This window comes from Chryseobacterium sp. Marseille-Q3244 (assembly GCF_940807095.1).
In the GTDB taxonomy this organism is placed as follows: domain Bacteria; phylum Bacteroidota; class Bacteroidia; order Flavobacteriales; family Weeksellaceae; genus Chryseobacterium.
The window spans coordinates 1-115,343 of the sequence record NZ_CALNWX010000005.1; the positions used below are offsets into that span (position 1 = coordinate 1).

The 115,343-nt window shown below is 34.6% G+C and carries 107 protein-coding genes and 1 tRNA gene (1 of these 108 running past the window's edge); 48 read left to right on the top strand and 60 right to left on the bottom strand.

Annotated elements, in window-relative coordinates; translation table 11 throughout:
* Window positions 1–172: 172 nt before the first annotated feature.
* The 3 genes from NBX25_RS10175 to NBX25_RS10185 form a co-directional block, all read right to left on the bottom strand.
* Complete coding sequence (locus NBX25_RS10175) at window positions 173–2,548, bottom strand: NADP-dependent malic enzyme (protein WP_250253565.1); 2,376 nt, start codon at window positions 2,546–2,548, stop codon at window positions 173–175.
* 15 nt (window positions 2,549–2,563) lie between these two features.
* Entirely contained in the window at window positions 2,564–3,415 is an 852-nt protein-coding gene (locus NBX25_RS10180) for a BadF/BadG/BcrA/BcrD ATPase family protein (protein ID WP_123909021.1), read from the bottom strand.
* Window positions 3,416–3,500: 85 nt separating this feature from the next.
* The gene (locus tag NBX25_RS10185) at window positions 3,501–3,764 is read right to left on the bottom strand and encodes a hypothetical protein (RefSeq protein WP_123909022.1); all 264 of its coding nucleotides are present in this window, start codon (window positions 3,762–3,764) and stop codon (window positions 3,501–3,503) included.
* Between the two features lie 363 nt (window positions 3,765–4,127).
* On the opposite strand from NBX25_RS10185, the gene NBX25_RS10190 reads away from it, so the two are divergent.
* The 4 genes from NBX25_RS10190 to NBX25_RS10205 all read left to right on the top strand — a co-directional run bounded on the left by NBX25_RS10190 (window position 4,128) and on the right by NBX25_RS10205 (window position 8,179).
* Window positions 4,128–4,586: a GtrA family protein gene (locus NBX25_RS10190; RefSeq protein WP_123909023.1), complete on the top strand. Its 459-nt coding sequence runs from the start codon at window positions 4,128–4,130 to the stop codon at window positions 4,584–4,586.
* A gap of 3 nt (window positions 4,587–4,589) precedes the next feature.
* The gene (locus NBX25_RS10195; RefSeq protein ID WP_250253566.1) at window positions 4,590–5,318 is read left to right on the top strand and encodes a lysophospholipid acyltransferase family protein; all 729 of its coding nucleotides are present in this window, start codon (window positions 4,590–4,592) and stop codon (window positions 5,316–5,318) included.
* 40 nt (window positions 5,319–5,358) lie between these two features.
* A complete protein-coding gene (locus NBX25_RS10200; RefSeq protein ID WP_123909025.1) occupies window positions 5,359–7,128 on the top strand; it encodes an MFS transporter in 1,770 nt (589 codons plus the stop codon).
* Between the two features lie 94 nt (window positions 7,129–7,222).
* On the top strand, window positions 7,223–8,179 hold the full coding sequence (locus NBX25_RS10205) for a DUF3810 domain-containing protein (protein ID WP_250253567.1): 957 nt from the start codon (window positions 7,223–7,225) through the stop codon (window positions 8,177–8,179).
* Window positions 8,180–8,662: 483 nt separating this feature from the next.
* On the opposite strand, the gene NBX25_RS10210 is transcribed toward NBX25_RS10205, so the two are convergent.
* The 4 genes from NBX25_RS10210 to NBX25_RS24700 are packed head-to-tail and all read right to left on the bottom strand — an operon-like array spanning window position 8,663 to window position 14,004.
* Window positions 8,663–9,499, bottom strand: a complete 837-nt coding sequence (locus NBX25_RS10210; RefSeq protein WP_250253568.1) for a thiopeptide-type bacteriocin biosynthesis protein — start codon at window positions 9,497–9,499, stop codon at window positions 8,663–8,665.
* Window positions 9,500–9,505: 6 nt separating this feature from the next.
* Window positions 9,506–11,713, bottom strand: a complete 2,208-nt coding sequence (locus tag NBX25_RS10215; protein WP_250253569.1) for a lantibiotic dehydratase family protein — start codon at window positions 11,711–11,713, stop codon at window positions 9,506–9,508.
* The gene (locus tag NBX25_RS10220; RefSeq protein WP_250253570.1) at window positions 11,714–13,885 is read right to left on the bottom strand and encodes a prolyl oligopeptidase family serine peptidase; all 2,172 of its coding nucleotides are present in this window, start codon (window positions 13,883–13,885) and stop codon (window positions 11,714–11,716) included.
* A complete protein-coding gene (locus NBX25_RS24700; protein ID WP_284346223.1) occupies window positions 13,882–14,004 on the bottom strand; it encodes a hypothetical protein in 123 nt (40 codons plus the stop codon). The genes NBX25_RS10220 and NBX25_RS24700 overlap by 4 nt, the downstream gene beginning before the upstream one ends.
* Window positions 14,005–14,266: 262 nt before the next feature.
* Here NBX25_RS24700 and NBX25_RS10225 point away from each other — a divergent pair, with 262 nt between their 5' ends.
* The 11 genes from NBX25_RS10225 (at window position 14,267) to NBX25_RS10275 (ending at window position 25,305) form a co-directional block, all read left to right on the top strand.
* Window positions 14,267–16,027, top strand: a complete 1,761-nt coding sequence (locus NBX25_RS10225; RefSeq protein WP_250253571.1) for a helix-turn-helix domain-containing protein — start codon at window positions 14,267–14,269, stop codon at window positions 16,025–16,027.
* Window positions 16,028–16,169: 142 nt separating this feature from the next.
* Window positions 16,170–16,454 (top strand): TIGR04139 family peptide modification target, encoded by a 285-nt coding sequence (locus NBX25_RS10230; RefSeq protein ID WP_250253572.1) that lies wholly within the window; start codon window positions 16,170–16,172, stop codon window positions 16,452–16,454.
* Between the two features lie 69 nt (window positions 16,455–16,523).
* On the top strand, window positions 16,524–17,384 hold the full coding sequence (locus NBX25_RS10235) for a hypothetical protein (RefSeq protein WP_250253573.1): 861 nt from the start codon (window positions 16,524–16,526) through the stop codon (window positions 17,382–17,384).
* The gene (gene gwsG, locus NBX25_RS10240) at window positions 17,362–18,264 is read left to right on the top strand and encodes a grasp-with-spasm system ATP-grasp peptide maturase (RefSeq protein ID WP_250253574.1); all 903 of its coding nucleotides are present in this window, start codon (window positions 17,362–17,364) and stop codon (window positions 18,262–18,264) included. The genes NBX25_RS10235 and gwsG overlap by 23 nt, the downstream gene beginning before the upstream one ends.
* Entirely contained in the window at window positions 18,261–18,446 is a 186-nt protein-coding gene (locus NBX25_RS10245) for a hypothetical protein (protein WP_123858957.1), read from the top strand. The genes gwsG and NBX25_RS10245 overlap by 4 nt, the downstream gene beginning before the upstream one ends.
* Window positions 18,443–19,543: a grasp-with-spasm system SPASM domain peptide maturase gene (gene gwsS / locus NBX25_RS10250; RefSeq protein ID WP_250253575.1), complete on the top strand. Its 1,101-nt coding sequence runs from the start codon at window positions 18,443–18,445 to the stop codon at window positions 19,541–19,543. The genes NBX25_RS10245 and gwsS overlap by 4 nt, the downstream gene beginning before the upstream one ends.
* A 110-nt stretch (window positions 19,544–19,653) precedes the next feature.
* The gene (locus tag NBX25_RS10255; protein WP_250253576.1) at window positions 19,654–21,162 is read left to right on the top strand and encodes a vitamin K epoxide reductase family protein; all 1,509 of its coding nucleotides are present in this window, start codon (window positions 19,654–19,656) and stop codon (window positions 21,160–21,162) included.
* A 93-nt stretch (window positions 21,163–21,255) separates the two neighbouring features.
* Window positions 21,256–21,420, top strand: coding sequence for a bacteriocin-like protein (locus NBX25_RS10260; protein WP_164464407.1), 165 nt, complete (start codon window positions 21,256–21,258; stop codon window positions 21,418–21,420).
* Window positions 21,421–21,502: 82 nt separating this feature from the next.
* Window positions 21,503–23,695 (top strand): peptidase domain-containing ABC transporter, encoded by a 2,193-nt coding sequence (locus NBX25_RS10265; RefSeq protein WP_250253577.1) that lies wholly within the window; start codon window positions 21,503–21,505, stop codon window positions 23,693–23,695.
* A gap of 70 nt (window positions 23,696–23,765) precedes the next feature.
* Entirely contained in the window at window positions 23,766–23,960 is a 195-nt protein-coding gene (locus NBX25_RS10270; RefSeq protein WP_123909037.1) for a bacteriocin-like protein, read from the top strand.
* A 46-nt stretch (window positions 23,961–24,006) separates the two neighbouring features.
* A complete protein-coding gene (locus tag NBX25_RS10275; protein ID WP_123909038.1) occupies window positions 24,007–25,305 on the top strand; it encodes an HlyD family secretion protein in 1,299 nt (432 codons plus the stop codon).
* Between the two features lie 491 nt (window positions 25,306–25,796).
* On the opposite strand, the gene NBX25_RS10280 is transcribed toward NBX25_RS10275, so the two are convergent.
* The 7 genes from NBX25_RS10280 to greA form a co-directional block, all read right to left on the bottom strand.
* Window positions 25,797–25,870, bottom strand: a tRNA-Met gene (locus NBX25_RS10280).
* Between the two features lie 44 nt (window positions 25,871–25,914).
* Window positions 25,915–27,207, bottom strand: a complete 1,293-nt coding sequence (locus tag NBX25_RS10285; protein WP_250253578.1) for a TlpA family protein disulfide reductase — start codon at window positions 27,205–27,207, stop codon at window positions 25,915–25,917.
* A 62-nt stretch (window positions 27,208–27,269) separates the two neighbouring features.
* Window positions 27,270–27,482, bottom strand: a complete 213-nt coding sequence (locus tag NBX25_RS10290; protein ID WP_123858951.1) for an Fjoh_0651 family PID-CTERM protein — start codon at window positions 27,480–27,482, stop codon at window positions 27,270–27,272.
* A gap of 5 nt (window positions 27,483–27,487) precedes the next feature.
* The gene (locus NBX25_RS10295; RefSeq protein WP_123909041.1) at window positions 27,488–29,443 is read right to left on the bottom strand and encodes a T9SS type A sorting domain-containing protein; all 1,956 of its coding nucleotides are present in this window, start codon (window positions 29,441–29,443) and stop codon (window positions 27,488–27,490) included.
* A 75-nt stretch (window positions 29,444–29,518) separates the two neighbouring features.
* Window positions 29,519–30,706 (bottom strand): ATP-dependent Clp protease ATP-binding subunit ClpX, encoded by a 1,188-nt coding sequence (gene clpX / locus NBX25_RS10300; protein WP_250253579.1) that lies wholly within the window; start codon window positions 30,704–30,706, stop codon window positions 29,519–29,521.
* 66 nt (window positions 30,707–30,772) lie between these two features.
* Complete coding sequence (locus tag NBX25_RS10305) at window positions 30,773–31,162, bottom strand: HIT family protein (RefSeq protein WP_045492597.1); 390 nt, start codon at window positions 31,160–31,162, stop codon at window positions 30,773–30,775.
* Window positions 31,163–31,219: 57 nt separating this feature from the next.
* Window positions 31,220–31,690, bottom strand: coding sequence for a transcription elongation factor GreA (gene greA, locus NBX25_RS10310; RefSeq protein ID WP_068938932.1), 471 nt, complete (start codon window positions 31,688–31,690; stop codon window positions 31,220–31,222).
* A 110-nt stretch (window positions 31,691–31,800) separates the two neighbouring features.
* Between greA and NBX25_RS10315 the strand changes: the two genes are divergently transcribed.
* The 4 genes from NBX25_RS10315 to NBX25_RS10330 all read left to right on the top strand — a co-directional run bounded on the left by NBX25_RS10315 (window position 31,801) and on the right by NBX25_RS10330 (window position 35,130).
* The gene (locus NBX25_RS10315; RefSeq protein WP_123909043.1) at window positions 31,801–32,262 is read left to right on the top strand and encodes a hypothetical protein; all 462 of its coding nucleotides are present in this window, start codon (window positions 31,801–31,803) and stop codon (window positions 32,260–32,262) included.
* 8 nt (window positions 32,263–32,270) lie between these two features.
* On the top strand, window positions 32,271–32,720 hold the full coding sequence (gene dtd, locus NBX25_RS10320; protein WP_250253580.1) for a D-aminoacyl-tRNA deacylase: 450 nt from the start codon (window positions 32,271–32,273) through the stop codon (window positions 32,718–32,720).
* A gap of 14 nt (window positions 32,721–32,734) precedes the next feature.
* Window positions 32,735–33,328: a hypothetical protein gene (locus NBX25_RS10325; RefSeq protein WP_250253581.1), complete on the top strand. Its 594-nt coding sequence runs from the start codon at window positions 32,735–32,737 to the stop codon at window positions 33,326–33,328.
* Between the two features lie 152 nt (window positions 33,329–33,480).
* Window positions 33,481–35,130, top strand: a complete 1,650-nt coding sequence (locus NBX25_RS10330) for a S8 family peptidase (protein WP_250253582.1) — start codon at window positions 33,481–33,483, stop codon at window positions 35,128–35,130.
* A 128-nt stretch (window positions 35,131–35,258) separates the two neighbouring features.
* Here the strand turns inward: NBX25_RS10330 and NBX25_RS10335 are convergent, their stop codons facing one another.
* The 4 genes from NBX25_RS10335 to NBX25_RS10350 all read right to left on the bottom strand — a co-directional run bounded on the left by NBX25_RS10335 (window position 35,259) and on the right by NBX25_RS10350 (window position 38,578).
* Complete coding sequence (locus tag NBX25_RS10335; protein WP_123909047.1) at window positions 35,259–35,771, bottom strand: hypothetical protein; 513 nt, start codon at window positions 35,769–35,771, stop codon at window positions 35,259–35,261.
* Between the two features lie 59 nt (window positions 35,772–35,830).
* Window positions 35,831–36,370, bottom strand: coding sequence for a hypothetical protein (locus tag NBX25_RS10340; RefSeq protein ID WP_250253583.1), 540 nt, complete (start codon window positions 36,368–36,370; stop codon window positions 35,831–35,833).
* A gap of 153 nt (window positions 36,371–36,523) precedes the next feature.
* Complete coding sequence (locus NBX25_RS10345; RefSeq protein WP_250253584.1) at window positions 36,524–37,195, bottom strand: DUF1361 domain-containing protein; 672 nt, start codon at window positions 37,193–37,195, stop codon at window positions 36,524–36,526.
* A 12-nt stretch (window positions 37,196–37,207) separates the two neighbouring features.
* Window positions 37,208–38,578, bottom strand: a complete 1,371-nt coding sequence (locus NBX25_RS10350) for a DUF4153 domain-containing protein (protein ID WP_250253585.1) — start codon at window positions 38,576–38,578, stop codon at window positions 37,208–37,210.
* Between the two features lie 98 nt (window positions 38,579–38,676).
* On the opposite strand from NBX25_RS10350, the gene NBX25_RS10355 reads away from it, so the two are divergent.
* On the top strand, window positions 38,677–38,832 hold the full coding sequence (locus tag NBX25_RS10355; RefSeq protein WP_250253586.1) for a hypothetical protein: 156 nt from the start codon (window positions 38,677–38,679) through the stop codon (window positions 38,830–38,832).
* A gap of 135 nt (window positions 38,833–38,967) precedes the next feature.
* Here NBX25_RS10355 and NBX25_RS10360 read toward each other — a convergent pair whose 3' ends face one another.
* The 9 genes from NBX25_RS10360 to NBX25_RS10400 form a co-directional block, all read right to left on the bottom strand.
* Window positions 38,968–39,453 carry a Coq4 family protein gene (locus tag NBX25_RS10360; protein ID WP_250253587.1) on the bottom strand — a complete coding sequence of 162 codons (486 nt, stop codon included), beginning with the start codon at window positions 39,451–39,453 and terminating at the stop codon, window positions 38,968–38,970.
* Window positions 39,454–39,498: 45 nt separating this feature from the next.
* Complete coding sequence (locus tag NBX25_RS10365; protein WP_123858938.1) at window positions 39,499–39,804, bottom strand: hypothetical protein; 306 nt, start codon at window positions 39,802–39,804, stop codon at window positions 39,499–39,501.
* 72 nt (window positions 39,805–39,876) lie between these two features.
* Window positions 39,877–40,167: a winged helix-turn-helix domain-containing protein gene (locus NBX25_RS10370; protein ID WP_045492574.1), complete on the bottom strand. Its 291-nt coding sequence runs from the start codon at window positions 40,165–40,167 to the stop codon at window positions 39,877–39,879.
* A gap of 73 nt (window positions 40,168–40,240) precedes the next feature.
* A complete protein-coding gene (locus NBX25_RS10375; RefSeq protein WP_250253588.1) occupies window positions 40,241–40,858 on the bottom strand; it encodes a hypothetical protein in 618 nt (205 codons plus the stop codon).
* A gap of 252 nt (window positions 40,859–41,110) precedes the next feature.
* Entirely contained in the window at window positions 41,111–42,532 is a 1,422-nt protein-coding gene (locus NBX25_RS10380) for a S41 family peptidase (protein ID WP_250253589.1), read from the bottom strand.
* A 435-nt stretch (window positions 42,533–42,967) separates the two neighbouring features.
* The gene (locus NBX25_RS10385) at window positions 42,968–43,774 is read right to left on the bottom strand and encodes a helix-turn-helix domain-containing protein (RefSeq protein WP_250253590.1); all 807 of its coding nucleotides are present in this window, start codon (window positions 43,772–43,774) and stop codon (window positions 42,968–42,970) included.
* A gap of 490 nt (window positions 43,775–44,264) precedes the next feature.
* On the bottom strand, window positions 44,265–45,782 hold the full coding sequence (locus NBX25_RS10390) for a RagB/SusD family nutrient uptake outer membrane protein (RefSeq protein WP_349815575.1): 1,518 nt from the start codon (window positions 45,780–45,782) through the stop codon (window positions 44,265–44,267).
* Window positions 45,783–45,788: 6 nt separating this feature from the next.
* Window positions 45,789–48,740, bottom strand: a complete 2,952-nt coding sequence (locus NBX25_RS10395) for a SusC/RagA family TonB-linked outer membrane protein (RefSeq protein WP_250253591.1) — start codon at window positions 48,738–48,740, stop codon at window positions 45,789–45,791.
* Between the two features lie 275 nt (window positions 48,741–49,015).
* On the bottom strand, window positions 49,016–49,780 hold the full coding sequence (locus tag NBX25_RS10400; protein WP_250253592.1) for an enoyl-CoA hydratase/isomerase family protein: 765 nt from the start codon (window positions 49,778–49,780) through the stop codon (window positions 49,016–49,018).
* Window positions 49,781–50,126: 346 nt separating this feature from the next.
* Here NBX25_RS10400 and NBX25_RS10405 point away from each other — a divergent pair, with 346 nt between their 5' ends.
* Entirely contained in the window at window positions 50,127–50,675 is a 549-nt protein-coding gene (locus NBX25_RS10405; RefSeq protein WP_123909056.1) for a phage tail protein, read from the top strand.
* A 33-nt stretch (window positions 50,676–50,708) separates the two neighbouring features.
* Window positions 50,709–51,530, top strand: a complete 822-nt coding sequence (locus NBX25_RS10410; RefSeq protein ID WP_123909057.1) for a T9SS type A sorting domain-containing protein — start codon at window positions 50,709–50,711, stop codon at window positions 51,528–51,530.
* A 90-nt stretch (window positions 51,531–51,620) separates the two neighbouring features.
* On the opposite strand, the gene NBX25_RS10415 is transcribed toward NBX25_RS10410, so the two are convergent.
* The 20 genes from NBX25_RS10415 to NBX25_RS10510 form a co-directional block, all read right to left on the bottom strand.
* Window positions 51,621–54,305 carry a DEAD/DEAH box helicase family protein gene (locus NBX25_RS10415; RefSeq protein ID WP_250253593.1) on the bottom strand — a complete coding sequence of 895 codons (2,685 nt, stop codon included), beginning with the start codon at window positions 54,303–54,305 and terminating at the stop codon, window positions 51,621–51,623.
* A 43-nt stretch (window positions 54,306–54,348) separates the two neighbouring features.
* Window positions 54,349–55,035, bottom strand: a complete 687-nt coding sequence (locus tag NBX25_RS10420) for an SMUG2 DNA glycosylase family protein (RefSeq protein WP_250253595.1) — start codon at window positions 55,033–55,035, stop codon at window positions 54,349–54,351.
* A gap of 5 nt (window positions 55,036–55,040) precedes the next feature.
* Window positions 55,041–55,811, bottom strand: a complete 771-nt coding sequence (locus NBX25_RS10425) for a DUF4241 domain-containing protein (RefSeq protein WP_250253596.1) — start codon at window positions 55,809–55,811, stop codon at window positions 55,041–55,043.
* Between the two features lie 105 nt (window positions 55,812–55,916).
* The gene (locus NBX25_RS10430; protein ID WP_250253597.1) at window positions 55,917–56,378 is read right to left on the bottom strand and encodes a transposase; all 462 of its coding nucleotides are present in this window, start codon (window positions 56,376–56,378) and stop codon (window positions 55,917–55,919) included.
* 306 nt (window positions 56,379–56,684) lie between these two features.
* A complete protein-coding gene (locus NBX25_RS10435) occupies window positions 56,685–57,395 on the bottom strand; it encodes an XAC2610-related protein (RefSeq protein WP_123909062.1) in 711 nt (236 codons plus the stop codon).
* Between the two features lie 96 nt (window positions 57,396–57,491).
* Window positions 57,492–59,987 carry a phenylacetic acid degradation bifunctional protein PaaZ gene (paaZ, locus tag NBX25_RS10440; RefSeq protein ID WP_250253598.1) on the bottom strand — a complete coding sequence of 832 codons (2,496 nt, stop codon included), beginning with the start codon at window positions 59,985–59,987 and terminating at the stop codon, window positions 57,492–57,494.
* Window positions 59,988–60,101: 114 nt separating this feature from the next.
* The gene (locus NBX25_RS10445) at window positions 60,102–60,929 is read right to left on the bottom strand and encodes an alpha/beta hydrolase (RefSeq protein ID WP_250253599.1); all 828 of its coding nucleotides are present in this window, start codon (window positions 60,927–60,929) and stop codon (window positions 60,102–60,104) included.
* 19 nt (window positions 60,930–60,948) lie between these two features.
* The gene (locus NBX25_RS10450; protein ID WP_123909065.1) at window positions 60,949–61,542 is read right to left on the bottom strand and encodes an acyltransferase; all 594 of its coding nucleotides are present in this window, start codon (window positions 61,540–61,542) and stop codon (window positions 60,949–60,951) included.
* A 97-nt stretch (window positions 61,543–61,639) separates the two neighbouring features.
* On the bottom strand, window positions 61,640–62,845 hold the full coding sequence (gene pcaF / locus NBX25_RS10455; RefSeq protein WP_250253600.1) for a 3-oxoadipyl-CoA thiolase: 1,206 nt from the start codon (window positions 62,843–62,845) through the stop codon (window positions 61,640–61,642).
* A 108-nt stretch (window positions 62,846–62,953) separates the two neighbouring features.
* The gene (locus NBX25_RS10460; protein ID WP_123858924.1) at window positions 62,954–63,367 is read right to left on the bottom strand and encodes a PaaI family thioesterase; all 414 of its coding nucleotides are present in this window, start codon (window positions 63,365–63,367) and stop codon (window positions 62,954–62,956) included.
* A gap of 5 nt (window positions 63,368–63,372) precedes the next feature.
* Window positions 63,373–63,687 (bottom strand): hypothetical protein, encoded by a 315-nt coding sequence (locus NBX25_RS10465; RefSeq protein WP_250253601.1) that lies wholly within the window; start codon window positions 63,685–63,687, stop codon window positions 63,373–63,375.
* A gap of 89 nt (window positions 63,688–63,776) precedes the next feature.
* Complete coding sequence (locus NBX25_RS10470; protein WP_250253602.1) at window positions 63,777–64,910, bottom strand: 3-hydroxyacyl-CoA dehydrogenase NAD-binding domain-containing protein; 1,134 nt, start codon at window positions 64,908–64,910, stop codon at window positions 63,777–63,779.
* A 93-nt stretch (window positions 64,911–65,003) separates the two neighbouring features.
* Window positions 65,004–65,804, bottom strand: coding sequence for an enoyl-CoA hydratase-related protein (locus NBX25_RS10475; protein WP_250253603.1), 801 nt, complete (start codon window positions 65,802–65,804; stop codon window positions 65,004–65,006).
* A 157-nt stretch (window positions 65,805–65,961) separates the two neighbouring features.
* The gene (paaD, locus tag NBX25_RS10480) at window positions 65,962–66,426 is read right to left on the bottom strand and encodes a 1,2-phenylacetyl-CoA epoxidase subunit PaaD (protein WP_123909070.1); all 465 of its coding nucleotides are present in this window, start codon (window positions 66,424–66,426) and stop codon (window positions 65,962–65,964) included.
* Window positions 66,427–66,680: 254 nt separating this feature from the next.
* A complete protein-coding gene (paaC, locus tag NBX25_RS10485) occupies window positions 66,681–67,430 on the bottom strand; it encodes a 1,2-phenylacetyl-CoA epoxidase subunit PaaC (protein ID WP_250253604.1) in 750 nt (249 codons plus the stop codon).
* Between the two features lie 69 nt (window positions 67,431–67,499).
* Window positions 67,500–67,781: a 1,2-phenylacetyl-CoA epoxidase subunit PaaB gene (gene paaB / locus NBX25_RS10490; protein WP_002981782.1), complete on the bottom strand. Its 282-nt coding sequence runs from the start codon at window positions 67,779–67,781 to the stop codon at window positions 67,500–67,502.
* A gap of 123 nt (window positions 67,782–67,904) precedes the next feature.
* The gene (gene paaA, locus NBX25_RS10495) at window positions 67,905–68,843 is read right to left on the bottom strand and encodes a 1,2-phenylacetyl-CoA epoxidase subunit PaaA (protein ID WP_123909072.1); all 939 of its coding nucleotides are present in this window, start codon (window positions 68,841–68,843) and stop codon (window positions 67,905–67,907) included.
* Window positions 68,844–68,956: 113 nt separating this feature from the next.
* Entirely contained in the window at window positions 68,957–70,042 is a 1,086-nt protein-coding gene (locus tag NBX25_RS10500) for a 2Fe-2S iron-sulfur cluster-binding protein (protein ID WP_123909073.1), read from the bottom strand.
* Window positions 70,042–71,358: a phenylacetate--CoA ligase family protein gene (locus tag NBX25_RS10505; protein ID WP_250253605.1), complete on the bottom strand. Its 1,317-nt coding sequence runs from the start codon at window positions 71,356–71,358 to the stop codon at window positions 70,042–70,044. Before NBX25_RS10505 ends, NBX25_RS10500 begins: the two co-directional genes overlap by 1 nt.
* A 282-nt stretch (window positions 71,359–71,640) precedes the next feature.
* Window positions 71,641–72,327, bottom strand: a complete 687-nt coding sequence (locus tag NBX25_RS10510; RefSeq protein WP_250253606.1) for a TetR/AcrR family transcriptional regulator — start codon at window positions 72,325–72,327, stop codon at window positions 71,641–71,643.
* Between the two features lie 244 nt (window positions 72,328–72,571).
* On the opposite strand from NBX25_RS10510, the gene clpB reads away from it, so the two are divergent.
* The 8 genes from clpB to NBX25_RS10550 all read left to right on the top strand — a co-directional run bounded on the left by clpB (window position 72,572) and on the right by NBX25_RS10550 (window position 81,200).
* The gene (clpB, locus tag NBX25_RS10515; RefSeq protein ID WP_250253607.1) at window positions 72,572–75,178 is read left to right on the top strand and encodes an ATP-dependent chaperone ClpB; all 2,607 of its coding nucleotides are present in this window, start codon (window positions 72,572–72,574) and stop codon (window positions 75,176–75,178) included.
* A 163-nt stretch (window positions 75,179–75,341) separates the two neighbouring features.
* A complete protein-coding gene (locus NBX25_RS10520; protein WP_164464409.1) occupies window positions 75,342–75,494 on the top strand; it encodes a hypothetical protein in 153 nt (50 codons plus the stop codon).
* Between the two features lie 194 nt (window positions 75,495–75,688).
* Window positions 75,689–76,207 (top strand): hypothetical protein, encoded by a 519-nt coding sequence (locus tag NBX25_RS10525; RefSeq protein ID WP_250253608.1) that lies wholly within the window; start codon window positions 75,689–75,691, stop codon window positions 76,205–76,207.
* A 30-nt stretch (window positions 76,208–76,237) separates the two neighbouring features.
* Window positions 76,238–76,882: a hypothetical protein gene (locus NBX25_RS10530; RefSeq protein WP_123858912.1), complete on the top strand. Its 645-nt coding sequence runs from the start codon at window positions 76,238–76,240 to the stop codon at window positions 76,880–76,882.
* Entirely contained in the window at window positions 76,864–77,649 is a 786-nt protein-coding gene (locus NBX25_RS10535) for a sensor histidine kinase (RefSeq protein WP_123909079.1), read from the top strand. The genes NBX25_RS10530 and NBX25_RS10535 overlap by 19 nt, the downstream gene beginning before the upstream one ends.
* Window positions 77,646–78,284, top strand: coding sequence for a response regulator transcription factor (locus tag NBX25_RS10540; RefSeq protein WP_250253609.1), 639 nt, complete (start codon window positions 77,646–77,648; stop codon window positions 78,282–78,284). Before NBX25_RS10535 ends, NBX25_RS10540 begins: the two co-directional genes overlap by 4 nt.
* 405 nt (window positions 78,285–78,689) lie before the next feature.
* Window positions 78,690–79,703, top strand: a complete 1,014-nt coding sequence (locus NBX25_RS10545; protein ID WP_123909081.1) for a zinc metalloprotease — start codon at window positions 78,690–78,692, stop codon at window positions 79,701–79,703.
* A 111-nt stretch (window positions 79,704–79,814) separates the two neighbouring features.
* Window positions 79,815–81,200 carry a phosphatase PAP2 family protein gene (locus tag NBX25_RS10550; RefSeq protein WP_250253610.1) on the top strand — a complete coding sequence of 462 codons (1,386 nt, stop codon included), beginning with the start codon at window positions 79,815–79,817 and terminating at the stop codon, window positions 81,198–81,200.
* Window positions 81,201–81,238: 38 nt separating this feature from the next.
* Here NBX25_RS10550 and NBX25_RS10555 read toward each other — a convergent pair whose 3' ends face one another.
* From NBX25_RS10555 to NBX25_RS10565, 3 genes are all read right to left on the bottom strand, one after another.
* The gene (locus NBX25_RS10555) at window positions 81,239–83,104 is read right to left on the bottom strand and encodes a M1 family metallopeptidase (RefSeq protein WP_250253611.1); all 1,866 of its coding nucleotides are present in this window, start codon (window positions 83,102–83,104) and stop codon (window positions 81,239–81,241) included.
* A 108-nt stretch (window positions 83,105–83,212) separates the two neighbouring features.
* On the bottom strand, window positions 83,213–85,582 hold the full coding sequence (locus NBX25_RS10560) for an outer membrane beta-barrel family protein (protein ID WP_250253612.1): 2,370 nt from the start codon (window positions 85,580–85,582) through the stop codon (window positions 83,213–83,215).
* 182 nt (window positions 85,583–85,764) lie between these two features.
* Window positions 85,765–86,598, bottom strand: a complete 834-nt coding sequence (locus NBX25_RS10565) for a GLPGLI family protein (protein WP_250253613.1) — start codon at window positions 86,596–86,598, stop codon at window positions 85,765–85,767.
* A 116-nt stretch (window positions 86,599–86,714) separates the two neighbouring features.
* On the opposite strand from NBX25_RS10565, the gene NBX25_RS10570 reads away from it, so the two are divergent.
* Window positions 86,715–88,034: a sensor histidine kinase gene (locus NBX25_RS10570; protein ID WP_123909085.1), complete on the top strand. Its 1,320-nt coding sequence runs from the start codon at window positions 86,715–86,717 to the stop codon at window positions 88,032–88,034.
* Window positions 88,024–88,710, top strand: a complete 687-nt coding sequence (locus NBX25_RS10575) for a response regulator transcription factor (protein WP_250253614.1) — start codon at window positions 88,024–88,026, stop codon at window positions 88,708–88,710. The genes NBX25_RS10570 and NBX25_RS10575 overlap by 11 nt, the downstream gene beginning before the upstream one ends.
* Before the next feature lie 4 nt (window positions 88,711–88,714).
* On the opposite strand, the gene NBX25_RS10580 is transcribed toward NBX25_RS10575, so the two are convergent.
* The 4 genes from NBX25_RS10580 to NBX25_RS10595 form a co-directional block, all read right to left on the bottom strand.
* Window positions 88,715–89,542: an endonuclease/exonuclease/phosphatase family protein gene (locus NBX25_RS10580; protein WP_164464411.1), complete on the bottom strand. Its 828-nt coding sequence runs from the start codon at window positions 89,540–89,542 to the stop codon at window positions 88,715–88,717.
* A gap of 106 nt (window positions 89,543–89,648) precedes the next feature.
* Complete coding sequence (locus NBX25_RS10585; RefSeq protein ID WP_250253615.1) at window positions 89,649–91,583, bottom strand: M1 family metallopeptidase; 1,935 nt, start codon at window positions 91,581–91,583, stop codon at window positions 89,649–89,651.
* Window positions 91,584–91,671: 88 nt separating this feature from the next.
* The gene (locus NBX25_RS10590) at window positions 91,672–92,604 is read right to left on the bottom strand and encodes an SDR family oxidoreductase (RefSeq protein ID WP_123909088.1); all 933 of its coding nucleotides are present in this window, start codon (window positions 92,602–92,604) and stop codon (window positions 91,672–91,674) included.
* A gap of 178 nt (window positions 92,605–92,782) precedes the next feature.
* Complete coding sequence (locus tag NBX25_RS10595; RefSeq protein WP_123909089.1) at window positions 92,783–93,193, bottom strand: DUF1573 domain-containing protein; 411 nt, start codon at window positions 93,191–93,193, stop codon at window positions 92,783–92,785.
* A gap of 159 nt (window positions 93,194–93,352) precedes the next feature.
* Here NBX25_RS10595 and NBX25_RS10600 point away from each other — a divergent pair, with 159 nt between their 5' ends.
* From NBX25_RS10600 to NBX25_RS10610, 3 genes are all read left to right on the top strand, one after another.
* Window positions 93,353–94,606 (top strand): sensor histidine kinase, encoded by a 1,254-nt coding sequence (locus NBX25_RS10600; protein ID WP_250253616.1) that lies wholly within the window; start codon window positions 93,353–93,355, stop codon window positions 94,604–94,606.
* Between the two features lie 12 nt (window positions 94,607–94,618).
* A complete protein-coding gene (locus tag NBX25_RS10605; RefSeq protein ID WP_123909091.1) occupies window positions 94,619–95,308 on the top strand; it encodes a response regulator transcription factor in 690 nt (229 codons plus the stop codon).
* Between the two features lie 70 nt (window positions 95,309–95,378).
* Window positions 95,379–97,676 carry a GH92 family glycosyl hydrolase gene (locus tag NBX25_RS10610; protein ID WP_250253617.1) on the top strand — a complete coding sequence of 766 codons (2,298 nt, stop codon included), beginning with the start codon at window positions 95,379–95,381 and terminating at the stop codon, window positions 97,674–97,676.
* A gap of 82 nt (window positions 97,677–97,758) precedes the next feature.
* Here the strand turns inward: NBX25_RS10610 and NBX25_RS10615 are convergent, their stop codons facing one another.
* Window positions 97,759–99,096: a dihydroorotase gene (locus NBX25_RS10615; RefSeq protein WP_250253618.1), complete on the bottom strand. Its 1,338-nt coding sequence runs from the start codon at window positions 99,094–99,096 to the stop codon at window positions 97,759–97,761.
* Between the two features lie 205 nt (window positions 99,097–99,301).
* Here NBX25_RS10615 and NBX25_RS10620 point away from each other — a divergent pair, with 205 nt between their 5' ends.
* From NBX25_RS10620 to ribA, 8 genes are all read left to right on the top strand, one after another.
* Window positions 99,302–100,729, top strand: coding sequence for a lipopolysaccharide biosynthesis protein (locus NBX25_RS10620; RefSeq protein ID WP_250253619.1), 1,428 nt, complete (start codon window positions 99,302–99,304; stop codon window positions 100,727–100,729).
* 148 nt (window positions 100,730–100,877) lie between these two features.
* Complete coding sequence (locus tag NBX25_RS10625) at window positions 100,878–101,894, top strand: sugar phosphate nucleotidyltransferase (protein WP_250253620.1); 1,017 nt, start codon at window positions 100,878–100,880, stop codon at window positions 101,892–101,894.
* 112 nt (window positions 101,895–102,006) lie between these two features.
* Window positions 102,007–102,852, top strand: a complete 846-nt coding sequence (lolB1, locus tag NBX25_RS10630) for a lipoprotein insertase outer membrane protein LolB1 (protein ID WP_250253621.1) — start codon at window positions 102,007–102,009, stop codon at window positions 102,850–102,852.
* Entirely contained in the window at window positions 102,849–104,411 is a 1,563-nt protein-coding gene (locus tag NBX25_RS10635; RefSeq protein WP_250253622.1) for a peptidoglycan DD-metalloendopeptidase family protein, read from the top strand. Before lolB1 ends, NBX25_RS10635 begins: the two co-directional genes overlap by 4 nt.
* A gap of 31 nt (window positions 104,412–104,442) precedes the next feature.
* The gene (locus NBX25_RS10640) at window positions 104,443–104,655 is read left to right on the top strand and encodes a twin-arginine translocase TatA/TatE family subunit (protein WP_066699604.1); all 213 of its coding nucleotides are present in this window, start codon (window positions 104,443–104,445) and stop codon (window positions 104,653–104,655) included.
* Window positions 104,656–104,670: 15 nt separating this feature from the next.
* The gene (locus tag NBX25_RS10645) at window positions 104,671–105,285 is read left to right on the top strand and encodes a DUF4254 domain-containing protein (RefSeq protein WP_123909098.1); all 615 of its coding nucleotides are present in this window, start codon (window positions 104,671–104,673) and stop codon (window positions 105,283–105,285) included.
* Complete coding sequence (locus NBX25_RS10650) at window positions 105,282–105,740, top strand: hypothetical protein (RefSeq protein WP_123909099.1); 459 nt, start codon at window positions 105,282–105,284, stop codon at window positions 105,738–105,740. Before NBX25_RS10645 ends, NBX25_RS10650 begins: the two co-directional genes overlap by 4 nt.
* An 18-nt stretch (window positions 105,741–105,758) precedes the next feature.
* Window positions 105,759–106,355 carry a GTP cyclohydrolase II gene (ribA, locus tag NBX25_RS10655; RefSeq protein ID WP_089739566.1) on the top strand — a complete coding sequence of 199 codons (597 nt, stop codon included), beginning with the start codon at window positions 105,759–105,761 and terminating at the stop codon, window positions 106,353–106,355.
* Between the two features lie 331 nt (window positions 106,356–106,686).
* On the opposite strand, the gene NBX25_RS10660 is transcribed toward ribA, so the two are convergent.
* Window positions 106,687–107,241 (bottom strand): hypothetical protein, encoded by a 555-nt coding sequence (locus NBX25_RS10660; RefSeq protein WP_250253623.1) that lies wholly within the window; start codon window positions 107,239–107,241, stop codon window positions 106,687–106,689.
* Between the two features lie 116 nt (window positions 107,242–107,357).
* Here NBX25_RS10660 and NBX25_RS10665 point away from each other — a divergent pair, with 116 nt between their 5' ends.
* Genes NBX25_RS10665 through NBX25_RS10685 form a run of 5 tightly spaced genes read left to right on the top strand, consistent with a single transcriptional unit; the run spans window position 107,358 to window position 112,261 of the window.
* On the top strand, window positions 107,358–109,061 hold the full coding sequence (locus tag NBX25_RS10665; RefSeq protein WP_250253624.1) for a glycoside hydrolase family 3 protein: 1,704 nt from the start codon (window positions 107,358–107,360) through the stop codon (window positions 109,059–109,061).
* 26 nt (window positions 109,062–109,087) lie between these two features.
* Entirely contained in the window at window positions 109,088–110,236 is a 1,149-nt protein-coding gene (gene bshA, locus NBX25_RS10670) for an N-acetyl-alpha-D-glucosaminyl L-malate synthase BshA (protein ID WP_089739560.1), read from the top strand.
* Window positions 110,237–110,263: 27 nt separating this feature from the next.
* Window positions 110,264–111,523, top strand: a complete 1,260-nt coding sequence (locus tag NBX25_RS10675) for a DUF2851 family protein (protein ID WP_250253625.1) — start codon at window positions 110,264–110,266, stop codon at window positions 111,521–111,523.
* Window position 111,524: 1 nt separating this feature from the next.
* Window positions 111,525–111,746 carry a PspC family transcriptional regulator gene (locus NBX25_RS10680; RefSeq protein ID WP_027373948.1) on the top strand — a complete coding sequence of 74 codons (222 nt, stop codon included), beginning with the start codon at window positions 111,525–111,527 and terminating at the stop codon, window positions 111,744–111,746.
* Between the two features lie 2 nt (window positions 111,747–111,748).
* On the top strand, window positions 111,749–112,261 hold the full coding sequence (locus NBX25_RS10685) for a GNAT family N-acetyltransferase (protein WP_123858884.1): 513 nt from the start codon (window positions 111,749–111,751) through the stop codon (window positions 112,259–112,261).
* 130 nt (window positions 112,262–112,391) lie between these two features.
* Here NBX25_RS10685 and NBX25_RS10690 read toward each other — a convergent pair whose 3' ends face one another.
* The 4 genes from NBX25_RS10690 to NBX25_RS10705 all read right to left on the bottom strand — a co-directional run.
* On the bottom strand, window positions 112,392–113,126 hold the full coding sequence (locus NBX25_RS10690; RefSeq protein WP_123909104.1) for an SIMPL domain-containing protein: 735 nt from the start codon (window positions 113,124–113,126) through the stop codon (window positions 112,392–112,394).
* A 90-nt stretch (window positions 113,127–113,216) separates the two neighbouring features.
* Window positions 113,217–114,044, bottom strand: coding sequence for a peptidase associated/transthyretin-like domain-containing protein (locus NBX25_RS10695; protein ID WP_250253626.1), 828 nt, complete (start codon window positions 114,042–114,044; stop codon window positions 113,217–113,219).
* 17 nt (window positions 114,045–114,061) lie between these two features.
* Window positions 114,062–114,871, bottom strand: a complete 810-nt coding sequence (locus NBX25_RS10700; protein ID WP_250253627.1) for a hypothetical protein — start codon at window positions 114,869–114,871, stop codon at window positions 114,062–114,064.
* 3 nt (window positions 114,872–114,874) lie between these two features.
* Window positions 114,875–115,343: the 3' portion of a carboxypeptidase-like regulatory domain-containing protein gene (locus NBX25_RS10705; protein WP_250253628.1), read on the bottom strand. The gene runs 278 nt beyond the window's last position; only the last 469 of its 747 coding nucleotides appear in the window; its start codon lies beyond the right edge, outside the window; it ends in the stop codon at window positions 114,875–114,877.

A 115,343-nucleotide genomic window follows, 5' to 3' on the forward strand; every position in this document is an offset into this window, starting at 1 on the left:
GCATGGGAGACGTTATTTCCTTAGTAGAACGAGCTCAGGAACGGAAAAAACGGATCTTCCAGAATTGATAAGAAGAATTGGCTACAAAACTTAAAGCCGGCCAGGACATCTGCCACATTACTTTATGCATTTTTCCGTTTAAAATAAGCTGTTTCTGTTGTTCCATTGTTGATTATAAATGAGTTGAATAGAGTGCATAATATAAAGGAAGCCAGAGCTTTGTCTTCATATATTCAAATTTCAAAAACTTTGAAAAGATCTCAAAAAAATTCTCTCTTCTCTGAGCGTCAAGAACAGCAATGGTTGCAAGGTTTACGATTTCATCTACGCTTGAACGCATTTGAAGAACGTGTACCGGTTGTTTTAATCCCATCAGGATTGGCCCGATTACCTGTGCTACTTTCATTCCTCTTAGAATCTTGTAAGAAAGATTGGCACTTTCAAGATTCGGGAAGATGAAGGTGTTTGCCGGAGTTGTTCCTAATTTTGAGAAAGGATAATCACTTAGATGATCTGCATTCATAGCAAAATCCGGTTGAATTTCACCATCAACGATCATCTTAGGATATTTCTCATGAAGAATGCTTACAGCCTTTGCCACTTTTTTGGAAGTATCTGAAATGGCAGCAAAATTTTCAAATCCAAGCATTGCAATTCTAGGTTCGATAGCGAAAGATTTCACTGTAAACTCAGCCATTTTAGCAATATTAACAAGATCTTCAGAGGTAGGATTTTGGTTGATAGAAGTATCTGCGAAGAAAATAGGCTTCTTTTCAGATAAGATCATCATCATTGCAGCTACTTTATCTACTCCTTTATCTTTTTCAATAACTTCTAAAACAGGACGCAATACAGAAGTATAGTTTTTAGAGAAACCAACAATCAGACCATCAGTATCACCATGTCTCAGCATTAAAGGTCCAAAATAATCTCTCTGACGAACATATCTCTTGGCTTTGTACTCGTTCATCCCTTTTCTCTGACGAAGCTTCCAAAGTGTTTCTCTGTATTTTTTTCTATTTTCTTTCTGATCGTCATCACTTGGATCAATGATTGGAATATCCAGGTTGATCCCGTAACGTTCCATCTGTTCCTTGATGTATTTCTTATCTCCTAAAAGACTTGGGTACGCAATTCCCTCTTCGTAAAGGATTTGAGCTGCTTTTAATACATTATATTCTTCAGCATTTCCAAGCGTAATTCTCTTCGGATTAGATTTTGCACGGCTCTGCATCATTCTTACCAATCTCTCATCTCGACCCATTCTGTCTAAAAGCTGGTGCTCATACTCTTCGAAATCAGTAATCGCTTTTCTTGCTACTCCACTTTCAATAGCTGCTTTCGCAACAGCACTTGATACTTTTGTAATCAATCTGTTGTCAAATGGTTTTGGAATGAAATAGTCTCTTCCAAACTGCAGGTTCTGAACATTGTAGGCAAGAATTACAGCTTCCGGTACCGGTTCTTTAGCCAGGTCAGCAATAGCGTGTACCGCTGCAAGCTTCATTTCTTCATTAATCCCTGTTGCCTGAACATCTAATGCTCCACGGAAAATATAAGGGAACCCTAATACATTGTTTACCTGGTTAGGAAAATCACTTCTTCCTGTTGCCATGATCACATCTTTACGGGTCGCAAGAGCAAGATCATAAGCAATTTCAGGATCCGGATTCGCTAAAGCAAATACGATAGGGTTATCGTTCATGCTTAATAGCATTTCAGGAGTCATCACATTTCCTTTTGATAATCCTACGAAAACATCAGATCCTTTTACAGCATCTTCTAATGTTTCGATATCTGTCTGAGCAATGAAATCTAATTTTTCTGGAGTAAGGTTCTCTCTCTTGTGATTGATTACTCCTTTACTGTCACACATCAGGACATTTTCTTTTTTCAGTCCTAATGAAATATAAAGCTTGGTACAAGCAATGGCAGCCGCTCCGGCTCCATTTACCACCATTTTTACTTTATCAATATCTTTATTGGCAATCTGTAATGAGTTGATTAATGCAGCAGCAGAAATAATTGCTGTTCCATGCTGGTCATCGTGCATCAAAGGAATATTCAATTCTTCTTTCAGTCTTTGCTCTATATAAAAAGCTTCAGGAGCTTTGATATCTTCAAGGTTGATTCCCCCGAATGTAGGTGCAATTCCTTTTACAATTTCAATGAATTTATCTGGGTCTTTTTCATCAATCTCAATATCAAAAACGTTGATATCAGCGAAAATTTTGAACAAAAGTCCTTTCCCTTCCATTACCGGTTTTGAAGCTTCTGCTCCGATATCTCCCAATCCAAGTACTGCAGTACCGTTAGAGATTACCGCTACCAGGTTTCCTTTTCCTGTATAATCGTATACAGTTTCCGGCTTGTCGTGGATTTCCATACAAGGAACCGCTACTCCGGGAGAATAAGCCAATGATAAATCTCTTTGAGATGAGTGTGGCTTGGATGGTATAACTTCGATTTTCCCTTTGGGTTCTGCTTTATGATAATCTAACGCGGCCTGACTGAAATTCTTTTCGTCGCGATTGTTGTTACTTGACATACGTTTTATTTTTTGTTAGAGTATATATTTAATGTGGTAATCTACTAAGCTTTCAATTGGTTTCTGAACTACATGTCCCACATTTAAATTAAGTTCTTCCGCTACAGAGCGTAAAATATTTTCATAATAATAAGCAATAGAGCCAATAAAATTGATTTCGGCATCATGAGCTTCCTCATAAGGCATAACCTGATATTCGAAGAAGCTTTTCATTTCTTCGAAAACCATGTTCATGAAATAAGGATGATCTTTTCTTTCGACAACAAATTTATTGAAATCAGCTAAATAAGCATTTGGTCTTGGAGTATGATACATATTTTTCAATGCATCTTCTATGGTAAGTTTATAACCTGCCTCAAATTCATTATGAAGATCTGTGGGAAGTTTTTTCATGAAGTATCTGCGTACCAACTGTTTTCCAATGGCACTTCCGCTTCCTTCATCTCCCATCAGGAATCCAAGGGATGGCAATTCAATCTTCACCTCTTTGCCATCAAAATAACATGAGTTTGATCCTGTACCTAAAATGCACACGATCGCGGGTTTTCCTTTATAGGCAGCATAAGCTGCAGCCATCAGGTCTTCTTTTACAATGATTTCAGCTTTGCTAAAAACTTTTTTAAGTTCAGCTTCTATAATCTCACGGTTTTTTTCCACACCACATCCAGAGCCATAGAAAAAGACTTTCGTAATTGAATTTTTGACCAATATAAGGTTGCTGTTCTTCTGTATTTCAGGAGTGATAAGTTCTCTGTTGATAAAATTCGGATTAAAGCCGATGGTTTCCGTTTTCAGAAAAACCTTTTTGAAGTCATCCAATATTACCCAATCCGATTTAGTAGAACCACTATCTACAATAGCAACCATATTTTAGATTTTAATTTAAGGGTGCTAAATTATGAATTTATCTTCAATTAGCATTTAAAAACAACCTGGAAGCTGTCTAAAATCATTAATGTTTAACCTTAGTTTTCTTTTCATTGAATTGCAGAAGCCAATCTTCAATTTCATCTTCCAGATAAGATGCCTGCAGTACCATTGCATTGATAAAATCATCAGGTACGGGTTCACCATTGGAATTTTCAAGATTCCAAAGTTCATTAGACATATTTTCATATTCAGAATACACTCGTTTGAAGCGGGAGTTTTCTTTTTCCAACGCTTCAATATTTTTTTGTTGAAGCTGGAATTTTCTGTATTTGTTTTGACTTTTCATACAAATATTATTAACAATTGGTCATAAAAAATTAGAGTAGTATGCTTTCAAATAGGCATTACAAGATAGAAAAACCCACATCACAAGGATTTGAAAATGAATTTATTATCAGGTTATAGTGACATCATTCCGCTTATTAAAATTAGAAATAATTTTTATTTAAAAAAATATTTTAACAACTTTTTTCAGTGTTTAACATATAGTTATAAATTTGCAGATTGATATTGTAAAGAATCCTGATTTAAAATAATTGAAAAACATTATGAACACATAGGATCCAAAGAATTCCTGATTGTTTTTCTTATAAAACACCCTGGTATCTAATACAATATAAGATATATTTTCAGCTTTTATATTAATTAAATGAAAGAAATACTCATACGCCAGAAACAAGTTTTGTTCTTCATTATTGCCGGAGGACTGAGTGCCATTGTGGAGATTGGCAGCTTTAAAATATTCAGCACTTACCTGCCCCACTTCTTTGCAAGAGAAACTAATTTTCATGGTATACACTATCCTTTAAGCAATATTTTCTCTACCTGCTGTGGGATCATCAGCAATTATTTTCTGAGTATTTGGTTTGTTTTTGAAAGAGGAAAACATTCTAAGAAAAAAGAGTTTGCTTATTTTATGGCAGTATCCTTTTTCTCTACTTTACTAAGCCTTAGTTTCTTTCAGATATTTTACAGTTTTATATTTAAGGATAATATCAATTTAATTTTTTATACCTTGAGTCCGGAAATGATAAGCAAGATTGCAGCGATCCTGTTGGTTTCCATTCTTAATTATTCTGTAAAAAAGAAAGTAATTTTTAACGGTTAAACTGTGGCAAAAATTCTAAACTATCTCTGGAGATTTTGGCTGTTGTTATTAGCATTTGTTCTAACAACCACTCTCGGGATCCCCGTTTATATTTTATCTTTTAGTAAAAAGCATTATAAATACGCTTATAAATTTGTCCGCCTATGGTGTTTCGGCATGTTTTATGGCATGGGCTTCCGATATGATCTCATTAAACTTTCTGAGCAAGAAAAAGACAGAAACAAAGAATATGTTTTCATCTCGAATCATACTTCTATTATGGATATTATGCTCACCTGCATCCTTTTTCCACATCACCCAATTTGTTTTGTTGGAAAAAAAGAACTTGTTAAGATTCCTATTTTCGGAACTATTTATCAAAGGATATGTGTAATGGTAGACAGATCAAGCGCAAAAAGCCGTGCTGATGTATACCGCAGATGTGCTGAAAAAATGGAGGAAGGCAACAGTATTGCCATTTTTCCTGAAGGGGGTGTACCGGATGACACGTCTATTATTCTGGATGACTTTAAAGACGGGGCGTTTATGTTAGCATCAAAACATAACTCTCCAATTGCTGTTTATACCTTTATAGGACTTAAAGAAATGTTTCCTTTTGATAGCTCTAAGGGTTATCCCGGAAGAGTAAAGGTCTATTTCAATGGAATTATAGAACCTACTAATTCTCCAAAAGACTTAAAAGCAGAGGCTTATCAAGTAATTAAAAAAACTTTGACAGAGCATTCTATTTAAAAGAATTAGTTATATTTGTTTGCGAAATTTTCAATAAAATATGTCAAAAACCAACCAGCCGACTAATTACCCGGCACTGTACACACTTGTACTTGTATTTTTTTTCTGGGGTTTTATTGCTGCCGGCAATAGTATTTTCATCCCATTCTGTAAAAACTATTTTTCTCTCGACCAATTTCAGTCCCAATTAATAGATTTTGCTTTTTATACTGCTTATTTCCTGGGAGCTTTATTGCTTTTTATATTCAGTACCATAAAAGGAATTGACATTATCGGAAAATGGGGATATAAGAAGAGTATTGTCTACGGACTTCTCCTCTCAGCCCTTGGTGCTGCTATTATGATTATTGCTGTTAAAAGCAATGTATATTATGGTATGCTCATCGGACTCTTTGTGGTTGCATTAGGATTCTCTATTCAACAGACTGCTGCAAACCCTTTTGCCGTATTGTTGGGAGATCCTAAAACAGGAGCCAGTAGACAAAACCTTGCAGGTGGAATCAATTCTTTTGGAACATCCATCGGACCTATTATCGTTGGACTGGCACTTTTTGGAACTACAGCAACAGTAGATGACGACCAGATCAAACATCTTGCTCTTGACAAAGTAATCCTTCTTTATACAGCAGTGGGAGCTCTTTTCCTGATTGCTGCAGGAATCTTTTACTTTTCAAAGAAGCTTCCTGACGGAATTTCTACCGAACCTATGGAAAAAGCTGGAAAAGCAAGAAAAACATTGATTGCCATGACAATTCTTGTTATTCTTTTCTTTATTCCGGTATTCAGCAGCTACAATTCTGATGAAGCTAAAAATATTGAAATTTTGGGCAATGAAATTACTGTATTAGACAAAACTCTTGAAAAAGAAACTGATACCGTAAAAATCACAGAACTCAAGCAACATATTTCAGATAAGAAAACAGAACTTGAAACCATCAAGCATCCATTGGAGAAAAAAAGAATGATGTACCTGGGAGGTGCGTTACTTGTTGTCATTGTTTCTCTTGTATTTGCTAATTCCAGTGCTAAGAAAAATGCTGAAGGCTGGGGTGCGATGAAATATCCACAGCTTGTATTGGGGATGATCGCTATTCTTGCTTATGTAGGAGTGGAAGTTGCCATAGGAAGTAATCTTGGAGAACTTTTAAGCATGCCTGAATTTGGGGGACATCAGTCTTCTGATCTTGCTCCTTACATTTCCATGTATTGGGGAAGTTTAATGATCGGACGATGGACCGGTGCTATAGCGGTTTTTAACCTGAATAAACAACAACAGACCATTGCTACCATCATTGTTCCTTTTATTGCTTTTTCTGTGATTATCGGAATCAATACGATTGCTCAAAAAGACATGTCACATCTGTATTTTTATGCAGTTTGTGTAGCTATCCAGGTTATATTATTCCTAATCAGTAAAAATAAACCGGCATTAACGCTAATTATTTTTGGATTATTTGGAACTGCTGCTATGATTACAGGATTATTAACTACAGGAAATGTGGCGATCTATGCATTCCTTTCCGGAGGTCTTGCCTGCAGCATTATGTGGCCATCTATTTTTACACTGGCCATTACTGGTTTAGGAAAATATACCGCTCAGGGGTCTGCATTCCTTGTAATGATGATCCTTGGAGGAGGTATTATTCCACCGCTTCAGGGTAAGCTTTCTGACATTATCGGAATTCACAGCTCTTATGTAATTCCTGTATTGTGTTTTGTTTACATTACTTTATTTGCTTATCTGGCTAAAAAATCTTTATTTAGACAGGGAATTAACGTTGACGTTTTAGAATCCGAAGGTGCACACTAAAAATAGACTACATATATATAAGAAGAAAAGATTTTGGGCAGGTGTATTACTTGCCCAATTTCTTTTGTTTTATGGTTTCTCAAAATCTTTATTCATGATTTCTTTTTTTGAAAAATTCTTCGAATTCCAGAAAAGACTTCATCAGATGATCTTCAGTGGGCTTTCTTTTTCAGTGGGAGATATTATCTATATCGTATTGGGAATTGTTCTTTTATATAGCCTTATTGCTTTATTTAAAAAGAAAAATAGGCATACTTCCCTGTTAAGAATCCTTATCATTGGAAACATCCTTTACTTTACTTATCAGATATTCTGGGGAATGCTTTATTTCCAGGCTCCAATCATTAAGAAACTTTCCAGTCAAGACACTCCTGACCTAAATAAAGCAAAAAAACTGGCCTTACATTATCTGGAAAAATGTAAACTTACCCGTGCATCCATACATGAGGACCATAATGGGATCTTCATTGTCACCAATCTTAGGGCAGTACAACAGGAAATTTTATTCCAGCAAACTCAGCTTCCAAAATATATTTCGGATAAAAAGTCACCTCAGATTCTTTCTATTAAACCTAGTTTATTTAAAAATGTAATGAACTTTACAGGGATATTAGGATATTACAATCCTTTTACCGCAGAAGCACAATATAACGCTGAATTACCCCATACTTTCATCCCTTTTACAACAGCCCATGAAAGTTCTCATCAACTTGGTTTCGCGAGAGAACAAGAGGCTAATTTTATTGGTTATCTGATAGGAGTTCATTCCAGTAATTCTGAGCTAAGATACAGTACTGAATATTTTACCTTGAAAAGTCTTTTACGTTTTATAGTTGACAAAGATCCGGAATTTGTAAAATCTGTTATCCAAAATTACTCTCCCGGAATGAAAAGAGACCGGGCTTATGAGAAAAGTTTCGCATTCAGGCATCAGGGTTGGTTGGATAACTTCTTTGGATTCACGAATAATCTGTTTCTGAAGAGCAACCAACAGGAAGGTTCAGTCACCTATTCTTACTTTATTGATCTCCTTCTAAACTATGAAAAATAGGCATAAAAAAAGAATCGTATCAGGCGATACGATTCTAAAAACACAAATGATGAAAAAAAATTTATTACCTTGACTTGTTCCCTCATTCAAGGCGATGTAAAAGTACGACATATTTTATAAATACAAAAACATTTCTTTTCTTTTTTGAAACTTTATGAAAACTTTATGATTTTTTAAGTTTTTTTGAGTTCGACAGTAGTTAACATGAATTACAATCACACCTTACATATACTATTAAAATAATAAACAAATTATAGTTAAACTGCGAAAAATTTACAAAACCAAATATTTATTTAAACATAAAATATTCCATTTATTCTGAATTTTGAATGAGTAAAAAATTAGAGTTATCCTTCCGAAAATTCAAAATATCTCCACTATTACTCTCCTACTCTTTCATTAAATTCCCCATCTATTTTTAATAGAAATGGGAATTTCTTTGAGCCCAAATTATAGTGGGATATGGATTAAATATTCCCCATATTATATCGTTCTGTTACTTCTAAAAGCCAGGCTCTTATAATATCTGAATAAATAATCATAAACAATCATTTCAAACAGTCGTTGATTTGAAACAAACATCCGATTGATATGCATATGAAATACACTAGAAAAAAAGCGCTGAAGAGAGTTTGAATGATGTTTTATATGTTGCAGGGCTTCCTTAGATTCATGAATATTATTGAGAATAGCAGATCTAAAAGGAATATAATCCTCCAATTCAATAAACTCCTGATATTTAGTAATAAATATTCTATATTTTTTATCAAGCTGAGTATTTAGCTTTTTATCTGCATTGAATTCCTGTTTAAAAGCAAAATTAAATTCGTGGATCCAATTTAGTTTTTCTTCCATGGACAACCCTAGATATTCTAATACCTTATCAATATAATAAAGGCATACCATAATTTTTTCTTCATCATCAAAATGGAGATATTCATAAAGCACGCTCTCACTACTCTTGTAAAATAAAAGTTCAGCTTCTTCCATTGTAGCTTCTCCATACCGCTCAATTTCTCTCCGGTAAACATCTATGATACATTCCGATACTTCTCCAGAATCTCTATATTCCTGCAGGGAGTTATTTATTAACGAAACCACCCTACTAAAATTATTAAGGTCTGAAAGTTCAAAACGAAGTCGAAGATGGACCCGTGGATCATTATAACGGATAAAAAACCATTTTTTAATTAGATTTCCCTCTCGCAATTGCTCTAATAAAGGTATTAAAGCCTCCTCCAAAATAACATCTGCAGTTTTTACTCCTGTATAAATTTTGACATACAGCCACTCGCTTCCGGGAATAAATTTTCTTTTCATTAAAATTTATTTTAATTTATACATTGGAAAAACAAATTCATGTTTAAATCCTCCATTTTCATTAAAAAAAAACTCTTCTATCACGATTGTTTTTTTCTTTTTAACCGTCTGAATAAAAAGTGTAGCCATATCGTAGTTTTCAAGGCTTAAGGTTAAAGTATTATCTGCCTCTACCCACTGTATCCATACAGGAATTTTTCTTTTAGTTCTCCAATTTTTCAATTCAGATAAAAAGTTATCTTTATCTAAAATGAACTGTTCTAAAAAGACAATATCTTTATCAGAGATCTTCCAGGCTGCTTTTGCAAGGATGATATTTTTATATTCAACTCTTGGAAAAAACTTATAAATATGCTTTAATCCTCCCCAATTAAAATGTAACCCATTTCTTATTTCTTGGGAATAAAGATCAGAAAGGAAATGATAAATCGGTAAAGTATTATAAAAATAGTTATAGGCATTAGTCAAATAAGGCCTTATTTCTTTATTAAGTTCTTTGGATCGTAAAACAATTCTATTATTTTTCAATGAAACGTAAAGATCATCCACCGCTATCTGATTCTCTTCCGGCAAAACAGATTTCGCCATGTAAGGTATCTCGTAATTCCTTATTGTAGGTCTTCTAATCACATTTCCTATTCTTGCTTCAGGCAAGTGAATCACTTCTGCCAAAATATACTCAGGATTCAAAATTCCTTCTTTCTGGGCAATAGTCCTTGTTAGATTTTGTATTTCAGATTTTTCAGAACAAAATCTTCCTAATAAATTGGCGGCACTACTTCCTGTACTACCATTTAAGAATAATTTTTCTTTATCATCGTCTGATATAATTTCCGTTAAAAAAGAAATTGTATCGGGCAGATCATCCCATTTCTCTTCGAACTCTTCGAAATCATCATCTAATAATTCTATTGTATATTGATTTTCTAATAAAGCTTCCTGTAATTTTTCATTAAGAATCGTATGAAATGGATTAAATTCAATACTTATATTTTTATGTTTTTCAAAGACTGGAAGTTCTAAATCATCTAAATAAGGATGAATACCTTTTGATGAGGCATTTTGTTTGTAACTAATACCAATTTCGGAATCAAGAACATACTGCAAAGGCATTTCCTGTGCTTCAAATCGTTCATTAAAAGCTTTTTTGAATTTCTCTAAACGAGTATCTTTTTGAGCTAAAGTTATTTTGTTCAAAAAGCTAAAAACCTTTTTAATCTCTTTTTTCCAATGGGATGATAAAATTGATTTATCTTTATGATATAAGTCGGTTTGAAACAGGTATTTTTGTTCATATTCTATCCCAAAAGAGATAATGAGTTTTTCAACCTCTGCATAGCTTGAAATCGAATTGCCAATATTTTGATCTAATTGATGAAGTTTATTTTTTATAGAAATCAAAATATCGCTTTCACTTACCTGAAGTCTTTGTAAAGTAGATATTAGAGTATCTAAAAAATCCCCTCCCGAAACATTAGGCTCAATCTCACTTGTGAGAACTTGATTATCGATCAGTTCTTCTATAAATTCTGACGCATCTTCTCTGGTTATATCTTTCGTAATCAGAATCTCTGTAAGTTCTTCTATTGTTTTTCCTTGTTCCGAAAATTTTAATACCTTTTGTAGTTCTTCAGAAAGCGGAGCTGATGAGATAATATAATCTCTTTTTCCCCCTGAATATTGATATTCTATATATCGGATTTTTGTTCCTACTTTATAAATAGTATTATTAGCATAAAACAAAAGCTTATTTCTTATTTCCTTCTTTTTTTCAAAATGTTGAGCCAGAGATACAAGAAAGTACATATCTAATTTGGTATCCCGAACTAAATAATCTGTATATGAATGATCTTCATGTGATTCTCTATTTTCCCAATCTTTATTAAATTTTCCCAAACCAACTCCAGAAAATAAGCCGAATGGAGTACATCGTGTACTCATTCGACTATAATATTTTAATAAAGTATGTTTTAATTTTTGGTGTTCTTTTGGTAAAAGTTCTTTTTCTGAGTGAAGCCATCTTGTAATTTCCTCATACAAATCAGGTGAAGCTAAATAAAGTGCTTCAAGAAAAACTGAATGATCAGCAAATTTATTTTTTAAATCTTCATCTGAAATTTCATCTTTATTTACTAGTTCAAGAAATCTTTTACATGAAAATAAAGGAGTACGTACAATATATTCTTCGAAAAATTGATAAGGAAAACGAGACATTTATTTTTTTATTTCTTCTTTAAGCTGATAGTCAGGATGTCCTAGTTGCCAGAAGGCGAAAGCAAAAATATCCGAGAGGTTTGAATGCGCATGAAGAGCGGTTGTATTCACTCCGTGCCCACCTTCATAATCTATTTGAAGAAATATAGGATTCTTTGATACATTATCTGCCATTAATTTAGCCGCAAACTTTACAGGTTCCCAAGCAAGTACTCTTGGATCATTTATTCCTCCAGTTATAAATGTTGCAGGATATTGTACTCCTTTTTTGATATGATGATAAGCGTCCATTTCTAATAGACCTTTAAACTCTTTAGGATCTTTCAAAGTCCCATATTCATCAACATTACTGGCAATACTCAGCACATCCCTTAATGTATTGGTTATTGGCAATTCTAAAATTGCTGCTTTAAATAAATCAGGTCTTTCTGTTATAGCTCTTCCTACTGTAATTCCGCCTGCGCTAGCCCCCCAAATCCCAACTTTATCTTTTGAAGTATATTTTTCTTTTATTAAATATTCTGTACAGTCTATTAAATCCCTCCACGTATTGGGTTTTGTTTCTTTATAACCTCCCAAACGCCATCGTTCTCCTTTTTCTCCACCTCCTCTTACATGAGCAATAGCCATAACACCTCCTTGATTTACCCATAATAGATAAATACGGGCAAAGTATGGATTGTAGGAAGCTCCAAAAGAACCATAGGAATCAATTAATACCGGGTTATTGCTGTTTCGCTTTATATTTTTATTGTATATGAGGGACAATGGTATTTCCTCACCATCTCTTGCTTTTACAATTATTTCTTTAACTTCAATATCCTTAAATTCAGGATATTCCACAATAGGAGCTATATTTTCAGTAAAAAAAGAATTTGTTTTTAAGTCATATCTAAAACGTTGTTCCTGATTTGCCCATCCTGAACAATTGATCCAAATATCTGAAAAATCTTTTCCTTTTGCTTGCAGATTGATAGTTCCTGAAGGATAAGGGAGCTTAATTGAAATATCTTTACCATCTTTATACAGGTATAACTTCGCCTCTACACCATTTTTAGTTGTCGTGTAATAAATACCATCTTTAGTGAACCTATATTGCCCAATAACTTCATCCTTCTTTTCAGGAATTAAGATTTCGGGGGTTCTAAAATTCGGTTTTTGAAGATTGGTTTTACAAAGTGTATAATTTTGAGAATTATATTGCGATAAAAAAAACAACTCATTATCAAAAAGTTGTAAAGACCTCACTTTATCTTCTTTATTATAAAGAGGCGTCCATGTTTTTTTACCATGTAGTAAATCCTCCTTGGAAATTACAAATGTTTGCCTGTAATAATTATTATCAACCAGCATTCCTACATAATACTTATCATTAGAATCCAAGATAATAGGAGATTTTTTTTCATCTAATTTTAGTTCATGGTTATTACTAGCTGAAAAAACATCTGTCAATTCTTTAGGGCTTGTTCCAATTTTATATAAGATAACTTTTGTATTTTTATAAAAATTGGGGGATTTGGAATCATTAACCGGAAAATATGTATAAAAAAATCCAGAACTATCGTCCAGCCATTTTATTCCTCCTATACCTGCAGGAGTTGTATTGGTAATGATCTCAGGATGAATATATTTGTCTTTTACATTCATTATAATAACCTCTGCCAATTCTTTTCCTTTTTCAGCCATTGCGATGGCTACTTTATCCCCGGCTAAGTTTGGGCTAATATAATTAATGATGAACTCATGGTTTGCATCAGAGTTTTTGAAATCAGCTGGATTATACAGGAGTTCTTCTTTTCCTAAAAATCCTTCACGATAATAAAGCTTGGCTACTTTTTCATCTCCCTTTTTCTTTAAATAAAAATATTTATCATTATTGGTAATTTTTAAATCAGATATAGAATATCCTTGCTTTTTATCAAGTTCTAATCTTTTTTCTAAGTAATAGCTTCTTTTAGGGATCTGATTAAGAATAGAAATGGTATACTCTGTTTGAGTTTTCATCCATTTCATTGTTAGAGGGTCCTCTAAATTTTCTAAATTCCTATATTCATCTACGATCCGGGTTCCAAAATATTCATTAGTTGCAGGAACAGATGGAGCTGGATTATTTTTTTGAGCATTCAAGGAGATATAAAAAACACAAATAATGATAAATATTAATTGCCTCATGGTCTTACAATGATTGTATTTGGAGGAATCTGTGTTGGTGGTTCTTCTCCAGTGTTATAATTCACCATCTGATTGCCTCCGTAACCACCATTAATTGTTTTCATATCGTTAATTTTCATTATCTGTAATTTTTTCAACGATAATTTTTTTTCTTGTTTAATTACTTTTTTCATTAAAATTATATATAAAATTCTAAATACAAATAAAAGAATATTTTTCAAATTTACAATCAAAACATACCATAGATTAATAAATCTATACCATAACAACAATAATAAAAAACACTAATTATCAGCAACTTAAATACTACTTTACTGAATTTCTCATCAATAAGAGACATTAGTAAATAAAAATGTAAATTTGTTTCGTATTTACAAAATAATGAAATATATAGTCTTAATTATATTATTATTAACCAATAGTTTGGCAATTGCTCAAAAGAACAAATTTAGTAATTTATATGAATTTACTTATCCGGAGCTAAGGAATAAGTTTTATGATTATTATGACCATAATCAAAGTTCAGAGGCTAAACAGATAGCCAGATATTATCTACAAAAGGCTAAAAAAGAAAAAAATACTCTCGAAATAGCGGAAGGCTATGTCCTTGTACACTTTTATGAAGATTTTCCAACAGCCCTAAAATATCTTGATAGTTTAACGATCATCACAAAAAATGTAAAAGGAAATCTATACCCTGCCAGAACCTATTTGAGCAAAGGAAATCTATATTATAAGCACGATAATTTAAAAGCGGCATTGGATAACTATATTCTGGGGCTTAAATATGCAAAAGAACAACACGACGAAAAACAAACGGCCTATGCCAATATGAATATTGCTTACATCAATAGCTATATAGGTAAGAATATAGAAGCAGCTAAAACATTCAGGTATTATCTATACAATGGAAATAATATCACAGATGACTATCAACATAATCAAATGCGTATTGCTCTGATAAGTTGTTATCTTGAGATTAATAAATTAGATTCCGCCAATATTTTAATAAAAGAAGGACAAAAGGCTATTCTCACAGGTAAAAACAAACAGGATCCTAATCTATACTCATATCTTTCAGGAACTTATGATCTTAAATTAAAAGCATATGATACTGCAATTATAAAGCTATCTAATGCCTATACTTATTTCACCAATAACAATGAAAGCACCAATGCTAACTACGCTCTTAATAATTTAGGTAAAGCTTATCAGGGAATAAAGAATGAGGAAAAAGCTTTAGAAACCTATATTAAACTAGATGCCAATGTGCAAAAATTTAATCTTACTTTTCCTGAACTCCGCGAAGTCTACACCTATCTTATAGACTATTATAAAGCAAATAATAACCAACAAAAGCAACTTTACTATATTGACCGTTTTCTAATTGTTGATAGGAAGCTTGATGAGCAGATTCAATATTTATCTACTGAATTGCCAAAGAAGTATGATACCCCCAATCTTTTGCAAGAAAAAGAAGATATCATCGAGGAATTAAAACTTAGAAAAAGAATACTATATATTTCTATTGGGATACTTTTATTAATACTTTTATTCATTATATATTTATATTATAAATCTAAGAAAACAGAAAAAGAACAGAGAAAAATTGCACAAGATTTAATCAATCTGGTTGAAAAAAGAAATATTGAAGAGAAAAATGCAGATAAAAAAGATGAAGCTGATAATATTGAAATAACTCATCTGGCAATTCCAGAACAAAATGATAAAGCCTCTAAGGTTATATCGGAAGAAGTTACTCAATTTATATTACAACAATTGAGAATATTTGAATCTAAGGAACTTTTTTTGAAAAAAGGTATTACATTAGCCAGCCTAGCCAAAAATATAAAAACCAATACCACTTATTTATCAGAAATTATCAATACCTACAAAGGAAAAAACTTTGCAGCATATCTTAATGATCTCCGTATTGATTTTGCTTTAGACAGGTTAGTAAAAGATAAAAAATTCCGTTCCTACAAATTATCTGTCATTGCTGAAGAGTTGGGTTACAATAATGAACAGGCATTTTCTTTAGCTTTTAAGAAAAAAACAGGCACTACTCTTTCTATGTACATTAAAGAAATTGATAGCTTAAACGATTCCCAAAACAACAATAACCAACTGATATACAAGTGATTTAATATTCTATTTTTATAAATTCATATATGTAGATTTATAAATCTACAACCTTAAGACTTTTTTTACGATTTGTTCTTGTGTAAGTTTGCTCCAGGTAAAAACACAAAATTTATTTTTTTGTATGTGTACAGTACAAAATATGAATATACAAGCTGATCAGCACCTTCCCAAGCCTGGGATATATGGCAAGCAAATATTAATTTTAAAAAAAATTTTAACAATGAAAAAGTTAACAGGAATGAAGAAAGGTTTTTCTTCTTTGGAAAACAAAAAACTGAAAAGAGACGATTTAAAATCAGTTAATGGTAGTTTAAAATCTTATGCTATCGAATCTAGTGCTGCAGTTACAACACCAGGGTGCTATGAAGCTGACCATTATACATCTAATGGAGGTGATTATATTGGTAGACTAGAAGTTTGCTAAACATATGAAAAAGAAAAAGGGAGGGTGAATATCCCTCCTTTTTATCCATATTATTAAATTGAATTATTTATGAAAATTTTACCATTTCTCTCTCTTATCATTTTATTATTCCTTACATCTTGTAAAAAGAACTATATAACTTATTATAATAAGGTGAACGAGATTGACAGCATATATAGACTGGCCAACAATCCTAAATTAGCTGTAAATGAATACAGGCAAATTTTCAAAGAATATGATCCTAAAAATCAGGACCGTATTGAAGAATATGCAACTTATATCACTCTTGCTGATCAGTATCATGAAGACTTTGGTGGAAAAAAAAGTCTTTATCAATTAATTTCTCTGATTGCCCCTAATGGAGACGAATATAAAAAGTATCTGCCTCTTTTTAATAAATATGGAATAGACAATGCATCTGTTGAACAAAAAATAACAGAATGGAAACAAGGACTAGATAAAAAACTGGTTGATTCTTTCAAGATTGCTCTGATAAGAGATCAGGCAGGTCGTCCCCTTGATACAGCATTGACCAGAAAAAATGTAGAGAAAAACGCAAATCTTCTTATATGGACCTTTAAAAATCATGGATTTCCAACACCTCAAAAAATAGGATGGTTTCCAATGCCAACCTTTATTACTCATATGGTTGAGTCCAAAAAAAATTATCCTTTTATAAAGGAAAAATTACTGGAATATGTAAAATCAGGAGACTTCTCCCCGCGTGACTATGCAAGGATGGAGGATACCTACTTAGGAGCTCATAAAAAAATTACACTATATGGTTTTAATATGATTCCTGTAAAAGACAGTTCACTGATTGACCGTAACCGGAAAAGTCTGGGAATTCCAAGCATGAAACACAGTTCCAAAATAAGAAAAGATTTTTTTAAAAAACTAAAACAAGATGATACTCATCATATCGAATAACGGAGATTCCACAACCACAAAAGTTATCAAATATCTTTCGGCAATGGGAAAGAAGTTTATTCGAGTGCATGAAGATGAGTTTTTTGAAATTAAGGCTGATAAAAAAAGAATTTATTTGGTGAGTGACAGAAACAATTTTTTTCTGGATGAAATTGCAAGTACATGGTATAGAAGAGGAGGTTTAAAATTCAAACGCCTATCCTATGATAATAATGCTGCCAACCACCATATGGATGAGCACCAACATTGGCTGGAAGATTACGTGATAAAAACCTTGGAATCAAAAAAAAGCATTAATAAACAGAGCAACAATCATGTTAATAAACTCTTGGTCCTGGAGCAGGCAAAGAAAATTGGGTTAAAAGTTCCAGAATATTTTCTAGCAGAAAATACTGATGAAGTTGTTATCAATAAAACAATTACAAAACCCATTACAGAAAATGTAATATTAGATTCTGTCGAGAAAAACTTCAACGGCATCATTTACACTTCAGTAATACAGGAAAAAGAGAAAGAAGAATTCTTCATCACCTTTTTTCAGGAAAAAATTGAAAAGGACTTTGAAATAAGAAGCTTTTATCTGGCTGGTAAAATGTGGTCTACTGCTATTATTTCTCAAAATGATGAGCAGACTAAAACCGATTTTAGAAAATATAATTATAAAAAGCCGAATAGAAAAGTACAATACCAACTTCCTGAAGACATTGAAGAAAAAACGCATCTGCTTATGCAATCACTGGACTTAAGCTGTGGCTCGATAGACTTTATAAAAAGTGGAGACACGTTCTACTTTTTGGAAGTTAATCCTACAGGTCAGTTCATTGGGCTATCAGAAATCTGCAACTATTCATTAGAAAAAGAAATAGCACAATATTTATGAAAAAATTATTTAAAGAAGAAAAAAATAAATTACCTCTTACCTTTAAATTTATTGAAAAGCTTGGCACTAAAAAATCTAATGATAAAACCAGTATTAACATAAACTATATAGAGTGTGAAGTCTATCAAACAGATTATCTGATGAGGGAAAGGCCAATAAAAGCACTTACAAGATTATTATGAGATATTTTAACCTATTCAGTAATATTTTAATCACCAAAGGAGCCGGAAGAATCTTGATCTCGGATCTTCAGAGGAAAATCTCGGATCTTTATCCTTTGGAATTATATGATATTATCGAGGAGCTGAAAAATGATTCTATTGAAAATATCTTAGAAAATTATGATGCTGAATCTAAAGATATTATTCATGAATATATAGACTTTCTGCTTGAAAAAGAATATGGTTTTATAACAAATGATGATTGGGATAGGAATTTCCTTCCCATGTCCTATGAGTTCCAGGAAGTAAGCAAAGTCTCAAATGTTTTCATTGAAATTGATGACATCATTATTCTTGACAGGATAAAAAACTCTATCAACAACTTAGGGGTAAAACATTTAACAATTTATTGTACTAAGAAACTTTCTCTTGAAGAATGCCAGGCTATAGACAATAAATTTAAAGGCTCTGTTTTAGAAGGTATAGAAATATACTCTCCATTTCATAATGCCTTAGATCAGGAGTTTTTCCAAATACTCAATCAAACAACCACAAGAATTTATAATTTCTTTTTTTACGATTGCAAAAAGATCTCTTTTAAGACCACAGAAGTATTTAGATTTACGATAAACTTTAACCATGAAAACATCAAAATATCCGCTTGCGGAAAAATAGATCTAAAATACTTCAATACCAATCTTCCAAAAGTTCTTGAAGCAATTAATCACAATTCCTGTTTACACAAAAAAATAGGAATTGATATCAACGGTAATATAAAGAACTGCCCTTTAATGCCGGAAAAATTTGGAAATATCCATGAATCAAGTCTTGAAGAGGTTCTGATACAAAACAATTTCAAAAAGTATTGGAACCTCACTAAAGACAAAATAGAAATTTGTAAAGATTGTGAGTTTCGGTATGTTTGCACTGATTGCCGTGCTTACACAGAAAGAACCCACAAGAATAAAGAGGGCCTTGATATTTCAAAACCTTTAAAATGTGGCTATAATCCATATACGTGCACTTGGGAAGACTGGAGCCAAAATCCTTTGCATCAAGAAGCAATGCAATATTATAATTTAGGAAACTTGGTTTTAAAGCCGAATTCTATAAAATAAAATATTGATATTCAAATCAAATCTACCAATACCACCTTATATCTCACTAATAAAAGAAAAATTCTTTTGTTAATTTAAAACATCTGTGTATTTTAGTTGAAAATATTAATATGATTTTTGATAAACTAATTAACTACCTAAAACTTGATAAGCAGGAATTTATTTTCCAGTTTAACTCTCACCCCAACTATCCGTCCGCACTGGCGTTCAGTGATACACTAAACTTTTTGGGAGTAAAAAATGATGCCTATCAACTTGACAAAGAATATTGGGACGAGCTTCCGGAAGAATTTATTGCCATTGTTGACAATTCCTTCTCACTGGTGAAAAAATCTGGAAGTAATTATTCTGTGTATTCCGAAAAAGCAAAAACACTAGATAAAGAAGAGCTTTACAAGAATTCTACAGATTTTGTTCTTCTGTTTGAAAAGACTGAAAATGCAGAAAATAAAGTAGCTTTCAATTTCAAACCTATTTTATATGCTGTATTTGCTGTGATTCTTATCTATTCATTTATATATCAAGGACCACTTGAAGCAATCTTTAATCTTCTTTCATTAGCCGGTGTTTATATTTCATTGGAATTATTTAATCAAAAATTTGGAAACACCTCCAGTGTAATTGGAAGTATTTGCGGAGCTGCTCCAGCTACTCAAACGGCTAATTCATGTGACAGAATTATTAAACAAGATAAAACCAGTATTTTAGGATTAAAGTTTTCAGACTTTTCGCTGATTTACTTTACCGGGCTTGCCATATTAGGATTATTTTTACCCGCTACAGCTTATATCGTAAAAGGATTTACTTTCGTTTCTGTACTGGCAATAGGTTATTCTTTGTATATCCAGGCTTTTGTTGAAAAAACATTTTGTAGAGTTTGTCTGTTAATCATCTCTATTCTGGTAGGCCAATTAGTTATTAGTGCTTTCTTTTTCCAGAATCTTTCTTTTGGGATTGGTGCTCTTTTACTGACAGTCATTTTATGGGCAATCATCTTTTCAGCTGTAATGTATTCCAACACCCTTCTTGAACAGAAAGAGGAACTTCAAAAATCGAATGCTAAAAATCTTAGATTCAAAAGAAACTATGAGCTTTTCAAAAGCCAGCTATTAGAAAGAGACAAAATAGAATTTCAGGATACTGAAACATTTTCACTGGGGAAAAAAGATGCAAGGCTTCGTATTTCCATTATTTCCAATCCTTATTGTGGTTTCTGTAAAGATGGTCATAAACTGGCAGAAAGTCTTTTAAAGAAATATCCGGATGATGTTTCTTTACAAATGAGATTCAATTATACCCCTGAAAGATCTAATGAAAAATACAATGCATTGATCTCAGATCTAACCCACATTTACAACAATAAGTCGGAAAAAGAATTCTTACATGCGGTTGAAGAATGGTTCGAAACAAGAGATGAAAACAAAGTCAACATTTTATCTGGAGGAGTTGTTACATCAGAAAACCTGAATCCATTAGTTCAAATGTCCGTAGAAAACAGTAATGCAGGACTTAACTTCACTCCTATTCTCGTGATTAACGGCTATCAGTTCCCGGAAAAATATGACAGAGAAGATATTCTGTTCTTTGTTGATGAATTAATAGAAGACGAAGAAATTTAATCATACCTCGTGATTCAAAATTCCCTATCTTAGGAAAAATAAAAGCGGTATCCGAAAAGCTATAAAGAGTAGGAAAACCAAAAACTATTTATTATGAAAAATCTAAAAAAACTTTCAAGAGAAGGCCTAAGAATCCTGAAAGGTGGTATTACTCAGGAATGTGCAAGAATTCAGTATGAAGCGAGCTATTGTGAATCCAAAACCAATCCACCTAAGGAGGGAGCTATAAATGCATGTAACAAATGGTGCTACTACTAGTTCATCATTTCATTGAGTTATAATATTGAATAAAGTAAAAATGTCGTCAGAATATGACGACATTTTATAATGATTATTAGTTTTGAAAAAATTTCCTTTTTATAAACAACCAGACACTAAAGACTGTGGACCTACATGTCTTAGAATTGTAAGTAAATATTACGGTAAAAGTATATCCCTGCAACAAATCCGGGCCCTTTCTGAAACTACCCGTGAAGGAAGCAGCCTTCTAGGATTGAGTGATGCAGCAGAGAATCTTGGATTCCGTTCATTAGGAGTTCAGGTCGACTTTAAAACCCTCGTAGAAGAAGTTCCGCTTCCATGTGTTGTACACTGGAATAAAAACCACTTTGTAGTTGTTTATAAGGTTGATAAAAATAATAAGATATACATCTCTGATCCCAGCTACGGACTCATTACCTACAATCAGGAGGAATTCATCAAATCCTGGATCGGAGAAAATGCCAACGAAAATACTGAGGAAGGAATAGCTCTTATTTTGGAAACAACACCGGCATTCTTTCAAACCGAATTTGACAATGAAGAAAGTAAAGCCAGTTTTTCATTCCTTTCCAAATATCTCTTTAAATACAAGTCACTTGTTCTTCAACTGGCTGTAGGACTTCTTGCAGGAAGTTTATTATCTCTGGTTTTCCCGTTTCTTACCCAGAGTATTGTAGATGTCGGGATACAGAATCAGGATATTAACTTTATCTATCTTGTCCTGCTTGCGCAGATTATGCTATTCTTTGGAAGAATGGGTATTGAGACGATCAGAAGCTGGATTCTTCTCCATCTTTCTGCCAGAATTAATATTTCGATTATTTCCGATTTCTTTATCAAACTTATGAAGCTCCCTATCAGCTTTTTTGATACCAGAATGACCGGAGATATCATGCAAAGAATCAATGACCACCACAGAATAGAACAACTCCTTACCAGCTCTTCATTAAATACCCTGTTTTCATTGGTCAACCTGATTATCTTCAGTATTGTCCTTTTGCTTTACGATTACAGACTATTCATTGTTTATCTTGTAGGTGCCATAGCATATATCGGATGGATCAGTTTCTTCCTGAAAAAGAGAAAAGAACTTGATTACAAAAGATTTTCCCAGGTTTCTCAGGAACAAAGTAAGGTCATTGAGCTTATCAACGGAATGCAGGAAATAAAAATGCATAATGCTGAAAAGCAAAAAAGATGGGATTGGGAATTCCTTCAGGTAAAACTATTTAAAATCAGAATAAAATCATTGTCTTTAGAGCAATGGCAATCTGTAGGAGGAAACTTCATTAATCAGATGAAAGATATTCTGGTAAGCTTCCTCTCTGCAAAATTAGTATTGAGTGGAAACTTAACCTTAGGGATGATGCTTTCTGTACAATATATCATTGGACAGTTGAACAGCCCGCTTCTCCAGCTTATTGATTTTATTAAACAAACTCAGGATGCTAAGATCTCCCTTGAAAGATTAGGGGAAATTCACGATAAAGAAGATGAAGAAAGTAAGGACGAGCAATATGCTATGGAAATTCCCCAAAGGGATATAGAGATTTCCGATATGTCATTCAGATACATCGGATCTGATGTCCCGGTTTTTGAAAACCTGAGCCTTACTATTCCCTATCAGAAAACGACAGCAATTGTTGGAGCCAGTGGAAGTGGAAAAACTACCCTATTGAAGCTTCTGATGAAGTTTTATGAGCCAGACCAAGGAGATATTAAAATCGGGAATACCGCCCTTAAGAATATTTCACCACGATTCTGGAGAGATCATTGCGGAGTTGTAATGCAGGAAGGATATGTATTTAATGATACAATTGCCAATAACATCGCTGTTGGTGAAGATCATATCGACAAAAAGAAATTAAGACGTGCAGTAGAAATAGCCAATATCAAGGAGTTTGTTGAAGGATTGCCACTAAGTTATAATACAAAGATCGGAAATGAAGGTGTTGGAGTAAGTGGCGGACAGAAGCAAAGACTTTTCATTGCAAGGGCCGTTTATAAATCCCCTGAATACATTTTATTTGATGAAGCTACTTCCGCATTGGATGCCAATAATGAGAAGATTATTATGGAAAATCTTGAACAGTTCTTTAAAGGCAAGACAGCAGTAGTGATTGCCCACAGACTTTCTACTGTAAAACATGCCGATAAGATTATTGTACTGGACAGAGGAAAAGTTGTAGAAGAAGGCAGCCATGCTGAATTGGTAGATCTACGCGGTGAATATTACCGATTGGTAAGAAATCAGCTTGAATTAGGAAATTAACCAAAGAGAATCAACATACAGCGGAATCCGAAAAGCTTATAGAGTAGGAAATTATAAACATCTATTAATTATGAAAAATCTAAAAAAACTTTCCAGAAAAGATTTAGTTTTTGTCAGTGGAGGTGTAGTAATTCCGGATGATAATTGTTGCGGATCATGGTGTCTGGGTAGCTGGATGCCATGTCGTATGCATCATATTGCATGTCCACCAGACGCAGATACTTCACCACCATCATGGTATGACGGGACTTGCCCACGTATTTAAATTATATTCCCCCTGAAATATTGGGGGAAATTTTACCTCAGAAACAATGAAAGAAGACGTTTTAGACAATATTGAACTCCGCTCAGAAAGTGTACAGGATATCCTTACCCAGCCGCCTAATTGGATGATCCGTTGGGGAAACACGCTTATATTCATAATTATTCTGCTCATTTTTATAATGAGTTACATTATAAAATATCCGGAATTTGTACCGGCCCCTATTATCGTAACTTCTCAAAATCCTCCGGAAAAATTAGAAGCGAGGATCAATTCAAAGATTGAGAAAATATTCATTAAAGACCATCAGGAAGTAAAGAAAAATGACGTACTGATGGTAATGCTGTCTGCCGCCAATTATAAAGATGTAATAGCATTAAAAAAATTGGTAGACTCTACGTCTCCTAATCAGCTTAGCTCCTTTCCTATCGCCCAGACTTCAAGATATAAACTGGGTGAACTGCAGGGAGAATACAACAGCTTTGCAAAAGCTTTTCAGGACGAAGAACTTTTTACAAGACTACAGCCTTATGCTCCGGAAAATTTGGCTACCAATCTAAGTCTTTCCGAGTCTAGAGCAAGGATTTCTACTTTAAAACAACAGAAAAGTCTGGAATCAGCCAAATACGATCTTACCAGAAAGAATTTTCAACGGTCTCAAGAGCTGTTCAACCAGGGAGTAATCTCTGCCATGGAGCTTGAGAGTGAAAAAATCAAATATCTTCAGGCTCAACAGAACCTTGAAAATATCAATATTTCTATTTCACAGGCTGAAGAAGGGATTTCCAACCTAAATAAAACCAAAAGCGGAACAGTAATTAATACAGAAAAAGATAAAATCAATTATTCTTCACAAACCTTACAGCTTTTTGAACAATTAAGAAAAGCGCTAAAACTTTGGGAACAAAATTATCTTGTTATTTCATCTACAGATGGTGTAGCCAGCTTCCAGCAGTTTTTCGGTGAAAATCAGTTCGTAAAAGCAGGAGAAGCTATTGTATCTATCCTTCCTAAGAATAAAGAGAAATTAGTAGGTAGAATGTCTGTTCCTACGGCAAACTCCGGAAAGATTCACCCAGGAGAGAAAGTATTAATCAAATTGGATAACTACCGCTTCCAGGAATATGGGATTGTAGAAGGAAAAGTTCAGAATATATCCCTGATTCCTGATGATAAAGGAAATTATTATGTAGATGTGATTTTACCAAAAGGATTAAAAACAAGCTATAATAAAAATCTGAAATTTGATAAAGAACTTAGAGGAAGTGCAGAAATTGTAACTGAAGATCTGAGACTTATTGAAAGATTTTTCTATCAAATCAGAAAGCTATTAGGATATCAAGCCTGATAAAAGCTTTTTAACAAATAAAACATGCCGTTTCTCAAATTATGGAAACGGCTTTTTCATGCCCATTTTTAGCTTATTAATTCAATTATGACATTTACCCGTCAAAAAGAAAATAAGAGGAAAAATGCAACAATAATAAGGGTTTACCGAAGTATTTATGATCTTAACTGAAGTTCTTAGTATTTCAAAAACAAAAAAACATCCTATTATACTACAAAAGCAGAAAGTATCAGGCAATTAAAAATGAATACGAAAATTTTAATAATAATTATACGTAAAGATCAAAGTAAAATCAGCTGTATGCTTTTTACCAAACTTATGGGTATGATATCCTGTTGATCTACATAATTTGGTTTTTAAGAATTAAAATAACCAGTTTATAATGTCTAAGCCGGAAAGAATTACCGTAATGCAAAAAACTATTCTGGAAAAATAAAGTATACTGTATAAAAATGAAAACCGCAACCATTAATTAATGATTGCGGTTTTTGTAGCGAAGACGGGAATTGAACCCGTGACCTCAGGGTTATGAATCCTGCGCTCTAACCAACTGAGCTACCTCGCCGTTTTGGTGGTGCAAATATAGAAAAATATTCTTTACCTCCAAAATTATTTTAGCATAAAATATTCTAAAACATTCCCAACATGATCTGGTTTATTGATTATCTTGTTGTTAGCATCTAAAATAAAATATGTCGGAGTTGCATGAACATTGTACATATCTACATAACTACTGTTCCATCCTCTCAATTCCGAATCATTGATCCATGGAAAAGCAGCGATCTTTTTGGAATATGAATTTTTGTCCACGTCTAAAGACAGAGCAATAACCTGAATATTTTTTGCTTTTAAATCATTATACTTTTCCAATAGTTTTGGAAGTTCGGTTTCACAGTGTGAACATGTAGATGACCAGAATACAATGACCTTCTTATCGGCCTTTACATCGTGAATTGATTTTGCAGTCGTATTAGTTGCCGATTGGAACTTATAATTAGGAAATACGGCTCCCATTTCTACATTCGCATTGGATTTTAACGTAGAAGCCAACCTATCATTAATAGTACATTTAAGGTTTTTAGCTAAGCCAAGATATTTATTCTTAAACTCATCCATCTGATAAACATCAAAAATATCGATAAGTTCTGATAATACAGTCTGCCCTCTTGGAGTTTCTACCTTTAAACGGTCTAAAAGCTTATCTACAGAGCCCGCAACATTAGTATTTCCTCCGGAGTTCAAATAAGATACTAATATAGGTCTCAATAGCGATGAGCTTTCAAGCATATCATTAGACTTATCCAGGAAGTTGATGATTTCTTCCTGATCAACCTTTTTATTACCCTCTGCCGAGTTTCCAATGAACTTGCTATAATTGGTATTGTAATACGTTATAAACGGATGTTTGGCAGCATCTATGGAAGAAGATGTACCCGCAAGCCTGTCAATCTCTGTTTTCAGCGCTTTTCCAAAATCTGTATTATCTTTATAATACTCTTTAATCTGAGTTAAAGCAGGAAGAATAAGTTCTTTCTTTTGAGAGCCTTCCTGTTGTTTGCTCATTAGCTCATTAGCCTCGTCAAGATAAGTAACATCCTTCACCTTATTGTTCTGAATGTCTAGTTTGATATTTACATTCTTGTTTTCAGAAATGAAACTTACGGTATTGTTTGTTGTAGGGAAGTAAATCTTCATCATCCCCATATAATTATTTGGATATTTAAACGTCCATGTATTGTTCTTGCTTTGTTCTTTGGTAACAATGATATCTTTTGAACCGTTTAGTGTATATAGAATAGCATCCTGATCTTTAAAATCTGCCGGTGTCTGAATTGTAACTGTAAACTGAGCCTGCAATGCAAATGCAGCTAAAACCGCAGATAGTGTATAAATCTTTTTCATAGAGTAAAAATAAAAAAAACTCTCTGATTAATCAGAGAGTTTAATATTATTTTAATAAAATTTTATGCTTTAACGTTCTTGTACTTTTTTGTAAAGTAAACAATCAGAGCGACTGCTACAATACCCAGTACGTATACATACATATCAATGGGTGAAGATGGGGCACCTGTACCATTACCACCACCTCCTCCTCCTCCAGGAATTGGCGGAGCAGCTTGCACTAATGCTAATGCAAAAAGAAAAAATGCGGATACTAGCTTATTAATAGTTTTCATATTATTTATTTTAAGATTTTTGTGTTAACAGTTTCTCCCTTATCTGAGACAATTTTTACAACATAAGAGTTTTTAATAGAGTTATTAAGCTCGATTACAAAATCTCTAGAAGTATCAACAGCTTTCTTAGAAATAACTAGTTTACCGCTCATATCATACACTTCAATATCAGCTTTCTTCCAATTTGGATCAAATCTTACAATATAATTTGTAATTGAAGGATCATAAACCACCAATGTTCTTGATGGTGATGTATTCTTCTCTTTAACAGCTAGAGTACCCTTAGCAGGTTCTCCGTAATATAGGTTCGCTTCTTCGTTTGTTACAGGAATAATATCTCCTTGTTTAGCTGGTATTACATTTCCATTTTCAGCTTTATAGTAAAATCCGATACCTGAAGATAATTGGTGAGATCCAGCAGGAATTAATTCTGCGTTTTCTCTTACTTCAAATTTATAGAATTGAACTTTATCCTGATAATAGTTTACCAATTTAACATTCTTCCCTTTAAAATCATTTTCATTAGCTTCGTTAATGTATAACCAATAACCAAGATTGTTATTGTCATAACCTCCATTAACGTCTTCTTCAAAAGTACCAATGATATTCTTACCAGCAGAAGCCTGTACTGTGGTTGCAATAGAGGTTTGGTGTCCTGTAGTTGATGAATTAGAAACTACGTAATAGGTTCTTGAAATTTCATTCTTATTCGCATCAAGACCAATAACACCAAGCTGCTTTACAGAGCTATTAATACTATTTGTATTTTTAGCAGCAGATACATCATATGGAGTTCCGGCTGCTCTTGCAGTTCCATTAAACCTTCTTAAGGTATTAAAGTTTAAAGTCTGAAGAGAATTATCTCTTAACTTTATTTTGAATGACTGCATAGGCTTGATTACAACCAAGTCAACATCTCCAACAGCAGGAGCAACTCCATCACCAGTAGCCATGAAAGTTACCACCTTATTATTGGTTGCGTAAGTAGAACCACTTGGCAGTGTGTTTACTGTACCTGGATTATATTCAACACCCCAGATATTCTTCACAGCATTTCCATCTCCGTTAGGTCCTTCGGTGTAGCCTATTTTTGATAAATCAATATTCGTTAGGAACGGGTTCCCGAATTGATACCAGTTTTTACCAAACGTTCCCTGCCATGCAGAAGTTGTCCACTCAAAACTGTCATCCAGATAAGTGTTATACTTCTCGTTGTAAGCGTTGTTATTATTTCCTCCTGCACCAAAAGCTACATTAGCTGCTGCATTTTGAAGGGTAACAGCACCAGCAAGAGGAGCATAAGGCTTTCCGTTAATCGTGAATACATTACCTGTTGTAGGAGCACTTGCATTCCAATCCTGATTGGTAACCTTTAACATGTAGTATCCGGAAGGATCACTTGTTGCAGTTGCCAGACTGGTGAAATTATTGGCTACAGCATTCGTATTATCCCATTTAAGGACAGGATTGCTGTATCTTCCTGTATCGAAAGTTTTACCAATTTCTGTAGATAATGTACTTAATACCTTGCCAGAGAAAGGCAAAGCAACCTGCTGATAATAACTAGGAGTTGTAGAACCTCCATGACTGGTTGTTCTATACTCTTTACTTACAATACCAGTAATATTGGATTGGGATAATCCATCAATGTACAACTGACCATACGTAGAAGTCGCATACGTAGCAGGTGTATTCATTCTTAAAATGATATTTCCACCGTCAGTTTTATCTGAACCACTGGTAGTAATCGTTTTAAAAGTGTCTGTACCTGATCCTACGACCATTACATTTCCGTGTACATCCAAAACACCATTGTCTTTTGTCTGTACACCTCCACCACTATACACTAGGGTGCCTTCGCTCACATACATATTAGCACCAGTGTCAACATGACATAATATCTGCGCCTGAACAGAATAACTGATTGCTAAAAGACCTATAGCAAATAAACTTTTTCTCATTGTATAAATTATTTGTGTGTTAATACAATCTTCACCCGCAAAGGTATTATTTTTTTCTTTAAAAAAAAAACTTTTTTATCTATTAATCAAAATATTATCTTCCGTTAATACAATCTTTTTCTCCTCTCCGATTGAAAACATATAGTCTTCCAAAACCTTTTCAGTAGTACCTCTAAGACCTCTTGCTCCTAGTCCTTTTTCAATGGTTTCCTCAACAATTTTTTCGATTGCACCGTCTGTAATTACCAAATCCGTGCCATCCATTTTGAAAAGTTCCACAAATTGATTTACAATTGAATTTTTTGGCTCTTTCATAATTCTTACCAATGTCTCTTTTGAGAGTTTATCGAGGTAAGTGATGATTGGAAACCTTCCTAAAAGTTCGGGGATTAATCCAAAAGAACGTAAATCGATGGCATTAATGTTTGTTAATACATATTCATCTTCATCAGTTTTATTGATTTTTTCGGAACTGAAACCAATAGCCTGCTTATTCATTCTTCTTTCGATGATTTCTTTAATCCCGTCAAAGGCTCCACCGGCAATGAACAGAATATTCTGGGTATTCACCTGAATGTACTTTTGATCAGGATGCTTTCTTCCTCCTTGTGGTGGTACGTTTATAATACTACCTTCTAACAGCTTCAATAACCCCTGCTGTACCCCTTCTCCGGATACATCTCTTGTAATACTTGGATTGTCTGATTTTCTTGCAATCTTATCAATCTCATCAATAAAAACAATTCCTTTTTCTGCTTTTTCAACATCATAGTCTGCAACCATCAATAACCTTGAAAGGATACTCTCTACATCTTCTCCTACATATCCTGCTTCTGTTAGGATTGTAGCATCCACAATACAGAAGGGAACATTAAGTTCTCTTGCAATGGTTTTAGCCAGTAAGGTTTTTCCTGTTCCTGTCTCCCCTATCATGATGATATTGGATTTTTCAAGCTCTACGTCTCTGTTTTCGTCCTGAGCGTGAAGCAATCTTTTATAATGGTTATACACCGCAATAGAAAGCTGTTTTTTTGCCTGATCTTGCCCTATGACATATTGATCCAGAAATACTTTGATTTCTTTTGGCTTTTTAAGATCTTCCATATTGTCTGCTGGTGAATATTCTGCTTTGGAAGCACTGTCTTTCACAATTACATGTGCCTGCTCTATACAATTTTCACAAATAAAACCGTTCTGCCCAGAAATTAACATCTGTACTTCATTTCTTTTTCTTCCGCAGAAAGAACATTGGTTTGGATTCATATTATATAATATATGTATATGTTAAAGAAAATCGTAAAAAATTACTTTTTTACGATTTTCTGTGTTTTAAGAATTAATAATTGAGTTTTGAATCTCTGTATATTCTTCGTTCGTTAATTTTAGTCTTTCATTTCTGAAGTTCATGTCTTCCATCTTGTTTAAAGGAATAAGATGAATGTGAGCATGGGGAACTTCAAGTCCTACAACCGCTACTCCTACTCTTACACATGGAATTGCAGTTTTGATCTTCTTGGCTACCTCTTGGGCAAATCCCCAAAGGTTTTTGTATTCTTCACTTTCAAGATCAAAAATCAAATCCACTTCTTTTTTTGGAACTACTAACGTGTGTCCTTTCACCAAAGGCATCGCGTCGAGGAATGCAATAAAGTTTTCATCCTCGGCAATTTTATAAGAGGGAATTTCGCCATTGATGATTTTTGTGAATATAGTGCTCATTTTTATAAAAGTTAGAGATTAAATACTGGAAGTTTAGAAATGAAAGGGTGTATCAGACTATAGAGAAATGTCTAATACTTCAAAAGAAAGTTTGTTTCCGTTGGGTAAAGTAATTTCAGCGGTTTCGCCTTTAACTTTACCTAGTAATCCTTTAGCAATCGGAGTGTTTACAGAAATCTTTCCTGATTTAAGGTCGCTTTCGTTATCCGGCACCAATGTAAATACCTGCTCCTGCTTCGTTGCATTATTCTTAAGCTTCACTGTAGTTAAGATAGAAACTTTTGAAGTATCTAATTGGCTTTCGTCTATAATTTTAGAAGTTGAGATAACATCTTTTAGCTTAGAAATTCTCATTTCAAGCATTCCCTGAGCCTCTTTAGCCGCATCATATTCTGCATTTTCAGACAAATCACCTTTGTCTCTAGCTTCTGCGATCTGCTGAGTAATTTTTGGTCTTTCCACAGTTTCCAACTGTTCCAGCTCAGCTTTCATTTTCTCAAGGCCCTCCTTTGTTACATAGCTTGCCATAATTTTCAAAATTTAGTTTTAGTATAAAAAAATAATCCGACATTTGTCGGACAATGTTTTACGTGTTATAATCGTTTAATTTTTACAAATATATAAAAATTTAAATTGAAATGAAAAAAACTTTTTCGATATTATCTATTTTCATTTTATTGATTTTCAGCAATTTATCCATCAACTCATGCGGAAGTAGAGAAGATACTGTGAACTGCTTTCCGAGCAATCCAATCAATGTTACTTTAAATTTAAACCTTCCCGCATATAACGCTTTAAATTATGATGACGGTTGGATTTATGTTAATGAACAACAATCTGGAACAAGAGGATTAATCATTGTCCGCGTTGGAAATGCATTCAAGATTTATGATCGCAACGCACCTCATTTATGCCCTGATAATGATACAACCCTCGAGGTTACTAAAGATAATCTTGCTATTTTATGTCCCAAAGACGGCACCAAATGGATGTTAAGAACAGGTCAACCATTGGATGGAGCGAAAACCTCTCTACCTCCTAAAACCTATACCACTTATAATTATGATCCCGCAAGCAAAACTTTAACTATTTACTATTAAAATAAGAAATGAAGATTGTTATACAAAGAGTCTCTGAAGCCCATGTAAAAGTAGAGGGAAAAATCGTTGGAGAAATAGGAAAAGGACTCATGCTGTTGGTAGGCATTGATGAAAATGATGAAAAAGCAGATGTAGATTGGCTGGTTCAGAAAGTATTGAATCTCAGAATCTTTGGTGATGAAGATGACAAACTCAATCTTTCGGTAAAAGATATTTCCGGAGAGATCCTGTGCATCAGCCAGTTTACCCTTATTGCAGATTATAAAAAAGGAAATCGTCCTTCTTTCATCAAAGCTGCCAAGCCTGATAAAGCTGTTCCGTTATTTGATTATTTTAAAGAAGAAATGGTAAAATCCGGATTGAAGACTGAAAGCGGCATTTTCGGGGCAGATATGAAAGTCTCATTAATCAATGATGGACCTGTAACCATCGTTATGGATTCAATTACAAAAAGTTGATAGTTAAAACCTGCATGAAGAACAAAAATATAGTCATCGCTTATCTTGTTGTGACTTTAATCCTCCTGAGTGAGATTATTTTAAATCTCAACAAGTACAGCTACGCCGGATATTATTCTGATAAAATTATTGGCTGGCTCTGGCTGGCCATGACAGTCTTTATCATCATTAAACTTTGGAAGAAAAAAGCAGTCAAGGTATATTTTGGACTTTTAGTAGGAGCAATTATTCTGAGTATTCTGCCTATGATGATCCCGTTTTTCGGAATCGTCAATTATTTTTCTACTATTGGCAGCTACCAGAGAATTCAACTTGATGATCACTATCGCATTGACAGAAACCGTCCCAATGTTTTATATAACCCACAGGTAACTATTTACAGACGGGAAGGAATTGTTGAAAAGCAAATCAGCAGAATACCTTATAATGAAGTTTTAGAAAAGGTTTTTCAGTGCTCTTCGATTGATCTTCCTGTTGATGACAAAAAAGAAAACATTCAAAGGGTAAAGCTCATTATGGCCAATAAAGACAGTATTGGTATCGAATATCAAATCACGAATAAAAAACAGATTTTTTATCATAAAGTCAACGAAAACTGGTTTGAGTAAAATTCAACCTTTGTTTTACCGAATAAAAATCCTTTACACAAAGGCGAAACCTGTTCATTGAAAAATAAATTCACAAAAACGTGATTTGTTTTCATTTTATTATTATTTTTGATATTATCCAAACCGATTCACAATCATTTAATAAAAATAATATGAAAACAAAAATCAAACTCCTTACCCTATTTGTATTCTGTTTCTTCCTTTCATTTGCACAATCTCCGTTAGGTCGCAGTGCTCCGCAAAACGATATTATCTATGTATGCTTTTCAAAAGGTATCACTTCAGAAAAAGACGCCCTCAGTAAAAACCCGGAACTGGAAAGATTTGCCCGCGAAAATAAAATATCATTTACTTATGATCTGGGATTTAGCAATGAAAAAATTAATGAAATGATGGCCAGCAGCAGACAGAACGGAAATTCCGGTGAGTCTGTTCAAAAACTGAAAAGGATATTTAAGGCAAATATCCCTGTTCAGGATGGCGATTCTTTTCAAAGGCTTACTCAGATTCTTGAGAAATTTCCTGAAATAGAATATGTATCCGTAATGAGTAGTACTCCTGTTGAGCCTCCTTTGGTCAATATGTTTGTAGCGACTCCGGATCTGGAAAACCTTCAAACCTACCTGAATGATAATCCGGGCATCAATGCAAAATATGCCTGGTCGAGAGGAATCACGGGACAAAACATTCGCATTCGTGATGTAGAATATGGCTTCTACAAAACCCATGAAATGCTTAGCAATCAAAATTCTATTCAACTGGAACCCGGCTATTCTCCCAACTCAGGATTATCTGGAAATAATTACCGGGATCATGGAACAGCTGTGGTCAGTATTCTAGGATCTGTAAAAGATAATATCGGGCTTACAGGTGCTGTTTATAATGCTTCAGAAATAAAAGGATATATGGAATGGACAACGGTTGGATACAACAGAGCTTCGGCAGTAAGCAGATCCATCAATGCATCTCAGTCTGGAGATATTATCTTATATGAAATGCAGACTGGTGGGAAAAACGGTGAATATTGTCCTGCTGAATATGATAGTGTGATATGGGATCTTACAAAAGCTGCTACAGATTCAGGAATTATCATCATTGCGGCAGCAGGAAATGGAAATCAGGATCTTGATGAACCTTTCTATGCAACTTACAGAGCAAGAGGAAACAGTGGAGCCATCATCGTAGGAGCCGGAACTCCTAATACCACCCATTCAAAACAAAGCTTCAGTACTTATGGAAGCAGAGTGGATGTACAAGGATGGGGAAGCAGCGTTCTGGCTGCAGGATATGGATCATATGCAAAGTATGATAATGATAATAACAGGACTTACAATTATTTCAGTGGAACAAGTTCCGCTACTCCTACTGTAGCCTCAGCCGCTGTACTTATCCAGTCTTTTTATCGTCAGACTACGGGTCAAAATTTAAGTCCAGCAGCGATGAGGAATCTTTTGGTTTCCACTGGTATTCCACAGGGAGGAACCGATGTTAATAAAAAAATTGGTCCACTTCCCAATGTGAAAAATGCTATTTTGCAATTGGAAGGTAAATCCGTATCTAAAGCTTTACCTGCTCTGGAAGTGAAAATTTATCCTAATCCATCCAGCAGCTATATAGCCATTCAGAGTGCTGAAGATAAAAGGCTGGACATTGAAATCATCAATATGAATGGAAGGTCAGTGATAAAAAGCACGGTTTCTCCAGGTGAAAAGATTACTATTTCTGAACTTCCTATCGGTCAGTACATTATCAATATCAATGAAGGATCAAGACGGGTTGTGGAAAAGTTTACTAAATTATAGGAAGAATGAGGTTTGAAGTTACTTTTACTCATATAATTGGCTAAACGTTATTTTAAACTCACTTTAATATAAATAAAAACTCCTTTCAGCAATTGAAAGGAGTTTTTTTTATTCTTACCCTTTAAAACTTATTTCGCAGGAACGCTGCTGAAATTAAGGGCTACTTTTATGTTCATATCTGAAGAAGTCTGGTTCTTCAATTCATAAACTGTTCTTACGGTAAGTCCTGAACTTTTTACAATACTATCCAGAAAACCTGTATCATTCAGATCCAGGTTCATACTGGACGAATTGGTAGATATATTAGAACGGGATGCTATCAGCCTCTCCCCTGTTCCACTGGATGATACATATATTTTAATCGTTTTAAATGCGCTTAGGTTCCCTCCTGAAGGAGAAGCTACGGAAATTTTTGCGTCAGAGATTCTTACATCTTTTATCAGAGCATTATTATTTCCTCCAAACCATGTTTGTACATTAGTTGCTGTTGCTGTTGAAGAAACCTCTTTATCAGCAGGTACTCCTGTAGAAACTAAGACATTCGTTGTATAGGGAAATGTATTCTGAACCAGCGACTGTACGGTTCCGCAACTTACAAGTACAGCTGAAGCGGCCATTGCTGTTAGAACTATATTTTTCATAATTTTTATATTTAAACTTATGATGTTAATTTGCAGAAACTGTACCAAATTGATTGATGCTACTCAATACTTACCGTAAAATGCCCTTTCGTGTTTCCAGAAGCCATATTACTTTTTCCGATAATCAGCCATATTTCTCCTTTATCAGGAATTTCATAGGTAATTTCTCTTCCAAAAGGACCATCATAATCTCCATTGGGAAGTTTGATCTGATTGAATCTGATATTAAAATCTTTTTCTTTGGTTGAAATCTTTGCTTTGATATTTGATTTTTCAAAATGGGTTAGTTTTAAGACCAACTCCTGATCGTCACTTTTGAATTCTTCTCCCAAGGTGAAAGGAAGTTGGGAGGCATCTGCTGTTCTTACAATCTGACCTTCTTTTACATTTCTCATGACACCTTTACGTAAAACCTCCTTGGTAGCAGGGGCATTGTTAATAATTGAGTCTTTTTTTATTAGAGCTACAGAATCTGCTTTATAGGTAGAGTCTGGCATTTCTGTTATATTAGTTGAATCCTTTTGAGATATATCTGCCACAGCCGGATCTTTTTTACATGAAATAATGATCAATGGAATTAACAATAAGCTTTTTTTCATAATAATTAAATTTAAGGATGTGCCTACAGAAGGATATTGTTAACGCTTACCTATCTTTTCATAAAGTCTTTAGCTCTATTTTCAACACAATCCTGGTTAATCAGTCCTTTTTAAATGCTAAAATTGTTCCAAATCTTTTTAACGAACTGTATTTTAAGGCTCCAAAAGCTTTTCATTATTATTTCTAATCAGCTTAAACGTGAAATACATAAAATTGAGCATAATTCCCATTAAAAGGGTTACACCCCAGGTTTTTGTATATTCGAGTGGATAGATCAACCGTACAACAATATCATTAAATAATCCAAAAGGATTGTTCAGAACATCCCAACTGTTCCATCTCAGAAATCTTCCCAGATATACTCCAAAACTGCTTATAAAAAGAAAGAGGACAACAATACCATTGATAATTCTTTGCTTACTATAGCCCGATAAGAGTTTTTCAATATCATTAAGACTTAAAAAACCACAGATCAGCCCTGTCCAGGCATAAGAAAGTATTACAATCAGATCATACCAGATCGGAATCGTATTTCTTGCTTTCAAATGAAACAAATCAGTTAGTATATAGGGTGAATTGGGAAAAAATAGAATCCAGACTATAATAATTACGGCAATAGATATTTTACTTTTAATATTAAATATCAGTATAAAAGTACTCAAAAACAAGGGTATCCATGCGAGGAACAGGTTCCAGTTCAGAAAGAAAAACACCTTCGTCTCACTGATATAATATCTGAAAAGAGAAAGACTGAAACAGAACAAGGTCATAAGTACCAACAATGCATTCATTTTAAATCTCGGAGATCTTATAAACTTTTTCATCGTGTGTGTTTATTATTTAGTAGTTTCATAATAAATGATTTTAGAAAGAAATGATTTCGATTTTTCTATTTTAATTTTGTTCTGAAGATCTTTTTTAAACTTTGGATTATTTTTTTCATCTGCATATTTCATCAGGCTTTCTTCATTAAAATTAACCGATGCGGAATGGTAATTTAAATCAAAGTTTTTACGGGTAATATTCTGAGAAGTAATAAAACCACCCCAATTGATGTAACTGCAAATCAAAATGGTTCCATAAAGATACCAAGCCATGGTATTGAACAGGAATGCGTTTCTTTTTTGTCTTTGGATTTTAATAAAGGTTAAAGAAAGTCCGATCAGAGATAAAAGAAGGAAAGCAAAAACACCTAGTCTTTTATAAGTAAAGGCATAGTTGACAATATATTCGTAGTTTTTGACAGCAGCAGAGAGAATAAGTATTGCATTTAAAACAATCCAGACTTTTGCTAAAATTTTCAGCATTTTTGCTTTAGGGTCAAAATTGAACCCAGATTTAAAGTAAAACATAATTACCAGAATAGCCATCACAATAGACATAATCACTGCATTGACACGCTCATGGGTTTCTTCCGAAAGCTGAACCGGTGTTTTTGAAACTTCATAAAACTGTTCATAATTATAGGTAATAATAAAGAATACCAACAAAATATTCAGACAAAAGAAGGATATTACGCCACTCGTTCTTTCTGCGGCCAGATCAAGAAACGAATAGGTTGATTTAGGAATCTGAGCACTTTTCTGAAAATCATTATCCAAAAAATGATGGTTTTTATAGATCAGTTTTTCAACTGCAAAATTCCAGAAGTTAAAAGCAATAAAAAAGCCTAAAACGGAAAGACAGAAAACCTGCCAAAGATTGATATCCAGTTCATAATCTGTAAAAAGCGCTGCAAAATGATCACTTCCTGCGGCATAAATTCCAAAGAAAATGGAAATAAGAACTAACGGAATGAGTACAAAGGCCATCATTTTCTGCCACATTCCCGGAACATTTCTTTGAGGCAGCCATTTATCAAGCATAAAGATTCTACAAATTGAGGTACAGCAGTTGGTAATAAAAACAGGAATCAGAAAAAGGATCTTCATCTTCCTGTTTCTTGATTTGTAAGCCAGCAAAAGAAGCGAACTTGCAACAGCCAGAAATGACGCAAAGTCTCCATACCACGCAAATGCAATCCCCGAAAGTACACTTGCCACGGTAAGGATATAAAATGTCCTGGTTTTGTTTTTTTCCGGTGTTTTAAAGAAGTTCAGAATTGCATATAGAATTCCGAGGATTCCAAAATTCAGCCCCATATCCTGATCGTAAAATAGAACGACAAACAGGGCTGTTGTTAAAAATATATAATGATGTGTTTTCATGATATTAAGATTTAGAAGTTAGAATAAGAGATAAAAAGCTAAAAAAGAATAGATTAAAAAATCTTTACTAGAAATTCGAGTTGTGTTAACAAAAATTGATGACTATCAGAAAGTATATAAAAGCAATGGGAATATTAGCTATCAGGAGAAACATGGAGTTTCTGGATGTTATTTTCGCAGATATTTCCGTTAAGTATTCAATAAGCTCTAACAGGAAAATTATTACATTTAAAATGATGGCAGCAATCACATAAATAAACCCTAGCATCAAAAGAAAGTCCCATCTTGTTATCAGCAGAAGGATAAGCAGAAATGTCCCTAAAAGGAAAGAAATAATAAATGTATATTTTCCGGTATAACTAAACTTTATATTTTCCATATCAATAACTTTAATGTAAAACAACGGCATCTTTCTGTTGGATAAAATCTTTCAGGTGCTCAAAATTCTGCCAGAGTAAACCTTCGAAGTCCCATTTGTGAAAAGCTTTCATTGTCTGTCCTTTCCTATAAGCTTTGACATATATTTTGATATATTCCGGAAGAATAAGCGTTCCCAGTACAATAGCCGCCAGCAAATGGGCATTGAGCTTTCCGTTTCCCAGTAAAAGGTATTGCATGGCAATTTCATCCTCGAAATTGGTTCCACAGCCAGTGATTAGATGATGGACATCATGGTTTTCCATTTTGGGAATCATTGAAAACCCATGTTTATGGTAGAACTCCCCTAATTTTCTTCCCAACGAATCTTCCTTGAATTCCAACAGTTGTCTTTCACTGAACTGCCATTGCCTTTTTTTCTTTTTAAAGTACTTTCTGTATAACTTTTGAGTTTTATCGTACACAAAAAGCAGAAATTGAACGCGTATTTTTTTCATAGTATATATATTTAAAAAAGATTCTATCTTAATTGGGTATAAAAGCTACCAATGTCCATCAGAAAATAGATAAAGGCCAATAATACTATACAGAGCTGCAATTGGAATATTGATGGAAAGAATACCGATTGCTTTTACGTAAATTCTTAATCTGGACCTGTTGACAAGTCCACCAATCAAAAAAGTTATTACAAATAATAAATTGATTGGAGTAGCAAAAAGAAGCAGTAGGTAGCCTGCGACTGCAAATGATTCATTCTTGAATAATCCTCCTAAAAGGCAAATGCTTCCGATGGTAAGGCATATTCCAAATATTGATTTACTTAGATTGATAATTTCCCGATCTTTCATAATTATAATAATTAGTTCATTTTAAAACAAAGAACTTTGAATTACAAAGTAAAAATTCAAAAAAATATAAGACTATCGTCCCAATAATTTTTCAAGAGCATCCAGATGATCTGTAAAGGCTTGCCTCCCACTTTGTGTAACACGGTAAGAGGTCTTGGGCTTCTTCCCCACAAATTCTTTTTTCACTTCAATATATCCCACTTTTTCAAGAGCATTACTGTGACTGGCAAGATTTCCGTCAGTAATCTCTAACAATCCTTTCATTTCAGAGAAATCAACCCAGTCGTTCACCATAAGAACAGACATAATACCCAATCTTACACGGCTTTCGAATTCTTTATTAAGTTGACTTATTTTGATCATAATCGATAATAGGTTGCAGGTATAGGCCCCTTCGTATGAAGATATACAACCTAAAAAGCTGCAAAATTAATTTTTATTTATATTTCTTATGCATGATAAGTCCGTAAACTATATGCAGAATGCCGAAGCCAACAGACCAGAAAAATAACCCCCAGCCCAGAAAAAACAGGGAAAATAATCCGAGGATTACTTCACAATATCCCAGGTATTTTACATCGGGCAAAGTAAATCTTTCTGCACTTATCAGACCCAACCCATAGAAAATCAAAGTAGTAGGAGCTACCCACACTACTAGATGATGATAAATAAGAGCGGCACAAAAGATTCCACCAGCTGCTAACGGGATTGCAAAGGTAGTTAAAAGTCGCTTAGTAGTGCCGTCCCAGATCTTTAATCCTTTCTTTTTACTTTTATTGGCGGTAAAAATATAACCACTAAGAACAGCAACGACCAGAACGACTAATCCAATAATAACTAATTCCTGTACCAATGCCGGTGTAAAACTAAGTCTACTACCATTAATGTATTCCATCTTTTTACTTTCCATAGCAAAATAAGCATATCCGGCACCTAAAAGTGCTGCCACACCTGCCACTACTCCAGAGAGTCCACTTAATGAAATAAATCTGGAAGACCGCTCCATCATGGAACGGATATGAGACAAATCTTCGTGATAGTTTTTTGAATTCATAAAAAGAACTTTGAATTACAAAGTTATAAATTATTTTTAATCTTCAAAATATTTTTTAAATTTTAATGATAATTCCTTTCAAATGACTTGTTCACTGCTTAACATTAATATGGCAAGGCATTCAGTGGATGAGTGCATTTACAAAAAGAAATTCAGATCAGGAATAGAAAAAAAATATAAAAAACCCGTTTACACAATTTGTGAAACGGACTTTTGACTTGATCTTTAATTTATAAAGGTATATTTATGCATTTAATTTTCTTCTAAATAATCAATGGCATATTTTACCCAATCTTTTACAAATTTATCCATATAAATATCCGGTTGTAATCCGATATTATCTACAGGAAAATCTGGTAATCGTAATGAACGATAGGTTGGTAAAGCTAATGTATATTCAGGGCAACCGAAGTCAAAAACACGTGCAGAGGCATAGTCCAAGCCACCATAAGTGGGTGTTCCGAATATTTTTACTTTCTTACTTTGTCTAGTAAACATCACAAAATACTCGCCTGAACTGCCTACATTTTGGTTCGCTAATACCACTATGTTTTTTGGACTTTTTTCGGCAATTTTAACATTCATAGTATCCACTTCAGAACCGTAAATATTCACAAATTGATCTTTATTTTTTTTTAGTATTTCGATTTCTTTCTTAATTCGAGTTATTTCATTTTGTTTACTCTCATCATCTTTTATTCCGTCAATATACCCTTGCAGGCCATTGATCAAAGTAGGTGTTGATAGAAATTCTACTCCTAAGGTTCTAATTGATTGTGTCATTATATAAGGCAATAAATTGAGGTATGCATTATCTGTTCCGCCACCATTATTTCGTACATCAACTATTAAATAGGGACTGTTTTCAAGCAAATACTTGTTCTTTTCAATTAACCGATTTATTATATCAACGTAGGAATAATAAAAAGAAGGCAACGTTAAAAGGCTTGTCTTGTCGGTAATTTTTTTAAAAGTAAAACCGCTTAATTCAGTGATTTTATCTAAGGAATAATCATCTTTTGTATTGTCTCTGACAAAGAAGATCTCTAAATTGTCAAAAGAAATTATAGTTTCATTATAAATGGTATAATTTCCTTTTTTCAGGTTGTGGTCTTTGTCAAAATATTCATAAGTTCCATTTGGAAACAATCGGAATTTTACTTCTTTAGGTTCCCAAAGCCTTGAGTCTGATTTAATAACGAACCCTACGTATTCATTTTTCTTTGTTTTGATCAATCCAATGGTATAATCAAACTCACCAAACAATTTTTCATAATTGTTTTTCCAAATACCTTCAAGTTTAGTATGTCTATTTTTGAACTTCTTTTCAAAATTCTCAATACCCATCTTGATGAATTCTTTTTTGTGGACAGTTTCAGGTTTTTTTGAAGTTTGAGAATGAAGCCATAATATATGGCCATCTCTGAAAAAAGAAGTATATTTCTTTAGTACATCAAAACATGAAGATTGTTCAATTGTTTTTGTTTCTTGTTTCAATTGAAGTTTGAAACTGTTGTAAAGTACTTTGTCTTTGGTTTTCTCTTTAAACCCGGGATAATCACTTTCTATTTTTGTGATTAGATTGCTTAATGCTACATCACAATCACAATTCTGCTGTGCAAAGCTATTTCCTGTTGTGAGTAAAAATACTACAATTATAAATAGTTGTTTCATTTTATTTTTTTCCTTTTTTGTCTATTCACTGGCTTTTTCTAAAATAGAATCTTTGTTTTTGATAAAATTTTGAGTTGTATATTTTACAGGAATCTCAATTGAAAATACTGGAGCATTATTTTTCCTGCTACTTGAAACATTTACTCAAATTCAATTTGAAAAAAGGCTCTTACCCCTTGGTGTTAAAGTCTGATTAAAAAAGATCCTAAAAACAGTTTCTCAATTGTACTTTTCGTTTGGTATCTCTGGATGAAAACATTTCAAACTTCCCTCAACATTATAAAGATCAATAAATTGAGAAACACATCTACCCTCTGGAATTGGGCTACATTGATTACAGATAAACTGTTATGATTAAAACTTTGCTTTTCATTGGTGTGATTTTAAAGCAAAGAAAGGACGTAGTAACTACTTAAAATTGTAAAAATGGAAACTCTATATAAAAAGCCAGACGTTTTCTTTGTTGGTATCAACATTTTTAAAAAACAGACTGGGTTTTATAGCGGTTAATTCCTTAAAATCTTTGATGAAATGAGATTGGTCAAAAAATAAATTTCCATGAGACAAGTCTGTTAGGTTTTTGCTTTTCTTTTTGCTTATTACAGCATTTCTGAAACGATAAATTTTTCGATATTCAGATGGTGTTTTTCCAATGTTCTTAATGAAAAGTTTGTTAATGTACTGCCTCGACAAATTGTGCTTTTTTGCAATTTCTTCAATTTTCAAATCCCTTTCGATATCAGACAGAATTTGTTTCATTAACGAAAAATCTTTTGGCTGAAATTTTGAGAGCCAAAAGCTTTCCAATAATTCAATTTGCTCTTCACGATTTGTATGATTTAAGATTTTGTTCATACAGTTTTTAAAATCCGAGAATGGATTGTAGTCTGAAACATTTTTTCTTTCGGAAAACACACGTGAATCATTTACAAAATAATTTAATCCGAGTGGTTTAAAATATATTGTTATTTCGTTTATTGGCTTTTCACAAATAACTTCAATCGGATAATTATATCTAAACACCAAACCGGCCACAATCTCATTTTGAACAGAAGGAGTAACAATAATTTGGTTTTCTCCTAGAATAAGATCAGAATTGCAAATAACTGACAATATGCAAAAGTTATTAGGAAAAGTCAAGTATCTTATAGAGTCGGAACTCTGATTATCAGCTATAAAATAGTATCCTTCAATAAAATTTTTCAGAATATTATTTTTCGGTTTATAAAATTCTACCTTCATTTTTGTGTCATTATTCAAGTTGGCAATAGTCAAGGTCTTCGCGATAGATCTAAGGTCGCTAACTGTAATCAAATTTACTGAATTTAAATATGTTTACTGTAGAACATTAAATCAAATTAATCGGGTGGCTTTCTTTGCTTCTTTTCTTTAATTGCTGATGTAATAAAAAAGAAGTTCACCAAAAATAATGAAAGGATCACAATATCCCTAAAGTATAAAAGTAATCTATTTGATAAAAATAAGTCTTTTAAGTCTTTGTCTTGCTCTTTAAATACATTGAAGAATGCATCTTTTTTTAATATCATAAATCTTATAGATGCGCACTCGGATTTTATTCAATTTTTGGTTGGCTCTTAATGTTGTCTAATTACAACTATGCTTTATTACTTTGCTATCGGTTTTCTTTAATAGTTTCTATATTTTTTTTTAATAAAGAATCCTGCCACTCTTGGACAGGATTCTTTGCATTAAAATATATTAAAAAGTGACTTTATAAAGGATTCTGTACAATAAGCGGGTTGGCATTGATCTCTTTAAGTGGAATTAAAAACTCCCATCGTTTATCTGTATTAGGGGCAGTAAATAAATTATTTACCACAGTAGAAGAATGATTAGCTCCCGTTCTGTCAAGGTTCATATTCAGTCTTTTCAGATCCAGGAATCTAAAGCCTTCACCCCATAATTCAATTCTTCTGCTGTTAAGAATTTCATCAATATAAGCTGCTCCTGTCTTTACAGTTCCCTTATAACTTTCATCTCTATTTTTCTGTAATTGCAAAAACACAGCTTTTGATGCAGATTCCTGATTCATTCTAGCTAATGCTTCAGCTTCTATAAGATACATTTCTGCAGCTCTCATCAATGGAAGATCCACTCTACTATCCGAAGTACTTACTGATAAAAATTTTTGGCTTGTATAGGGAAATTTTGCGTAAGTGCCTGGAAGTGCTAAATCCAGATGTTTTCCGGTAGAATCTACAACTTTCTTTCTAACATCAGTTTTAGGAAACATTGCATAAAGCTTTGTATTCATAGCCTTAGGAGCCTGACGGATATTGGTAGAATTATAATTTCTTGACATATAAGCTCCAAAGTTAGAAAAAGAATCTCCCTGATCTGCAGCAATAGCTGACCCCCACATCCATTCCTGATTTCCTAAGCTATTGAATCCTGAAAGATAAGCTGAATTATCCATCAACTTAAATTCAGACCTCGCTGAATTGGCAGAAGCTGCAGCTAAAGAATAATTCCCCTGAGTTAAAGCAACTCTAGCAATAAGCCCTTGTACGATCTGCTTATCAAAGTGAGATTTACTGATTCTTTTGGTATTTGCAAGCTTTACTAATGCTTCATTTAAATCCAGATTAATCTGCTTATACACCTCTTCGACAGTACTTCTTGCAAGTGAACTTTCATCTGCAACTAGTCTTATAGGAACACCTAATTGGCTGTTGTTGGTATTGGGTACATATCTTTTACCATAAATCTGAACTAACATATAATAACAAAATGCTCTGAAAGCATGTGCTTCTCCTATTGCTGTTTTAATAGTATTTGCTTCTTCATTTGACCCTACAGGAACTCCTGGAGCTCTGGCAATAACCAAATTAGCATTTCTAATCAACGCATAATACAGTTGATATGGATAAAAAGCATAGTCACTGTTGGCATTGGCCTGATCCTGCCATCGTACAGTGGAAATATACCAATTGTTTCCGGTAGAAGGAAAAACCAGATCTTCTCCCAAAGCATCCATGATAATCATGATACCTCCCTGTCCATTCTGTCCCTGACTGTTATTATTGTTGGTCTGTCTTGAATAAAGATCTCTATGCATTCCGTTGATAATCGACATCACACCTGCAGCACTGGAAAAAGCAACCGATTCAGAAACTGCGGCTGTAGGTTCTGTATCAAGATAATCACTTTTACAAGATCCTAGAAACAACATTGCAGTAGCCGACAACAACACGGCCCATTTTTTATTTTTTTGTATTATATTTTTCATAATTTCTTAAAATGAAACATTAAACCCGATTGTAATAATTCTGGACGGTGTATATCTGTTAGAAGCCGTACCATTAAAACTTTGTCCAGGCTCCAAACCTTTTCTTGCTGTTTTACTCCAAAGGTTTTCTCCTGAAATCAAAATTCTAAATGATGTCAGACCATATTGAGCAATATCTTTTGGATTAAAACTATAAGCTAATGAAGCCTGTCTTAGAGAAATAAAATCTGATTTTACTAACCACCTGCTTGATGCAGCATTAGAACTAACGTATGTGGATGTATTTAAAGCAGGAATATCCGTAATCTGACCCGGGGTCGTCCATCTGCCCAAAATATCTGTACTTAATGCTCCTCCCTGAGAATAACTTGACATTAAAGAAGCATAATTTGAATCATATGTCATCCCTCCAAGCTGATAAGTGAACATTGCAGACAATGACCAGTTTTTATAGCTAACTGATGTACCAAAACTTCCAAAAAGATCAGGAATTGCTGTTCCTGAGTAATCATATTTTGCTTTATTCAGGTTGGTAGTAACCAAAGTTCCGTTCACTGTTCTTATATCTGAAGCAGTTGTTCCGGCAAGCTCATCAGCAACCAAAAACAATGGAGAACCGTCTGCGGGATCTACCCCATACCATTGTCTCAACCAATAATCGTAAACAGAATGACCTACAGAAATTTTTTTGGTACCGTTGATAATCTCAGTGATTCCATCTGATAATTTTGTAATCTGATTTTTAAGGGTAGAAGCATTTACATTCAGACTCCATTGGAAATTTTCATTTTTGATAACATCTCCACTTAAGCTGATTTCAAGACCTCTATTATACATTGCTCCGACATTTTTATAAATGTAACTGTTCGGCACCCCAGCAGAAACAGGTACAGGAACCTGAAAGATCAACCCATCGGTAATTCTGTTATAATATTCCACAGATCCTGAAATTCTGTTATTAAGAAATCCGAAATCAACTCCTATATCTGTTTGCTTGTTAGATTCCCATGTGATTTTAGGATCCGCCAAATACCCAAACAATATTCCCGGTTCAGCTCCATTATTGTATCCTAAATCAAATGTGTTCTGGTACATATAATAACTGTTGGTATTATCATTACCTACTTCACCATATGATCCACGAAGTTTAAGCTCACTGACAGTTCCTGAGCTCAGAAGGAAATCCTCTCCTTTTACTCTCCAACCTGCACCTAATGACCAGAATGAATGCCATCTTACATCTTCTTTAAATCTAGATGATCCGTCCCAACGTATAGACCCGGATAAAAGATATTTGGAAGCAAAATCATAATTGATTCTTGAAAAAGCACTCTCTTTACGGTAATTATCCGTCCATGACGGAAGTGACCTAATTGTCACAAAATTGATAAGCTCATCATTGTCATCCACTACTTGTCCCTGCTTGTATCCATAAAGGTATTCATACTGATATTTGTAGTTTTCATGTCCCAAAAGGAATTCCATATTGTGTTTACCGAATTTTCTTTTGTAGTTCAAGAGTTGATTAAAAGTAAGTGTCTGCTCAACAATTGAGGTCTTCTCTGCAGAGCCAGCAGGGGCTGCATCTCCGATTATTTTATTTCCGTAAGTACTTCTTCTATTATTTCTGATATCATATCCAACATTCGTTGAAATCGTTAAATACTGATCTATTTTAGCTTCAGCATAAGCTCTTGAAATAATATAATAATTTTTTGAAATATCTTTATTTAAGAGGGTTTCCTGGATAACATTTCTTCCTGCCGCCGCATCAGCACCTCTTGCATTTCCTGCATCAAACATCAGATTACCGGAAATATCGTACAGATTAGCAAAAGTAGATGGATCGTGAGCATACGGACTGTAAATAGGGCCCATAAATCTGGTCCATCTGTAAGGGTTGATATAGGCCGCATTATTATTGGCTCCATCCACTGAGTTGTTCCCATAAGTAGAGACTGCATTAAGACTTGTCCCCACTTTAAGCCAGCTTTTGATTTGAGAATCTGCTTTCAGTTTTGCCGTAAAACGTTCAAAATCAGATTTAATAATATACCCTAACTCATTAGTATAACTTACAGATGCAAAGTAGGTTGTCTTATTTGTTCCTCCACTGTAATTAAGTTCATAATTCTGCCTGAAACCGGTTTTCATAAGTGGTTGCTGCCAATCCAAATCTGTATACTTCAACTGAGCTTCGGGATTCAAAATACCATTTACAACCAGCAGATTATCTGGAACATTATATATATTAGTCTTTAACACCCCAGAAATAAGATTTGATGAAGCATATGCATTTGCTGCAGCAACAGTAGTTCCAGGAACCGATGTAAGTCTACCGTTTCTCAAAGCTTCCCAAATCAAAGGATAGTATTGAGCAGCATTTACACGGTCATATTCGGGAATTGAACGTCCTACATACCCAGTACTCATACTAAAGTTTAAAACATCAGTACCTTTTCTTCCCGATTTTGTAGTAATAAGGATTACTCCATTAGCTGCTGCTGAGCCATAAAGGGAGGTTGATGCTGCATCTTTTAAGATGTTAAAAGATGCTATATCATTAGGGTTGAGCGCTGAAAGAGAACCTGTATAAATTACACCATCTACAACATACAAGGGAGCAGAGGAGATATTATAGGACCCGATTCCTCTAATCTGTACACTTGGAGCACTTCCTGGTTGGCCGGTTCCCGTACTCACGTTAACTCCGGGACTAGCCCCGTCAATAGCTTGTCCTATATTGGTAATAGGACGATCAGCAAACTGCTTTGCTTTAATTTCTGTATTGGAGCCTACTAAAGTTTCCTTTTTTTGACTACCGTACGCTACAACAACAACCTCATCAATCTTTGTTTCCTGAGTTGTGGTGTCGCGTTTTGCCTTTTGGGCTTCTACGAAATGCCCTCCTGCAAAAAAGAGGACAGCCGTAGTCATTAATGACAATCGCATTTTCATATTTAACTAAATTTAACAGTGTGGAAGCAAATATATATTAATAAATCACAAAATATAATAAAAAAGGTTAAATTAACTAAATATAATTAATGAATGAAAATTATAAATAAATAATTAATTAATTATTTATAATTTTAATAATAGTTCAATAAACGAAGAACTTAAAAAACATTCGAAAATACGAAAAACATCAAAATAAAATGATTTCACAACCAAAAAAGCCGTTGAAACAATCAACGGCTAAGTATTTTTAAATAAAAATAGCTTTTTATTACTTATTTCACTTTTAATCGAGTTTTAATAGCTTCAATATTCTTCTTAGCAGAATCTTCTAAAATAAGGCTTGCACTCATATGAATTCTTGCTGGCATCAGTTCATTAAAATGATCTGTTCCTTCCCAGGAAACTTTTTTGATTAATGCTAAAGCATCACTACTCCTTGATGCTAATGTCTGTAAAAATTTTTCCAGTTTTTCATCCATTTCCTGAATATTGTTTGAAACAGAATGATATACATTATGTTGTTCTGCCCATTCTGCTGACCTGAAATCAGCATCAATAGCCATTGCTGAGAATTGTGATTTTCCGATTTTTCTTTCTACATAAGGACCAATTACGAAAGGCCCTATTCCTAAATTGATTTCCGTAAGTGCTAATGCAGAATCTTTTGTTGCAAAGCAATAATCAGCGCCACAGGCTATTCCTACTCCACCTCCTGTTGTTTTTCCCTGCACTCTTACAACAACAATCTTTCCACAGTTTCTCATTGCGTTCAGTACTTTAGCAAAACCTCCAAAGAACTTAGTGGAAGCCTCAAGCTCATCAATAGCCAGAAGTTCATCAAAGCTTGCTCCTGCACAGAATGCTTTTTCACCTTCACTTTTTACTACAATAGCTTTTACTTCATCTTTAGCTCCTTCATCTAAGATGGTCTGAGCCAGTTTCTCTAAAATTGCTCCCGGAAGGGAATTACTTTTTGGGGTTCCGAAAGTAATTTCGGCAATATTATTTTTGATTTCTGATGCAACGAATTCGTTCATTTTAATTTTTATTGGATTCTTACAAAAATACTAAATACAGCGCTTTTAGTAAAACTTAAAACAAACAAATTCATCTTATTTTTTAAGCAGAAGACTGAAAGAAAGCAAATTGGAAATTACTATTGAGCAAACAATTATTAATTACTCAATTTAAAATACTCAATTCAATTTTTAAGCACAAATAATATCCCTTTACGTAGAAATACGGAATGATCAATTTGGTATTTTCTACTCTAGTACTGCCTTTTGATTAGTTGTTCCTTTGGATAAGAAAATAAATCACTTAACGGCGGAATCTGAAAAGCCATCAACAGAGTAAGACAATTAAAGGCTAAAAAATTATACCATGGAAGAGTACATTGGAATCGTTAAATTATTTGCAGGAAATTTTGCACCAAGAGGATGGATGTTCTGTGATGGAAGGTTATTGAGTATCGCTAACTATTCAGCAGTATTTTCAATTTTAGGAACAACCTATGGTGGCGACGGAAGAACTACCTTTGCCCTTCCTAACTTAAAGGGAAGAATGGCTTTGGGGGCCGGAAATGTAAATGCCAACGAAAATTATCCACTGGGTGTAGTGGCTGGAACCACACAAAACACATTATTGTCTTCAAATCTACCAAGCGTTGGGGCTGGTTTTCAACTTAAGGTAGCAAATCAGAATGCCAACAGCGTAACCCCTTCTGCAGCTTCATCGTTTGCTATCACAGGGATTCCTAACGGCAGAAATTTTCAGGCAGTTCCAAGTTTCATAGATGCAGATCCAGACACAGCAATCAATACCAAGTCTATTTCATTTGTAGGACAAAATCTTCCAGTCAATAATATGCCTCCTTATCTTGGATTAAATTACATTATTTGTATTGAAGGCATTTATCCTCCTCGGGATTAATATACTATAAACCTAATATTTAAAACAGAAATCATGAAAAGCACTATCTTTTTAACCATTTGTAGTCTGCTCATTTCAATTTTTTCATTCGGGCAGACCAGTACAGAGACATTTGAAACCGAATCTAGTGGAAGTAGCAGTTTTACAGATAATGGAGTTACTTTCAATATCATTTCACATTCCTCTACTTTCAATATAGGAGTTTTTCCAGGTACAGGATGGAGTGGTACCGCAAACGATAACAGATATATTGACAATACAACTAATGTAGGGCCTACTAGTGCATCGTTTAGTATAAAAACAACTTCCAATCTGTTTAAGGTAAACCGTTTTTGGGTGTATGTTGCTAATCAGTTTTCAAATCCTAATGTTACAGGTACTCTTACTGTAACAGGAAAATTGAGTGGAGTAACTAAATTCTCAGCAACAAAGACCAATAATTTCACAGTAGGTTTGGGGACTACAAACGGATATACTCTCATTGACCTTACTAATCTTAATGGACAAAATTATTCCAATATTGTGATTGACCAACTTCAACTAACTCTTGGCGGTAACTATTATTACCTAGGGCTTGATGCTTTTACATGGGTAAAAGACAGCAATATTGTATTGGGAACCTCAGAAACTAAAAGCACTCAAAAAAACTTGACTCTTTATCCTAACCCAACAAACGGACCTCTTTCTATCAGTTCTGAAAAAAATTCAGAGGCTAAAATCTATAGTGTTGATGGTAAAGTCCTAAAAACGGTTCAGGTTCAAAAAGGTTCTAATGAAATCAGTATTTCAGAACTTCCAAAAGGAGTTTACTTTATCAAAACAGCTACTGAGTCTACTAAAGTTATTAAAAACTAATATTTAAAAGTTACACATCCGATCTTGTTCCCACAAAGATTCTAATTCATGAAAGACAAAATCCCTCAATATAATTGAGGGATTTGTTTTTTATCTCGTCCATTTGTGGAGATGCTCTATTCTTCCATTTCTTTTTAAAAGAGCTTCAAATCTTAGTTTTAATAGGATTTTGCGTCCTTCAATGGTTCTTGTAAAAATTAACTCTGATTTTCCTACCGCTTTATTCCATGTTTTAGTAAAAAATTCTGCACTTTTTTTATTTTTTGCAAAAATTTCAGGTACAGGAAAGTACTGTTCATTCTTGAAAAGAAAAGATCTCTTTTTCTGTCTCAGAACATACCTCGGATTATCTATCGGAGAGACCATTTCCTGTAAAGTCTGGATAAACTGTGCATTCTCATATTGGCTACCTCCTTTCAGATAGCAAAATGCACCTTCATTGCTATTGGATGAGCTTATAACTTTCAATTGTTCCAAAGAAGTTCTTATCAATCTTTCATTAATCAGACCATATAAAACCACCTCTGCCATTGCTCCTAGTTGTTTTCCTATATCTCTGTATCTCCAGTATTGCTTTGCGGATATAAATAACTTTCTTCCATATACTATGAAACCTGCCAATCCAAACAAGGAAGCAAATAATGAAAAGGTTTTTACAGAATCAATTGCCTGAAAATTTCTAAAGATTCCCAATAGAAGATTCTGCCAGAATAATAATATAGAAGAAACCATCACCTTAATCATATTTCTAGACATTTCCTCGATATAACTCATCTTCACATCCTTCATGGCAGTCATATTGATGGCAGGAACATGTATTTCTTCTACTAAAATATTTCCAAGATCAAGCGCTTTTCTCCAACGGTTGATAAGGCTCTCTCTATCTTGAGCCAAAACAAAAAATGACTGATTAATCTCCTGTATTTCCTCATTATTTTCTATGGTCTTAATATTGAGCCTTTCAATGTTGTTTTCAATGGTGGGAATATCTTTATTGGAAATCCCAACAAAGGTTTTGAACCTTCGTTTCATAATATTCAGATCCTGGCCTCCGATTTCATCTTTGGTATCAAAACATACAAGATGCCATATATTTCCAGTTTTATGAGGAATATCCTTATCTGTCCTTATGACTCTTCCTCTCATCTGATTTGAAAGTACAAAGGAGCTGATAAAACTTGCCAGAATTAAAGTATTCATTTTAGGAGCATCCCAACCTTCTCCCAATAAAGATTTGGTTCCAATCAAAACATGAATTTCTCCATGTTGAAAAATTTCCGTAATAATGTGTACAATATCATGTTTTGCCTGTTCCGAAAGGCTGATTACGAGATAATCCGGATCATAGCTCAATGGTGAAAGCCCTATTCCAAATAATGCTTTTTTCTTACAGAGTTCTTCAAATATACTTTTTGCACTTGCCGGAATAATCACCAGGCTTCCTGTAAGAATGCCTATTTTTTTCTGCTGAAAATTTTCCCTTCTCAGCTTTTCAAAGATGGGAACGGCTCCTATTTTATCAAGGTTAAGTATATTCTCAGTTCCGTTATTCAGGTATTCTTTTTTGATAAAATCAGTAAGAATAACCATTTTCAGATCATCTTTAAGCACGGAAAATTCAAAATCGACGATATCTTTTATCCCCTGAAGTTTGCCTATACTTGAATTGAGAATCTGGTTTACATTTTTACTATTAAAAAAGCTCAAAGTTTTCTGATCTAAAAATCCGTGCCTTTTTAATCGATTCCCTAAATTAGTACGGTGATCTTCGTAATTTTTAAAATGAACCTTATCTACTAGTAAATAAAAGTCGAGAAGTTCTTCCATCCAGAAGAAATCAAATTGAGGAATATATCTTTGTTGGTCACCAATGATTTCAAAGTGAACTTCTGGAATTTCTTTTCCTCTGAAATGAAGGTATACCAGACCAGAAGTATAAGAAGATATGTTTTCATAGATCCAATCTAAATGTTCCAGTGGATTCTGATACACAGGATGCTGTTCAATAGCATTAAGAAATACTTCATCTTTTTTAATTTCTTCAAAAAATACTAAGGCCTGCTCATGGTAATATTCAATTTTCTTTTGTTCTTCCTGAGAAGGTAATACAAAGTGTACCAAATCCTGATGTGGACAAAGATCGCCTTCAATCATCAGTTCAGGAACGGATATTTCTGCATCTATGGGACCATTCAACTGAATATATTTTTGCCATTCTGTACCGGAAACATCAAAAGGCGGTGTGGCGGTAAGGGATACAACAGTGGGTTCAATTTTATCTTTAAGTTCCATGAGGCTCCTCCACCAGGCATTTTTCAAATGATGAGCTTCATCCAGGATAAGGGTTCCTACTTTTTGTTTTTGAAGCCGTTTTATAATTTCTGAAGCCGGAACTTTTGAAGATTTCGCCAGTGTTTCCTCTTCTTCTTCGGTGGCTTCAGTAGCAGAATGAATGCCCTGATAAGTTGTTACTGTAATGATTCCTGGTTTTCTGATATCTGAAGATATCCATGCAGGAACCGTTTCTGAATGAAGGAATAGTTCACAAAACCTTTGAATCCATTGATTTTTGATAGCTAATGTAGGGGCAACAATGAGCGTAGGTTTGCCAAGTCTTACCATTACTTCCAATCCAAGTACTGTTTTACCTGAACCCGGAGGTGCAGAGACATGCAGGTGGTTATCTACAAGATATTCATCAAGATGATCCAGAAATCTTTTCTGATAAGCCCGCCAGTTGTATTTAAAGATTGTGTTTTTAGGGAAAACATTCATGTTCACAATTTAATAAGAAACAGAGTATTAAAATTATTGGTTTTTATCTTTTTAGTGCTAAAATATATTTATCTATATACAGCTGTTTTTCTTTTGATTTGTATTGCTGAATATACCGTGGATGTTCCAAGACCGTCATCGTTCCAAAAAGCTGAGCTTCTTTATTGAGTTTTGAAATAAATTCAGCATTCTTTTTACCAAGGACAAAGACTTCTGAGGTATCCAGATTCAAGCTGATGTGTTTTTTCAATGAATCAATCATGAAATCTTTCACATCCTTGAAAAGTTCTTTATCATCGTAATAATTGGCATTGAGCCAGCCATTTTTTGTTTTTCGTACGATGGCCAACGGAAATGGAGAATTGATATAAATGTCTTTGTAAAACGAATCAGCTCCACCATAGTCTGCGATCATATCATACATGAATACGGAAGAGACTTCATGAGTATGGGCAGATTCCATTTTAATTCCACAGATACTTTCCAGTCGTTTGGTATCGGTAAACGGAACGCCTGTAACACCAGCTCCATGACGGCTTGGATTGATGCCTATAATAAACTTTCTCTTCTTGGAATCATTGTAATATTTGTGATAAAACTTTTGCATCACCTGCATCGTCTCCGGATTGTCCAAGTACGGGTTCAATACTTCAAAGCCCTCAGGAAGACTTCCTGAATACTTTAAATTTTCATTGAATTCAATAACCTGATCTGCAAAAGTCTTATTCATTGAATTTATTTTAGAAAGACAAAATTATCTGACTGAGTTGCATCGTCATCCTCCTCGTCTTCATCATATTCGGATAATTCTAACTCAATATCGATAAAGTGAATATATACTCCGCATAATTTATCCTGTTCATCATAAGCAAAGAAAACCGGATATACTCCATCACCTATTCCACTGGCAAATATTGGGATCTGATACTCTGTATTGGGTACTTTCCAATTGATCCAGTCTCCAAGATCTCTTTGGTTTCTCGGGTTTTCTTTATAGCTTTGGGCAAACAGTTCTGCAAAATAATCATCGTAAATATTCTCAACATCCAGTTCCTCAATAAACTTATCCACATAAGGCACCACTTCAGGATCGGTAATACAGGCTAAACCGGCATCTACGTTGAAACCAAAAAATGCGTCTTCATTGGCATCTTCAATATTTTCAATACCTATTAATGCTTCTCTATAGATAACCGGCTTTTCTTTTGTAAACTCAACTTTTGCAGCAGCATACCGATCTCCCCAATCTTCCAATTTTACTACGGCAATGGTTACAGGAAAATTTCCTTTAGGAACTTCAACAAAAAAAGGCTGCTCTCTTTGATTCAGATATACCAGGGGATCTCTTACGATTACTTTTCCTGATGGCAGAGAAACATTACCAATTCCCATGGTCTCCATTTTCTGTTCCATAATTTCATCTGAGGTAAAATAGGTTTCAATATCTACAGGAGATATCAATTTGTCTTTTATCACTTCCCATTTTTGCTGCCAGCTTTCGTTCATTATTGCTTATTTTATGATTGAAGTTTAAAAATACTATTCGTTTATTGATTGTCAAAATCTTTTCCTAACTATCCTTGTCCAGGTTTAAAACCTTGACAAGGATAATTAAAATTCATCATTAAAATCAATGGCCTTTTGATGTGACAATATAAAGTTTTCTTTATTACCGAATAGTTCGATAACCTCATCTCTTCTCAATAAAGTTTCTGAATTACTCAGAATTGATTGATAAGATGAAAAATTATATTTTGAAAACTGATCTATAAGAGCATGCTTTTCTGGATTTTGATGAATATAAATTATTAAGTTAATTAAATATTGATCAGAAGTAATCAATTTTCTTTTAAACGGAGATTCAATAAGAGCTCCATGCCTTTTATTTTCTCTATTAAAAGCCTGGGAATAAGAGTTAAAGACTCCTGCAAATTGTTTTGAAAAAATTCTCTGAGGAGAATGAAGACCTGATGGAAAGACCGCCCCAGCCTTGTCAAGGTTTTGAACCTTGACAAGGCTGCCCAATTCAAAGTCTGATTTTATTTTAATTAAAATATGAAAATGATTTGGCATCAGACAATAGACATATACATCACATACAGGAAAAAGAGATTCGGACATTTTCTTGAGAAAGAACAGATAATTTCGATCTGATTTGAAAATATTCTCTCCATTAATACCACGATTATAAATATGGTAAAAACAATCTGCTTCAATTGAAGTAGTTCTGATATCTGCCATCTTCTGTGTTTCTTAAGTTAACATTAGAAAGATAAAAAATATTTTTAAATCTAGTCCAGATTATGCATGGCAGGATTTTGAATCTTAACAAGGATAAATCAAAAAATCTCCGTAGTAATTACAATAAATACTATAAAGTTAGTATTCCAAGGGATTGTAATTTCTAAAGACTCTGTAAGTATCCTCATCAGAACCTAAAAATGGTTTCTTTTGAATAATTTTGAACTTTCCCATAGTATCTTTTACTTCTACCCTAATGGTATCTGAAACATCTACTCTTGCAAATTCATCCAAAGAATCATTTTTAATTTTAAGAAATACTGTGGTAGTATAGCCAGTTAATATCAAAGAATTTATGCAGTTTAATTTTGTATTATAACTTAAGTTCGGATACCTATCTGAGTTTTTAATGTGAATAAAGTCTTTACTTTTTGGGTCATATACAAATAAAGTCATTACGATATTTCCTCCTCTTCCTGCTATAGCACTTTGATAAGTTATATCATCAAATCCATCATTATTGAAATCCTTAATCTCCACATTAAGATCGGTGATTCCATCTTTGTCAAATTTAAAACTGTTCTTAAGCTCCCATGTGGTAAATTCTGAGTCTTTGGACTCCACCCAGATCTTTTTCAAGTCATAAAAATGAATGGAAGCATATGCATCTCCATTTCCGGTATGCCTAAACTTTTCAAAGACTACTTTCGTTTCACCTTTTATTCCTGCATTTAGGCTGTCTACAAATTTCTCTTCAGAAAAATAACCTTCACTTCCAGATTTGGGGTTCCCAGAACAAGAAAAAAAAGCCAGTCCCCCAAAAGCCATAAAAATAATCCAATCCCTCATCTTAAAAGTTTTCCTGAATTTAGAGAATAAAAACAGAATAATAAACTCCCTTTCAACATTTAGCTGAAAGGGAGTTTAATGAGTATCTATTTTGAATTAAATCAATCCAAATTGTTCAAAATGATGGGTGAAATGCTTCTTATGCATCAGTTCCCACATTTCTTTATTTAGTTTTCCAAAAACAAAATTCATGTGTTCTGCCTGTGGATTTTCTTTGTAATATACTACAAATCGTTTCAAGTTATCAATGAAAGATTGTTTTGCTGTTTCCAGATTCTTATGAGTAAGTTCCGGAAGTGAACCATCCTGTGGTAAGAACGGAGCGGTAAATTCTTTCGGCATTGCTCTGTGGTTGTAAAGAGAATCCTGCCATTTTTCAAGATGTTCTTCAGGAGTAAAGCATTTCTCTGCTTTTGGTTCCCCTAAACTTACCAATACAGCCTGATCTAAGTGTTCAATCATTTGCTGTGGAGACATTTTCCCCCAAAGTGCAGGAGTACTTTCCGTTAATCCACTTAATATCTTCTGAACATTTTTCACCGTCAGATCAATGAAAGGAGATTGTTTTGCCACCAAAGTTAAAATCGTTGCTACGCAAACGACCTCATCTCTTTGGTTAATAACCTCAACCAACCATTTTACCACACCAGATGGAATATTTCTTCCTTTTACTCCTCTGTTAATTTTTTCTTTTGCTGTTAAATAAACAGTGATCGTATCTCCGGCGTAGACTGGTTTGAAGAAACTACATTCTTCTAATCCGTAATTCGCGATAACAGGTCCTTTTTTACCAGAAACAAACAGTCCCGCCGCAGCTGAAAGGATGAAGTATCCATGAGCAACGGTTTTATCAAAAATGGTCCCGGTTAAACTTGTAGCATCTGTATGTGCATAGAAATGATCCCATGAAACGTTTGAGAAGTTTACGATATCTGCATCAGTAACTGTTCTCCCTGCAGTTTCTAAAGAATCTCCTACTTCAACTTCTTCAAAATATTTCTGGAAAGGATGTTTATCTGAGAATTTTTTCTCTGCTCCTTGCTGATAAATTTTAGTAATAGCTTTCAATACATCCGGAGATCCCTGAATAGCTGTTTTCTGTAGGAAGAAATGCAGACCACTTAATCCACCCATTTCTTCTCCGCCTCCTGCTCTACCAGGTCCGCCATGCATTAATGTTGGAAGTGGTGAACCGTGCCCTGTACTTTCTTTGGCGTTATCTCTGTTCAATACAAAGATTCTTCCGTGCTGGGAAGCCATTTTCCATGATGTTTCTGCAATAAAGTTTTCATCGTGGGAAACAATAGATCCAACTAAACTTCCTTTTCCTCTTTTTGCCAAAGCAGCTGCTTCTTCAGCATCTTTATATGGCATTAATGTAGATACTGGCCCGAAAGCTTCTACATCATGAGAGATATTTTTCTCGAAAGGTTTATCATTCAGGAATAACTTAGGACTCATAAATGCTCCGTTTTCATAGCTGGCGTCTACAAGTTCATGTTTTCCGTCATAGACAAGTTCTGTTTCTGATTTTAAAATATTTACTTTTCTTAAAACTTCTTCATATTGCTGTCTTCCCACCAAAGATCCCATTTTTGTTTCTCTGCTTAATGGGTTTCCGATCTTGGTTTGATCTAAAGCTTTGGATAGAGCGTTCTGAACATCACCAATCAAATGCTCAGGAACAATGATTCTTCTGATCGCTGTACATTTCTGACCTGCTTTTGTGGTCATCTCGTTTCGAACTTCTTTGACAAATAAATCAAATTCCGGAGTTCCTGGTTTTGCTTCCAATCCAAGGATAGAACAATTCAAAGAATCTGCTTCCATATTGAAACGAACGGCATTTCCTGCAACAGATGGAAGTGATTTCAGTTTTCTTCCCGTAGTAGCTGAACCTGTAAACAATACAGAATCTCCATCCTGAACATAATCAAGGATATTTCCAGGTTCTCCACATACCAATTGTACTGCTCCTTCAGGTAATATTCCACTTTCAATCATATCCTGAAATACGGCATTCGTAAGATAAGATCCGAAGGGTGATGGCTTAACAATAGATGGTACCCCTGCTAACAATGATGTGGATAATTTTTCCAACATTCCCCAAACAGGAAAGTTATAAGCGTTGATCTGTACAGAAACCCCTTCACTTGGTGTTAAAATATGAGTACCTAAAAACGTTCCGTTAGCTGAAATTTTCTGAGTATCACCGTCAACCCAGAATGAAGTGTTAGGCAGCATTCTTTTTGCTAATCCTGAATAGGTAAAAAATGTTCCGAAACCTCCTTCAATATCCACCCATGAATCAACGTGAGTAGCTCCCGTTTTATAGGACAATTCGTAATATTTTTTCTTTCTTTCTAACAGGTAAAGGGCTACTTTTTTTAACATTTCCCCACGATCATAGAACGTCATGGAAGAAAGGTTTTTGTACCCTACAGTTCTACCGTAATCAAGAGCCTGTTCAAAGTTAAGACCTTCAGTATCGGAAACGGCTACCTGCTCTCCTGTTACAGCATTGTATAAAGGGATTCCGGTACCGACTCCTTCTACCCATTCACCGTATATATAGTTTTTTAGTTTTTCCATATAGAATTTAATTTAACAATGTATCAATCTAATAGTTTACCAATAAATACTTACTGTATCCGGCATGAAAAGAATTGTTACATTTTTACATTGGTATATTGTTACACTTATAGTTTATTTTGGCTCCTGATACGGAAACAATTTCACCAATCCTTCGTATAAACTTCTGTGAAGAATGGTTGCATGATTGTCTGTTTCCATCATTTTATATTCTAATGTCCAGTTTTTCTTTCCTGCTTTTTTCAAAACATCATATAGCGTTTCTGCATCTTTTATCATCACAGGATGTTCTCCTTTTCCTACGGAAACATAAACGAATTTTTTAGTATCAGCAGATTTTGAAAGCAATTGAGGAGCCTGTTTAAGAAGACTTTCATCATCCCACCATAAACTCGGACTGATGATGAAATAGTTGTTGAACATTTCAGGTTTTTTCAATAAGATCTCTGTTGCTAAAAGCCCTCCTAGAGATTGTCCAAACAAATATTTTTCTGTTGTTTTAAACTGACTTTCAACATAAGGCTTTAATTCTTTTTCAAAAAAAGTGATAAATTTATCAGAATGCCCTGTTGTAGGATAATCTTTCTGTAAATCTTTCAAATCCGTGTGAAAAGTAAAATCTCTTTTTCTATCTATATTCGCAATTCCTACCACAATGGTTTCCGGCATGGAATACATTTGATTGAAGAACTGCACCAACCCTGAAACGTGGATAAAATCTTCATTCATACTTCCATCTAAAAGATAAATAATTGGGTAGGCTTTTGATTTATCAAAGTTTTGAGGAAGATAGATGTTTAATGTTCTTTCTTCATTCAGTGTTTTAGACTTAAAAGTCCTCACTTCTCCTATCGTAAGCGGTTTTGTAGTAACAGTCTGTCCTGAAACCGTATAATTAACCGCAAACATCATGCTGCATACAAGAGCAATTTTCTTAATCATATTTAATTTTGAATGGTTATTATTTCACATCATCCCAGATACTATAATCAACAATCTTTGTTGGAATTTGCTGAACATATTCTGTAAATGGTTCACAAGGCAGAATCGCTTCTTTTCCTTCTCTTGCTAATTCCTGGTATAGTTTTGTTCCTTCTGTTTTCCAATGAATCATTTCATCAGAAACATCACGGATTATTTTTGCAGGGCTTCCTACAATCAGTTTTCTAGGCTCACATCTAAAGTTGGCAGGAACAAACGCTAAAGCACCGACAATACTTTCATCACCAATATAAGCTTTATCCATCACAACGGAATTCATACCAATCAAACAATTTTTCCCTATATGTCCGGAGTGAATAATTGCCCCATGTCCAATGTGAGCTGATTCTTCTAAAATGGTTTCTATATTCGGAAAAACATGAAGTGTACAGTTCTCCTGAACGTTAGCTCCGTCTTTAATCATAATTTTTCCCCAGTCGCCACGAATCACTGCATTCGGACCAATATAGACTTCTTCACCAATTTCCACATTCCCGATAATCACTGCCTGTGGATGAATATAGGCAGAAGGTTTTATAATGGGACGGATACCGTGATATGAGTAGATGTTCATATTTTTTAATTTGAGAATTTGAGAATGAGTTAATTTGAAAATTAATAATGCCACTAAACATTTTCAAATTCTCAAATTGTTTCATTTTCAAATTGATTTATACTTTTTCAATCACCATTGCATACCCTTGCCCAACACCGATACAAAGGGTACACAATGCATATTTTTTATCTTGCTTCTGAAGTTCTATGGCTGCAGAACCGATGATTCTCGCTCCGGAAACACCCAGTGGGTGACCGATGGCAATAGCACCCCCATTTGGATTGATTCTTGTGTCATCATCTTGTAAACCTAAACTTCTTGTTACCGCTAAAGCTTGCGCTGCAAAAGCTTCATTAAGTTCAATAATGTCCATATCCTCCAGAGACAAGTTTAATCTTTTTAATAGTTTTTGAGTAGCTTCTACAGGTCCTATTCCCATAATTCTTGGTTCAACACCTGCTACAGATGATCCTAAAATTTTTGCTTTCGGTTTTAAACCATATTTCTTAACCGCTTCTTCGCTGGCTAAGATCAATGCTGCTGCTCCATCATTCATTCCTGAAGCGTTTCCGGCAGTTACCGTTCCTTCTTTTCTGAAAGCTGGACGAAGTTTTCCTAATCCTTCCATAGAAGAGGTTGGTTTAATAAACTCATCTTTTTCAAAAACGATCGGTTCTCCTTTTCTCTGTGGAATTTCAACTTTTACAATTTCTTCCGCCAGTCTTCCGCTTTCCTGTGCTTTGGTAGCTTTCTGCTGAGACCAAAGGGCAAATTTATCCTGATCTTCTCTTTTGATCTGGTGCATGTCTGCAAGATTTTCTGCAGTTTCGCCCATACCATCAACCCCATACATTTCTTTCATTTTCGGATTGATAAATCTCCATCCAAAAGTGGTATCATACATCTGACTGTCTCTTCCGAAAGCGGCACTTGGTTTAGACATTACATAAGGTGAACGTGTCATATGCTCTACCCCACCGGCAATGTAAATTTCGCCTTCACCAGCTGCAATAGAACGGAAAGCATTGGCTACTGCCGACATTCCCGAAGCACAAAGTCTATTTACGGTCTCACCTCCAATTTTATAAGGAAGTCCAGCCAATAAAAGTCCCATTCTGGCTACGTTTCTGTTATCTTCACCAGCCTGATTAGCGCATCCGAAAATTACATCTTCAATTTCCTCTACAGGAACTTCAGGATTTCTTGCAACCACTTCCCTGATAACAATAGCTGCCAAATCATCGGCTCTTACTTCTGATAATCCTCCCTGTAATTTTGAAATAGGAGTTCTGACATAGTCTATGATGTATACGTTGTTCATAATTTTAATTTGAAAATGAGTCAATTTGAGAATTTGAAAATGTCTGATAGTAAGATTTAAAGAATACAATAATTTTCAAATTACCTCATCTTCAAATTTTCAAATTCTTTATAATTCTGTTACTTTTTTCCCGATTTTATATACTGTTCCTACAAACTTAGCAATCAGCTCATTGTTCTGATTAGTGATTTTAATATCATAAACTGCTGTTTTTCTGGTATCATTCACCAAAATACTTTCTGCTCTGAAAATATCACCTTCTTTTCCTGCCTTTGTAAAATTGATAATGCAGTTTAAAGCTACAGCTGCATCTCCTGTATTATTAGAAGAAAATGCCAGTGCAGAATCCGCAAAAGCAAACGTTACTCCTCCATGAACGGTTTTAAGCCCGTTAATCATATCTTTTTTGATAGGCATTTCTATCAAGCAATAGTTTTCTTTAACCTCAATCATTTTGATATTCATCCACTGGGAAAAATAATCCTGATTGAACATATAATCTGCTAACTGTCTTGGATTCATTTCTACTATTCGTTTATTATTTCTTCATACAATTCATCCGATAATTTATCGTAAACACGCATTGTTTTACCTAAAATGACCTGTTCATATGAAAGGTGGATATCGGTGTTTTCAGAGGTATTTTCTCCTTCATACATTGCGTTTAAATCAATTCCATTTTCATTAGCTAGTCTTTGAATTAACGTTCTGTATTTTTCATTAAACTTCCCCAGCAATTCAAGCCTGTCCTGACTATCCATGGAAGAAGCTTCCTCGGTTAAATACTGCTTTTCAATGAGAAGCCTTGTTTCCAATTCAGCTCTGAATTCTTCTATATTCATAATATTAATTTGAAAATTAAATAAATTTGAAAATTTGAAAATGAAAACCTGTTATAATCAATTTTCAAATTGGCACATTCTCAAATTATCTAATTCATTTTACGAAGCAAAGGACTTTGTCTGTACCTTTCTTCCTGATATTCGTTGTAAAGGTTCTGCAAGGTTTCAGAAATTTTTGAATACCCGATTTCCTGTCCCCAACCTAACAATCCTTTTGGATAATTGACTCCTTTTTGCATCGCCAGTTCAATGTCTTCATCATTGGCAACGCCTAATCTTTTTGCTTCTACAGCTTCATTGATGAGCATTGAAATGATTCTTAAAAAGATCTGCTGATAAAGGGCATCATCTTTTTGTGCTTCTTGTTTTACAGCTCCTTCATTATAATCATAAAACCCTTTTCCTGTTTTTCTGCCATGAAGTTTAGCTTCAGACATTCTCTGTTGAAGTAAAGAGGGCTTGTATTTAGGATCATAGAAATAATCTTTATAAACCGTTGTGGTTACAGCAAAGTTTACATCTACCCCAATAAGGTCCATTAATTCAAATGGTCCCATTTTGAAGTTTCCTAAAGTCTTCATTGCTTCATCTACCTGTTCTGGTGTTGCAATGTTCTCTTCTACAATTCTTAATGCTTCACCATAGTATGGACGAGCAATTCTGTTAACAATAAACCCTGGAATATCTTTAGCAATCACAGGCGTTTTCCCCCATTCTTTCATGAGGTTGTATATTTTTTCCGCTAACGTTTTTTCTGTTAATAAAGAGGGGATTACTTCCACTAAAGGCATCAACGGAGCCGGATTGAAAAAGTGTATTCCGATGAAACGCTCCGGTTTCTTTAGTTCTGCACCAAGAGAGGTGATAGAAATAGATGATGTATTGGAACCGATAATACAGTCTTCGGAAACATAGGTCTCCAATTCTGTAAAAACTCTGGTTTTGATATCTTTGTTTTCAATGATCGCTTCGATAACCAAATTGGAATCTTTTAGATCCTGTAAGGCTTCACCTTTTACGATATTGTTCCTGATCTCTGTGGCTTTTTCCTGAGAAATTTTTCCTTTTTCAGCTAATTTCTGAAGGGTTTTCTCTAAACCTATAAGTGCTTTATCTATTTGTGGGGTATTAGCATCGAATAAAACGACCTTACATCCTGCTGTTGCAGCTACCTGGGCAATTCCAACACCCATAGTTCCTGCCCCAATAATTCCAATATTCATTTTTATCTGTACAATGTATTAATGTAAAATGTATTCATGTAAACCAGTTTTAAAATCATTAATACATTTTACATGAATACATTAATACGAATTTTACCTTCCTTTATAATTAGGTTTTCTTTTCTCTAAGAAGGCATTTACCCCTTCTATGAAGTCTTCTGTTTCTGCTGCTTCTTGTTGCAGGTCACCTTCAAGTTCCAACTGCTCCTTTAAAGTATTAGTATAAGAATTAGCAAAGGCTTTTTTCGTTAACTTAAGTGCTGCTGTTGGCATGTTTGCCATTCTCTCAAGGATTTCCATTGATTTTGGACCGAATTCTTCTTCAGTGAAAACCTCAGCGACAAGACCGTGAGTTTTAGATTCTTCAGCAGATAATTTTTTACCGGTAAACGCTAAATAATTAGCCAACTGTCTACCTAAAAGTTTCGGTAAGAAATAAGTTCCTCCTGTATCAGGAATCAAACCGATATTTGAAAATGCCTGAGCGAAATAAGCCTTGTTGTTAGCCAATACAAAATCACAGATTAAAGCTAACATTGCACCAGCTCCTACTGCAGGTCCATTTACCAATGCAATAACCGGTTTTTTGCAACGGGTAACCTCCATTACCAATGGATTATAGTAGTCTACCACAATTTTTCTGATGATATCCTGATCGTGGTGCTCTTTTCCTGTCACGAATGCTTCATCCAGATTCTGACCAGAACAAAATGCTCTTCCTCTTCCGGAAATGGCAACGCATCTTACCGTTTCGTCTTCACTGCATTCTTTAACAAAATCTCTCAGATCAGCTAAAGCAGGCTTTGTAAGCGCATTCATCGTTTCAGGTTGATTGAGGTAGGCGATTTTAAGCTTCCCGTCAAAATGCGTTTCAATATCGAGTTGTGTATACATAGTTTTGTATTTTATATTTAACAATGCACTAATTTAACAATATAAATCAATGTAACCGTCTAACAATTTAACAATCTAGTCTTATCATCGTTATGTTTTGCATAGTCCGTAAACTTTAGAGTTAAACTTATACTTTGACTTATTGTTATCTTATCTATTAATGACATTTAAAATAATCAAAAGGTTCCAGACAGTCTAAGCACTGATAAGAAGCCTTACACAGGGTAGACCCGAATCTGCTGATCTGTTTGGTGTGCTCAGAACCACAACGCGGACATTTTTTCGGTTTCCCGATGTGGTGTTCATCAGCTCCTTTTTCAGGAGGTGTAATTCCGAAAGCACGGAGCTTTTCTCTCGCTTCATCTGTCAGCCAATCCGTTGTCCATATCGGAAACATTTTGGTGACTACTTTAGCTTCCCATCCGTTGTCCTTCATGATTTTCATGATATCTTCTTCGATAGTAAACATTGCCGGGCAGGCAGAATAGGTAGGAGTGATCGTTACTTCACAGGAGTTTTCTCCTGTGATTTGTGCCTCTCTTACAATTCCCAGCTCTACAATATTAATTACCGGAATTTCCGGATCGGGAACTAGTTCTAATATTTCTAAAGGATTTTTCAATCTCTTATTATTTTTCTTCTAAACATTAATAAAACAACAATTAAAACAAGATCTGCAACAATCAATATTTTATTCTGTTTTATATCCTGACATAAATTTCTTTTGGTTATTTGTGAAATGCAGTCCCCTGGATTATTGGTTTCATACTTTAAACTAACTTGTGTATTGATTATTCCAAAATAAAATATTGGAATTAAAATAATCAGTACAATCATCAGGATTTTAAAATAGTTCTTTTTCAATACTGAAATCTTCTACCAAGTACACCCAGGATACGCTCTCTGCATATACTGAAGCTCACAAAGGATAAATCCAAAGTATTCTGTATGATATCCTGTTCTGGATTTTGGCTGCATAAAAGGATTCGATGGATATTCTAATCCGAAATCCTGAAAATCTTTTTCTGTAATGGCAACAAACTCTTTGTACAATTCATCAACATTAGGAACGATATTCAACACAGCAAGATCATCTTCTCCTTCTGATTTGGCAAAAAGACCTTTTGTATATTCCCAGATATTTTCGATTGCTTTTTCCAAACGCTGACGGCTTTCTTCTGTTCCCTGCGCAAAAATCTTCATCCAGGATGCCGTATGAGTATAATGATATCTTACTTCTTTTAATGATTTTTGAGCAATCGCAGAAAGTTCTTCATTTGCAGAATCTGATAATGCCTCATACATCAATTTCTGGTATATCGAGAAAACATATACTTTAAGAATCGTCTGTGCATAATCTTCATTAGGAAGCTCTGTCCAGTGTGCGTTTAGATACTCGTGTTCATATCTTAAAAATGCAATATCATCCTCACTTTTACCGTTGTCAATCACTCTTGAAGCATACACATAAAAGTTATTAGCCTGACCAAGTTCATCCAACGCAATGTTTGTTAATGCAATATCTTCCTCCAAATAAGGACCTTCACCGCACCATGCAGATAAACGCTGTCCCATAATGAAACTGTCGTCTGCTAGTTTTAATAAATAATTATATAATGGGTTCATTATTTTAGCTTTTGGCTTTTGGCATCTAGCTTTTGGCGAATTGCCGGTAGCTAACAGCCAATAGCTGTTTTACATATTTTTTACGTCGTTTGGAATCTCGTAGAAAGTTGGATGACGGTATAGTTTGTCATCAGCAGGATCAAAGAAAGCCTCTTTATCTACTCCTTCTGAAGTCACAATATATTTACTTGGAACTACCCAAACAGAAGTTCCTTCTTTTCTTCTGGTATAAACGTCTCTTGCATTCTGCAAAGCCATTTCTGCTGTTGGTGCTTGTACAATTCCAACATGTTTGTGAGATAATCCCGGTTTAGTCTGAATAAACACTTCCCACATATCTAAATTTGCCATAATTAATTTGAAAATTTGAAAATTGGTTAATTTGAAAATTGATGAATCGTGTTCATTGAAAATTTGAGCATAAATAACGTGGTTAAAGTCATTTTCAAATTTTCAAATTAGCACATTTTCAAATTATATTACTTCTTTTTGTTGTTTCTCTGCAAAAGCTGCTGCCGCTTCTTTTACCCAAGAATTCTCTCTTTGCGCTTTTCTCTTAGTTTCAATACGCTTCTTATTACAAGGACCGTTTCCTTTTAATATTTCCATAAATTCACCCCAAGGAAGCTCTCCGAAATCGTAATGCTGTCTTTCTTCATTCCATTTCAGGTCTTTATCAGGAATCGTTAGTCCTAAGAATTCAGCCTGAGAAACAGTCACATCAATAAATCTCTGACGAAGACTGTCATTACTTTCTCTTTTTACCCTGTAGTTCATAGAGATCTTAGAGTTTGGCGAACTGTCGTCATTAGGTCCAAACATCATTAGAGCCGGCCACCAGAAACGGTTTAACGAAGCCTGAGCCATTTCCTTCTGTTGTTTGGTACCACGGCAAAGCGCCATTAGAATCTCATATCCTTGTCTTTGATGAAAAGACTCCTCTTTACAGATCTTTACCATCGCTCTTGAGTAAGGTCCATAAGAGTTCCCCATCAACATTACCTGGTTCATAATGGCTGCACCATCTACCAACCAGCCGATAGCACCGATATCTGCCCAGCTTAGCGTAGGATAATTAAAAATACTTGAATATTTTGCTTTTCCTTCCAGCATATCATCATAAGTAGCATCTCTGTCTGCTCTGATACTTCCGTCTCCTAAAGTTTCTGTTGCAGAATAAAGGTATAAACCGTGTCCCGCCTCATCCTGAACCTTAGCCAGAAGTGCCATTTTTCTTCTCAATGAAGGAGCCCTGGAAATCCAATTGGCTTCCGGTAACATTCCTACGATTTCAGAATGGGCATGCTGTGAAATCTGACGAACCAATAATTTCCTGTAATCATCAGGCATTACATCTTTTGGCTCTACTTTATTTTCTTCGTGAACGTATTCAACAAATTTTTCTAAGTCCATAATCTTTTAATTTGAGAATTTGAAAATTAGTTAATTTGAAAATTATTTAGAGAAACTGAGAATAAACGATTACTCATTTTCAAATTTCCAAATTAGTACATTTTCAAATTGAATTAAACATCATAATTAAGCATCACCACATTCGTTGTCGGGTGACATTGACAGGTAAGAACGTAACCTCTGGCTACTTCGTCTTCGGTAAGTGCGTAGTTTTTCTCCATGAAAACTTCTCCTTCCAAAACTTCCGCTTTACACGTACAACATACTCCTCCTTTGCATGCAAAAGGCACAGGAAGATTGTCTTTCAATGCTTTATCTAAGATACTCTCTTTTTTGGAATTAAGGTGGAATGAATACTCATCATCATCAATAATTACCGTTACCATACTTTCGATGTTGGCAATCGCTTTGAATTCATCACTCATTTCCTCCGTATTTTCTTCGTCAGGAGCTGTGAAATATTCAAATAAGACCTGGATAGCAGGTACTTTTTTATCTTTCTTTAAATAATCGGAGATGCCTTTAATCATTTCTGAAGGACCACAAATGAAGTAAGTTGCTTCCTTTACATCAATCTCTGTATATCTTTCAAACAGCTGATCTAATTTCTCAGGAGAAATTCTTCCTTCAAAAACAGGATCTTCATGTTTTTGACGACTTACTAAATAAATCACTTTAAGTCTTCCATTGAACTGTTCTACCAGTTTTTCTATTTCAGCTTTTCTCAAAACATGATCCATACTTCTGTTACTGTAAAACAGATAAGCATTACTGTTGGGTTCCTGATAAAGACTTTCTTTAATATTGGATAAAACCGGAGTGATCCCACTTCCTGCCGCCAATCCTATGTATGTTTTTACATTTGTAGGGTGATAAGAAGTATTAAAGCCACCCATTGGAGGCATTACTTCCAGCATTTCATCCATATGAAGATGCTCATTGAAGTATCCTGATACTTTTCCTCCTTCAAGCAATTTTACCAGAACTTCCAAAGTATTGCTTTTTTCGCTTGGGGCATTGCAGATAGAGTAAGAACGTCTCTCTTCATTTCCGTTGATTGTCATTCGGAAATTAAGGTACTGCCCTTGTTTGAACCTGAACTTGTCTTTCAGTTCTTCAGGAATCTCCACTGCAACACTTACAGCGTCTGAAGTATCCTTCTGAACCTTTACAGTTTTAAGTTTATAAAATGAATTCATTATTTTTTTAGTATTCTATTAATTTTTCCACCTTCGCACTTCGGCAAACTGTCCTGAGCATGAACTTTCACTTTTGTAGTGATGCCTACTCTCTTTTTGATTTCGTTTTCAATATTTCTTCCGAAGCTTCCGACAAAATTAAAATAATCATCGGTATTGGCTTGTATTTTTTGTGTATTTACCAGTTCATCATCAATTTCAACATCAATATCCAAAGCAACACACATATGTTCTTTTTCAATGGGAGTTAAGTAATAGTTGGGAACCACTCCTTTTACGTGGGAAAATGCCTCTTCAATCTGACTTGGATATACATTTACTCCTCTTACAATCAGCATATCATCTGCTCTGCCAACAATCGGTTTCATTTTCACCATAGTTCTTTTGGCATTTTCATCGTAATAGAGACTTGTAATATCATTCGTCCAATAACGCAGAAGCGGCATCGCTTTTTTTGTTAAGGTTGTTATAACCAATACTCCCTCTTCTCCGAACGGGACAGGCTGTTTAGTAACAGGGTCCAGAATTTCAGGATAAAAATGGTCTTCCCAGATATAAGCTCCTCCTTTCTCTTCAAAATCTTCCATAGAAACTCCAGGACCAATGATTTCGCTCAAACCATAAATATTGGTGGCATGAACGCCTAATCTTTCTTCAATGTGGCCTCTGATAATCTCTGTCCACGGTTCTGATCCCAATACAGCATACTTAAGGCTGATTTCATCAGCTGAAATTCCTCTTTTAGCAAACTCATCCGCAATGGTAAGAGCATAGGATGGTGAACAGCAGATCACTTCCGGCTTAAAATCTATAATCAGATCTACCTGTCTGGCTGTCATTCCTCCTGAAATTGGAAGAACGCTCATTCCTAACATTTCTGCACCGTAGTGAAGCCCTAAACCTCCGGTAAAAATCCCATAACCATACGCATTATGTAACTGCATTCCCGGTCTTGCTCCTGCGGCATTTAATGACCTAGCTACCACTTCACTGAAAAGTTCCACATCTTCTTTAGTATATCCTACCACTGTAGGTTTTCCTGTAGTTCCGCTTGAACAGTGAATTCTCTGAAGTTCAGTTTTAGGAACCGTAAATAATCCGAATGGGTAATGGTCTCTTAAATCCTGTTTGTAAGTAATTGGAAGTTTCGTGATATCTTCAATTGACCTTATATCCTGTGGAGATATCTGCAATTCATCAAACTTTCTTCTATAAAATTCCGATTTCTCGTTCAGATAACCCATGAGATTTACTAAGCGGTCGGATTGAAGCTGTCTCAACTGACCCAGCTCCAGATATTCAACTGAAAAATCCATAAAACTAACTAACATTTGTTAGGTGTAAATTTAAAAAGATTTTGGAAGCTGACAAAATTTTTATGATTTTCGTCATATTTTGAATGATTCTAAATAACTAAAGTTGGGTTGAAATTGAAATTCGATTGATTTGCCATTCCGAAAGAAATAAAGTGGAGCGTGTAATCTCAATAAAATTTCTATTAAGATTAAAGTTCTTATAGTACAAATAAGGACTAAATAACATTGAATAATAGTGGAGATTCTTCCTTCGTCAGAATGACAAGACCTTATTACTTATTTTTAGTTTCCCAGAAGTCCATAAAGAATCTTATCTCTTATTTCATCAGTGATCTCATCAGTAGAATCACTACTTCTTTTAAACCAGAAATAGGAATTGTTTAAAGTATGGAGAATGAATCTTGTAGTAAATGATGGAGATTTCAGCTCCCAGTTTTCCGCTTGATAGATTTCGGAAATCAGCTGCTCCACTTCCTGTTGGTAATTTTTCCTTAGTTCTATGAATTCAGGAAGCCTTTCTTCAAGATGCCTCCATTCAATAGAATAAATATGAGTCACATCCCGGTTTTTAAGAACAACCGAGAGATGTTTGTCCAAAAACAAATTCAGTTTTTCCCTTGGAGCAATATCTTTATTTTTTACTTCCTGAAGCTCATCGAAAAACTCCTGTGCAATACCAAAACAAACCCACTCCAAAATTTCTTCCTTTGAACGGATGTGTGCATACAGCGATGCAGCCTTGATATTAAGCTTCGTAGCCAGATCTCTTACCGAGCTGCCCATATACCCTTTCTCCTTGAAAAGTTCTACGGCGACGTCTAATATTTTCCTTTGTTTTTCTTTAAGTTCCATCTGTAAAAATGCAAAAGTAGTTATTCTGAAATAAATTATGCCCTCCTGATACTCAAATTCATATATTTTCAAACCCATCCTCCAGGCTTTCAAATTCAAGACTGACGGAATGTTCATTAATTTGAGAGGAAATTTTAGAGAATCGGAAATTTTGTCAAGTTAAATTATCGTTAAAAATACATAATCCGGAAATTTTGTCCTTTTTTTTTGTAAATTTAATAATTGAACAGTTTTTGCGATACAGTCATCGATTACATGATTAAATAATTGATTGGCATTAAGAAACTGAGCCTGGAAATTTAGTTTCTTGATGTTTTTTAAAACTAAACTTTAAACGAATCATTACCAAAAATATAGAAATATGAACTTAAACCAATATACTGTAAAATCACAGGAAGCCATCCAGGCAGCACAACAAGTTGCTATGGAATTGGGCAATCAAAGTATTGAACCTCAACACCTCCTTGAAGGAATCTTTCAGGTGGATGAAAATATATCGCCTTTCTTATTAAAGAAATCTGAAGCAGATGCCAATTTAGTAAGAGAACGAAACCGTGAAAATTTAGAAAAGCTTCCCAAAGTACAGGGAGGGAATATCTATCTTTCACAATCAGCAAACAAAGTATTGCTGGATGCTCCCAACATTGCTAAAAAAATGGGGGATGAATATGTAACCATTGAACATTTATGGTTATCTCTTATTGAAACCAGTTCCGAAGTTTCTCAAATGCTGAAAGACATGGGAGTAACTAAAAAACTATTAGAAGGAGCTATTAAAGAATTAAGAAAAGGAAGTAAAGCTACTTCTGCAAGTTCAGAAGAGACTTATCAATCCTTAAATAAATATGCTAAAAACTTCAACGAGTTAGCTGCTGAAGGAAAACTGGATCCGGTAATCGGACGTGATGAAGAGATCAGAAGAGTATTACAGATCCTTTCCAGAAGAACAAAAAACAATCCCATCCTAATCGGAGAACCGGGTGTAGGTAAAACGGCTATCGCTGAAGGAATTGCTCATAGAATTATCAGTGGAGATGTTCCTGAAAATCTAATGGATAAAACATTGTACTCACTAGATATGGGAGCTTTGATCGCCGGAGCAAAATATAAAGGTGAATTTGAAGAGCGTCTGAAATCTGTAGTGAATGAAGTAATCAAATCTGATGGACAGATTATTCTTTTCATTGACGAGATCCATACTTTAGTAGGAGCCGGAGGTGGTGAAGGAGCGATGGACGCTGCCAACATTTTGAAACCAGCCCTTGCAAGAGGTGAATTAAGAGCGATTGGAGCCACTACATTGAGTGAATACCAAAAGTATTTTGAAAAGGACAAGGCGTTGGAAAGACGTTTCCAGAAGGTTATGGTAGAAGAGCCGGATACTGAATCTGCAATTTCTATTCTTCGTGGGATTAAAGATAAATATGAGGCTCACCACAAGGTAAGAATCAAAGATGAAGCGATTATTGCTGCGGTGGAAATGTCTCAAAGGTATATTTCAGATCGATTTTTACCGGATAAAGCGATTGACCTTATTGATGAAGCATCTGCTAAGCTAAGAATGGAAATCAATTCAAAACCTGAAGAGCTGGATGTTTTAGACAGAAGACTCATGCAGCTTGAAATCGAGTTAGCCGCTATTTCAAGAGAAGGTAATCAGACTAAAATTGACCATTTAAAAGAAGATATTGCTAAGATTTCTGAGCAGAGAAATGAGATCAATGCCAAGTGGTTGAAAGAAAAACAAAAAAGTGAAGATCTTACCCAGATCAAAAAAGATATTGAATCTCTGAAGTTAGAAGCAGAAAGAGCTTCCAGAGCTGGAGATTATGCCAAAGTAGCGGAAATACAATACGGAAAACTTCGTGAAAAAGAAGATGAGTTGGCAAAGCTTGAACTTGAAATGCAAAACCATCAAAATGAGCTTATCAAGGAGGAAGTAACCTCTGAAAACATATCTGAAGTGATTGCAAAATGGACTGGTATTCCAGTCACCAAGTTATTGCAGTCTGAAAGAGATAAGTTATTGAATCTGGAAGCAGAACTTCATCACAGAGTTGTGGGACAAGATGAAGCTATTGAGGCTGTAGCAGATGCGATCAGAAGAAATAGAGCCGGATTGAGTGATGATAAAAAACCAATCGGATCCTTCTTATTCTTAGGAACAACCGGTGTTGGTAAGACTGAGCTTGCAAAAGCATTAGCTGAATTCTTATTTGATGATGAAAACAATATGACGAGAATTGATATGAGTGAATATCAGGAACGTCACAGTGTTTCCAGATTGGTAGGAGCTCCTCCGGGATATGTAGGATATGATGAAGGTGGACAATTGACTGAAGCAGTAAGAAGAAGACCTTATTCCGTAGTTCTTTTGGATGAGATTGAAAAAGCACATCCAGATGTTTTCAATACTTTGTTACAAGTTTTAGATGACGGCCGTTTGACTGATAATAAAGGTCGTGTTGTGAATTTTAAAAATTCAATCATCATTATGACCTCGAACTTAGGTTCACACCTGATTCAGGAGAATTTTGAAAAGATTACCGATGAAAATGTAGACGAAGTTGTAGAAAAGACTAAAGAGGAAGTTTTTGATTTACTGAAACAGACCTTACGTCCGGAATTCCTGAACAGGATTGATGAGATTGTACTGTTCCAGCCTTTAAAAAAGAAAGAAATTGGAAAAATCGTTCAGTATCAGTTGAGAGGGTTCAATGATATGTTGGCAAAACGTAACATCATCATGACTTTCACCCAGGACGCTGTGGATTATCTGATGGAAAAAGGATATGATCCGGTATTTGGAGCAAGACCTTTAAAAAGAGTCATCCAACAAGAGGTATTGAATAAACTGTCTAAAGAAATCCTGGCAGGAAATGTAAATGACGGTGACAGAATTACCCTGGATTATTTTGTAGAAACAGGGCTGGTGTTCAGACCTACTGAACATAAAAGAATAAAGTAGTTTTTTTCATATACATTAATTTTTGTAGATAAGTGCTGTAGAGAAATCTGCGGCACTTATTTTTTTAATTTAAAAGTACATTTCTTATTAATTTATATCTTTATATTGTGAAATATAATTAAATTTACTTCCAAAACAAATTAATAACTTAAACAAAATCAGCATGAAAAAGTTAAAAAGACAAGAATTAAAGAAAATTTCCGGCGGTATGTTTGCTCCAATAGTTGAATGTGATGAAAACTGGAACTGCCCCAGCGGTCTTTGTTGTTCATCAGGAATGATTTGCAGGGATCCGAGAAAGCATCCTTGTATTTAGAATAAAACGGAGAAAAATTCTCCGTTTTTTTATGCATAATAACACGATTTTATCTTTATCTTTTTTCTTTTAGTACACAACCCGTAAAAATACGGTAAAAATAATAGTGTAATTCCCTATTCCCTACTCTATTTTCTAATACATTTTTTTACGAAATTTGCAGAAATACGGATATTCCATTATAAAACTAAGTTATGAAAACAGAATCTACTAATGATCGACAGTCTCCTAATGCAGGAGGAATGTCTAATGATCTGATAAATGCTCTTATTGAGAACTATCGTCAGAACCAAATGAATGCTATCAATGAAACTATGGGAATAACAGATGCCCATTGTATATGGTTTGATCTTCCTAAGCTAAAAAATTTCATTAACCAATTAGAACATGAGGCCAGTAAAATAAATCCTGAATGTACCCAGGAAGATTTAGGAATCAGATTTTATTATGCCGCCTACCCGAAAATCGAAAATTGGGATATTATGGAAAGTCATCCCGTTCCGCAGGAGTATTCTGAAAGACATACCCTTATAATGGTCCCTACATTGAAAAAAGAAAATGAAGACGGAGAAATTATACATTTTGACTTCAACTCATTACCAAATAATAACCTGAAAAACCTTACACTCAATGCACGTGGTCCAAAACTCCAAGGTATAGGAGAAAATCAAGGAACCTTATCACCTCCGGCAAGCTCAATAGGAATGCTTTAGTATTAATTAAAAAAGAACTTATTATAAACTATGACTGAATTCCAAAGGTTTTTCTCACAATTTATGTATACCGGAGAGGCTATCGCTGCTTTAGTATCCATTATTTATTTTAACCGTGAAAAAAAGCTGCATTGGAAACTTTTCGCTTTGTATCTTATTGCTATATTCCTATGTGAATCATCTGTGAAATGGGCAGAGGAGGAGCTTCGTATCGATAGGATTATTTTTTACAATTATTTTGTAATGCCATTGCAGTTTATTTTCTTTTATTGGTTATATGCGATAAAATCTCTGAAGAAACCCAAACTATTCTATATCTTTTCTTTGCTATATTTTGCAGCGTTTATTCCACAACTTTCACTCTTTGTAGAAAGAAAAGTTGTGTATGCTCCCAATTACACTTTAGGATGTATATTTTTGATGGTTCTGGTCGTTATGGAATATTATAAGCAGGTTAATTCAACAGAAATCCTAAAATTCAGTACCAACAGGATGTTTTATATTAATCTGGGTAATACTCTTTTTTATATAGGAACACTCCCGTTTATGACCTTCATGTCTCTTCTTTGGGAATATAGAGATCTATGGGATCTATATTTTGCTTATTTTCAGGTTTCGGGAACTATCATGTATCTTTTATTTGCAAGTTCATTCATATGGGGAAAGCAGAATTAATAATTACGATCATCCTTTTCAATACATTCTTTGTAATGTTTGCCGTTGCTGTGGCCATCTATATCAGAAATTACAGACAGCGTAAAAAAGAATATCTTAATGAAATAGAGATGAAAAATGAAATTCACCAAAGAGAACTCCTTTCTACTCAGCTCGAGATCCAGCAAGCTACCATGCAGCAGATTGGAAGAGAATTGCATGACAATATCGGGCAAAAGCTGACATTGGTGAGCTTATATGTTCAGCAAATGCTTTATGAGAACAAAGTTCCTGAAGCCAATGAGAGAATTGACCAGGTTTCCCAGATCATCAATCAGTCATTGCAGGATCTGCGCAGCCTTTCAAAAACATTGACTGATGATAATATCAGTCAAAAAGAAATTGTAACTTTAATTCAGGAAGAAGTTGATAATACCAATTCTTTGAAGAAATGCCTGATCAGTTTTGAACATAATTTTGACTACCTGGATCTTGGCTTTGTTCATAAAAATCTATTGCTAAGAATCACTCAGGAATTTATCCAAAATAGTATAAAACACTCTCACTGCAAAAATATTTTCATCAGCTTAAATACTTCGGAAAACATACTTTGGGAACTTACCATTCGTGATGACGGAATCGGATTTGACCCAACCCGGACTCAATCTAATGGAATTGGTCTCACTAATATGAAAAACAGAGCTGAAATTATTGGAGCAGATTTCCGTCTAGAGAGCGAAAAGAATATAGGAACCCAACTTAATATTATCTTAAAGAAACAGCCATGAAAAAAACAATAGTAATTGTTGACGATCATATACTTATTGCTAAGGCCCTGGAAGGGATTATTGGTAACTTCAGTGAGTTCGAAGTTATCTATGTCTGTGAAAGCGGCAAAGACCTGATTCAAAAATTCGAAGAAGGAAATACAATTCCGGAGATTATTCTTATGGATGTCAGCATGCCAATTATGGACGGTTTTGAAACGGCAGCCTGGGTCACCAAAAATCATCCAGATATTAAAATAATGGCACTCAGTATGCAGGGTGATGATAACAGTGTTATTAAAATGATTAAAAATGGGGCAAAAGGATATCTTTTAAAAAATACCCATCCCAAAGATCTGGAAATAGCACTTACAAGATTAAATACAGACGGTTTCTTTTATCCTGAATGGGCCTCAAAGATTATATTCTCCAATCTCAATAAAAATGACATTGAAACATCAGTAAAAATCTCTGAGCGGGAAAAAGAATTTTTAAAATACACTGTAACAGAGCTAAGTTATAAAGAAATAGCAGACAGAATGTGTTGTAGTCCGAGAACAGTAGAAAGTTATCGTGATCAGTTATGCGAAAAACTGGATTTAAAAACCCGTGTTGGCCTTGCTGTTTTTGCTATTAAAAACGGTTTTGCCAATTAAATTATAAGGAAAGACTTCCCACTTTAAAATCTATCTCGATTTGAGATAGATTTTTTTGTTCTGAACATATAATCATCCTGAAAAAGCTCTAATAAAAAGAATCAATCAAAAAAATAATTTCTTCCCTTCTTCTAACATAGCCTTTCCGGACCAGTTCATTGTAAAAAAAATTCTATGAAAAACGAATAAAGCATAAAATTATTTTCTTTAAAAATACACTCAAATGTGAAATATAAAACAATTAATTAAAAATGATTAAAATTCAATACAAATTAAATTATATTACAATATACATAAAGAAAACAAGTATTAAATAAGCATTTGTTAAATAATAGCTAAAATTATTTGCATATCAATTTTAAATAATATAATTTCACACCTTCAACCACATTATATTATAACGATATGAAAAAATTCTTATTTGGAGCTTTAGCTCTAGGTTTTTTGTCAGCATGTAACTCTGACAGCTTAACCAATCAAAACGAAGCACCACTGGATCAGGGAAAACCTACTCCAAGCGCTGTTCAAAGAAGCTGTCCGTCAGAAGAACTAAGACAAGCAATGCTTCTGAAGAACCCTGCACTTAAGCAAAAAATGGCTGATATTGAGTTCAATACCGAAAAATTCTCTGAAAATCTTAAATTAGGAAAAGTGCTCGCAGATGGAACTGTTGAGATCCCGGTTGTATTTAATGTAATTTACAATACTTCTGCTCAAAATGTTTCCGATGCAAGAATCGCAGAACAAATTGCAGTATTGAATGCTGATTATGGGGCTACCAATTCCGACATTACTAAAATTCCTTCTGCCTTTCAACCTTCAGCAGCTGGTGATGTAAAAATCCGTTTTAAATTAGTAGCGACTAACCGTAAACAGAGCACAAAAACAGGCTGGAGATCTGATCTCGAACAGATGAAAAAAGCGAGCACCGGAGGCATTGATGCAACTGATGTGAATAAAAATATGAACATATGGGTTGTCAACTCAATCCTTGACGAAAATAGCCAGCCTGGAACTTTAGGTTATGCTTATTATCCCGAAAATGCAGGCCAATGGTATGACGGTCTTGTAATAGGATATCAGTATATAGGAAAAACCGGTGCCTCTGCTCCATTCAACTTAGGAAGAACAGTAACGCATGAAGTAGGCCACTACCTAAACCTTCCACACCTTTGGGGATCGTCTAATGCAGGCTGTCAGACAGATTACTCTAATGATACTCCAACTTCGCCAGGTCCAAATTATGGAACTCCAACATATCCTTTGAACAGAGTTTGTGGAGGGGTAAGCCGTTCTCAGATGTTTATGAACTATATGGATTATGTGGATGATAAAGCAATGTTTATGTTCTCTGCCAATCAAAAAACAAGAATGCAAGCTGTAGTATCTGCATCCGGACCAAGATCTGGATTAAGATAATCAACAAAATCGATTGAAATATTATAAAATCATTAAAATAGTCTATCTCAATTTTTGGGATAGATTTTTTTTATATTTTTACGCGATTTAATTTCAGCACCCTTAACTAAGATGAAAAAAATAGCACTAGCATCAGGAATACTATTGCACCTAGCTTGTATGAAAGCACAGGATACCATCCAGACTCGAAACCTTCAGCAGGATATTTCGTTACTCAATACCAATTCAACGATAAAGGAACCTACTCCATTTTTCAAGAAGGAATGGGTTAAGAAATCTGTGGCTCCTGCTATTCTTTTTACTGCAGCTGCAGCTACATGGGGAGAAAAAGAGAATATCCGTGAGGTAAGGAACCGATATCTTCCCAATTTCAAAGTTAAATATGATGATTATCTGCAATACGCTCCTGCTTTAGCGGTTTACGGTTTAAAACTGGGAGGTGTGAAAGGAAGAAATAGTATTGGAAGAGCCACATTATCTTACGGTGCCAGCTTAGTAATTATGGGAATCCTGGTAAATTCTATCAAATATACTGCAAAAGTAGAGCGGCCGGATGGATCTAAAAATAACTCTTTCCCATCAGGACACGCAGCAATGGCTTTCACCAATGCCAGTTTTCTTCACAAAGAATATGGAATGGTAAATCCAGCCTATAGTATTGCAGGATATGGTTCTGCTACTATTACCGGACTTGGGAGAAACTTAAATAACAGACACTGGGTTCCGGATATCCTAGCCGGTGCTGGGATTGGAATTATATCTACAGAACTTGGGTATTTCTTTATTGATAAAATTTATAAGAACAAAGGAGATAATTTAAGTCTCTTATCCAGAATAGAAGGAAACGATTATCCTTCTTTCCTTTCCCTAAAGATGGGGACAGCATTAGGGACGACCAACTTCCTTAAAGAATCGGAACTGGATGACAAAAAACAAATCGGTTTTGAAGGTGGATTGGAAGGCGCTTATTTCTTTTCAAAAAAATGGGGTGTGGGAGCAGATATCACTTTCAGCAGCTTCCCTATTAAGTCTCAAAGAATAACCTTTGATGATGGACAAGATTTTGGTGACCATGAAGTTAAAACACAATCTATGGGCTTCCTGGCCGCAGGGATTGGACCTTATTTTTCTCATGAATTCTCTGATAAATGGCAACTTATGTTAAAAATAACCGGTGGATATGCTGCTACTGCCAGTGGAAAAGTATTTGTAAAGGGAAACGATATAGACACTCCTAATCACGAGCTTCAGATTGCCCGATACAAACCTAAACCAGCTTTCCGATGGAATACAGGTGCTTCTATGACTTATAAGTTCAACCCAGGACTTGGCCTTACTTTCTATACAGATTATAATCAGATCAACTCTACGATCCGTTATCACTTCAGTGATGAGATTAAGGAAAGCGCCGAGTTGGATCAGGAATTAAACAACCTGATTACTAAAGAAAAAATCAATTATATTACATTAGGTTTACGATTAACTGCCTATTTTTAAAATAAAAAAAGCCTTCAAAATATGAAGGCTTTTACTTTTTATAAAGTTCTACTGTTATCTCCCGGTGTATAATCCATGAAAAGATCTCCGTCCAGCAATACAGATTTCACTTTTTTCTTAATAGGAATCACCAGATCGGTTAATTTTTGATCTTTTTCCCAAACAGAAGGTGAAAAATGTAACTTCTCTGTGGTTCCATCCTCGTAGGATAATACAGCATCAAACGGAATGGCAAATCCACCTACATTCACCACATTCACTGTAAGCAAATCATTCATCTGTGAAGCTCCTGCTGCTTTTAAATCAATATAATTATTCGTGTAAAACCAATTTTGGAAGAACCAGTTCAGATTTTTCCCGGAACCAGTATTCATAGAATTGAAATAATCCCATGGAACCGGATGTTTTCCATTCCAGTTATTCATATAATGATGTAATGCTTTCTTGAATAGTTCATCTCCCAAATAATCCTTTAAGGCAAGATAAGATAGGGATGCTTTCACATACGAATTGTTTCCGTACCCGGAACCACTTACCTGTGTACTCATTGTAATGATCGGCTGATCCTGTTCTGCTGAAGGATCATTGATCCATTTTTTGACCCGAAAGTTTTTGTAAAATTCTTTCGCTTTAGCTTCCCCATTTTCATCAATTCCAATTAAATATTCTAAGGTAGTTGCCCATCCTTCGTCCATAAAGGCATATCTCGTTTCGTTAATTCCCATATAGAAAGGGAAATAAGTATGTGCAATTTCATGATCTGCTGTAAGCCTCGCATCCTGAAGGTCATCCGGAATACTGGTATCATTAATCATCATCGGATATTCCATATCTGCATATCCCTGAATAGCTGTCATTACATTATAAGGATATTCTACTCCCGGCCAGTTTTTGGAAAACCAATCCAGGTTATAACGCATCCAGTCTACATAATGTTCAAAATCTTTTGCTCCTGCTTTATATCCTGCCTGAACGCTTGCTCTTTTGGTTTTAAGCTGAACACTGGCTGCATCCCACACATAATGGTTACTCAATGCAAAACAGAAATCCGTAATATGATTGGCTTTAAACTTCCAGACATTCCATTTATTTTGCTGGGTGACTTTCCCTGACTTCATTTCCTGCTCAGTGGCAATATGCATCAGTTTATCACTTTTCAATGAAGCTTTATATCGTTTTAAATATTCCGGCTGAAGAACGGCTTCGGGATTTAGGAAATCTCCGGTTGCCCACACCACATAATTCTTTGGAGCGGTAATCGCAAAGCTATAATCATTAAAATCATTATAAAACTCCTGCCTGTCGGAATGCGGAAGCATGTCCCATCCGTTATAATCATCATAAACAGAAATTCTTGGGAAAGAATATGCTACATAGAATGTCTCAGGATCAATCTGCCCTTCTCTACCACTTTGCACAGAAAGCGGATATTCCCATTCAATTTTAACCTCAGCTTTTGATTTTGATTTTAAAACTGATTTCAATTTTACTTTTTCAACGGTTCCCCAATCCTCACTATTAATGTCATATTTTTCACCATTTACAATGAATGATTTGATCTTAAGTCCAGTGGATAAAAAATCTTTGGAGACCGATCCCGATCTTGGAGATTGTGGTTTATGCAGATTATTTACAAATCTTATTGCCAATTCATTAAGGTTATCCGGGCTGTTATTGGTATAAACAATTGTTTCTTTTCCGGAAACAGTTTTTGTATTGGCATCTACTTTTACATCAACATTATATATTCCTTTATTCTGCCAATAGTTTTTGCCTGGTGCACCAGAAATATCACGGGTTCCTTTTTCATAAGCTCTTTTAATATTTCTCGGCATATACAATTCCTGAGCAGAGAGTTGTAACAATGAAACTACAACCAACATTCCGGAAAAAATTCTCTTCATAATAATCTCTTTTTTAGATAAGTATCAAAAATAGCGAAAATGTAACACCAAGTGATAATTTCTTTTATAATAATGTTTTATGGTAATTAGTATTTTATTTAAAATATTCTAAAGTCTTTCCTGCTCAGATGTTTTTTTGATTGTTTTCGCATTCTTCACAGATTGATTTCCAAAATTGTACTTCAAAGTTAGAGTGAACCCTTGAGTATCTGTGTAGTCCAGGAAATAATTATCCTGATTGGCATATTGGGTAACAACCTTCTGGCGGGTGGTTTTAAAAATATCATTTACTACAAATGCTGCTTCCAGTTTTTTATTGAAAAACTTCCTGTTCATCACAAAATAGGCAGACCAATTACTTGAAATTGTGAATGGACCTTGTATTCCCGGAGAGAAATATCGATGCCCCATTTCTATTTTCCAATCAGTACTTTTATCCAGCGTAAAGCTGGTAGAAATGTTAGACATCCAATTCCAGACTTTATTTTGATACAGCATTCCATCTACTCCATTGAAATAATTTTCATTGTGTTCAAGATTTTCAGACATAACGACATTCCACCAAGGCTTTATCTGGAAATTTTTATATAAACTTAACCCAAATGCCTGTCCTTTTTCAATATTGGTGAAATTATACACCACATTGTTCGTTTCTGGTACCTGATATGAAATTTCCATAGAAGGATACAACTCTTTTCGGTAGTACAGATCAAGATGCCAGTCTTTCCAGGAATATGAAAGATTAAGATTATGAATAATAGTTGCCTTTAATTGAGGATCTCCTTGGAAGTATGAAAACAGATTATAATAAGATTTTGCAGGATTCAGCCATGAATAAGAAGGTCTGCTGATTCTTTTTCCATAAGAAAATCCAAATTCATGCTTATTTCCTGTAGTATATTGGGCATAAAAGGTTGGGAAAAAACTCCAGTAATTATTTTTATTACGGTTATAAGGTTCAGAAACAATTCCTTCAAGATCTGTCATTTCTGCACGAAGACCTCCTTTAAAATTCCACTTTCCCATATTGTATGATAATGAGGAATATAAAGCAAAATTATATTCTTTATAATTAAAATCACTGCTTTTTTCAGGCCTGAATTCCATCACTCCATTTTCATTATCCGAGAAATCAAGTTTGCTGTTTGTTTTTACAAAACTATACTTCGCGCCGGATTCCAGCTCCAACTTATCTCCTTTCCACTGATAATCCAATTGGGTAGAATACAGCTGAACATCAGCCTTATTCTGCGTTACAAAATTCTCACCTCTTGGAGTCTGACCTGCAAAATCCAGGTGAGTCGTTACATTTTGGTACTTATCAGCATTGTTTCCTGTAAAATAATTAATCCAGGAGAGACTGCTTTTTTTATTCAGTTTTCGGTCTATCTGAAAGCTAACTGAACTATTATTGGAACTTGATTCATGATCGTTCAGAGTTCTATAATTTGATTCTACAATATCCTGATTGTTGTAGATTAATGTGGGTACATCATAAATTCCATAAGACTTTGGAGAAAAATACCCTGAATAGTTGAGGCTTAAGCTAGTCAAACTGTCCAACTCATATTCTACATTAAAATTCAGGGTATTCTGGTTAGTGTTTTTATCCTTCCTGTTCATCGTACTTATCCATGTGGTCTGGCTTTCGGGATAACGGACATAGTCAGATCCTTCACGGAAATAAGTCCCCATCCCTTTATAATAGCTTGCCATAATGGAAAGTTTATCCTTCTTATAATATTGAGACAGTCCAAAAACGGCCTTCGCATATTGCGTTTGAACATATTTTGAAGACAGAATTCCACGATAGCCCTCAATCTTGTTCTTTTTCATCACAATATTCAGTACAGCGCTTCCTGAAGCTTCATATTTTGCTGGTGGATTGGTAATCACTTCTATAGATTTCACCTCATCTCCCTGTGTGTTTTCCAAGAGATTTTTAAGTTCATCACCTGTCAGCATTACTTTTTTATCATTAATGGTGACCAAAATTCCTGTACTTCCTTTTACCGTAAGCACATTATTATTGACAGTAACACTGGGTGTATTCTTTAAAATCTCCCATGCATTGAGTGATGAAATATTGCTATTTTCCACATTAAACTCCAGTCGATCTATTTTCCTTTTCACCAATGGTTTCCGTTGGGTCATCACCACTCCTTCTATTTCCTGAGATTCCTTTCTGAGAATAATTTGTAAAGCGTCCGGATTTTCCAGGTCCAGATTTTTTTCAAATAGAGAATATCCGTTGTTCTTCACGACCAATTTTACATTTTGCTCCTTGACCCCCTCCAGAATAAAGCCTCCATTGCCATCAGTTTTTAACTCTTTGATTAACTCATTTCTGGAATTGTACAGGTTGATATTTACTGCAGAAAGCTTTTCGTTTTCGGTATTCATTACCGTTCCTGCAATTTTTTGTTTTTGAGCCAGCATCATTATGGGAAGACACAGAAAAAGAAGAGTTTTGTTCATGATTACATTTTTAAGAATGATGTAAAACAGTACTATGGCTTGTTTTTACAGGACAAAATTCCATATTGGGCGGGAGAATTTCGGTTAACGAAAGGTTAATGATGGGTTAACGTCTTTTTTGCTTTAAAATGAGAAAGCCTGAATCAGAAAATTCAGGCTTTTAAAATTAATAAGGGATATTTTTATGGATAAGGAATTGCTTTATCCAGCTCTATAGGATTATAGTATTTTTTAATATTAGCTTGTGTTTGTTTAGTTAAACCGGCAAATTCCTCTTTACTTTTGATCTGCTGCCCTTCAATCTTTACATTCCAATCCGGTTGAAACTCTGTTCTCATTCTGGCATAGGGATCATTATAAAATTCAAGGTTTAGTTTTATCCATTTCTTAAAATCAATAGTAATGGGATCTAATGAGTAATGTCTTTCGAGAAAACCTTTTGTATCATATGTTTTCGGAAGGTTAATATTTCGGGATAAAGAATAAATAAAATCTTTTTTATCATCTTCTGCATATAGAACAAGCCCCGGCAAGCCCCTGAATTTATAAGGGCCTTCAGGAATATTAACATCTGTTGTAAACCATGCAGTCCAATTTCTCCCGCCAAATCTTGCTGTTGCCTTCTGCAAATTATAATTATTGATTTTCTTCGTTTCAGTCTCTATTTTCCATTGAATATTATCCTCTGTCTCAAAAACATAATAATAAGGCATCATTCTGATCTGGAAATAGTTTTTATTTTTATTGGAGTTCCTTTTCCTAATGATTGTTTGCTCAGATTGGCTGGTATGCTGAGATGACATTCCGCCATGAAGAATGTTAAGAGAATCATTCACTAGAAATTCAAATTCATAGAATTTTACTTCTTCAGGATTAATATCCAGCACCATTTCTTCTTTATCATAAGCTGCATCATTAGGATCTGGCCTGTATTGGAGTTCGTAGATGAATCGATGAGTCTGCGCATTTACCACACCCCCAATCAATACCATCAAAAGGATCATCTGTTTTTTCATGGAATAGTCTGTTAATCCTTTAAAAATAAGAAAAACCATACAAATTATAAGGTTAATGAAAGGTTAATAATAAAAATTCAATTTCGGTGAGATGCGAAAGTTTTATCTTTGTTTCGATGATATCTAATAACAAAAACCTGATTTATATTTTTGCCACGTTATTCCTCTTCTTGTTGGGAATTCAGGTTTATTTCATGTATAAGACCTATCAAGTGAAAGAAAGGGAAATATACAGATCCATAGATCAGGGTATTTCAGTCTATACCGATCAAGTAGTGAACAATCATTCTTCTAAGGATTCGAAAAGCGATTCTCTGCAAAAGAATATTATCAGATATTATCACAAAAAGCTCAATAAAGAGGACTTTTTAAAATACTTAGTAGATAACAAAAAAAAATCCGGGAAAAATTTAACTACTTACATTAATGATCGCCGAAAAAAAGACGGATATATAATTTGTGTAAGAATTCAATATTCTTTGATCCTCCATCTTCCTGACAGCATCAAACTGATACAGCAGCCTGTCACTATTTACGAAACAAAAGATAAGGTGATAAAACCAAGCATTACCAGCGTTGGAACATGGAGAACCTCTTCCGTTCAAGAAACTACAGGAAAAGACCCGGTCAATGATGTGGATTCATTCTATGTTAGTACCCAGACGGAGATTGAAATTGAAAATATACAAAGTCTTGTTTTCAAAGAAATCTTTCTATTAATCATCTGTTGTATCGCCCTTCTTGCAAGCGTTCTTGTTTTGTATATTTTCACCATCAAAAATCTCATCAAACAACAAAAACAGGTAAAAGTTCTCCACACTGTTGTGGATAACATTTCACATGAGTTTAAAACTCCAATTGCAACCTTAAAAATAGCATCTAAAACGTTGAAAAAGGGTTGGAATCCTGATACTCTTCCATTGATTGACCGGCAAATCACAAGATTGGAGAACCTCATGCTACAGCTTCATAAAGATGAAACGCCTGAGGAAATGACTGCGATACAGTCTGAAAACTGGGATTTCTTTATTCAGGATCTGGCTTTTACTTATCCACAAATAGATTTTAAGTTTGAAAACAAGATCTCAGGACAGCTTCCTTTTGATAAAAACCTTATGGAAACTGTTGTAAAGAATCTTTGTGAAAACAGTATAAAATATGGAGCTTCCGTTGTGACAGTTAATACCAGTAATTCTGCTCAGAGTCTAAAAATTGAGGTTTCCGATAATGGCCAGGGTATGGAGAGTAAAGAATTGAAGAACATTTTTGAAAAATTCTACAGAATACAAGCCAATAATATCCATAACAGTAAAGGACTTGGGCTTGGGCTCTATTTTGTAAAAGAAATTATTACCTCCTATCACGGAAAAGTTGATGTATCCAGTCAACCAGGTGTTGGAAGTACTTTTAAAATAACCATTCCATATGAAAACTAAAATCCTGCTGGCAGAAGATGATTCCGATTTCGGAACCATCCTTAAACAATATCTTGAACTGGAAGATTTTGATATCAGCTGGTATCAGAATCCTGAAGACATTATCCCCTTAATTTCTGCTGATTTTCCTTTTCAGATCGGAATTCTGGATGTGATGATGCCTAATATTGATGGTTTCTCCCTTGCAAAAATGATATTAAAAGAGAAAAATAACTTTCCTCTTTTATTTTTAACCGCAAAGAATCAGAAAATTGATCGTTTAACCGGATTAAAAATAGGGGCAGACGACTATATTTCCAAACCATGCGATCCTGAAGAACTGGTATTGAGAATAAAAAACATTCTGAAAAGAACATCTCCGCCACTTATAGAACCCCAGATTCAAATCGGAGACTACTCTTTAGATACCCAGAAGCTTCTCTTATCCCATCCTAACGGTAATGTGCGGATGACGGTTCGTGAACAAGAATTACTATTATATCTTTTGAAGCATAACCATTCTACAATCACAAGGAACAATATCCTGGATAACCTATGGGAAACCAATGATTATTTTACAGGAAGAAGCCTTGATGTATTTATCAGTAGGTTACGAAAGTATTTCAGCAATGACCCGAACGTAAAAATCCAATCCCTGAGAGGAATTGGATTTGAAATTGATTTTCCAACCCGCTAATTTTTTAAAAAGAAAGTTTCACGATAACCGGAAAATGATCCGATGGATAAAGAAGGTTCTCTCTTCTGTCATTGATGTGACGATGAGATCTTATCTTAAAGTCTTTTGTAAAAATATAATCGATTCTGTCTTTAGGTACTTCATTTACATTAAAAGCGGTAAAGGTTCCTGCAGGTCCATAATGTTTCGTTTCAGAATGATAAAAAGTATCCTCCATATTTTGGGAAAGAATTTTAACAGGCTCCGTATCATCTGTAAGATTAAAATCTCCACTCACCGTTACTGGCAAATTCTTTGGATTAAGCTCCTTGATCTTTTTCAAAATCAATTCTGAAGACTTTACTCTGGCTACATTTCCAATATGATCGAAGTGAAGATTCATCGCAAGGAATTCTTTTTTCGATTTTTTATCCTTAAAAACAGCATAGGTACAAATTCTGTTCAATGCAGCATCCCAGCCTTTTGAAGGTTTCTCAGGAGTTTCAGACAACCAGAACGTCCCTGATTTTATCACATCCAGTCTTTGGGTATCATAAAAAATAGCAGAAAACTCTCCTTTTTCTTTACCATCATCTCTTCCTACTCCAATATAATCGTAATTCTTCAACCCATTTTTAATATCTTTCATCTGTTCAGGAAGTGCTTCCTGAACACCAAAATAATCGGGATGATAATAGGTTAAAAGATCCGTTACATCCTGTTTTCTTTCCGGCCATGCATTTTCTTTGTCTGAAGCTACATTTAATCTGATATTAAAACTCATTACGGTAAGGTCCTGCGAAAATCCTAGTGCAAAAAGCATCAAGAGTATCATTGAAAATCTGAAATTCATAATTATTTTATCAATTTGAGACAAAAATAAGACTTCTCTATGACAGAGAAGTCCAATTTATATGATAATAATGTTAAATTATTTATTTTAAGAATAATGATGAATACTACAATACCAAACTGTTATTATTTAAATTAGTATCAGGTATTTTGGAATCCGGATCTAGCTTAACCCCGTTTATTTCCTTGTTAGAATCCACCTTGAAAGTCCATTCGGTATTTCTCTTCCAGACTTCGATAGGTATTTTGACATTTTTTGTTGTTCCGTCTTTAAATACCAATTGAACCGTAGTAGGAACTGGTAATTGTCCAATATTTTCAATTGTCACCTGAACCCCTTTTTTAAAATCTCCATCAATATATTTAGCACTCTTCACTGCCTGATCAATTTTCCATTTATTGAAAAACCACCCTCTCCAGAACCAGGTTAATTCTTCTCCTGAAACATTTTCCATACTATGAAAGAAATCCCATGGAGTAGGATGTTTAAACGCCCAGCGATCTATATAAGTTCTGAAAGCTTTATCAAATTTTTCAGGCCCTAAAATTGATTCTCGTAAAATAGATAATCCGGCACCAGGCTTGTAATAGGCCAAAGCAGCAATACTTCTTTCTTTCATATTATCTGGTCCCACCATAACAGGTTCCAGGTTATCATTCATAAAAAAATTTCCTGCTTGCCCTAAATTCTTTTTCCTGTAATACTCCCCTTTATTAAAAGCTTCTGTGGAAATTTCGTTAATAAATGTATTAAACCCTTCATCCATCCATGCGAATAATCTTTCATTAGAACCTACGATCATAGGAAACCAGTTGTGCCCAAACTCATGATCCGTAACTCCCCAAAGCTCCTCTCCTTTAGAATCCATGTGACAAAAAACAATTCCCGGATACTCCATTCCGCCTTCATTTCCGGCTACATTGGTTGCAGCAGGATACGTATACCCATACCATTTCTTTGAGTAATGTTCTATAGCTGCTTTTGTATATTCTGTAGATCTTCCCCATGCTTTTTCCCCTGCGCTCTCCACAGGATAAGCAGAAATAGCCAATGATTTTTTCCCATTCGGAAGATTGATTCTCGCCGCATCCAAAATGAAGCCGGCAGATGATGCCCACGCAAAATCACGGGCCTGTGTAATTTTAAACTTCCAGGTTTTTGTTCCTGAAGATTTGTTTTTACCGATTTCAGATTCCGGACGTATCATTACAGTTTTATCACTGTTTCTTGCCTGGTTCCACCTGTTGGTTTCTTCCTTACTGTAGACTTCATTTTCATTCAAAAGTTCACCAGAGGCTACAACATAATGATTGGCTGGTACCGTAATATTTGCAGTAATATCTCCATATTCAAGATAAAATTCGGAAGCTCCTATGTAAGGAAGCGTATTCCATCCCATAACATCATCATATACACACATTCTCGGATACCATTGTGCCATGGTAAATATTTTACCATTTTTGGTATCCTGTATTCCCATTCTGTCTGAACCATATTCAGGGGAAATAAAGGAATACTCAATAGCAATTTTTGCCACGCCACCCCTTGCTTTTAATTCTCCAGAAAGATCAATCTGCATCCTGGTATCCGTAATGGTATATTTTACCTCTTTACCATCAATTTTTACTGATTTAATGGTGTAACCACCCTCAAAAGCCTCTCCATGAGCTCCGTTTCTGCTTCCGGATAAAGGAACAACCGCATTTCCACGGGAATCTTTTGCAAAGAGGTTCTGATCAAGCTGCAGCCAAAGAAAGCTAAGTTTATCAGGACTATTATTGGTATATTTAATTTCAGCGGTACCTGTAATCTCTTTTTTACTTTCATTCAAGCTGACATTTAAATGATAATCCGCTGAATTCTGCCAATAGGCATGTCCCGGTTGTCCGCTTGCAGAACGGGTTTCCGTACCTGTCTGAGGATAGAAGAATGGCTTAAATGCTTCTACATAATCATATTTTGGGGTTTCCTGTGCTACTACAGATCCTGAGAAAAAGAAAACTGTAATAGCTGAAACAAGGGTTGGAAGTTTTAAATTCATTTGAAAAAATTATTACTAATGTAATGCATAGGTAAAAAAAATGCCCGGAATTGTTACAAATCCGGGCTACTTTTTTAAATAAATTAAGTTAGTTTGATTTTTTTGCTTTAATCATGGCTTCCAATGCATCCCACATTTCGCCCGGGATTGCTTCAAGCATATTAAACTCTCCTGCTCCCTGAAGCCATTCTCCACCATCAATAGTCACTACCTCACCATTCATATAAGCAGAATAATCTGATACAAGATATGCAGCAAGATTAGCTAACTCCTGATGTTCTCCTACTCTTCTTAACGGAACTTTTTTCTTCATATCAAATTTTTCCTGCAAATCTCCGGGAAGAAGTCTGTCCCATGCTCCTTTTGTAGGGAAAGGTCCCGGAGCAATCGCATTGAAACGAATTCCATATTTTGCCCACTCTACCGCCAGTGATCTTGTCATGGCCAAAACACCTGCTTTTGCGCACGCAGAGGGCACAACATAGGCTGAACCTGTCCATGCATACGTTGTAACAATATTAAGAACAGTTCCAGGAGTCTTAGAGTCTATCCAATGTTTACCTATAGAAAGTGTACAGTTTTTTGTTCCTTTTAAAACAATATCTAAAATAGAGTCAAAAGCGGAATGAGTCAGTTTTTCTGTTGGAGAAATAAAATTTCCGGCGGCATTATTCAATAAAATATCAATTTTCCCGAATTCTTTCAGCGTTGCTTCTTTCATGGCTTCCACCTCATCCCAGTTTCTTACATCGCAAGCTACACAAAGAATTTTTCCGCCTGTTTGTTCACTATCATTTTTATTTTCGCTTTGGCGTTCACGATTGCTTCGCAATTCTTCTTCCAGTTCTTTTGCTGTAGCCTGTAATTTCTCCAGATTTCTGGAGGTGATCACCACATTGGCTCCCAGTTCAAGAAAATATTTAGTCATTGCTTTTCCAAGACCGCTTCCACCTCCTGTTACAATCGCTACTTTATCTTTCAGTGCACCTTCGCGCAACATCGGTTGTGTATATAGACTCATAAAATATTTTTTCTTAAAAATAATAAATATTGAAATGCAATCCTTTAAAATAGGTTGATAAATAATGCTACAAATAATTATTCCTTATAATATTATTAAAAAAAATACATCAAATACTCCAAAAGAAAATAGCCTGGTAATTGTTACCAGGCTATTTGTATTGTTTCAAGACGATCTATTAAGAAGCAACGACTCCTTTGAATGAAAGCGTTTTAGGCGTTTTACTCTCACTTGTAGTAACATTTACAGTTTTCATAAATGGACCTACTGCCGCTGCATTATAACTAGCTTCTACAAAACCTTTCTTTCCTGGCTGGATAGGCGTTTTTGTATAATCAGCGGTAGTACATCCGCATGAAGGGGCTACATTTTGTATAATGATTGGTTTTGAACTTGTATTGGTAAATTCAAATCTGATCAATTTTGGTTTTCCCTGAGGAATATTTCCTACATCTATAGATTCTGATTTCCATTTAATAGCATCTGCAACCATTTTTACAATGGATGGAGCGTCTGAAGTAAGCACATTAGCATAAAAAGGAGAGAATGCCAACACAGCCAAAAGAGCGGTAATTTTTAGTTTTTTCATGAGTATAAATTTTATTATTTAAAAACGGATTATCTTTTTCGATGTAACAAATGTAAAACAGACTATGATTACAACTTGTTAACCGCTGTCAAACATTTGTTAACAAGTTGTTAATGGTAAAAGATAAATAGATATTTTTGGATAATATTGTTTCAGGAAATGAAAATAAAAAAACTCAATATCATCATAACGCTGGGGTTCATCGCTATTATCGGAATTTTAATAGCTCAACTGATGTGGACCCGCCAAGCTTATAATCTTGAGGATAAAAAGTTTAACCAAAAGGTAAATATTGCCTTAATGGAAGTTGCGGAGAAATTATCCGGCGGAAAAACTTCCTATACGGAAAATCCTGTTCAGAATATCGCCAATGACTATTATGTAGTCAATATTAATAATGAATTTCATCCCATAGTTCTTGAATATTATCTGAAAACAGAATTCACCCGCTTTCAAGTCAATACAGATTATGTATATGCATTATATAACTGTCATAGTGATAAAATGGTGTACGGAAAATTTATGACTTCTCATCAGGAAAGCCCAAGTAACAAAGTAATTAATTTTCCCAAGCACAAAAACCTTACCTATTACTTTTCAATCCGGTTTCCTGATAAAACAACTTATCTGATCAGCTCATTAAGATTCTGGTATGTGCTCACTTTTGCCCTTATTATTATTCTTTTGGTGTATGTTTATTCTATTTATACCATCATTCAACAAAAGAAATTCTCAGAACTGCAAAGAGATTTCATCAATAATATGACGCATGAGTTCAAAACACCTTTATCTTCCATACTTTTAGCATCCGAAGCTCTCAATAAGCAGGATCTGGTGCAGGAAAACTCTAAACTACAGACCTACACCTCTATTATTATCAATCAAAGCCACAAGCTTAATAATCATATTGAAAAAATACTGAATATTGCAAAGAACGATGCTTCCGGCTTGTCATTAAAGCCTCAAAAAATCGTCCTGCTTCCTTTTATTCAGGAAATTGCAGATACCATACAGCATAAAAATGCAGACCTCAGCATCGAGATAGATATTGAAAACAGCACTTCAATCATGGCTGATGAATTTCACTTTACCAATATCATTTATAATATTTTAGACAACTCCATTAAGTATTGTGAAACAAACCCGGTTATTAACATTTCATCCTATAAAGATTCAAAAGGTTTATATTTAAAGTTTAAAGACAACGGATTGGGTATTCCTGCTAAAAATATTCCTCATATTTTTGAAAAATTTTATAGGGTACCTACCAAAAGAAGTGAGGAAGTAAACGGTTTTGGGCTGGGACTATTTTATGTAAAGAAAGTAGTGCAACAGCATCTCTGGAAAATTTCTGTAGAGAATAATGAAGACAAAGGAATTACCACCACTCTCTTTTTTCCGTTTTCAATTTAATCATGTGTAAGTATGGAGAAATCTAAAATTTTATATGCCGAAGACGACAAAACAATAGCATTCCTGGTTGAAGACAGCTTAGAAAGTTATTATGATATCAGCTGCTATTCGGATGGAGAATCTGCATTGGAAGCATTTAACAGTAAGGATTATGATATTTGTCTGCTGGATATTATGATGCCTGGCATGAACGGATTTGAAGTAGCCCAGCAGATTCGTAGTAAAAACTCTGAGATCCCGATTATTTTTATTTCTGCAAAAGCTTTAAAAGAAGACAGAATCAAAGGGTTAAAAATAGGAGCCGATGATTATCTGGTAAAACCATTCAGTATTGAAGAACTGATGCTGAAAATAGAAGTTTTCCTGAAACGTACAAAGAAAACCAATCCCACTCCTGTAAAATATAAAGTCGGGAAATATGATTTTGACCCTAAAAACTACACTCTGCAAGGCATAGAAAACAACATCACTCTTACTCAAAGAGAGTCTGAACTTCTTCATTATTTTCTCAATCACAAAAATACCGTTGTGAAAAGACAGGATATCCTAAAGGCCATCTGGGGAGATGATGATTATTTCATGGGGAGAAGTCTGGACGTATTTATTTCCCGGTTGCGAAAAGTGCTGGCTGCGGAACAGGATATTTTAATTGAAAATCTGCACGGAATAGGGTTCCGTTTTTCCGAAAAAAATAAATATTGAACGAATTCTTATAAAGTAAAACAGCAAATGATGATTTTAATTAATTTTAACCTTTGAAAATTTGTTATTAATGAAAAATCACAGAGCCATTGTTTTTCTGTTTCTATTATTTTTAAGTCTTTACTTTAAAGCTCAAAAATTTGAAAGATTATATCAATATGTAAATCCACTCATCGGAACTGAAAAAATGGGGCATACCTATCCCGGAGCTACTGTTCCCTTTGGAGCCATACAATTAAGTCCGGAAACTGACAGCATTTCCTATGAACTTAACGGAAAATACAATGGTGAAGTTTATAAATATTGCGCAGGCTATCGTTATGAAGACAAAACCATTACAGGCTTTAGCTCTACTCATTTTAGTGGTACGGGGCATTCTGACCTTGGGGATTTTTTGATAATGCCTACTGTTGGAAAGCTTCAGCTTAATCCCGGAACGGCTACACATCCTGAAAATGGATACAGAAGCAGATTTTCACATCAGAACGAAAAGGCCGCTGCAGGATATTATCAGGTTAAGCTTGATGATTATAATATCCTTGCAGAATTAACCGCTACTCCAAGGGTGGGAGTCCATCGTTATACTTTTCCCAAATCTGATCAGGCTCATATTATTTTAGATCTGATGGCGGGCATCTATAACTATGACGGAAAAAATGTCTGGACCTATGTCCGCAAAGAAGATGGTAACACCATTACAGGATATAGGCAAACCAATGGCTGGGCAAGAACAAGAACGGTTTATTTTGCGATGACATTTTCAAAACCTTTCAAATCCTACGGTCAGAAAAATTATGATGAAAAGCAGATTTACAAAGGATTTTGGAGAAAGTTCGATCAAACAAAAAACTTCCCGGAAATCGCTGGAAAAAATTTAAAAATGTATTTTGATTTTGACACGAATGAAGGCGAATCTATTGAGATCAAACTTGCAATTTCTCCTGTAAGCCAAGCTAATGCTTTGGAAAACCTTGAGAAGGAAGCCGGAAATTTAACGTTCGATCAGGTTAAGGCAAATGCGCAAAGAGATTGGGACAAGGAATTAAATAAAATTGTTATTGAAGGTTCTGAAACCCAAAAGACCAATTTTTATACTGCGATGTATCATACATTCATTAACCCCACAGCTTATATGGATGTAAACGGAGAATACAAAGGATTGGATCAAAATATTCACAAAGCAGAAAATTTCATTAACTATACTACATTCTCTTTATGGGATACGTATCGGGCTCTTCATCCTTTCTTTAATATTATTCAACCTAAACGTAATAATGATATGGTGAGATCAATGATGGCTCACTATAATCATTTTTCAATGAAAATGTTACCCATATGGTCACATTATGCCAATGACAACTGGTGCATGAGTGGTTATCACAGCGTAAGTGTTGTTGCCGATGCTATTATCAAAGGAAATTATAATGGTGATGCTAAAGAAGCCCTGAAAGCATGTGTAGAAACAGCCAACAAAAGAGAGTATGAAGGGATTGGCCAATATATTGATCTAGGATATATTCCTGCTGAAAAAAACGGAACTTCAGTTTCAAATACTCTGGAATATGCTTATGATGACTGGGCCATTGCTCAGTTGGCTAAACATTTAGGAGAAACAGAAATCTATAATCAATTCATCAAACGTTCTCAAAATTGGAAGAATAATTTTGACAAAACCATCGGATTTATGCGTCCGCGCCTTGCTGATGGAAGTTTTAAAAAAGATTTCGATGTTTTAAGTACCCACGGACAGGGATTCATTGAAGGGAACTCATGGAACTATAGCTTTTTTGTTCCGCAAAATCCAGATGAGCTGATAACAATGATGGGCGGAAAAAAGAAATTTGCATCAAAGCTGGATGAACTGTTTTCAATGCACCTACCCGATGAATTTTTCGCAGATACTGAAGATATTACCAGAGAAGGGATTATCGGTGGATATGTTCACGGAAACGAACCGGCACATCATGTTGCTTATCTCTATAACTGGGCAGGACAGCCTTGGAAAACCCAATCACAGATCCGTCATATTCTTGAAATGCAATATAAAGCAACACCGGACGGATTAGGAGGAAATGATGATACAGGACAAATGAGCGCGTGGTATATTCTAAGTTCATTAGGTTTTTATTCTGTAGCTCCCGGTTCAGAAAACTATTCAATAGGAAGTCCGGCCATTGACAATGCTGTTTTAAATTTAGAAAACGGAAAAACTTTTGAAATTGAAGCCATCAATCAAAGCCCACAAAATATATATGTACAAAAGGTTCTTTTAAATGGAAAAGAGGTTAAAAATTTCACATTAAAGCATTCTGAGATTATGAATGGAGGAAAACTTACTTTTTATATGGGCAATAAGGCTAAAAAATAGGTTTTGGCTAAAGCCAATAGAATTTTTGAAATAAAAAAGCGGGCTAAAGCCCGCTTCTATTGAATTGTTATAATAACTTTTATTATTCTTTCACCTCGAAAAGTAGTCTCTCTCCAAATTTCTCTTCAGCAATTTTTCCATTATCATAAACCAGGTTTCCATTGACAAAAGTGTGGGTAACTTTAGAGTGAAAGTTCATTCCTTCAAGAGGACTCCAACCGCATTTGTATAATAAGTTATCTTTGGATACCGTCCAGTCTTCATTTAAATCTACCAAAACAAGATCTGCCTTATATCCTTCTTTTACAAAACCTCTCTTTTCTACTCTGAAAAGAATTGCAGGATTGTGGCTCATTTTTTCAACAATTTTCTCTAGGGAGATTTTACCGTTTTTATAGTTTTCCAGCATCACGACTAATGAATGCTGAACCAATGGTGCTCCCGACGGGCATTTTGTATACACATTATCCTTTTCTTCTGCGGTATGAGGCGCGTGGTCCGTTGCAATCACATCAATTCTGTCATCCAGCAATGCTTCCCAAAGAGCATCTTTATCCTTTTGTGTTTTTACTGCCGGATTCCACTTGATGAGACCTCCTTTTGTTTCGTAGTCCTCATTCGTAAAGGTAAGATGGTGAACACATACCTCAGCAGTAATCTTTTTATCTTTTAGTGGAATATCATTTCTAAATAGCTCCATTTCTTTAGCCGTAGAAAGATGAAAGACATGAAGTCTTGCTCCTGTTTTCTCCGCCAGTTCAATTGCTTTTGAAGAGGATTTATAGCAAGCCTCTTCACTTCTGATCAAGTGATGGAACTTCACCGGAATATCTTCTCCATATTCATCCAAATATTGTTGAGTATTGGCTCTGATGGTAGCTTCATCTTCACAGTGAACAGCGATCAGCATGGTTGTATTACTGAAAATATTTTCCAATGTTTCTGGATTATCAACCAGCATGTTTCCTGTAGATGACCCTAAAAATAATTTGATACCCGGAACATTTCTCGGATTTGTTTTTAAAACTTCCTCAAGGTTATCATTTGTTCCTCCCATCATAAAACCATAGTTGGCATATGCTTTCTGAGAAGCTATTTCATATTTATCCGCTAATAAATCCTGAGTAACAGCATTGGGAACCGTATTAGGCTGATCGATAAAACTGGTCACTCCGCCGGCAATAGCAGCTCTTGATTCCGTTTCAATATCTCCTTTGTGGGTTAAACCAGGATCACGGAAATGTACCTGATCATCAATCACACCAGGAAGAAGATATTTTCCTGAGCCATCAATAATCTGATCTGCATCTTCAGAAATACCGGAAGCTATTTTAGAAATCAAGTCATTTTCTATTAAGATATCGCTTTCAAAGGTTCTTCCTTCATTGACGATATTTACATTTTTGATTAGGGTCTTCATTTTACTTTTTAGAAATTAGATTAGAAATGAGAGGTTAAAAATGGGTAAGTTAACAATGAAGTCTTATGAATACATACAATCATGAATTGATAACATCCTGCTTTTAACTTCTCTAAAAAGCAAAATTAAGGTTTATGAATGAATTTTTATATCACTCGTAATAAATCAATTTCTAAATATTTACATTTGCATAAAATTTTTCGAATTGTATAAGAAATTATTAGGGCAGACAATTATTTATGGAGTGGGGGCTATTGCGCCAAGAATTATTTTATTCATCCTTAATCCACTGTTGATCTATAAAATTCCCAATGAAGGTTTTGCAATTTTCACACAGCTTTATGCGTGGATTTCATTTGTGAACATTATCCTTTCGTTTGGTTTTGAAACAGCCTATTTCCGATTCTCTGCGGAAGATGATAATGAGAAAAAAACCTTCAATACTTCATTCTGGTTTTTATTTTCAACCTCTACCCTATTCCTGGCATTATGCTATTTATTCAATCAACCTATTGCCGATTATTTAGGATATCATGATAATCCTCAATATATTAAATGGTTTGCATTAATTGCTTTTTTTGACAATCTATTGGTGATTCCTTTTGCATGGCTGCGTTTCCACAATAAGCCTATTAAATACTCAGCAGTGAGAATCTTTCAGTCCATATTTCAGGCAGTTTTTACAGCAGCTCTATTCTTTTGGATTCCGGAAAGTGTATCAAAAGGTTTTGGTCTAAATCAAAATGTAGATTATCCTTTCTTCAGTAATCTGGCAGGAAGTGCTTTAGGTTTCCTCTTGTTACTTCCTATTATATTAAAAGTAAGATTCCAATTCATCACCTCTTTATTTAAGCGTATGATCAAGTATTCATTTCCATTGATGCTGGCAGGTCTTGCTTTTATGGTGAATGAAAACTTTGATAAATCTATACAGAGAAATCATATTTCAGATGAGCAAGCCGGTGCTTATGGAGGCTGTTATAAACTAGCCGTCCTGATGACTTTATTTGTTACGGCTTACCGAATGGGTATTGAGCCATTCTTTTTTAAGCAAATGGATAAAGGGGATGCTAAAAAGACTTATGCTAAAGTAGCAGAATACTTTGCTTTTTTTGCCTGTGCTGTAGCTCTGGGAATCATCGCCAATATTTCATGGTTAAAGAGTGTTTTTATTCCTAATAAATCTTATTGGATTGCAATAGACATTATCCCAATTATTGTAGTAGCTAACCTTTGCTTCGGAATATATTATAACTTTTCCACCTGGTATAAAGTAACGGACAGGACGAGTGTTGGAACCGTAATTTCATGGATTGGAGCAGGTATTAATATTGTTTTAAACTACTTAGCCTTATCCTACTACCACAGTATGATTGGTTCTGCTTGGGCTACATTCGGGGCATATGCAATTATGATGATTGTATCATACTTGCTGGGACAAAAATATTACCCAATTCCTTATAGAATGAAGAAAATGAGTTTCTTCTTACTATTACTTGGAGTTTTCAGTTTTATCATTGTAAAATATCTTAACTATAATATTTTAACAAGTAATTTATTATTCTTAATCTTCTTAGGAATTTTGATCTATTCTGAGAAAAATATGATTTTATCAAGAATCAGGAAGAATTAAACTTTGGTCTCTCTTTTGATAACTATTAAGCTTTAAAAAACTAAACAATGCGTTAAATGTGATAAATATTACTTTTTAAAAATGTTTTAATCATTACATTTAGCCCAAAATACATTACATTTAAACAAAAAACATCGTTATATCATCTATGAAAATTATTGTTCCAATGGCTGGACGTGGTTCCAGATTACGTCCACATACATTAACCGTTCCAAAACCACTTATTCCTATCGCAGGGAAACCTATCGTACAGAGATTAGTGGAAGATATTGCTAAGGTTGCAGGAGAAAAAATTGAAGAGGTAGCTTTTATCATCGGAGACTTTGGTCCTGAGATCGAAAGATCACTTCTTCAGATTGCCGAAAAACTAGGAGCAAAAGGAAGTTTATATTATCAAAATGATCCACTTGGAACTGCTCATGCCATTAAATGTGCAGAACAGTCAATGACAGGAGATGTTGTCATTGCTTTCGCTGATACTCTTTTCCGTGCAGACTTCCAGCTGGATAAAAATTCTGACGGAGTAATATGGGTAAAAAGTGTAGAAGATCCATCTGCTTTTGGAGTTGTAAAATTAGATAACTATGGTTTCATCACAGACTTCGTAGAAAAACCACAGACATTTGTCTCTGACCTTGCCATCATTGGAATTTACTACTTCAATAGTGCCGAAAAGCTAATGGATGAAATCAACTATATCATGGACAATGATATTAAAAACGGTGGAGAATATCAGCTGACTATGGCCTTGGAGAACCTTCGAGCTAAGGGCGCTAAATTCACTTTGGGTAAAGTAAATGACTGGATGGACTGCGGTAATAAAAATGCTACAGTAGAAACCAACAGCAAAATCCTTGAATATGAAAAAGAGGAAATGAGCCATTATCCTGCTTCTGCAGTCATTGAGAATTCATTGATCATTCAGCCATGCTTTATTGGGGAAAATGTAAAAATATCCAACTCTAAAGTAGGTCCTGGAGTTTCATTAGGAAATAACACCATTATTGTCAATTCCAATATTGAAAACTCTCTCATTCAGGAAAACACAAGAATCAACCACGGAAATCTTTCCAATTCTATGATTGGTAATTCTGCTCAGTATTTTGGAGTGGCAAGAGAAATTTCTCTGGGAGATTATTCAGTGTTAGATTTTCTTTCCAAGTAAATAAGATTAGAAATTCTTTAACTTAAATAAGATAAAACCAAACCACACAAAATGTTTTGTGTGGTTTGGCGTTAATATTGCACCGTATTTTTTTAATTGAAAAGATAAATACATGAAAAATTGGATCCCATTTTTTTTATTGCTTATTGCTTTATCATCCTGTAAAACCCGTAATGCTGTAAAAAGTGGTACAGGTACTCCCCAGGACAGTATCAAAACAACAGAAGATAACAGAAATCCAAAAGATGTAAACCAACCGGTAAGGGATAAATTTTCCTTTTACGAACATGTACTAATCCCACTAAAATTCGAGCAGATCAAAATTGACAGTAAGGTACGGGTAGAAACCGGCAGCTTTATTCCAACACTGGATGCAACCATTTATATTGAAAATGATAAAAAAGTTTGGATGAACCTGAGAGCCCTTTTCCTTAATGTGGCCAGAGGTATAGCGACTCCGGAAGGAATAAAAGGGCAGGATAAGACAAGTAAAACGTATATTGATTCCGACTTTGATTATCTTAATAATCTCCTGAATGTTAACTTCATTGATTATGAAGCTCTCGAAAGAATCCTATTGGGAAGAACCTTTATAAAGATTAATGATTCTCAGTTTACACTCACTCAAAATGCACAGGGATACAAAATGGTTTCTAATGTCAACCAGAAAATTGTAACTGATGAAAAACAGAGAGAGTACAAAATTGCATTGCAATATGATACCAATTATGATTTACTGACTGTCAACTTAAAAGATGTCTTATCTCCGGATGAGTTAGAAATATCTTACAGTAATTGGAATGAATACAATGGAATCCGCTTGCCGCAAAATGTTAAAATAATTATAAAAGGCTCAAAATCTAGTCAAATTTTACTGGAAAACACGAAATTTGACTTTTCGAGGATGGAAACACCTTATTCTGTACCATCCAGTTATAAGAAAATTGAGATTAAATGATTAAAAAATTTAGCTTTTTAATAGGTGTTCTTATGTTCGGGCTGCACCAGGGGCAGCAGAAAAAAGAACAGTTACAAAAACAGAATGCCGAACTTAAAAAACAAATTGCACAAATAAATACAGATTTAGCTAAAACAAGAAGCGAATCTAAACTTTCCATAGCCTATCTTACCAGCGTTAATCAAAAGTTAGTCTTAAGAGAAAAAGTCTACAATAACACTCAAAAAGAAAAGAGATTTATTGAAGATGATATCTATCTGAAGCAGCTTGAAATCAACCGTCAGAATAAAGAACTGGCTGTTCTGAGAAAGAACTATGCTGAAGTTTTGGTAAATGCTTATAAAAATAAAGGGGTACAGAATAAAGTAACCTTCATCCTTTCAGCTAAAAACATGGGCGAGGCTATCCGAAGAGTACAATATTTAAAGCAGTATTCAGACTATCAGGATAAAAAAGCAGCTGAGATTACTGATGCTGCCAATCAGATCAAAAAAACCATTACACAAAGACAGAACTCTGTAAAAGAAAAAGAAAACCTTCTGGTAAATCAACAGAAGGATTTAGCTACGATTAATACGGAAAGAGCCCAAAAAGAGCAACTGGTAGCTGATTTTAAAAAGAATGAATCGAAGCTTACTGCTGAACTGAAACAAAAACAGGTTCAATCCAAGGCTCTTGAAGGGCAGATCAGAGCAATTATTGCTGAAGAGATCAGAATTGCGAAAGCTGAAGAAGAAGCAAGAAAAAAAGCAGAAGCAGAAAAAATACGTTTAGCAAAACTTGCCGCTGAAAGAGAAAAAGCAAGAATCGAAGCGGAAGCGAAAGCAAGAGCTGAAGCGTTAGAAAGAGAAAGAAGAATTGCTGAAGCCGAAGCAAAAAGAGCAGCCGAATTAGCAGCAAAAAGAGCGGAGGAGGAAAGAAAGCGTAATGAAGAGGCTGCAAAAGCAGAAGCCAATTCAAGAGATGAAGCAAGAAAATTAGCCGCGAAAAAAGCTTCAGATGAAGCAGCAGCTAATGCAAAAGCAGCAGCAGATAAATTAGCCGCAGCAAGAGCAGCAGAAGCAGCACTAGCCAAGAAAAAAGAAGAAGAGAAAAAAGCGGCAGAGTCTAAAGCAATGACAAGTTACGGAGTGACTACTTCCACAGGAAGCAGTTTTGCGGAAAACAGAGGAAGATTAGGATATCCTGCAGACAGAGCTGGGCAAATTACTCACCGTTTCGGAAGACAGCCACACCCTGTTTTCAAAAATATTACAGAAGAAAATAATGGGATTAAACTTTCCGTACCTTCAGGTACCCGTGCAAAGTCTGTATATCCGGGATCTGTCTCTTCAGTACTTGCGAACAATGACGGTACAAAAACCGTAATCATTAAACACGGAAGTTATTTTACTATATATTCCAACTTAGGAAGTGTAAGTGTTTCCAAAGGACAGCAGGTTTCTGCAGGAACTCCAGTAGGAACTGTAGCTCAGGATTTTGATGGTGCCTATACCCTTGATTTCCAAGTATGGAATGGAAGTACACCAGTTGATCCACTAGGTTGGATTTCATATTAAAAAAAGTGTAACTTTGTAAAAATTTTAAGAGATGAATACACTAACAATACTTGCCTTATCTTGGCAACATATCCTTATCGTAGCAATACTTTTAGTGCTGCTTTTTGGAGGAAAGAAAATTCCGGAACTAATGAGAGGAGTTGGTTCAGGTATCAAAGAATTTAAAGATGCGGTAAAAGAAGAAGACAAACCAGGTTCTGAAAATAAGTCGTCTTCTACAAACAATAATTCTTCAAGTAACTAAAATTCCTTAGAATTAATGAAATTTACTGAGACTGCATGGAAAGTCTTCAATCAATCTATTGAAGACTATCACGTGTCTGATGACGTTAACACTCTAATTAATAACCCGTTTGAAAAAGATAGTTTGGAACGGATTTTGTATGCAAAGAACTGGATTGATACCGTTCAATGGCATCTGGAAGATATTATTAGAGATGAAAATATTGATCCGGCTGAAGCTCTTCAATTAAAGAGAACAATAGACGCCTCCAATCAGAAAAGAACTGATCTGGTAGAATATATTGACAGTTGGTTCCTTAATAAGTTTGAAAATATAACTCCTAAACCTGAGGCAAAGATAAATACGGAGACTCCCGCTTGGGCAGTAGACAGATTATCAATTCTTGCATTAAAGGTTTATCATATGTCATTAGAAGCCAATAGAGAATCCGCTTCTGAAGAACACAGAAATAATTGCCAGGCTAAACTGGATGTTCTGCTTACTCAGAGGGAAGATCTATCTACTTCTATAAATCAGTTGCTTGCTGATATTGAGAACGGTAACGTTAAGATGAAAGTATACAAACAAATGAAAATGTATAACGATGAAAGTCTTAACCCAATCCTTTATCAAAAAGGGCAACAGAAATGAAAAGACTAGTTTTTTTTGGAGTACTAATACTATTAACATCTTCCTGCGCAACGGAAAAGCTTAACCTTTCTCCGCTGTCAAATAATTTTTATAGCGATACAAAAGGATCTGATTCTGATAGAGGCTCAAAGAAGAGTTTTAATATCAATATCAAGGAAAACGTAAACGCTTCTGAGATTTCAAATATCATCTCCACTTTTCCTAAGTTTAAAAACAATGGGCTGAATGATGAGGTTACAAGTTTGAAATACAGCCTTCAGAATTATTTATATGCTATTGACGCCAATAATTCAGCTGGTAAAAGCAGAGCGCTAAAAAGCTTCGAAAAATCATACAAAAAAATTCAAAAGCAAAGACAAAGTCTTGACAAGGATGATGATGAAGTTCTTAACAGATATTTGGTTCGTTTAAAAACCAATATTTCTGTCATTGAAGATACTTTACCAGGAAGTTAAAAACTAATTGAACTATCAATGATTAAAATTCAGGCGGAAGCCAATGTTCCTACAGAGCACGGCAATTTCCGAATGATTGCTTTCTCCGAAAACGAAAATGACTGGATGCCTCACATGGCAATCATCGCAGACAATACAGATTTTTCAAAACCTGTAAATGTCCGTTTCCATTCAGAATGTATTACCGGGGAAGTTTTCCATTCAAAAAAATGTGAATGTGGGCAGCAGTTGGATGCTGCAATGAAATACATCCACGAAAACGGAGGTATTATTATTTATCTTCGTCAGGAAGGCCGTAATATTGGGATCATCAATAAATTAAAGGCATATTCATTACAGGAAAAAGGACTTGATACGGTACAGGCCAATCTTGAACTGGGACTTCCTGCTGATGACAGGAACTTTGGTGTAGCTATTGAAATCCTTAATCTGTTGGATGTAAAAGATGTCAATCTTTTGACCAATAACCCTGAAAAGGTAAAATATGTGGTAGATAGTAATGTACATCTTAATTCAAGGATACCATTACAGATTCCGGCCAATGAGATAAGTAAAGGCTATTTACAAACGAAAAAAGATTTCTTTGGACATCTACTCGATGACAATGATAACTAGATAAAAAAAGCTTCAGAATAAATTCTGAAGCTTTTTTATTATGTTCTGACACCTCATCACCTCTCAATTCCAGTATCAACTTTCACTATAAAGCTATCAGAATTCATTAAATTTCCTTCTATTTCAATCCATATTTATTAGACCTTATCATTGTTTATAAGACAGCTTTATTAGTCCTTAAACGATCAATGAGTTCACCATTATCCATTGTTAATGACTCATTGCTTATCCAGTCTCTCCTATTCATTCATATCATATAAAAAGTCAAAAGCCCCGGAAGATAACTCCCGAAGCTTTTTTAATTATAAAAAACTGAAAAGATATTTCTTAATTAATGAGCATTGATTGTTTTAATCTTTGATTCATCAAGGTTATAATACTTTACTACCGCATTATAATCACTTAAATCAACACTATTAGCTGCTTTTGCAGACTTTTTAGCTGGATCTGCAGGTACTAATACAATTCTAAATGTTTGATTTGTCAAATAATTAGAAGTTTCTGAAGGTGTCATTTGTGTTCCTTGATTAAAATTTGCTTTTGTTTCAACATTTACAACACTACTATTAAACTTAAAGTTATAATCTAGTTGTCTATTTGTTGGCAAACCAGTTACATCATTAAGATAATAGGTTTTGGGAATTTGTTGCCACAGATTACCTTCTTTTTTATATACAAGCACTACATCAGTAGCTTGAATGCTGATATCAGATATTAATGTATAATTGTTTGCAGCTGTAAATGATCCAGTCGCATCCGTCATGATTGGAAATGTATCATTATCTTTTCCAGGATTTACCACAACCGGATCATCATTGCTATTATCACAACTATATGTTAAAAATCCGACACCGGCTAATAATATAAGTGGAAGAATTTTTTTCATTTCTATAAATGTTTAGTTATTATTTATATTGCGTATTCAAATCATATACCAAAAATTTCAAAATCTTTGTTTTTGTCAATTTTTTTAATTGTATTTTTGTTCTTATTCAAAAAGTCATGAGGAAATTATTATATACTTCACTCTTTATTGCAGCATTCATTAGTCCTAGGATTAATGCCCAGTATCAGCCAAAAAACACGTCGAAAGAAGATATGAAAAAGGCTCAGCAATGGGTTGAAAAAACGTATAAAAATCTTTCACAGGATGAAAAACTAGGGCAGCTTTTTATTGTTGCTCTTTATACAAATAAAGGAGAAGACTATATTAATCAAGTAAGAAATATTGTTTCTAACGATAAGATCGGAGGTTTGATCCTGATGCAGGATGATGCGGCAAGAGAAATCAACCTGGTCAATGAGTTCCAGCAAAAATCCAAAATTCCTTTGATGATTGGAATGGATGCTGAATGGGGTTTATTCCAAAGAATTGCAACAGCACATAAATTTCCTTGGGCAATGACTTTAGGTGCTATTCAGGATAAGAATCTAGTGTATCAAATGTCTGCTAAAATTGCAGAAGATTGCCACAGAATGGGAATCAACTGGGATTTTGCTCCGGTAGTGGATGTAAACACCAATCCGAACAATCCTATTATCGGTAACAGAAGTTTCGGCTCTGAGGTGGATAATGTAATTAACTCTGCTCTATCCTACTCTAATGGACTTCAGGATAACAATATTTTAGCAGCAATCAAACATTTCCCTGGTCACGGGGATACTAGTACAGATTCACATCTTGATCTTCCTGTGGTTTCCCACAATTTAGATAGATTGAATTCAATAGAAATTGCTCCATTTAAAGCTTTAATGGATAAAGGAATTGGTGGCGTTATGGTAGCTCATTTATATGTTCCTAGTTTAGAATCTGGAAAAGGTATTCCTGCTTCTGTTTCTAAAAATATCATCACAGGATTATTGAAGGATAAACTTGGCTACAAAGGATTAATTATCACAGATGCCTTAAATATGGGCGCCGTTGCCAACAAGTACAAACCGGGAGAGTTGGATGCTATGGCATTCAAAGCTGGAAATGACATCATGCTTTTCTCTCAGGGGGTTTCTGAAGGAAAAAAACTGATTCAGAAGGCCATTGATAGCAAAGAAATCTCTCAATCCAGAGTAGAAGAAAGTGTAAAGAAAATTTTATTAACAAAATATTTCTTAGGACTTACTGAATACGCTCCAAAAAATCCGGACAACATCGATGCTGACCTGAATAATGATTCTCACAAGATTTTGGTTCAGAATCTTTATTCTAACGCATTAACTTTATTAAAAGATGAGAAAAAGCTACTACCTCTATCAGGAAAACAAGTGTATTATGTTCCGTTAGAGGAAGCTCCTTATCAGACATTTGCTAATAGAATGGGGTCTAATATTATTCTTAAAAAAGCAAATGAGATCAGTACAATTCCAACTGGTTCTACAGTAATTGTTGGTCTCCACAAGGATAATTCAACAGCTTATAAACCATATAAAATATCTTCAGAATCTAAAAAAGTTCTTGCTGACCTTACTAAAAATCAGAATGTACTTCTGAATGTATTCGGAAGCGCCTATGCTTTGAAAGACATTGATCTATCAAAAGTTTCAACAGTTCTGGTATCTTATGAAAATAATGATGATTCTATGAATGCTACAGCAGATGCTTTAAATGGGAAAACAAAAATCTGGGGCAGACTTCCTGTATTGGTTAACGATCAGCTAAAAGCAGGAATGGGGATTGATCTGAATCCTATTTCCCCAATGAACACAAAATAAAACAACATCAAAACAACAATAATCTAATGAAAATAGGCATACTTTGCTATCCAACCTATGGTGGAAGCGGAATTGTAGCAACAGAACTGGGAATGTCCCTTGCCAATAAAGGATATGAAGTACACTTCATCAGCTCTGCTCTTCCTGCAAGATTAGACATCACTAATCCGAATATTTTCTTTCACAGGGTAAATGTTCAGACCTATCCGCTTTTCCAATATCAGCCTTATGATATTGCATTAAGTTCTATGATCTACAGAGTTGTGAATCTCTATAAACTGGACCTACTCCATGCTCATTATGCCATTCCTTATGCGTATGCAGCATTTACAGCTAAACAGATGCTACAGGAAGATAATAATGATATTCCTCTAGTAACGACCCTTCACGGTACGGATATTACTCTTGTAGGTCAGCATCCAAGTTATAAACATGCAGTAGAATTTTCCATCAACCAGTCAGATGCCATTACTTCGGTTTCTGAAAGCCTGAAAAAGGATACCCTTCAGTTTTTCAATATCAAAAAAGAAATCCAGGTGATTACTAACTTTATTGATAATTCTGAATTTGACGACTGCACGGAATGTCAAAGAACTCAGTTTGCGAATCCTGATGAGAAAATTCTGATCCACGTATCGAATCTTCGTCCGGTAAAACGTGTGGATGAAGTATTGCAAATCTTTAAAAACGTTGAGAAGAAGGTAAAATCTAAACTTATTATCATTGGTGAAGGCCCGGATATGGAAAAGGTGAACCAATTCCTTGAAGAAAATCCTGATCTTATCTCAAAAATCCGTCTTTTAGGAAAAGTAAATGACCTTTATAAGATCCTGCAGCTTTCTGACGTATTTTTACTTCCATCAGAGCAGGAAAGCTTCGGTTTGGCAGCATTGGAAGCAATGGCCGCTTATACTCCGGTTATCAGCTCGAATGCAGGTGGAATTCCTGAGGTAAATATTCAGGGGGAAACCGGATATTTAGCAGAGATCGGAAATGTAGAAGCGATGAGCAACTACACCATTAAGCTGTTAAGCAATGAAGAACTTTTAACCAAAATGAAAGAAAATGCGAAAGAACAAGCTATAAAATTCGATTTGAAAAATATTCTTCCTATCTATGAGAAAATGTATAGAACGACTATAGAAAATTTTAAAAAGGAGTTGACGAAAGTATAATATTTCTATTATATTTATCGTCACACTATGACGGAAAAATTACTTCAATATCTTTGGAACTATAAGGTTTTCAAATATTTTGACTTCAAGGATATTGAAGGAAATTCCGTTGAAATTATCCAATTCGGGAAATGGAACAAAGATGCCGGCCCGGATTTTCTCGATTCTAAAATCAAAATCAATAATGTAGTTCTTGCCGGAAATATAGAACTGCATGTTCGTTCCTCGGACTGGATTTTCCACAATCATTCTCAAGACCCCAATTACCAGAACATTATTCTTCATGTAGTTTTTCAACACGATACTGAGATTAGTGAGCTTACCCATCAGAAAGTTCCTACCCTTGAACTGAAACATTATATTGATGAAGGTATAATATGGAAGTACGAAAGATTAGTCAATGGTAATCAATTTATTGCCTGTGAAAATATTTTTAATAAAGATAAAATTCCAGTCCACTTTCATGAAGGAAATATTCTGAAAAAACTGGAGGAAAAATCTATTGAACTTGAGCAAAGTTTAATTTTTTATAAAAATAATTTTGAAGCGGTTTTATTCCACAGCCTTGCTTATTCTTTCGGATTAAAAGTAAATGCTCATATTTTCAGGCAGATTGCAGAAAGTATTGATTACAGTATTATTAATAAGATCCGTCAGAATCCACTGCAACTTGAAGCTTTATTATTCGGAATTTCGGGCTGGCTTACGACTCCTGAAGACGGACAGATGAAAATATGGAAGCGGGAATTCGAATTTATTAAAGCAAAGTTTACCCTTCCAAACCTCCTGTTTCATCCTAAATTTTTGAGACTACGACCTCCTAATTTTCCTACCATCCGTCTGTCTCAGCTGGCAGATCTTTACCAGCATCAGAATTTATTTTCAAAAGTAATGGATGCAGAAAGTACTGAAGAACTCTATGATCTATTTAAATCAGTAAAAGCTTCTGAGTATTGGGATTGTCATTTCAATTTCGGAACGATTTCAAAAGTACAGCCTAAAACTTTAAGTAAGGATTTTATTAACCTCATCATTGTAAATACTATTCTTCCGTTAAAGTATACTTATCATAAATACCATAGTGAAGAAATTGCGGATAAGATGATAGAATTCTATCAAAATATTCCAGCTGAAAAGAACTCAGTAGTCCAAAGCTGGAAAAATCTTGGCGTATCAGCTACCAATGCTCTGGAAAGCCAGAGCCTGATTTATCACTACAAAAACTCATGTGAAGAAAAAAATTGCTTAACTTGCAGTATTGGATTTAAACTTTTAAAAGAATCTTGAAATGCTGAGTAATATCCGTCATAAAATGGAAAGAGAATGGTTTGGTGTACTGACAAGAATGGGTGCCAAACTTGGAATTCCCGTATCCAAATTAAGGATCTTTTTCATCTACTCTACTTTTGCTACCGCCGGTTTTTTCTTTCTGATTTATCTGGGCTTGGCATTTACTTTGTGGATTAAAGATATTTTTATCACCAGAAGACCAAGTGTCTTTGATTTATAATTATGGAATTTTTACCAATTACTTCTGCTGAAGATCATAGAGTTCAGGGAATCTATTCTTCTTATACCAGCACTTTTCCTGTAGACGAACAAAGAGATAAAAAACAGTTTTTGGATTTATTTTCAAATCCGAAAGTCAGTTTTATGTCTATAGTACATGAATCAGAGGCCATAGGATATCTCATCTTATGGGAGTTGAGTTCTTTTGTTTTTGTAGAACATTTTGAAGTGTTTGAGGCCTTCAGAAGCAAGAAACTAGGATCTCATATTATGCAGCACTTACTTGAAAACTATCCAAGAATTATCCTGGAAATTGAGCCTGAGGATCTGAATGAAGATGCTAAAAGACGTTATTCTTTCTATCAGAGAAATAGTTTCGGACTCATTGATACTACTTATGTACAACCAAGTTATGGAGAAGGGAAACAATCTCTAAACCTATGGCTTCTGGCCAATTATTCTCCTGAAAATGTGGAAGAGCTTAAAAATGAAATTTGCGATATTGTTTATCCTTAATATAGAACGCCGGAGTATTTCCGGCGTTTATTTTTTATTGAGGAAAAAGATTGATTAGATAAATTATTAACCACAGATTGCACAAATTTTCACAGATGTTTGCGCTTTACTTTTCTGCTAAAATCAGCATCTAATTTACTTCATACTCCAGTTTTATGGTAATACTGGCTTCTTTTTCTTTGGAAGAAGTATTAAATGTTCCTCCATATGAATAATCTTCGTTTGAATTGGGAGCTGTGATCTGAATGACCCCCATTGTCGCTTTTTTAAGATTGCCCAAACTACTTCCCGAATTTTCTGCAATTTTTTCAGCCCTTTCTTTAGCATCTTTTGTAGCACTGGCAATCATTTCCTGCTTTACCGTAGCTAGTTTGGTGTAAAAATAAGACGGTGAAGAAGAAGTGAATTCAATTCCACGGTTGATAATTTCAGTAATATTTCTGGAAAGATTTTCAATTTTACCGACTTCCTTACTTTCAATAGAGACATTTTGAGATAGGTTGTAACCGGAAAATTCTCCTTGTACATAATTTCCATTGGAATCATTATAACTCCTGAACTGTTTTTGAATGTCCACAGAGGAAAATACAATCTCATTCTGTTTTATTCCCTTTGAAATCAAATAATCATTGATGACTTTTCTATCCTGCGCCAACTGATCATAAGCTGATTTCAGATCAGAATTATTTTTAGAAAAACTTCCTGACCAGGTAATCAGGTCAGAAGTAAACTGTTTGGATCCTAATCCTGTTACGGAGATCGTATTTTCAGATTTATTCCTGTTTTTGATTGCATTTCCCAAAAATCCCAGGCCAAGAACAAATCCTAAAGCGCCTATTGCAACTGCAATAATATTTTTATTCATAAAATATGTGAATTTGATTTGATTATGAGTTTATTGCATCAATTTCCATTCCAATATTTTAAGATTTATTTAACATTAAAAAAAATTGAGTTATCGATGACTATTCTTTAGTCTTTCAATAAAAAGTGGGATCACCTCTTCCATTCTCAACATAACACCGGACAAATTTCGGGCTTTTACATACGTACGAACCTGAGGCTTGGCTACAAATGAAAATTCTATAAACTCCGAAATTTTATCAGCAGGTATTCCAGCCTTAACAAAATAATCGTCCTCTACCCTGCTCCGAACCCAGGCAATATGTTCCTGGAGGTCATCATATCTATATTGTCTTTTCTGTTTTCTGGCTTTTCCACTGATTAGGTCGTACACTCCCTGTACATTGAGGTTTCCTAATAATATAGGTAAAAGAACACTTTTCACTTCTGCCGGCTTTTCCCGCATCTTTCCAACGGGCTGCGGAAGTCCCACGGATTGTTTCACCTGCTCTCCTTTATCTACTTTAGCGACAACTCTTGAATCCTGCTCGAGATCACCTGATAGTTTTTTTATAATTTTTACCTCGCCAACATCTTTGGGTATCTGGAAAAGTGTTATCAGTAATTGAGCATTAATTCCATCTGTAAGAACTCTTCTGGAAACCCTCGTGAAATCTTCTTTTACAAACCTCAATTCATCATTAGGATTAGCTTCAATAGAAAACATTCCCTGTGAATTGGAATATACTTTTTTATCTGTAGACATATTGACAATAGTTACTGCACTTAAATTTCCTCCGTTGTCATCAATAATCCGCCCGGTTACGGTCTGCTGGGAAAACAAAAAATTACTGCACAATATGACAAGGAAAAGAAAACTTTTTTTCCAATATACACTTACAATATTTTTGAGGTTATAATCCAATTGTTCTTTTATCATTTAAAAATACCAATATTTTATTTGGCATCAAGCTTATTCAACTTACGATATTCTACAAAGGCAGTTTTTAATTCAAATGCCAATACCTCCTTATTGAAATCTTTTCTGAATTTTTTGGAAAGTTCTCTCGTATTTTCCGCATAAATGAGAAATGCATCAATCTGCTCATCTTCCATCCCATATTTTCTCAGGAAATCTAAATTAACGTCATTTTTAAGTCGTACCATGAAGTCCTGAAATTCCAGATAGTTTGCCTTTGTAATTTTAGGTTTTGTTGCATTCGTAAACAGATTTATTGCTTTACCAATAATACCTAAGACATCTACTTGCCCTGCTTTAAAATCATGTCCGGTAAAGGTTTTGGAAATAGATTTATCAGGCAAGGGCTCTGCTAAAGGACTTTTCATATATTTTGACATATCCGATTTTAAAGACCTTAGTTTTTGAGACTCATTAAGGCGCTTACTATCCTTTTCCAGGTTTCCTGTAGGCTTGAAAGCAATTTGTACTTCCGGAATTTGAATCTCCGCTTTTGAGAGCACCATTAGCACAGGAGTATTGAAATCTTCTTTTAAGACCTTCTTACTGGCACGATAATATCCTTCTTTTACAGATCTTATTTCATCATTTTCATCGGCATCTATTACAAACTTCCCTGAAGAATCGCTCAGTACAGAAATATTTTTCGAAACATTAATGATTAATACCGGATTAATATTGTTATGAGTGTTATCAGTAACAAATCCCGTTACTTTTTGCTGTGAGAACAATATTCCTGATAGGAGAGAAAGGATAACACACAGACTGGTTTTGAATATGTTTTCCATAGATTATCTTTGAGGCTGTGGAGCGCGATAAGAAGAAATTCTTGTCAGGACAAAACGTTGGAACCTGTTCAGATCAGCATCACTGCAAAATCCATATTTGAGGATTTTTTTCCTTTCAAAACCACCTGCTAAAACATAAGAAATGAAATGATTAATCAATGGTTTTTCTATTTTAAGATTAGTGAAATAATCATCTCCAAGACTTGTATGAATATAATTCATTAAATCAATATCATCCCATTTGTCATTAACTTTCCCAATGAAAAATCCTTCTCCTTTTGGTTGTACAAATTCCCCAGGTTTTGCAGCAAGGATTCTCGGATCTGACTTTTGTGCAATATAGCGGCTCATCTCTGTCTCCAGCTTTTGAACCTTTTTAGGTTTATTGTAACTTCTTGAATCTATTTTTAAATTCCCGGTAAGCCCCTGCTTAACCTCCACTTCAGGAATCTGAATGGTTGATCGAATAAGG

Coding starts and splice junctions, on each gene's coding strand:
- gwsS (WP_250253575.1), top strand. CDS start 18,443: ATGAGATATTTTAACCTATTCAGTAATATTTTAATCACCAAAGGAGCC.
- NBX25_RS10260 (WP_164464407.1), top strand. CDS start 21,256: ATGAAAAATCTAAAAAAACTTTCAAGAGAAGGCCTAAGAATCCTGAAA.
- NBX25_RS10290 (WP_123858951.1), bottom strand. CDS start 27,482: ATGAAAACTATTAATAAGCTAGTATCCGCATTTTTTCTTTTTGCATTA.
- NBX25_RS10595 (WP_123909089.1), bottom strand. CDS start 93,193: ATGAAAAAACTAAAAATTACCGCTCTTTTGGCTGTGTTGGCATTCTCT.
- NBX25_RS10680 (WP_027373948.1), top strand. CDS start 111,525: ATGCTGAGTAATATCCGTCATAAAATGGAAAGAGAATGGTTTGGTGTA.
- NBX25_RS10400 (WP_250253592.1), bottom strand. CDS start 49,780: ATGAACGAATTCGTTGCATCAGAAATCAAAAATAATATTGCCGAAATT.
- paaA (WP_123909072.1), bottom strand. CDS start 68,843: ATGGACTTAGAAAAATTTGTTGAATACGTTCACGAAGAAAATAAAGTA.
- NBX25_RS10445 (WP_250253599.1), bottom strand. CDS start 60,929: ATGATTAAGAAAATTGCTCTTGTATGCAGCATGATGTTTGCGGTTAAT.
- paaB (WP_002981782.1), bottom strand. CDS start 67,781: ATGGCAAATTTAGATATGTGGGAAGTGTTTATTCAGACTAAACCGGGA.
- NBX25_RS10210 (WP_250253568.1), bottom strand. CDS start 9,499: ATGAAAAGAAAATTTATTCCCGGAAGCGAGTGGCTGTATGTCAAAATT.
- NBX25_RS10430 (WP_250253597.1), bottom strand. CDS start 56,378: ATGCCAAATCATTTTCATATTTTAATTAAAATAAAATCAGACTTTGAA.
- NBX25_RS10305 (WP_045492597.1), bottom strand. CDS start 31,162: ATGAGCACTATATTCACAAAAATCATCAATGGCGAAATTCCCTCTTAT.
- NBX25_RS24700 (WP_284346223.1), bottom strand. CDS start 14,004: ATGAAAATTAACGATATGAAAACAATTAATGGTGGTTACGGAGGCAAT.
- NBX25_RS10380 (WP_250253589.1), bottom strand. CDS start 42,532: ATGAAACAACTATTTATAATTGTAGTATTTTTACTCACAACAGGAAAT.
- NBX25_RS10550 (WP_250253610.1), top strand. CDS start 79,815: ATGAAAAAAATAGCACTAGCATCAGGAATACTATTGCACCTAGCTTGT.
- NBX25_RS10405 (WP_123909056.1), top strand. CDS start 50,127: ATGGAAGAGTACATTGGAATCGTTAAATTATTTGCAGGAAATTTTGCA.
- NBX25_RS10610 (WP_250253617.1), top strand. CDS start 95,379: ATGAAAAATCACAGAGCCATTGTTTTTCTGTTTCTATTATTTTTAAGT.
- NBX25_RS10525 (WP_250253608.1), top strand. CDS start 75,689: ATGAAAACAGAATCTACTAATGATCGACAGTCTCCTAATGCAGGAGGA.
- NBX25_RS10475 (WP_250253603.1), bottom strand. CDS start 65,804: ATGTATACACAACTCGATATTGAAACGCATTTTGACGGGAAGCTTAAA.
- NBX25_RS10295 (WP_123909041.1), bottom strand. CDS start 29,443: ATGAGAAAAAGTTTATTTGCTATAGGTCTTTTAGCAATCAGTTATTCT.
- dtd (WP_250253580.1), top strand. CDS start 32,271: ATGAAGATTGTTATACAAAGAGTCTCTGAAGCCCATGTAAAAGTAGAG.
- NBX25_RS10470 (WP_250253602.1), bottom strand. CDS start 64,910: ATGAATATTGGAATTATTGGGGCAGGAACTATGGGTGTTGGAATTGCC.
- NBX25_RS10235 (WP_250253573.1), top strand. CDS start 16,524: ATGAAAATTTTACCATTTCTCTCTCTTATCATTTTATTATTCCTTACA.
- NBX25_RS10625 (WP_250253620.1), top strand. CDS start 100,878: ATGAAAATTATTGTTCCAATGGCTGGACGTGGTTCCAGATTACGTCCA.
- NBX25_RS10575 (WP_250253614.1), top strand. CDS start 88,024: ATGAAAACTAAAATCCTGCTGGCAGAAGATGATTCCGATTTCGGAACC.
- NBX25_RS10645 (WP_123909098.1), top strand. CDS start 104,671: ATGAAATTTACTGAGACTGCATGGAAAGTCTTCAATCAATCTATTGAA.
- NBX25_RS10665 (WP_250253624.1), top strand. CDS start 107,358: ATGAGGAAATTATTATATACTTCACTCTTTATTGCAGCATTCATTAGT.
- NBX25_RS10180 (WP_123909021.1), bottom strand. CDS start 3,415: ATGGTTGCTATTGTAGATAGTGGTTCTACTAAATCGGATTGGGTAATA.
- NBX25_RS10540 (WP_250253609.1), top strand. CDS start 77,646: ATGAAAAAAACAATAGTAATTGTTGACGATCATATACTTATTGCTAAG.
- NBX25_RS10560 (WP_250253612.1), bottom strand. CDS start 85,582: ATGAACAAAACTCTTCTTTTTCTGTGTCTTCCCATAATGATGCTGGCT.
- NBX25_RS10635 (WP_250253622.1), top strand. CDS start 102,849: ATGATTAAAAAATTTAGCTTTTTAATAGGTGTTCTTATGTTCGGGCTG.
- NBX25_RS10285 (WP_250253578.1), bottom strand. CDS start 27,207: ATGAAAAAGATTTATACACTATCTGCGGTTTTAGCTGCATTTGCATTG.
- NBX25_RS10205 (WP_250253567.1), top strand. CDS start 7,223: ATGATTTCTTTTTTTGAAAAATTCTTCGAATTCCAGAAAAGACTTCAT.
- NBX25_RS10555 (WP_250253611.1), bottom strand. CDS start 83,104: ATGAAGAGAATTTTTTCCGGAATGTTGGTTGTAGTTTCATTGTTACAA.
- NBX25_RS10190 (WP_123909023.1), top strand. CDS start 4,128: ATGAAAGAAATACTCATACGCCAGAAACAAGTTTTGTTCTTCATTATT.
- NBX25_RS10500 (WP_123909073.1), bottom strand. CDS start 70,042: ATGAATTCATTTTATAAACTTAAAACTGTAAAGGTTCAGAAGGATACT.
- NBX25_RS10530 (WP_123858912.1), top strand. CDS start 76,238: ATGACTGAATTCCAAAGGTTTTTCTCACAATTTATGTATACCGGAGAG.
- NBX25_RS10355 (WP_250253586.1), top strand. CDS start 38,677: ATGACTATCAGAAAGTATATAAAAGCAATGGGAATATTAGCTATCAGG.
- NBX25_RS10255 (WP_250253576.1), top strand. CDS start 19,654: ATGATTTTTGATAAACTAATTAACTACCTAAAACTTGATAAGCAGGAA.
- NBX25_RS10585 (WP_250253615.1), bottom strand. CDS start 91,583: ATGAATTTAAAACTTCCAACCCTTGTTTCAGCTATTACAGTTTTCTTT.
- NBX25_RS10505 (WP_250253605.1), bottom strand. CDS start 71,358: ATGGATTTTTCAGTTGAATATCTGGAGCTGGGTCAGTTGAGACAGCTT.
- NBX25_RS10520 (WP_164464409.1), top strand. CDS start 75,342: ATGAAAAAGTTAAAAAGACAAGAATTAAAGAAAATTTCCGGCGGTATG.
- NBX25_RS10690 (WP_123909104.1), bottom strand. CDS start 113,126: ATGAATAAAAATATTATTGCAGTTGCAATAGGCGCTTTAGGATTTGTT.
- NBX25_RS10435 (WP_123909062.1), bottom strand. CDS start 57,395: ATGAGGGATTGGATTATTTTTATGGCTTTTGGGGGACTGGCTTTTTTT.
- NBX25_RS10570 (WP_123909085.1), top strand. CDS start 86,715: ATGATATCTAATAACAAAAACCTGATTTATATTTTTGCCACGTTATTC.
- NBX25_RS10365 (WP_123858938.1), bottom strand. CDS start 39,804: ATGAAAGATCGGGAAATTATCAATCTAAGTAAATCAATATTTGGAATA.
- greA (WP_068938932.1), bottom strand. CDS start 31,690: ATGGCAAGCTATGTAACAAAGGAGGGCCTTGAGAAAATGAAAGCTGAG.
- bshA (WP_089739560.1), top strand. CDS start 109,088: ATGAAAATAGGCATACTTTGCTATCCAACCTATGGTGGAAGCGGAATT.
- clpX (WP_250253579.1), bottom strand. CDS start 30,706: ATGAATCCAAACCAATGTTCTTTCTGCGGAAGAAAAAGAAATGAAGTA.
- pcaF (WP_250253600.1), bottom strand. CDS start 62,845: ATGAACAACGTATACATCATAGACTATGTCAGAACTCCTATTTCAAAA.
- NBX25_RS10345 (WP_250253584.1), bottom strand. CDS start 37,195: ATGAAAAAGTTTATAAGATCTCCGAGATTTAAAATGAATGCATTGTTG.
- NBX25_RS10615 (WP_250253618.1), bottom strand. CDS start 99,096: ATGAAGACCCTAATCAAAAATGTAAATATCGTCAATGAAGGAAGAACC.
- NBX25_RS10700 (WP_250253627.1), bottom strand. CDS start 114,871: ATGGAAAACATATTCAAAACCAGTCTGTGTGTTATCCTTTCTCTCCTA.
- NBX25_RS10415 (WP_250253593.1), bottom strand. CDS start 54,305: ATGAATGTTTTCCCTAAAAACACAATCTTTAAATACAACTGGCGGGCT.
- NBX25_RS10350 (WP_250253585.1), bottom strand. CDS start 38,578: ATGAAAACACATCATTATATATTTTTAACAACAGCCCTGTTTGTCGTT.
- NBX25_RS10335 (WP_123909047.1), bottom strand. CDS start 35,771: ATGAAAAATATAGTTCTAACAGCAATGGCCGCTTCAGCTGTACTTGTA.
- NBX25_RS10340 (WP_250253583.1), bottom strand. CDS start 36,370: ATGAAAAAAAGCTTATTGTTAATTCCATTGATCATTATTTCATGTAAA.
- NBX25_RS10360 (WP_250253587.1), bottom strand. CDS start 39,453: ATGAAAAAAATACGCGTTCAATTTCTGCTTTTTGTGTACGATAAAACT.
- NBX25_RS10695 (WP_250253626.1), bottom strand. CDS start 114,044: ATGATAAAAGAACAATTGGATTATAACCTCAAAAATATTGTAAGTGTA.
- NBX25_RS10325 (WP_250253581.1), top strand. CDS start 32,735: ATGAAGAACAAAAATATAGTCATCGCTTATCTTGTTGTGACTTTAATC.
- NBX25_RS10395 (WP_250253591.1), bottom strand. CDS start 48,740: ATGAAAATGCGATTGTCATTAATGACTACGGCTGTCCTCTTTTTTGCA.
- NBX25_RS10245 (WP_123858957.1), top strand. CDS start 18,261: ATGAAAAAATTATTTAAAGAAGAAAAAAATAAATTACCTCTTACCTTT.
- NBX25_RS10330 (WP_250253582.1), top strand. CDS start 33,481: ATGAAAACAAAAATCAAACTCCTTACCCTATTTGTATTCTGTTTCTTC.
- NBX25_RS10460 (WP_123858924.1), bottom strand. CDS start 63,367: ATGAATCCAAGACAGTTAGCAGATTATATGTTCAATCAGGATTATTTT.
- NBX25_RS10535 (WP_123909079.1), top strand. CDS start 76,864: ATGGGGAAAGCAGAATTAATAATTACGATCATCCTTTTCAATACATTC.
- NBX25_RS10510 (WP_250253606.1), bottom strand. CDS start 72,327: ATGAACATTCCGTCAGTCTTGAATTTGAAAGCCTGGAGGATGGGTTTG.
- NBX25_RS10200 (WP_123909025.1), top strand. CDS start 5,359: ATGTCAAAAACCAACCAGCCGACTAATTACCCGGCACTGTACACACTT.
- NBX25_RS10545 (WP_123909081.1), top strand. CDS start 78,690: ATGAAAAAATTCTTATTTGGAGCTTTAGCTCTAGGTTTTTTGTCAGCA.
- paaZ (WP_250253598.1), bottom strand. CDS start 59,987: ATGGAAAAACTAAAAAACTATATATACGGTGAATGGGTAGAAGGAGTC.
- NBX25_RS10215 (WP_250253569.1), bottom strand. CDS start 11,713: ATGTCTCGTTTTCCTTATCAATTTTTCGAAGAATATATTGTACGTACT.
- NBX25_RS10420 (WP_250253595.1), bottom strand. CDS start 55,035: ATGAATAAGACTTTTGCAGATCAGGTTATTGAATTCAATGAAAATTTA.
- NBX25_RS10425 (WP_250253596.1), bottom strand. CDS start 55,811: ATGAACGAAAGCTGGCAGCAAAAATGGGAAGTGATAAAAGACAAATTG.
- gwsG (WP_250253574.1), top strand. CDS start 17,362: ATGATACTCATCATATCGAATAACGGAGATTCCACAACCACAAAAGTT.
- NBX25_RS10590 (WP_123909088.1), bottom strand. CDS start 92,604: ATGAGTCTATATACACAACCGATGTTGCGCGAAGGTGCACTGAAAGAT.
- NBX25_RS10385 (WP_250253590.1), bottom strand. CDS start 43,774: ATGAAGGTAGAATTTTATAAACCGAAAAATAATATTCTGAAAAATTTT.
- NBX25_RS10465 (WP_250253601.1), bottom strand. CDS start 63,687: ATGAATATAGAAGAATTCAGAGCTGAATTGGAAACAAGGCTTCTCATT.
- NBX25_RS10565 (WP_250253613.1), bottom strand. CDS start 86,598: ATGAAAAAACAGATGATCCTTTTGATGGTATTGATTGGGGGTGTGGTA.
- NBX25_RS10275 (WP_123909038.1), top strand. CDS start 24,007: ATGAAAGAAGACGTTTTAGACAATATTGAACTCCGCTCAGAAAGTGTA.
- NBX25_RS10375 (WP_250253588.1), bottom strand. CDS start 40,858: ATGAATTCAAAAAACTATCACGAAGATTTGTCTCATATCCGTTCCATG.
- NBX25_RS10605 (WP_123909091.1), top strand. CDS start 94,619: ATGGAGAAATCTAAAATTTTATATGCCGAAGACGACAAAACAATAGCA.
- NBX25_RS10315 (WP_123909043.1), top strand. CDS start 31,801: ATGAAAAAAACTTTTTCGATATTATCTATTTTCATTTTATTGATTTTC.
- NBX25_RS10640 (WP_066699604.1), top strand. CDS start 104,443: ATGAATACACTAACAATACTTGCCTTATCTTGGCAACATATCCTTATC.
- paaC (WP_250253604.1), bottom strand. CDS start 67,430: ATGAACCCATTATATAATTATTTATTAAAACTAGCAGACGACAGTTTC.
- ribA (WP_089739566.1), top strand. CDS start 105,759: ATGATTAAAATTCAGGCGGAAGCCAATGTTCCTACAGAGCACGGCAAT.
- NBX25_RS10185 (WP_123909022.1), bottom strand. CDS start 3,764: ATGAAAAGTCAAAACAAATACAGAAAATTCCAGCTTCAACAAAAAAAT.
- NBX25_RS10230 (WP_250253572.1), top strand. CDS start 16,170: ATGAATATACAAGCTGATCAGCACCTTCCCAAGCCTGGGATATATGGC.
- NBX25_RS10410 (WP_123909057.1), top strand. CDS start 50,709: ATGAAAAGCACTATCTTTTTAACCATTTGTAGTCTGCTCATTTCAATT.
- NBX25_RS10370 (WP_045492574.1), bottom strand. CDS start 40,167: ATGATCAAAATAAGTCAACTTAATAAAGAATTCGAAAGCCGTGTAAGA.
- NBX25_RS10600 (WP_250253616.1), top strand. CDS start 93,353: ATGAAAATAAAAAAACTCAATATCATCATAACGCTGGGGTTCATCGCT.
- clpB (WP_250253607.1), top strand. CDS start 72,572: ATGAACTTAAACCAATATACTGTAAAATCACAGGAAGCCATCCAGGCA.
- NBX25_RS10390 (WP_349815575.1), bottom strand. CDS start 45,782: ATGAAAAATATAATACAAAAAAATAAAAAATGGGCCGTGTTGTTGTCG.
- NBX25_RS10580 (WP_164464411.1), bottom strand. CDS start 89,542: ATGAATTTCAGATTTTCAATGATACTCTTGATGCTTTTTGCACTAGGA.
- NBX25_RS10675 (WP_250253625.1), top strand. CDS start 110,264: ATGACGGAAAAATTACTTCAATATCTTTGGAACTATAAGGTTTTCAAA.
- NBX25_RS10685 (WP_123858884.1), top strand. CDS start 111,749: ATGGAATTTTTACCAATTACTTCTGCTGAAGATCATAGAGTTCAGGGA.
- NBX25_RS10650 (WP_123909099.1), top strand. CDS start 105,282: ATGAAAAGACTAGTTTTTTTTGGAGTACTAATACTATTAACATCTTCC.
- NBX25_RS10220 (WP_250253570.1), bottom strand. CDS start 13,885: ATGAGGCAATTAATATTTATCATTATTTGTGTTTTTTATATCTCCTTG.
- lolB1 (WP_250253621.1), top strand. CDS start 102,007: ATGAAAAATTGGATCCCATTTTTTTTATTGCTTATTGCTTTATCATCC.
- NBX25_RS10450 (WP_123909065.1), bottom strand. CDS start 61,542: ATGAACATCTACTCATATCACGGTATCCGTCCCATTATAAAACCTTCT.
- NBX25_RS10660 (WP_250253623.1), bottom strand. CDS start 107,241: ATGAAAAAAATTCTTCCACTTATATTATTAGCCGGTGTCGGATTTTTA.
- NBX25_RS10270 (WP_123909037.1), top strand. CDS start 23,766: ATGAAAAATCTAAAAAAACTTTCCAGAAAAGATTTAGTTTTTGTCAGT.
- NBX25_RS10175 (WP_250253565.1), bottom strand. CDS start 2,548: ATGTCAAGTAACAACAATCGCGACGAAAAGAATTTCAGTCAGGCCGCG.
- NBX25_RS10225 (WP_250253571.1), top strand. CDS start 14,267: ATGAAATATATAGTCTTAATTATATTATTATTAACCAATAGTTTGGCA.